Origin of the sequence: Acidovorax sp. LjRoot66, from assembly GCF_964253305.1 — a bacterium.
In the GTDB taxonomy this organism is placed as follows: Bacteria; Pseudomonadota; Gammaproteobacteria; order Burkholderiales; family Burkholderiaceae_C; genus Acidovorax.
The window spans coordinates 2,734,958-2,848,548 of record NZ_CAXUQU020000001.1 but is presented as its reverse complement, the minus strand read 5'-3'; the positions used below and the strand labels follow the sequence as shown (position 1 = coordinate 2,848,548).

Annotated in this window: 95 protein-coding genes (2 of these 95 running past the window's edge); 53 read left to right on the top strand and 42 right to left on the bottom strand. The window is 67.5% G+C overall.

Features of this window, described 5'->3' with window-relative positions:
• The 3 genes in view from ACSQ3Y_RS13085 to ACSQ3Y_RS13075 are tightly spaced (each overlapping or abutting the next) and all read left to right on the top strand, a layout consistent with a single transcriptional unit that may run on beyond the window.
• Positions 1-512: the 3' end of a TonB-dependent receptor gene (locus ACSQ3Y_RS13085; RefSeq protein WP_436177562.1), read on the top strand. Its footprint begins 1,522 nt before the window's first position; the window shows 512 of its 2,034 coding nt (coding positions 1,523-2,034); the start codon falls outside the window, past its left edge; it ends in the stop codon at positions 510-512.
• A complete protein-coding gene (locus tag ACSQ3Y_RS13080; RefSeq protein WP_436177561.1) occupies positions 512-1,933 on the top strand; it encodes a PepSY-associated TM helix domain-containing protein in 1,422 nt (473 codons plus the stop codon). Before ACSQ3Y_RS13085 ends, ACSQ3Y_RS13080 begins: the two co-directional genes overlap by 1 nt.
• On the top strand, positions 1,930-4,065 hold the full coding sequence (locus tag ACSQ3Y_RS13075; RefSeq protein WP_436177560.1) for a TonB-dependent receptor: 2,136 nt from the start codon (positions 1,930-1,932) through the stop codon (positions 4,063-4,065). Before ACSQ3Y_RS13080 ends, ACSQ3Y_RS13075 begins: the two co-directional genes overlap by 4 nt.
• 101 nt (positions 4,066-4,166) lie before the next feature.
• Here ACSQ3Y_RS13075 and ACSQ3Y_RS13070 read toward each other — a convergent pair whose 3' ends face one another.
• The 4 genes from ACSQ3Y_RS13070 to ACSQ3Y_RS13055 form a co-directional block, all read right to left on the bottom strand.
• Positions 4,167-5,774 (bottom strand): ATP-binding response regulator, encoded by a 1,608-nt coding sequence (locus tag ACSQ3Y_RS13070; RefSeq protein ID WP_436177559.1) that lies wholly within the window; start codon positions 5,772-5,774, stop codon positions 4,167-4,169.
• Positions 5,771-7,300 (bottom strand): GAF domain-containing protein, encoded by a 1,530-nt coding sequence (locus ACSQ3Y_RS13065; protein ID WP_436177558.1) that lies wholly within the window; start codon positions 7,298-7,300, stop codon positions 5,771-5,773. Before ACSQ3Y_RS13065 ends, ACSQ3Y_RS13070 begins: the two co-directional genes overlap by 4 nt.
• 21 nt (positions 7,301-7,321) lie before the next feature.
• On the bottom strand, positions 7,322-12,520 hold the full coding sequence (locus ACSQ3Y_RS13060) for a PAS domain S-box protein (RefSeq protein ID WP_436177557.1): 5,199 nt from the start codon (positions 12,518-12,520) through the stop codon (positions 7,322-7,324).
• Between the two features lie 90 nt (positions 12,521-12,610).
• Positions 12,611-13,783: an HD-GYP domain-containing protein gene (locus ACSQ3Y_RS13055; protein ID WP_436177556.1), complete on the bottom strand. Its 1,173-nt coding sequence runs from the start codon at positions 13,781-13,783 to the stop codon at positions 12,611-12,613.
• A gap of 257 nt (positions 13,784-14,040) precedes the next feature.
• Here ACSQ3Y_RS13055 and ACSQ3Y_RS13050 point away from each other — a divergent pair, with 257 nt between their 5' ends.
• From ACSQ3Y_RS13050 to ACSQ3Y_RS13030, 5 genes are all read left to right on the top strand, one after another.
• Positions 14,041-14,835, top strand: a complete 795-nt coding sequence (locus ACSQ3Y_RS13050) for a phosphodiesterase (protein WP_436177555.1) — start codon at positions 14,041-14,043, stop codon at positions 14,833-14,835.
• A gap of 339 nt (positions 14,836-15,174) precedes the next feature.
• The gene (locus ACSQ3Y_RS13045) at positions 15,175-16,449 is read left to right on the top strand and encodes a Rieske 2Fe-2S domain-containing protein (protein ID WP_436177554.1); all 1,275 of its coding nucleotides are present in this window, start codon (positions 15,175-15,177) and stop codon (positions 16,447-16,449) included.
• 51 nt (positions 16,450-16,500) lie between these two features.
• The gene (locus tag ACSQ3Y_RS13040) at positions 16,501-17,487 is read left to right on the top strand and encodes a Bug family tripartite tricarboxylate transporter substrate binding protein (RefSeq protein WP_436177553.1); all 987 of its coding nucleotides are present in this window, start codon (positions 16,501-16,503) and stop codon (positions 17,485-17,487) included.
• A 4-nt stretch (positions 17,488-17,491) separates the two neighbouring features.
• Positions 17,492-18,274: an SDR family NAD(P)-dependent oxidoreductase gene (locus tag ACSQ3Y_RS13035; RefSeq protein ID WP_436177552.1), complete on the top strand. Its 783-nt coding sequence runs from the start codon at positions 17,492-17,494 to the stop codon at positions 18,272-18,274.
• Positions 18,275-18,281: 7 nt separating this feature from the next.
• Complete coding sequence (locus tag ACSQ3Y_RS13030; protein ID WP_436177551.1) at positions 18,282-19,259, top strand: PDR/VanB family oxidoreductase; 978 nt, start codon at positions 18,282-18,284, stop codon at positions 19,257-19,259.
• Between the two features lie 67 nt (positions 19,260-19,326).
• On the opposite strand, the gene ACSQ3Y_RS13025 is transcribed toward ACSQ3Y_RS13030, so the two are convergent.
• The 4 genes from ACSQ3Y_RS13025 to ACSQ3Y_RS13010 form a co-directional block, all read right to left on the bottom strand.
• Positions 19,327-20,139: a class II aldolase/adducin family protein gene (locus tag ACSQ3Y_RS13025; RefSeq protein ID WP_436177550.1), complete on the bottom strand. Its 813-nt coding sequence runs from the start codon at positions 20,137-20,139 to the stop codon at positions 19,327-19,329.
• 11 nt (positions 20,140-20,150) lie between these two features.
• Positions 20,151-21,143 carry a Bug family tripartite tricarboxylate transporter substrate binding protein gene (locus tag ACSQ3Y_RS13020; protein WP_436177549.1) on the bottom strand — a complete coding sequence of 331 codons (993 nt, stop codon included), beginning with the start codon at positions 21,141-21,143 and terminating at the stop codon, positions 20,151-20,153.
• Positions 21,144-21,212: 69 nt separating this feature from the next.
• On the bottom strand, positions 21,213-22,832 hold the full coding sequence (gene mdlC / locus ACSQ3Y_RS13015; RefSeq protein ID WP_057204710.1) for a benzoylformate decarboxylase: 1,620 nt from the start codon (positions 22,830-22,832) through the stop codon (positions 21,213-21,215).
• Positions 22,833-22,854: 22 nt separating this feature from the next.
• Positions 22,855-24,300: an aldehyde dehydrogenase family protein gene (locus ACSQ3Y_RS13010; protein WP_436177548.1), complete on the bottom strand. Its 1,446-nt coding sequence runs from the start codon at positions 24,298-24,300 to the stop codon at positions 22,855-22,857.
• 103 nt (positions 24,301-24,403) lie between these two features.
• Between ACSQ3Y_RS13010 and ACSQ3Y_RS13005 the strand changes: the two genes are divergently transcribed.
• Positions 24,404-25,315 carry a LysR family transcriptional regulator gene (locus ACSQ3Y_RS13005; protein ID WP_086924604.1) on the top strand — a complete coding sequence of 304 codons (912 nt, stop codon included), beginning with the start codon at positions 24,404-24,406 and terminating at the stop codon, positions 25,313-25,315.
• A 57-nt stretch (positions 25,316-25,372) separates the two neighbouring features.
• Positions 25,373-26,176 carry an IclR family transcriptional regulator gene (locus tag ACSQ3Y_RS13000; protein ID WP_436177547.1) on the top strand — a complete coding sequence of 268 codons (804 nt, stop codon included), beginning with the start codon at positions 25,373-25,375 and terminating at the stop codon, positions 26,174-26,176.
• Between the two features lie 9 nt (positions 26,177-26,185).
• Here the strand turns inward: ACSQ3Y_RS13000 and ACSQ3Y_RS12995 are convergent, their stop codons facing one another.
• The 6 genes from ACSQ3Y_RS12995 to ACSQ3Y_RS12970 all read right to left on the bottom strand — a co-directional run bounded on the left by ACSQ3Y_RS12995 (position 26,186) and on the right by ACSQ3Y_RS12970 (position 31,608).
• Positions 26,186-26,506 carry a type II toxin-antitoxin system YafQ family toxin gene (locus ACSQ3Y_RS12995; protein WP_436177546.1) on the bottom strand — a complete coding sequence of 107 codons (321 nt, stop codon included), beginning with the start codon at positions 26,504-26,506 and terminating at the stop codon, positions 26,186-26,188.
• Positions 26,478-26,756: a type II toxin-antitoxin system RelB/DinJ family antitoxin gene (locus tag ACSQ3Y_RS12990; RefSeq protein WP_057204718.1), complete on the bottom strand. Its 279-nt coding sequence runs from the start codon at positions 26,754-26,756 to the stop codon at positions 26,478-26,480. The genes ACSQ3Y_RS12995 and ACSQ3Y_RS12990 overlap by 29 nt, the downstream gene beginning before the upstream one ends.
• A 56-nt stretch (positions 26,757-26,812) precedes the next feature.
• A complete protein-coding gene (gene gudD, locus ACSQ3Y_RS12985; protein ID WP_428001562.1) occupies positions 26,813-28,162 on the bottom strand; it encodes a glucarate dehydratase in 1,350 nt (449 codons plus the stop codon).
• Between the two features lie 49 nt (positions 28,163-28,211).
• Positions 28,212-29,183, bottom strand: a complete 972-nt coding sequence (locus tag ACSQ3Y_RS12980; protein WP_436177545.1) for a Bug family tripartite tricarboxylate transporter substrate binding protein — start codon at positions 29,181-29,183, stop codon at positions 28,212-28,214.
• A gap of 200 nt (positions 29,184-29,383) precedes the next feature.
• Positions 29,384-30,295 carry a 5-dehydro-4-deoxyglucarate dehydratase gene (gene kdgD / locus ACSQ3Y_RS12975; RefSeq protein ID WP_436177544.1) on the bottom strand — a complete coding sequence of 304 codons (912 nt, stop codon included), beginning with the start codon at positions 30,293-30,295 and terminating at the stop codon, positions 29,384-29,386.
• Between the two features lie 317 nt (positions 30,296-30,612).
• Positions 30,613-31,608 carry a molybdopterin-binding oxidoreductase gene (locus ACSQ3Y_RS12970; RefSeq protein ID WP_436177543.1) on the bottom strand — a complete coding sequence of 332 codons (996 nt, stop codon included), beginning with the start codon at positions 31,606-31,608 and terminating at the stop codon, positions 30,613-30,615.
• A 264-nt stretch (positions 31,609-31,872) separates the two neighbouring features.
• Here ACSQ3Y_RS12970 and ACSQ3Y_RS12965 point away from each other — a divergent pair, with 264 nt between their 5' ends.
• Together ACSQ3Y_RS12965 and ACSQ3Y_RS12960 are read left to right on the top strand one after the other, a co-directional pair.
• Entirely contained in the window at positions 31,873-33,270 is a 1,398-nt protein-coding gene (locus ACSQ3Y_RS12965; protein ID WP_436177542.1) for a chloride channel protein, read from the top strand.
• 164 nt (positions 33,271-33,434) lie between these two features.
• The gene (locus ACSQ3Y_RS12960; RefSeq protein WP_436177541.1) at positions 33,435-34,121 is read left to right on the top strand and encodes a Crp/Fnr family transcriptional regulator; all 687 of its coding nucleotides are present in this window, start codon (positions 33,435-33,437) and stop codon (positions 34,119-34,121) included.
• A 4-nt stretch (positions 34,122-34,125) separates the two neighbouring features.
• Here ACSQ3Y_RS12960 and ACSQ3Y_RS12955 read toward each other — a convergent pair whose 3' ends face one another.
• The 3 genes from ACSQ3Y_RS12955 to ACSQ3Y_RS12945 form a co-directional block, all read right to left on the bottom strand.
• Positions 34,126-35,814, bottom strand: a complete 1,689-nt coding sequence (locus ACSQ3Y_RS12955) for an acyl-CoA synthetase (RefSeq protein WP_436177540.1) — start codon at positions 35,812-35,814, stop codon at positions 34,126-34,128.
• Positions 35,815-35,838: 24 nt separating this feature from the next.
• The gene (locus ACSQ3Y_RS12950; protein WP_436177539.1) at positions 35,839-36,612 is read right to left on the bottom strand and encodes a nitroreductase; all 774 of its coding nucleotides are present in this window, start codon (positions 36,610-36,612) and stop codon (positions 35,839-35,841) included.
• 76 nt (positions 36,613-36,688) lie between these two features.
• The gene (locus tag ACSQ3Y_RS12945; protein WP_436177538.1) at positions 36,689-37,894 is read right to left on the bottom strand and encodes a calcium:proton antiporter; all 1,206 of its coding nucleotides are present in this window, start codon (positions 37,892-37,894) and stop codon (positions 36,689-36,691) included.
• Between the two features lie 234 nt (positions 37,895-38,128).
• Here ACSQ3Y_RS12945 and ACSQ3Y_RS12940 point away from each other — a divergent pair, with 234 nt between their 5' ends.
• The gene (locus ACSQ3Y_RS12940; protein WP_436177537.1) at positions 38,129-41,404 is read left to right on the top strand and encodes a diguanylate cyclase domain-containing protein; all 3,276 of its coding nucleotides are present in this window, start codon (positions 38,129-38,131) and stop codon (positions 41,402-41,404) included.
• 155 nt (positions 41,405-41,559) lie between these two features.
• Here ACSQ3Y_RS12940 and ACSQ3Y_RS12935 read toward each other — a convergent pair whose 3' ends face one another.
• Entirely contained in the window at positions 41,560-42,984 is a 1,425-nt protein-coding gene (locus ACSQ3Y_RS12935; RefSeq protein WP_436177536.1) for a beta strand repeat-containing protein, read from the bottom strand.
• Positions 42,985-43,042: 58 nt separating this feature from the next.
• On the opposite strand from ACSQ3Y_RS12935, the gene ACSQ3Y_RS12930 reads away from it, so the two are divergent.
• The 8 genes from ACSQ3Y_RS12930 (at position 43,043) to rraA (ending at position 50,434) form a co-directional block, all read left to right on the top strand.
• On the top strand, positions 43,043-43,219 hold the full coding sequence (locus ACSQ3Y_RS12930; protein WP_436177535.1) for a hypothetical protein: 177 nt from the start codon (positions 43,043-43,045) through the stop codon (positions 43,217-43,219).
• 562 nt (positions 43,220-43,781) lie between these two features.
• On the top strand, positions 43,782-44,588 hold the full coding sequence (locus tag ACSQ3Y_RS12925) for a hypothetical protein (RefSeq protein ID WP_436177534.1): 807 nt from the start codon (positions 43,782-43,784) through the stop codon (positions 44,586-44,588).
• Positions 44,589-44,617: 29 nt separating this feature from the next.
• Complete coding sequence (locus ACSQ3Y_RS12920) at positions 44,618-45,181, top strand: DUF6891 domain-containing protein (protein ID WP_436177533.1); 564 nt, start codon at positions 44,618-44,620, stop codon at positions 45,179-45,181.
• Between the two features lie 20 nt (positions 45,182-45,201).
• On the top strand, positions 45,202-45,843 hold the full coding sequence (locus ACSQ3Y_RS12915; protein WP_436177532.1) for a VOC family protein: 642 nt from the start codon (positions 45,202-45,204) through the stop codon (positions 45,841-45,843).
• Positions 45,844-45,877: 34 nt separating this feature from the next.
• On the top strand, positions 45,878-46,846 hold the full coding sequence (locus ACSQ3Y_RS12910; protein WP_436177531.1) for a LysR family transcriptional regulator: 969 nt from the start codon (positions 45,878-45,880) through the stop codon (positions 46,844-46,846).
• Between the two features lie 79 nt (positions 46,847-46,925).
• Positions 46,926-48,914 (top strand): aconitase family protein, encoded by a 1,989-nt coding sequence (locus tag ACSQ3Y_RS12905; protein ID WP_436177530.1) that lies wholly within the window; start codon positions 46,926-46,928, stop codon positions 48,912-48,914.
• Positions 48,915-48,938: 24 nt separating this feature from the next.
• Positions 48,939-49,928, top strand: coding sequence for a Bug family tripartite tricarboxylate transporter substrate binding protein (locus ACSQ3Y_RS12900; protein ID WP_436177529.1), 990 nt, complete (start codon positions 48,939-48,941; stop codon positions 49,926-49,928).
• 5 nt (positions 49,929-49,933) lie between these two features.
• Complete coding sequence (gene rraA / locus ACSQ3Y_RS12895; protein WP_057264298.1) at positions 49,934-50,434, top strand: ribonuclease E activity regulator RraA; 501 nt, start codon at positions 49,934-49,936, stop codon at positions 50,432-50,434.
• Positions 50,435-50,484: 50 nt separating this feature from the next.
• Here the strand turns inward: rraA and ACSQ3Y_RS12890 are convergent, their stop codons facing one another.
• Positions 50,485-51,474 carry a sodium-dependent bicarbonate transport family permease gene (locus ACSQ3Y_RS12890; RefSeq protein WP_436177528.1) on the bottom strand — a complete coding sequence of 330 codons (990 nt, stop codon included), beginning with the start codon at positions 51,472-51,474 and terminating at the stop codon, positions 50,485-50,487.
• Positions 51,475-51,487: 13 nt separating this feature from the next.
• Between ACSQ3Y_RS12890 and ACSQ3Y_RS12885 the strand changes: the two genes are divergently transcribed.
• Together ACSQ3Y_RS12885 and ACSQ3Y_RS12880 are read left to right on the top strand one after the other, a co-directional pair.
• Positions 51,488-52,453, top strand: a complete 966-nt coding sequence (locus ACSQ3Y_RS12885; protein ID WP_436177527.1) for a LysR family transcriptional regulator — start codon at positions 51,488-51,490, stop codon at positions 52,451-52,453.
• Positions 52,435-52,911: a tripartite tricarboxylate transporter substrate-binding protein gene (locus ACSQ3Y_RS12880; RefSeq protein WP_255357706.1), complete on the top strand. Its 477-nt coding sequence runs from the start codon at positions 52,435-52,437 to the stop codon at positions 52,909-52,911. Before ACSQ3Y_RS12885 ends, ACSQ3Y_RS12880 begins: the two co-directional genes overlap by 19 nt.
• 164 nt (positions 52,912-53,075) lie before the next feature.
• Here the strand turns inward: ACSQ3Y_RS12880 and ACSQ3Y_RS12875 are convergent, their stop codons facing one another.
• On the bottom strand, positions 53,076-54,029 hold the full coding sequence (locus tag ACSQ3Y_RS12875) for an aromatic alcohol reductase (protein WP_436177526.1): 954 nt from the start codon (positions 54,027-54,029) through the stop codon (positions 53,076-53,078).
• A gap of 94 nt (positions 54,030-54,123) precedes the next feature.
• Between ACSQ3Y_RS12875 and ACSQ3Y_RS12870 the strand changes: the two genes are divergently transcribed.
• Both ACSQ3Y_RS12870 and ACSQ3Y_RS12865 read left to right on the top strand, forming a co-directional pair.
• Positions 54,124-54,537, top strand: a complete 414-nt coding sequence (locus ACSQ3Y_RS12870) for a winged helix-turn-helix transcriptional regulator (RefSeq protein ID WP_436177525.1) — start codon at positions 54,124-54,126, stop codon at positions 54,535-54,537.
• A gap of 353 nt (positions 54,538-54,890) precedes the next feature.
• Entirely contained in the window at positions 54,891-56,081 is a 1,191-nt protein-coding gene (locus ACSQ3Y_RS12865; RefSeq protein WP_436177524.1) for an MFS transporter, read from the top strand.
• A gap of 22 nt (positions 56,082-56,103) precedes the next feature.
• Here ACSQ3Y_RS12865 and ACSQ3Y_RS12860 read toward each other — a convergent pair whose 3' ends face one another.
• Positions 56,104-57,567: a PLP-dependent aminotransferase family protein gene (locus ACSQ3Y_RS12860; RefSeq protein WP_436177523.1), complete on the bottom strand. Its 1,464-nt coding sequence runs from the start codon at positions 57,565-57,567 to the stop codon at positions 56,104-56,106.
• Between the two features lie 116 nt (positions 57,568-57,683).
• On the opposite strand from ACSQ3Y_RS12860, the gene ACSQ3Y_RS12855 reads away from it, so the two are divergent.
• A complete protein-coding gene (locus ACSQ3Y_RS12855; protein WP_436177522.1) occupies positions 57,684-58,352 on the top strand; it encodes a pyridoxamine 5'-phosphate oxidase family protein in 669 nt (222 codons plus the stop codon).
• On the opposite strand, the gene ispF is transcribed toward ACSQ3Y_RS12855, so the two are convergent.
• The 3 genes from ispF to ACSQ3Y_RS12840 all read right to left on the bottom strand — a co-directional run bounded on the left by ispF (position 58,337) and on the right by ACSQ3Y_RS12840 (position 62,049).
• Positions 58,337-58,819, bottom strand: a complete 483-nt coding sequence (gene ispF, locus ACSQ3Y_RS12850) for a 2-C-methyl-D-erythritol 2,4-cyclodiphosphate synthase (RefSeq protein ID WP_436177521.1) — start codon at positions 58,817-58,819, stop codon at positions 58,337-58,339. The two genes, ACSQ3Y_RS12855 and ispF, sit on opposite strands and share 16 nt — an antisense overlap.
• A gap of 172 nt (positions 58,820-58,991) precedes the next feature.
• Positions 58,992-59,906, bottom strand: a complete 915-nt coding sequence (locus tag ACSQ3Y_RS12845; RefSeq protein ID WP_436177520.1) for an IspD/TarI family cytidylyltransferase — start codon at positions 59,904-59,906, stop codon at positions 58,992-58,994.
• Between the two features lie 214 nt (positions 59,907-60,120).
• Positions 60,121-62,049, bottom strand: a complete 1,929-nt coding sequence (locus ACSQ3Y_RS12840) for a DUF4253 domain-containing protein (protein WP_436177519.1) — start codon at positions 62,047-62,049, stop codon at positions 60,121-60,123.
• Positions 62,050-62,294: 245 nt separating this feature from the next.
• Between ACSQ3Y_RS12840 and mfd the strand changes: the two genes are divergently transcribed.
• The 5 genes from mfd (at position 62,295) to ACSQ3Y_RS12815 (ending at position 69,249) form a co-directional block, all read left to right on the top strand.
• Positions 62,295-65,762 carry a transcription-repair coupling factor gene (mfd, locus tag ACSQ3Y_RS12835; protein ID WP_436177518.1) on the top strand — a complete coding sequence of 1,156 codons (3,468 nt, stop codon included), beginning with the start codon at positions 62,295-62,297 and terminating at the stop codon, positions 65,760-65,762.
• A 197-nt stretch (positions 65,763-65,959) separates the two neighbouring features.
• Positions 65,960-66,739, top strand: coding sequence for a helix-turn-helix domain-containing protein (locus tag ACSQ3Y_RS12830; protein WP_436177517.1), 780 nt, complete (start codon positions 65,960-65,962; stop codon positions 66,737-66,739).
• 107 nt (positions 66,740-66,846) lie between these two features.
• Positions 66,847-67,839 carry a Bug family tripartite tricarboxylate transporter substrate binding protein gene (locus ACSQ3Y_RS12825; RefSeq protein ID WP_436177516.1) on the top strand — a complete coding sequence of 331 codons (993 nt, stop codon included), beginning with the start codon at positions 66,847-66,849 and terminating at the stop codon, positions 67,837-67,839.
• Complete coding sequence (locus tag ACSQ3Y_RS12820) at positions 67,832-68,746, top strand: PhzF family phenazine biosynthesis protein (RefSeq protein ID WP_436177515.1); 915 nt, start codon at positions 67,832-67,834, stop codon at positions 68,744-68,746. Before ACSQ3Y_RS12825 ends, ACSQ3Y_RS12820 begins: the two co-directional genes overlap by 8 nt.
• Positions 68,743-69,249, top strand: coding sequence for a RidA family protein (locus ACSQ3Y_RS12815; protein WP_436177514.1), 507 nt, complete (start codon positions 68,743-68,745; stop codon positions 69,247-69,249). Before ACSQ3Y_RS12820 ends, ACSQ3Y_RS12815 begins: the two co-directional genes overlap by 4 nt.
• Before the next feature lie 82 nt (positions 69,250-69,331).
• On the opposite strand, the gene ACSQ3Y_RS12810 is transcribed toward ACSQ3Y_RS12815, so the two are convergent.
• Positions 69,332-71,701, bottom strand: a complete 2,370-nt coding sequence (locus ACSQ3Y_RS12810; protein ID WP_436177513.1) for a putative bifunctional diguanylate cyclase/phosphodiesterase — start codon at positions 71,699-71,701, stop codon at positions 69,332-69,334.
• Positions 71,702-72,009: 308 nt separating this feature from the next.
• Here ACSQ3Y_RS12810 and ACSQ3Y_RS12805 point away from each other — a divergent pair, with 308 nt between their 5' ends.
• The 3 genes from ACSQ3Y_RS12805 to ACSQ3Y_RS12795 all read left to right on the top strand — a co-directional run bounded on the left by ACSQ3Y_RS12805 (position 72,010) and on the right by ACSQ3Y_RS12795 (position 78,687).
• Positions 72,010-72,933: a diguanylate cyclase domain-containing protein gene (locus ACSQ3Y_RS12805; RefSeq protein ID WP_436177512.1), complete on the top strand. Its 924-nt coding sequence runs from the start codon at positions 72,010-72,012 to the stop codon at positions 72,931-72,933.
• 4 nt (positions 72,934-72,937) lie between these two features.
• Entirely contained in the window at positions 72,938-77,455 is a 4,518-nt protein-coding gene (locus ACSQ3Y_RS12800; protein WP_436177511.1) for a PAS domain S-box protein, read from the top strand.
• A gap of 164 nt (positions 77,456-77,619) precedes the next feature.
• Complete coding sequence (locus ACSQ3Y_RS12795) at positions 77,620-78,687, top strand: tripartite tricarboxylate transporter substrate-binding protein (RefSeq protein WP_436177510.1); 1,068 nt, start codon at positions 77,620-77,622, stop codon at positions 78,685-78,687.
• Here the strand turns inward: ACSQ3Y_RS12795 and ACSQ3Y_RS12790 are convergent.
• Complete coding sequence (locus ACSQ3Y_RS12790) at positions 78,612-79,370, bottom strand: CPBP family intramembrane glutamic endopeptidase (protein ID WP_436177509.1); 759 nt, start codon at positions 79,368-79,370, stop codon at positions 78,612-78,614. The genes ACSQ3Y_RS12795 and ACSQ3Y_RS12790 overlap by 76 nt on opposite strands.
• 22 nt (positions 79,371-79,392) lie before the next feature.
• The gene (locus tag ACSQ3Y_RS12785; RefSeq protein ID WP_057204774.1) at positions 79,393-80,064 is read right to left on the bottom strand and encodes a hypothetical protein; all 672 of its coding nucleotides are present in this window, start codon (positions 80,062-80,064) and stop codon (positions 79,393-79,395) included.
• Positions 80,065-80,187: 123 nt separating this feature from the next.
• Here ACSQ3Y_RS12785 and ACSQ3Y_RS12780 point away from each other — a divergent pair, with 123 nt between their 5' ends.
• Positions 80,188-81,267, top strand: coding sequence for a hypothetical protein (locus ACSQ3Y_RS12780; RefSeq protein WP_428001599.1), 1,080 nt, complete (start codon positions 80,188-80,190; stop codon positions 81,265-81,267).
• Between the two features lie 100 nt (positions 81,268-81,367).
• On the opposite strand, the gene ACSQ3Y_RS12775 is transcribed toward ACSQ3Y_RS12780, so the two are convergent.
• Complete coding sequence (locus ACSQ3Y_RS12775) at positions 81,368-82,150, bottom strand: hypothetical protein (RefSeq protein WP_436177508.1); 783 nt, start codon at positions 82,148-82,150, stop codon at positions 81,368-81,370.
• Between the two features lie 126 nt (positions 82,151-82,276).
• Between ACSQ3Y_RS12775 and ACSQ3Y_RS12770 the strand changes: the two genes are divergently transcribed.
• Entirely contained in the window at positions 82,277-83,077 is an 801-nt protein-coding gene (locus tag ACSQ3Y_RS12770) for an ornithine carbamoyltransferase (protein ID WP_305744724.1), read from the top strand.
• Between the two features lie 10 nt (positions 83,078-83,087).
• On the opposite strand, the gene ACSQ3Y_RS12765 is transcribed toward ACSQ3Y_RS12770, so the two are convergent.
• Positions 83,088-84,203: a serine hydrolase domain-containing protein gene (locus ACSQ3Y_RS12765; protein ID WP_436177507.1), complete on the bottom strand. Its 1,116-nt coding sequence runs from the start codon at positions 84,201-84,203 to the stop codon at positions 83,088-83,090.
• Between the two features lie 190 nt (positions 84,204-84,393).
• Here ACSQ3Y_RS12765 and ACSQ3Y_RS12760 point away from each other — a divergent pair, with 190 nt between their 5' ends.
• From ACSQ3Y_RS12760 to ACSQ3Y_RS12750, 3 genes are all read left to right on the top strand, one after another.
• Complete coding sequence (locus ACSQ3Y_RS12760) at positions 84,394-86,778, top strand: DNA polymerase II (protein ID WP_436177506.1); 2,385 nt, start codon at positions 84,394-84,396, stop codon at positions 86,776-86,778.
• A gap of 839 nt (positions 86,779-87,617) precedes the next feature.
• Entirely contained in the window at positions 87,618-88,076 is a 459-nt protein-coding gene (locus tag ACSQ3Y_RS12755; RefSeq protein ID WP_436177505.1) for a hypothetical protein, read from the top strand.
• A 177-nt stretch (positions 88,077-88,253) separates the two neighbouring features.
• Complete coding sequence (locus ACSQ3Y_RS12750; protein WP_436177504.1) at positions 88,254-88,523, top strand: immunity protein TriTu family protein; 270 nt, start codon at positions 88,254-88,256, stop codon at positions 88,521-88,523.
• 26 nt (positions 88,524-88,549) lie between these two features.
• On the opposite strand, the gene ACSQ3Y_RS12745 is transcribed toward ACSQ3Y_RS12750, so the two are convergent.
• Positions 88,550-88,993 (bottom strand): hypothetical protein, encoded by a 444-nt coding sequence (locus ACSQ3Y_RS12745; protein ID WP_436177503.1) that lies wholly within the window; start codon positions 88,991-88,993, stop codon positions 88,550-88,552.
• A 119-nt stretch (positions 88,994-89,112) separates the two neighbouring features.
• Here ACSQ3Y_RS12745 and ACSQ3Y_RS12740 point away from each other — a divergent pair, with 119 nt between their 5' ends.
• A complete protein-coding gene (locus tag ACSQ3Y_RS12740) occupies positions 89,113-89,703 on the top strand; it encodes a hypothetical protein (RefSeq protein WP_436177502.1) in 591 nt (196 codons plus the stop codon).
• Between the two features lie 292 nt (positions 89,704-89,995).
• Here ACSQ3Y_RS12740 and ACSQ3Y_RS12735 read toward each other — a convergent pair whose 3' ends face one another.
• From ACSQ3Y_RS12735 to ACSQ3Y_RS12720, 4 genes are all read right to left on the bottom strand, one after another.
• Entirely contained in the window at positions 89,996-90,454 is a 459-nt protein-coding gene (locus ACSQ3Y_RS12735; RefSeq protein WP_436177501.1) for an SMI1/KNR4 family protein, read from the bottom strand.
• Between the two features lie 400 nt (positions 90,455-90,854).
• Complete coding sequence (locus tag ACSQ3Y_RS12730) at positions 90,855-92,357, bottom strand: carotenoid oxygenase family protein (protein ID WP_436177500.1); 1,503 nt, start codon at positions 92,355-92,357, stop codon at positions 90,855-90,857.
• Positions 92,358-92,474: 117 nt separating this feature from the next.
• Entirely contained in the window at positions 92,475-94,115 is a 1,641-nt protein-coding gene (locus tag ACSQ3Y_RS12725) for a serine hydrolase domain-containing protein (RefSeq protein WP_436177499.1), read from the bottom strand.
• Positions 94,116-94,171: 56 nt separating this feature from the next.
• A complete protein-coding gene (locus tag ACSQ3Y_RS12720) occupies positions 94,172-95,125 on the bottom strand; it encodes a LysR family transcriptional regulator (RefSeq protein WP_436177498.1) in 954 nt (317 codons plus the stop codon).
• Positions 95,126-95,235: 110 nt separating this feature from the next.
• Here ACSQ3Y_RS12720 and pdxA point away from each other — a divergent pair, with 110 nt between their 5' ends.
• Together pdxA and ACSQ3Y_RS12710 are read left to right on the top strand one after the other, a co-directional pair.
• On the top strand, positions 95,236-97,020 hold the full coding sequence (gene pdxA, locus ACSQ3Y_RS12715; protein ID WP_436177497.1) for a 4-hydroxythreonine-4-phosphate dehydrogenase PdxA: 1,785 nt from the start codon (positions 95,236-95,238) through the stop codon (positions 97,018-97,020).
• A 136-nt stretch (positions 97,021-97,156) separates the two neighbouring features.
• Entirely contained in the window at positions 97,157-97,531 is a 375-nt protein-coding gene (locus ACSQ3Y_RS12710; RefSeq protein ID WP_057204180.1) for a DUF6463 family protein, read from the top strand.
• A 64-nt stretch (positions 97,532-97,595) separates the two neighbouring features.
• Here ACSQ3Y_RS12710 and ACSQ3Y_RS12705 read toward each other — a convergent pair whose 3' ends face one another.
• Positions 97,596-98,069 (bottom strand): MarR family winged helix-turn-helix transcriptional regulator, encoded by a 474-nt coding sequence (locus ACSQ3Y_RS12705; RefSeq protein ID WP_436177496.1) that lies wholly within the window; start codon positions 98,067-98,069, stop codon positions 97,596-97,598.
• Positions 98,070-98,142: 73 nt separating this feature from the next.
• Between ACSQ3Y_RS12705 and ACSQ3Y_RS12700 the strand changes: the two genes are divergently transcribed.
• Complete coding sequence (locus ACSQ3Y_RS12700; protein WP_436177495.1) at positions 98,143-99,069, top strand: haloalkane dehalogenase; 927 nt, start codon at positions 98,143-98,145, stop codon at positions 99,067-99,069.
• On the opposite strand, the gene ACSQ3Y_RS12695 is transcribed toward ACSQ3Y_RS12700, so the two are convergent.
• Positions 99,020-99,997 (bottom strand): Bug family tripartite tricarboxylate transporter substrate binding protein, encoded by a 978-nt coding sequence (locus ACSQ3Y_RS12695; protein WP_436177494.1) that lies wholly within the window; start codon positions 99,995-99,997, stop codon positions 99,020-99,022. The genes ACSQ3Y_RS12700 and ACSQ3Y_RS12695 overlap by 50 nt on opposite strands.
• Positions 99,998-100,157: 160 nt before the next feature.
• On the opposite strand from ACSQ3Y_RS12695, the gene serB reads away from it, so the two are divergent.
• Both serB and ACSQ3Y_RS12685 read left to right on the top strand, forming a co-directional pair.
• Positions 100,158-100,871 (top strand): phosphoserine phosphatase SerB, encoded by a 714-nt coding sequence (gene serB / locus ACSQ3Y_RS12690; protein WP_436177493.1) that lies wholly within the window; start codon positions 100,158-100,160, stop codon positions 100,869-100,871.
• A gap of 144 nt (positions 100,872-101,015) precedes the next feature.
• Positions 101,016-101,597, top strand: a complete 582-nt coding sequence (locus tag ACSQ3Y_RS12685) for a redoxin domain-containing protein (protein WP_436177492.1) — start codon at positions 101,016-101,018, stop codon at positions 101,595-101,597.
• A 26-nt stretch (positions 101,598-101,623) separates the two neighbouring features.
• Here ACSQ3Y_RS12685 and ACSQ3Y_RS12680 read toward each other — a convergent pair whose 3' ends face one another.
• Together ACSQ3Y_RS12680 and ACSQ3Y_RS12675 are read right to left on the bottom strand one after the other, a co-directional pair.
• A complete protein-coding gene (locus tag ACSQ3Y_RS12680) occupies positions 101,624-102,277 on the bottom strand; it encodes a lysophospholipid acyltransferase family protein (RefSeq protein ID WP_057204175.1) in 654 nt (217 codons plus the stop codon).
• 411 nt (positions 102,278-102,688) lie between these two features.
• Positions 102,689-103,339, bottom strand: coding sequence for an NAD(P)H-dependent oxidoreductase (locus tag ACSQ3Y_RS12675; RefSeq protein WP_436177491.1), 651 nt, complete (start codon positions 103,337-103,339; stop codon positions 102,689-102,691).
• A 92-nt stretch (positions 103,340-103,431) separates the two neighbouring features.
• On the opposite strand from ACSQ3Y_RS12675, the gene ACSQ3Y_RS12670 reads away from it, so the two are divergent.
• Entirely contained in the window at positions 103,432-104,361 is a 930-nt protein-coding gene (locus ACSQ3Y_RS12670; protein WP_436177490.1) for a LysR substrate-binding domain-containing protein, read from the top strand.
• A gap of 100 nt (positions 104,362-104,461) precedes the next feature.
• Positions 104,462-105,004: a 2'-5' RNA ligase family protein gene (locus ACSQ3Y_RS12665; RefSeq protein WP_428001616.1), complete on the top strand. Its 543-nt coding sequence runs from the start codon at positions 104,462-104,464 to the stop codon at positions 105,002-105,004.
• Here the strand turns inward: ACSQ3Y_RS12665 and prpR are convergent.
• On the bottom strand, positions 105,001-106,968 hold the full coding sequence (gene prpR / locus ACSQ3Y_RS12660) for a propionate catabolism operon regulatory protein PrpR (RefSeq protein WP_436177489.1): 1,968 nt from the start codon (positions 106,966-106,968) through the stop codon (positions 105,001-105,003). The two genes, ACSQ3Y_RS12665 and prpR, sit on opposite strands and share 4 nt — an antisense overlap.
• A gap of 225 nt (positions 106,969-107,193) precedes the next feature.
• Here prpR and ACSQ3Y_RS12655 point away from each other — a divergent pair, with 225 nt between their 5' ends.
• The 4 genes from ACSQ3Y_RS12655 (at position 107,194) to ACSQ3Y_RS12640 (ending at position 110,563) form a co-directional block, all read left to right on the top strand.
• Complete coding sequence (locus tag ACSQ3Y_RS12655) at positions 107,194-108,156, top strand: Bug family tripartite tricarboxylate transporter substrate binding protein (protein WP_436180117.1); 963 nt, start codon at positions 107,194-107,196, stop codon at positions 108,154-108,156.
• A gap of 67 nt (positions 108,157-108,223) precedes the next feature.
• Positions 108,224-109,084 (top strand): isocitrate lyase/PEP mutase family protein, encoded by an 861-nt coding sequence (locus ACSQ3Y_RS12650; RefSeq protein ID WP_436177488.1) that lies wholly within the window; start codon positions 108,224-108,226, stop codon positions 109,082-109,084.
• Positions 109,085-109,374: 290 nt separating this feature from the next.
• Positions 109,375-110,127, top strand: a complete 753-nt coding sequence (ytfE, locus tag ACSQ3Y_RS12645) for an iron-sulfur cluster repair protein YtfE (protein ID WP_436177487.1) — start codon at positions 109,375-109,377, stop codon at positions 110,125-110,127.
• A gap of 13 nt (positions 110,128-110,140) precedes the next feature.
• The gene (locus tag ACSQ3Y_RS12640; RefSeq protein ID WP_436177486.1) at positions 110,141-110,563 is read left to right on the top strand and encodes a group III truncated hemoglobin; all 423 of its coding nucleotides are present in this window, start codon (positions 110,141-110,143) and stop codon (positions 110,561-110,563) included.
• A 16-nt stretch (positions 110,564-110,579) separates the two neighbouring features.
• Here the strand turns inward: ACSQ3Y_RS12640 and ACSQ3Y_RS12635 are convergent, their stop codons facing one another.
• The 3 genes from ACSQ3Y_RS12635 to ACSQ3Y_RS12625 all read right to left on the bottom strand — a co-directional run bounded on the left by ACSQ3Y_RS12635 (position 110,580) and on the right by ACSQ3Y_RS12625 (position 111,945).
• On the bottom strand, positions 110,580-111,218 hold the full coding sequence (locus ACSQ3Y_RS12635; RefSeq protein WP_436177485.1) for a hypothetical protein: 639 nt from the start codon (positions 111,216-111,218) through the stop codon (positions 110,580-110,582).
• Between the two features lie 60 nt (positions 111,219-111,278).
• Positions 111,279-111,446, bottom strand: coding sequence for a LiaI-LiaF-like domain-containing protein (locus ACSQ3Y_RS12630; protein WP_164470688.1), 168 nt, complete (start codon positions 111,444-111,446; stop codon positions 111,279-111,281).
• A 70-nt stretch (positions 111,447-111,516) separates the two neighbouring features.
• Positions 111,517-111,945 (bottom strand): hypothetical protein, encoded by a 429-nt coding sequence (locus ACSQ3Y_RS12625; protein ID WP_057204166.1) that lies wholly within the window; start codon positions 111,943-111,945, stop codon positions 111,517-111,519.
• A gap of 216 nt (positions 111,946-112,161) precedes the next feature.
• On the opposite strand from ACSQ3Y_RS12625, the gene ACSQ3Y_RS12620 reads away from it, so the two are divergent.
• Together ACSQ3Y_RS12620 and ACSQ3Y_RS12615 are read left to right on the top strand one after the other, a co-directional pair.
• Positions 112,162-113,244 (top strand): serine hydrolase domain-containing protein, encoded by a 1,083-nt coding sequence (locus ACSQ3Y_RS12620; protein WP_436177484.1) that lies wholly within the window; start codon positions 112,162-112,164, stop codon positions 113,242-113,244.
• A 42-nt stretch (positions 113,245-113,286) separates the two neighbouring features.
• Positions 113,287-113,591, top strand: partial view of an SWIM zinc finger family protein gene (locus ACSQ3Y_RS12615; RefSeq protein ID WP_436177483.1) — the start only. The gene runs 1,051 nt beyond the window's last position; the window shows 305 of its 1,356 coding nt (coding positions 1-305); it begins with the start codon at positions 113,287-113,289; its stop codon lies off the right edge, out of view.

The following is a 113,591-nucleotide window of genomic DNA, read 5'->3' as shown; positions in this document are numbered from 1 at the left end:
TCGCCCGCGTGTTGGGCGTTGACGGTCTGCCCGATGCCGGGGGCCTGGGCAACGTGGGCAAGACGCTGCGCAAGGGCTACGACATCCAGCTCAATGCGCGCCCGGCCGCCGGCACCACGGCCTGGATTGCCTACTCCCACCAGGTCGCACGCATCACCGCCCCGGACCCCAGTGCGCCCGCCACCCAGGGCAAGGAGATCGAGAACGTGCCGCACTACCTCGTGTCGGCCGGCGTGGATTACCAGGCCAGCGAACAGCTCAAGCTCTCCGGCTGGATGAATGCGCAGGGCGACTACTACCTGGAGCGCACGAATGCCCTGGGGCGCATCGGTAAATATGCGCTGCTGAACCTGGGCGCTACCTACCGCGTTTCACCCTCGATGGATGTCAACCTGCAGGTGAAGAACATCACCAACCGCAAGTATGTCTACGCCTGGTACGACAGCGGCTCGTCAGGGTACTCGCCGGGCGATGGCCGGGCGTTCTATGCCAGCCTGGGCGTGAAATTCTGATGGCCGCTGCAGCCCCTGCGAGCGCCCCCGTAGCGCGAAGCGCTGCCGCCAGCAGTTGGTACCGCGCAGTCTGGCGCTGGCACTTCTATGCCGGCCTTCTGGTGCTGCCTTTTCTGGTCTGGCTGGCGGTGACCGGAGGGCTGTTCGTCTTCAAGGCACAGATCGATGGCTACTTCCACCATGGGTTGAAGTACGTCGAACCGACAACCGAGCAGCCTGCGCCCGCCAGCGAGCTGGTGGCTGCGGCACTTGCAGCGCACCCCGGTACGCTGCGCAAGTACACGCATGCCGCATCGGCGCACGAGGCGGCGGAGGTGGGCATCACAACCCCCGGGGGTGAACAGCTCTCGGTGTTCGTCAACCCCTACAGCCGCCAGGTGCTGGGCACGCTGCCCGAAGGGGGCAGCGTGGCGTGGACCATCCGCAAGCTGCACAGCCTGAAGTATTTCGGTCCCATTGCACGAGGCGCCATCGAGATCGCAGCGGGCTGGTCCATCCTGCTGGTGCTGACAGGCCTGTATCTTTGGTGGCCGCGCTCGGCCAAGCACTCTGCGCTGGCCGTGCGGGGCAGGCCTGCTCAGCGCGTTTTCTGGCGCGACCTGCACGCGGTGACCGGCGTATTCGTGGGGGTCGCAGTGGTCTTCCTGGCAATCACGGGCATGCCGTGGTCGGTGCTCTGGGGTGCCAAAGTCAACCAGTGGGCCAATGGGCACAACTTCGGCTATCCGGCCGGTGTACGGGTGCAGGTCCCCATGTCGGAGATACGGATCAAAGAGGGTGGCGCAACGCCCTGGTCCCTGGAACACGCCAAGTTGCCCCTGTCTGCCGCACCTGGGCATGAGGAACATGCAGGGCATGATGCTCACCCACGCGCTGACGACCCGCGCCGCATTCCTGGCCCAGATGCAATGCACCCTGCGCTGGACCTGGATGCCGCCGTCGGCCGGTTCCAGCAGTTGGGCATGGCGGCCGGATACACCGTGAACCCGCCCCGAGGTGCGACCGGCGTGTACACGGCATCTGCCTACCCGCACGATCTGTCGCTGCAGCGCGTGGTCCACATCGACCAGTACACCGGCAGGGTCCTTCTGGACATGCGTTACAGCGATTACGGCCCATTGGCCCGGTGGCTTGAGTGGGGCATCAACGTCCACCTGGGCCAGGAGTTCGGGGTGCCCAACCAGGCCGTTCTGCTGATCGCTTGCGCAGGCATCGTGCTGCTGTGCACCAGCGCAGGCGTGATGTGGTGGAAGCGGCGCCCCACAGGTGGCCTCGGCGTTCCGCCGCTGCCTTCGGACCGCCGCACGCTGGGCGGCATTGCTGCGCTGCTGGCCATCGGTGGTGCGTTATTTCCTCTGGTGGGGGCATCGCTGCTGGTGATGCTCACGCTGGATTTCTTCTTACGGGATACCTTCAAATGAATGCAACCATCAAGGCACTGACCTGGTCCGTCGCGGCGGCCACCTCCCACATGGCGCTCGCGCAAAGCCAGGCCCAGCCTGGCAGCACCTTGCCAGCGGTGGTGGTGCGCGAGTCCGCAGTCCCGGAAATCCTGCGTGCGGGCAACCTCGCAACGGGGTCGGCCGCCTCGACCATGGACACGCCTTTCTCGGCGTCCAGCCTGCCGGTGGATGTGCTGCGCGCACAGGGAGCAACCACCTTGCAGGAAGCCCTGCGCAACATCCCCGGCGTTCAGGCCGATTCAGGGTTCAACGGCTCACACACCCAGTTCTTCACCCTGCGCGGCGCCATCATGGACAGTGCCACCGGCTCCAGCCGCATCCTGCGTGATGGGGTACGCCTGTCCAACTACCCGTTTGCGTCCGCCTTCGTCGAATCCATCGATGTGCTGCGCGGCCCGGGCGCTGCGCTCGGCGTGCGCAGCGAACCTGGCGGCACGGTGAACCTTGTGACCAAGCAGCCGCGCCTGGCCAATTTCGGGTCGGCCGGCGCCAGCATCGGCACTTCGGGCGCTCTGGAGTTGTCGGCCGATATCAATCGCGTTCTGTCGCAAGAGCAGGAGCTGGCGGCGCGCCTGGTGCTGACCAAATCAGACAGCAGTGAATGGCGGCATGTGCCCGACAAGCTCGAAGGGTTGAAGCTGGGCATTGCCAAGAGCGACGGCAACCGCTACCACCTGCGGGCAGGCGCCGAGGTCATCAACCAACGCTACCAGCCCGACTACGGCATACCGTCCCTGGGCGACCGGCCTGTGAACGTGCCGCGCGACCGCCAGTTCGGTGAGCCGGGCATGGACTCGACCACCAACACGCGCATCGTCGATCTGCACGGCGATGTGGCCCTGTCCGCCGATACCCGGCTCAACGTGGATCTCACGCACTTGTGGGCAGATTCCACGTCGGTCAAGAGCTTCCTGAACGGCAACCCGCTCGCGGTCACGCCAGCTACGCCGTCTGGAACCTTTGCGCGCGGCGCTGCCGTGGAGCCCGGCACGGACCGCCGGATCGACTCGGCCGCAGTCTCTTTGACGAGCCGGCAAGCGACGGGCGCGGCCAAGCACCAGCTGTTCTTCGGCCTGGACTATTACCGCGAAACGCTCGACCAGCCATCGCTCCTGGTTCCCGCCTCCGCAAGCCCGTCCATCAACGTGTTCAACCCGGTTTTCGGGCAGGTCAACATACCGGCATGGAATAGTCTGGCAGCCGGCGGGCTGACGACACAGAGCCTCCGAAGCGTGGCGGCGTCCGTGCAGGACACGATCAACCTGGGGGCCTGGACCTTCGTGGCCGGGCTGCGCTACACCAGACAAGAGTTTCTCTATGGCGCGGCAGGCACGCGGGCCGTCGAAGAATCCGCGCTCTCGCCCAAGTTGGGCATCTTGCGCAGGCTGTCCGACAGCGACAGCCTCTATGCCAACTGGGCCAAGGGCATGGCGCCCAACCAGGTGTCGTCATCGACCAACCAGTCGCTGCCATCGCGGCGCTCACGGCAACTGGAAGTCGGATGGAAATCACTGTGGCAGGGCGGCCGGCTGACGTCTGACCTGGCCTTGTTCCAGCTGGACCAGAGCCACATGATCTCCGCCGACCAGAGCACACCGCTCAACAACTTCGACTTCACAGTCGATGGCACCGGGCGGTCACGGGGCCTGGAAGCATCCCTGACAGGCGAGGTCAGCCAACGCATGACGGTGCGGGCCGCCTACGCATACACGCGCGCGCAGGTGCTGTCCAACTCCCTGCTGGCCGGCAAGACAGCGCCCAACGTCGCGCCACATGCCCTGAGCCTGTGGGGCGAGTACCAATGGGACATTGCCTCGGATGCCAAGTGGGTGACCGGCGCCGGTGTCTACGTGCAGAGTGCGCGCTACGCCGACCGCGCCAATACGGTCACCTTGCCGGGCTATGCGCGGTTGGACCTCACCCAGACCTGGAAGAAGCCGCTGGGTGGCGGTCAATCGGTGGAAGTGCAACTGGCCGTGCGCAACCTCACCGACAAGGCCTACTACGTCTCCAGCCACCTGCATGTGGCGCGGTGGGTGACGCCGGCACAGGGGCGCAATGTGCAGCTGTCGACCTTGTACCGGTTCTGAGCATCCTTGCGCAACCGGTGCCGCAAGCACCGGCTGCGGGGAAATCGACCGAGTGCGCGGCATGCCCCCCCCGTAATGGACTGTGACGGTCCCCAGAATGCTCAATCCCCCGCCCGCGGCAGCACCACGGTGATCCGCGTCGTGTTGGACTCGTCCGACACATCGAGTTCGATGCTGCCGTGCTGGGCCTGCACCAGCAGCCGCGCGGAGTAGGTGCCCAGGCCCGTGCCATCCGCCTTGCCCGAGGTCACGAACTTGTCGAAGAAGCGGCTGCGGATGGCCGCCGGCACGGCGCCGGTGTTGCTGATGGCGATGCGCAAGGGGTCCTGGTCCTGCAACTGTACCGAGACCCGGGAGTCGGTCGGTGCGGCTTCGCAGGCGTTCTTCAGCAGGTTCTGGAAGACCGAGTAGCACAGCGTGGCATCCGCCAGCGCCAGGGGCGGCTCTGCCCCCACGGCCACGTCCGTGTCCACCGCGATGGACAGCCCCTTCTCGGCAAAGGTCACCCGGTTCATCTCGGCAATGCGGCGCAGCAACTCGCCGATGCGCACCGGCTGCGCGCGCAGCACGAAGCGGCCCGATTCGATCTTGTACAGCTCGGACGACAGGTTGATCATGTTGAGCACCTGCATCACGCTCTCTTCCATCAGGCGCAGTTGCTCGACCTGGCGGCGCCCGACCGAGTCGTCCTCGATCAGCGCCTGCACCAGGCCCAGGGCGCCGGCCAGCGGCGCCTTGATGTCGTGCCGCGTGATGCGCTCGACATCCTCGCGCAGCTGGGCGGTCTCTACCATGCCGTCGAACTCGGCCTGCAGGTCCTTGCGCAGCTGCACATAGCGCATGAAATTGCGCACGCGCGGCTTGAGCGTCTCGGGGTCGATGGGCTTGGTGATGAAGTCCACGGCCCCCAGGTCCAGTCCCCGGATGCGCGCGTCGGCCGAGGCCATGGCGGTGACGAAGATGATGGGAATGGTCTCGGACGTGGGGTGCTCGCGCATCAGCCGGGCGACCTCGAAGCCGTCCATGCCGGGCATCATGATGTCCAGCAGCACCAGGTCGGGCGGGTCGTTGGAGGTCAGGACCTCCATCGCCTTGGCGCCGGTCTGCGCCAGCCGCACCCGGTACTCGCCCTTGAACAGCTGGGACAGCAGCAGCAGGTTGTCGGGCGTGTCGTCCACGATCAGTATCGTGGGGCGGGGTGCCTCCTGCGGCTCGGCCGGTGGCGCAGCGGCAGAGCCCTGTGCAGGCAAGGCTTGCGCGGGCAGCTCCTCGCCCGTGAAGTTGCCAGGGCCGCGCGGCTTCCACTGCAAGGCCTTTTCCAGGCGCTGCGCCAGCTGCTTGGGCGAGTAGGGCTTGAGCAGCATGGAGGTGACCCCGAGCGCGATGGCCTCCTCCACGCGCTTGCGCTCCGCCTCGGCGGTGATCAGCACGAAGGGGACCGCAAACAGCTTTTCGTCCGCGCGCATGGCCTGCAGCAGCTCCACGCCCGTCATCACGGGCATATTCCAGTCCGACAGCACCACGTCGAAGTGCTGGCCCTTGAGCAGGCGCAGGGCCTCGGCCCCGTTGCGCGCCGATTCGATGCGCTCCACCCCCATCTGCCGCAGCTGGTTGATGGTGACCTTGCGCATGGCCTCGAAATCGTCCACCACCAGGCAGCGCGCGCCCTGGCCGATGGTCGACGCATTGGAAACCGTGAAATGGCTCATGGTGCCTGCACCTCTTCAACGTGCCGGGCAGGGCCGGCAGCAGCCCCTGCGGCGTCTTCACCCACGAAGCGCTGAATGCCCACGGCCACGATGGGCTCCATGTCCACCAGCAACAGGCGGTGCTCCGGTCTGAACGCCTCGGTCAGGGCCAGCTCGATGATGGCCGTGACGCGCCCTGCATGCTTGATGGGCAGCAGGTAGATCGCGGCGGGAGTGCAGTGCCCCAGGCCCGACTGGATGCGCAGGTAGTCCGCCCCCGGCGCGTCGATGAGCACGGGCTCGCCCGTGGCGGCGCAGCGCTCGACCATGCCGGCCGTCGTCGGCCATTCCGACAGGGTCTGCTCTGCGGTAGACCCCGATCCCGCATAGTGGGCCAGCGCCCGAGCGCCGAGGTCTTCGTCCACCAGCACCATCAGCGCCTGCCCCATGGGCAGTTGCCGCGCCAGTTCGCGCAGCACGATGCGGGCAAAGGCCGCCAGCGTGTCCACCTGCTGCAGCGCGAGCAACAGGTCGGACACGGCGCGCCGCCGGTTGGCGTCGCAGGTCAACTGGGCGTGGCTCTGCTGCAGGGCCTTGAGCGTCACCTGGTGCCGGCCCGCCTCGCGCCGCAGCCGCGTGGCCCAGAACAGCATGGCCAGCAACACCCCGGCCAGGGCGGCGCCGACGGGGATGCCCCAGACCAGCCAGGCCCGGTGCCACTTCCCGCTGTTATCGAAAGAGGCAGAGAAGAGCTGGTACTCCATCAGCGACACGCCGTACCTGCGGCGCCACGAGACATCCAGGTTCGACCCTACGCGCCGGCTGTCATCGAAATAGCGCTGCAGCGCCCGCTCCAGGTCGGCGGCGGCGAAGGCAATGCCCCAACCCGCCGCAGTGGCCTCGCCCACCGCAAACAGCACGTCCAGGTTGTCGAGATCGTTGCGCACCCAGTGGAAGGCCGATTCGGCGGCGATCACGGTGAAGTCCGCCCGGCGCTGCGCCACCGCCCGCATGGACTGATCGGTGGGGGCTGTCTCGATGACAACGGGCGCGCTGTCCCCCAAGCCCGCGTTGAATCCCTGCAGCCACCCTTCATAGGCCGTCCCGGCCTGGACCGATGCCTTGCGCCCGGCAAGATCGGCCTCGGTGCGCAGCACGGAACGCATCTCGGGCCGTGCCACGACGACATTGCGCGTGGCAAAGTACGGCACCAGGGTCATCTTGGTCTTGCGCCAGTCGGTGATGTGCAGGTCGTTGGGGTACAGGTCACATTTGCCGGTGGCCAGCAGCGCGGCTTCGTAGCGCTCGCCCTGCACGGTCACGCCCTGTGCGTTGTGGAACTGCTGGTCCCACCGGGCAAGCGTCACCGTGCGGGCCTCAACGCCCAGGTAGCGGGCAAAATCTTCGCCATCCACCCGGTAGTTGTCGGCGCTGGAGCCTGCCACGCAGATGCGCAGCTCGCCGCTGCGCTCGATCTCCTGCAGCGTGCGGCCCAAGGCGCTGCCCGCGGCCAGTGTGAAGGCCAGAAGGCAGGCAAGGGATCGCATGCGCGCTTCCACTGCCCCGCCTCAGCCGGGGTGCGCAGGGGCCAAGGCCCCCAGCGCCTCCAGGGCACGATCGAAATCGATGCGCTCGATGGCACGGTTCACCACGGACAAAGACTGGGCAAGCGGGTCGCCATCCGCAGCCAGCCGTGCCACGAGGGCCTCCAGCACGTCGCCTGCATCCGCATCGCTGTCCCCCAGCAGCTTGCGCAGGCGCCCCAGCAAGGCCTCGGCCTCGGCGGAGCGCGCCACGGCAACGGCAGGTGCCGGCACGGCCTGCGCGGAAACGGCCCGGGCATCAAGGCCGGACGTCTGCAGCGCCTCGATCAGCGGGCGCAGCAGCACCCCCAGCTCGGCCAACAGCCCCACGGCCACCGGCGCACGGGCCTCGTGGGCGCCTTCCGCCTCCAGCGCCCCTGCGGCCGATGCGAGTTGCCTGGCACCGATGGTGCCCGCCGCGCCCTTGAGGGTGTGGGCCAGCCGCGTGGTGAGCGGCCAGTCGCCTTGCTGCACGGAATCGGCAACGGCCTGCTCGAAGCCCGTGTACTCTTCGAGGAACATGCCCAGCAGGCGCCGGTAGAGCCGCCGGTCGTTCTGAACGGTGCGCAGGCCTACGGCCTGGTCCACTCCGGGCAACTGCGGCAGGCCCGGGTCAGCCGCCTTGACGCCATGGCCGGGAACCTGGCCGTGTATCGCAATGGCAGAAGCCGCAGCGGCGGGCGCGGCAGGCTTGATCCAGCGCGCCATGCAGGCAAACATCTCCTCCACCCGCAGGGGCTTGGGGATGTGGTCCACCATGCCGGCCTCGATCACCTTCTCCCGGTCACCGGCCATGGCGTTGGCCGTCATGGCGATGATGGGCAGGTCGGCAAACTGCGGCAGCGAGCGCAGGTGGCGGGTGGCCGTGTAGCCGTCCATCACCGGCATCTGGCAATCCATGAGCACGCCGTCGAAGCGGGGGTCCGCAGCGAGCAGGTCCAGCGCCTCCTGGCCGTTGTTGGCCAGCACCACCTCCATGCCGGCCTGGCGCAACAGCTCCATGGCCAGCTCCTGGTTCAGTGCATTGTCTTCGACCAGCAGCACGCGCGCGCCCTTGAGCTGCTGCAGGTGCTCGGTCTGGCCCTGGGCACGGGTCGCCACCCGGTCGGACACCACGCGGCCGCGGCCCAGCGCCTCGCCCACGGCCTCCAGCAGGGTCGAGGCCGTGACCGGCTTGGTGAGCACCGCGTTCACCCGGGCGCCCCGGCTGTGCACGGCGTTCATGGCCTCTTCGCGGCCGAAGGCGGTCACCATGATCACCGCCGGGGCGGCGCCCCCCTTGAGCGCCTGCATCCGGCGCACGGTCTCGGCGCCATCCATGCGGGGCATCTTCCAGTCCATCAGCACCAGGTCGTAGGCCAGCGAGCGGCTGTCGGCGCTCTCCACCATGCGCAACCCTTCGTCGCCATCGCGGGCCATGTCCACCTCCAGGCCGAAACGGCGCGCCATGGTCGACAGGATCTCCCGAGCCGCGGCGTTGTCATCGACCACCAGGACGCGCAGGCCCAGCAGTTCATTGGCATCGAACATGCGCCGGGGCATGGGCTGTGCCTGCAGCCCGAACCGCACGTGGAAGTGGAAGGTCGAGCCATGCCCTTCGGTGCTCTCCACCCAGATGCGCCCCTGCATCATCTCCACCAGGGTCTTTGAGATCGCCAGGCCCAGGCCCGTGCCCCCATAGCGGCGAGTGGTGGAGCTGTCGGCCTGGCTGAACGACTGGAACAGCCGGGCGCACTGCTCGGGCGTCATGCCAATGCCCGAGTCCTTGACCCAGAAGTGCAGCTCGACCCCACCGCCTGGCTCGCCCTGCTGGCCGGCCACCTCGATCCCCAGCACGATCTCTCCCTGCTCCGCAAACTTCACGGCGTTGCTGCCCAGGTTGGCCAGGATCTGGCCCAGGCGCAGCGGGTCGCCGACCAGCGCGGTGGGCACGTCGTCCGCGGTGCTGAACAGCAGCTCCAGCCCCTTGTCCTCGGCCTTCATGCCGATCAGGTTGGCCACGTGGTCCAGCACATCCTCCAGGCGGAAGTCGACCTGCTCCATGGACATCTTGCCGGCTTCGATCTTCGAGAAATCGAGGATGTCGTTGATGATGCCCAGCAGGCTCTCAGCCGCGCGGTTGACCTTCTCGATGTAGTTGCGCTGCTTGTTGTCCAGCGCCGTTTGCAGGGCCAGGTGCGACATGCCGATGATGGCGTTCATCGGCGTGCGGATCTCATGGCTCATGTTGGCCAGGAACTCGCTCTTGGCCCGGGTGGCCTCTTCCGCCATCTCCTTGGCCCGCCGGATATCCTCCTCCGACTTCTTGCGGTCCGTCACGTCGAAGGCAATGCTGCACAGGCCCGATATCTCGTCCCCCTGGCGCATCGGCACCTTGGTGACCTGGAAGTGGCGCTCCTGATCGCCCTGGCCCGCTACTTCCTCCGTCACCAACAGTTGGCCTGCCTCCAGTGCCTGCAGGTCCATGGCGTGGTAGGACTGGCCGCGCCCCGGCGGGTGCACCTCGATGGCCGAGTGCCCCAGCACCTGCGCCCGCGCGAGGCCGGTGGCACGCTCCCAGTCGGAGTTCACGTAGGTGTAGGCGCCCTGCACATCCTTGACGTAGATGGCGGAGTTGATGTTCTCCAGCACGGCCTCCATGAACTGGCGGCTGCGCTGCACTTCCTGCTCGGCCTCCTTGCGCCCGGTCACGTCCAGCAGCATCCACACCGTGCCCTTGCCCAGGTCGCCCGGGTCAATGGCCGCGCCGCTGAGCTGGCACCAGAAACGCGTGCCATCGGCCCGCGCCAGTTCCTCCTCGCGGTGGTGCTTTTCGCCGCGCGACAGCTGCTCGTAGATTTCGCTGAGTCCCTGGTTGAAGGCTTCGTCGGTCGCATACCACGCACGGGGCGACTGGCCCAGCTGTTCGGTGCCAAACAGGGCGTCGAGCTGGCTGTTGCCGCGCACGACCACGCGGTCCCTGATGAAGGCGATGCCCAGTGTGGTGGCCTCGAACATGGCGGTCTGCTCGGCGTTGGCCAGGCGCATGGCCTCCTGGGACTTCTTGTGCTCGGTGATGTCGGTGGCGATGCCGCAGATTCCGTAGATTTCACCCGCCTCGTTGACCAGCGGCGTCTTCGTGGTCATGAACGAGCGCTGCTCCGAGCCATCGGCCGTGGGGATGATCTCCTCGTAGGTGATGGACTCGCCCTGCTCCAGCACCCGACTCTCCACCTCGACGATCTTGTCCGCCATTTCCTTGGGCCACAGCTCGTGCGCGCTTTTGCCCACTACCTCATTCTCACTGACGCCCACGTATTTCGAGTAGGTGGCGTTCAGCAGCTGGTAGCGGCCTTCGCGGTCCTTGAGGGTGATGATGGAGCCGATGCCGTCCACCAGGGTGCGGATCTGGCGCTGGCTGTTGCGCACTTCCTGCTCCACCCGGTTGCGATCGGTCACGTCGCGCACCGAGGCGCACACGCAGACGCCATGCCCGCCGATGGCGGGCAGGCGCGACAGGCCGACCTCCACCGGAAACTCGCTGCCATCCTTGCGCACGCCTTTCAGGCTGGCATTGTTGCCCCCCATGTTGCGCGGCAGCCCGACCGCCAGGAAGCCCTCGCGCAGGCCCGGGTGCCTTCCGCGGATGGCGTGCGGCACCAGTATTTCCATGGGCTGGCCCACCAGCTCGTGCTCGGCATAGCCGAACAGATCGAGCATGCGCGGGTTGACCATGATCACCGTGCCGTGCTCGTCGGTGACCATCAGGCCATCGGGGGCGGATTCGATAATGCCGTGGTACCAGGCCTCGGTGGCGGCGATGGAATCCTTTTGCGCCGCCAGCTCCTGGGCCTGCTGCTCCAGGGTCTGCGCCTGGGCCTGGGTTTCCTCCAGCAACCGGTGCGTGGCCACGTTGCGCTCCAGGATCTCCAGGTTGGCGGCCAGCGCGGGCATCAGCGCGTCCAGCAGGGCCTGGCGCGCAGGCGTCAGGTCCTCAAAGCTGGCAATCTCCAGAACGCCCAGCAAGTCGTCGCCGCGCTGGATCGGCAGCACGCAGATGCACCGGGGCGCTGCATCGCCCAGCGCCGAGCCAATGCGCACGTAGTCGGCAGGCGGCTCCCTGAGCGTGATGGCGCTGCGCTCCAGCGCGCACTGCCCCACCAGGCCCTGGCCCAGCTGGATGTATTGCTCCAGCGACTTGCGTTCGCGGTGGGCAAAGCCGGTCAGGAGGCGCAGGCGGCGCTGGTTCTTCTCGTAGATGTAGAGCACCCCGTGCCCCACATTCAGCAAGGGGGCGGACAGGGCAAAAAAGCGCTGCGCCAGCTCCACGAAGGAGCGGGTCGATTGCAGCTCGACCGAGACGGAGGCGGTGTGGGTCTTCACCCAGCGCTGCATCTCCAGCTCGCGGGCCCCCTGCTGCAGCACGGCCACGGCGCGCGCCAAGGCGCCCAGATCGTTGAGGTATGAGGTATGGGGTACCTCCTGCTGCAGGTCCCCTCCGGCAATGCGCTCCACCGCCGTGCGCAGCTCGAAGGCCGGCACACGGATGGACCGGGCGATCAGCCACGCAAAAAGCACGCTGAACAGCGCCCCTGCGGCCAGCAGCAGGCCGCCATGCATCCGCGTCTGCTGTGCCAGCTCCTGCACCGACCTGAGTGTGGAGCGGGCTCCATCCTCCTTTGTGGCGGCCACGGCTTCCATCGCCTGCGCCACGGTGTCGCCCACCACCCCGAACTCGCGGCTCGCCGCCTGCCTTCGCGCCTCTTCCAGTTGCCCTTGCCTGGCCAGCTCCAGCAACTGCTCGACGTTCTTGCGGTACACCGCATAGTTCTGCTCGAAGGTCAGCAGGTTGCGCGTGTTGTCTTCGCGGATGATGCGCCCGCGCAATTGGCCGAGCTCGCGCACGATGTCCTGGTGCGACTGGTCCAGCTTCTCAAGGGCCTGCGCCCTGTCGGCGGCCTCGGTGGTGAGCAGGAAGTTGCGCATGTGCCGCCCCATGCTGGCATAGTGGAACTGGATTGCACGGGCGTTGGAGATGCCCTGCAGGTCCTTTTCATACATGGCCTGGATGTCGTCATTGACGCGGCCCACCGTCTGCATACCCTGCACGCTGAGCACGGCGGCCATGACAAGGACGACGAAGAAGGCAAACGCCAGCTTCGCGGTGAGCGAAGACCGGTGGTAGTGCTGTACCAGTGCATTCATGAAAAGCCTTCCTCAGTGTCCCGGGACGCAGCCTGGCCAGTTGGCCGGCCGCCGGGGGCTGTCACGGGTGGCGCATGGACCGGGCCATGCTCAGGGCGTGGGCGGGCTGGCCGGGGTGGTCGCCAGCTCCAGGTGCCGGGCCTTATCGGCCATGTCCGCATCGCTGTCGGCAAACTTCTGCGCAATGCGCTGGAACTCGTCGAGCATGCCGAGGAAGGCGTCCAGGATGTCCGGGTCGAAATGCGATCCCCGGCCCTCGCGCATGATGTCCACGGCCTTGGCGTGCGGCATGCCTTCCTTGTAGACACGGCGGCTGATCAGTGCATCGTAAACGTCGGCCACGGCCATGATGCGCGCCGACAGCGGAATCGCCTCGCCCGCCAGCCCTTGCGGATAGCCGCTGCCGTCCCACTTCTCCTGGTGGCCGTAGGCGATCTCCTTGGCGTACTGCAAAAACTCCACCGGCATGCCCAACTGGTCCTCGGCGTGCTGTATCGCGTCACGGCCCAGGGTCGTGTGGGTCTTCATCACCTCGAACTCGTGCGGCTCGAAGCGCCCGGGCTTGAGCAGGATGCGGTCCGGGATGCCGACCTTGCCGATGTCGTGCAGGGGCGCCGACTTGTAGAGCATGTCGATCACATGGTCGCTCAGCGCAGCACTGAAGCGGGGGTGGCCTTTCAGCGCCGTGGCCAGCGCCCGCACGTAGTGCTGCGTGCGGCGAATGTGGTTGCCGGTCTCGTTGTCGCGCGTCTCGGCCAGGGAGGCCATGGCCAGGATGGTGACGTCCTGGATGGCCGCCAGTTCGCGCGTGCGTTTTTGCACCTCGGTCTGCAAGAACTGGTTCTGGTCGCGCAGGAAGTCGGCGCCGGCCTTGGCCTGCAGTTGGGTGGCCACGCGCGCCAGCACGATGGGGGGGTTGATGGGCTTGGTGATGAAGTCGGCCGCGCCCAGCGCCAGCCCCACTTTCTCGTCCTCGGTCCCCGTCATGGCGGTCAGGAAGATGATGGGGATATGCCGCGTGGCGGGCTCCGCCTTGAGCTGGCGGCACACCTCGTGGCCCGACATGCCGGGCATCATCACGTCCAGCAGGATCAGGTCGGGTGGGGGCGTGCTGCGCGCGATCTGCAAGGCCTTCTCGCCCGAGCCTGCCAGCTTCACGCGGTACTGGTCCTTGAGCAGGCCGGACAGTACCCACAGATTATCGGAAGAGTCATCGACGGCAAGTATCAATGGACGCAAAGCGTCTTCCGATGTGTCTGGCATCAGCCGCTCCCTGGTGTTATAGGCACTCCACTGACACCACTATCTCTTACCCGTGCCCGTTTGACAAGCTTCGCTTGTCCATCCGCGCGGCATGCGTCGCACCACACGGCACACCAACGGTGTCGCCATGCTTCGTACGCCTTAGGCCGTATTCAGCAGCGCGCGCCCGTTCCCCATACTCCGCAATACAGACACGCCGGCACCTGGGCGTAGCGCCAGCCATTCCAGCGCACCCGCACTGCCCAACGAACTCCCCCATGCTCATCGCCCAGCTTTCAGACCCCCATGTGCGCGAAGCCGGCGTGCTCTACCAGGGCGTGGTGGATTCGAACCGCATGTTCGCCCAGGCCCTGGCGCACCTCACCACGCTGGACCGCCGGCCCGACCTGATCGTGCTGACCGGCGACCTGGTGGACCATGGCCGGCCTGCGGAGTACCAGGAAGTGCGGCGTCTGCTGGCTGCGACCACCATTCCCTGGCTGGCGATAGCCGGCAACCACGACGAGCGAGAGGCCTTCCGCACCGCGTTCCACGACCAGGCGTACCTGCCCCGCGCAGGCGCGCTGCATTTCTGCGTGGACGACCACCCGGTACGCATCGTCGCCGTGGACTCGTGCATCCCCGGGCGGCAGCATGGCCGGGTGGATGCGGCGGCGCTGGCCTGGCTCGACGCCATCCTGTCGGAAGCACGCGACAAGCCCACCTTGCTGATGCTGCACCACCCGCCCTTCATGAGCGGCATCCCTTACATGGAAGAATACCGCTGCATGGACGCCGACGGCCTTGAAGCGGTGGTGCGCGCCCACCCGCAGGTGGAGCGCGTGCTGTGCGGCCATGTGCACCGCAGCATGCTGCGGCGCTGGGCGGGTACGGTGGTGTGCACCGCGCCCAGCACCACCACCGAGATCTGCCTACAGCTGCGCCCGGATGCGGCACCTGCCTCGGTCGTCGGCCCTGCGGGCTGCCTGCTGCACCTGTGGGACCCGGTGCACGGCATGGTCAGCCACCTGAGCCACATCGGGCGCTTTGAGGGGCCCTACCCGTTTGCGTAGCCCCCTGGGCGCGCCAGGCCTCCAGCCTGCGAGCCAAGCAAACGGCTGCGGGCACTGAAGCCGAAGCCCTTCGGAGCACAGGGCATGCACCGGTGGCCTTGTCGCCCAGAGAGCGCGCCATGCCCTGGGCAAAGCACTGCCGGCTTCGGCGCACACCCCACACCCCACACCCCACACCCCACACCCCACCTTCGGCCATGCAGGGAGCTCTGCAGCAGACTATCCGCCTGATGGACACTTATCCAAAAATTTGACACAGATCAAATCATCCATAAAATGGACACAAGTCTCATCAGACGAACAATCTATTCCAACCCACCGACCCCCACGGAGACGACTGTGAACAAGGAAATGTCTGAAACGCTCACCCGCGTAGGCCCCGGTACGCGCATGGGCAACCTGATGCGCCGCTACTGGGTGCCTGCTCTGGCGTGCGCCGAAATACCCGAGCCCGATGGCCCGCAGGTGCGCGTGCAACTGCTGGGCGAAAAGCTGCTCGCCTTTCGCAACACCGACGGCCAGGCCTGCCTGATCGGCGAGTTCTGCTCGCACCGGGGCGTGTCGCTCTACTTCGGGCGCAACGAAGAGAACGGCATCCGCTGCGCCTACCACGGCGTCAAGTTCGACGGCAAGGGCCAGTGCGTGGACGTGCCCTCCTCGCCCCAGGCCTGCTCGCGCATGCACATCAAGGGCTACCCCTGTGTGGAGCGTGGCGGCATCGTCTGGGCCTACATGGGCCCGGCCGACCAGCAGCCCGCGCCGCCCGAGCTGGAGTGGTGCACCCTGCCGCCCGAGCATGTGTTCGTCTCCAAGCGCCTGCAGTACAGCAACTGGCTGCAGGCCATGGAAGGCGGCATCGACACGGCCCACGTCTCGTACGTGCACCGCTTCGAGGTGGACACCGACCCCATGCATCAGGGCGTGAAGGCGCTCGACTACATCAAGGCCGACGGCAACGTGAAGTTCGAGATCGAGCAGACCCCCTTCGGGCTGAGCCTGTTCGGGCGGCGCAACGGCGAGGCCGATTCGTACTACTGGCGCATCACGCAGTACCTGTTCCCGTGGTTCACGCTGATCGCGCCGTTCGGCGAGCACGCGCTGGGCGGCCATGTGTGGGTGCCCATCGACGACCACAGCTGCTGGGCCTGGAGCATCAACTGGCAGCCTGCCCACCCGCTCACCGCCGAGGAGCGCACTGCGATGGAGGAAGGCAAGGGCATCCACGTCGAGTACGAGGCGCCGGGCAGCTTCGTCCCCAAGGCCAACCGCGACAACGACTACGGCATGGACCGCGTGGCCCAGCGCGAGGACCGCTCCTACAGCGGCATCTTCGGATTCTCGGCGCAGGACTACTCGCTGCAGGAGAGCATGGGTTCCATCCAGGACCACGAGGCCGAGAAGCTGCTGCCCACCGACAAGGCCATCGTCATGGCCCGGCGCATGCTGCACGAGGCGGCCCTGGGCCTGGAGCAGGGCCAGACGCCCCCAGCCCTGGATGCCCGCGAACAACACGTGCGCCCTGCCGGCGTGCTGCTGCCCAAGGACCAGGACCCCGTGGCCTGGGCGCGCGAGGAACTGGCCGACGCCACGAAGAAGCCGGTCTTCAGCCTCTGACCCAAGCGCCCCAGCGGGGCGCCCGCACGATAGACAACAACGGAGACAGCGATGCAAAACCCCATGAAACTCGCCGCCACCCTGGCGCTACTGGCCTGCGCGGCCCCTTCTGCCTGGGCCCAGGCCGCCGCAGCCACCGACTGGCGCCCGACCAAGCCGGTGCGCATCGTCGTGCCCATCACCGGCAGCACCAACGACGTGCTGGCGCGCATGATTGCGCCCAAGCTGCAGGAGGCGATGGGCCAGCCCTTCTTCGTCGAGAACAAGCCGGGTGCGGGCGGCAACATCGGCGCCGCCGAAGTGAGCCGTGCGGCCCCGGACGGCCACACCCTGCTGATCGGCTACAACGGGCCGCTGGCCATCAATGTCACGCTGTTCGACAAGATGCCCTACGACCCGCAGAAGGACCTGGCGCCCATCACGCTGGCCGTGAAGTCGCCGCAGTATCTGGTGGTGAACCCGGACACCGGCATCACCGACGTGCGGGACTTCATCGCCAAGGCCAAGGCCGACCCGAAGAAGTACGCCTACGGCTCGGTCGCCATGGGCAGCGCCTCGCACCTGACCATGGAGATGATGAAGTCAGCCGCTGGCTTCCAGATGACGCACGTGCCCTACCGCGGCGCAGGCCCGGCCATCACGGACCTGATCGCGGGCAATATCCAGGCCGGCTTCTTCGTGCCGGGCAATGTGCAGGGTTTCGTCAAGGAGGGGCGCCTGAAGCTGCTGGCTTCCACCGGTCCCAAGCGCTTTCCGAGCACGCCGGACATCCCCACCCTGGCCGAGTCGGGCCTGAAGGATTTCGAGGCCACGTCGTGGATCGGCCTGCTCGCGCCGGCCAACACGCCGCCGGCCATCGTCAACAGCTACCACCAGGCGATGGTGCGCATACTGAACTCGCCCGATATCACCAAGCGCCTGCAGGAGATGGAGTTCGAGGTCGTCGCCAGCACGCCCAAACAGTTCAGCGACTGGATCGCCACCGAGATCACGCGCTGGGGCAAGGTCATCAAAGCCACTGGCGCGAAGGCAGATTAAGACGATGCGCAACGAACTCCGACTCGCAGGGCGCACCGCCCTGATCACCGGTGCGGGCGCGGGCATCGGCGCCGCAGCCGCCCATCTCTTTTGCCGCGAAGGCGCCGCCGTGCTGCTGGTGGACGCCAACGGCGAGGCGCTCGAACGCACACGAACGGCCATCGAAGAGGCCCTGCCCGGCGCACGCCTGGCCTGCGCCACGGCCGACGTGGCCGACGAGGCCGCCGCCCTGGCCGCCGTGCAGCAGTGCGCCACTCTGTGGGGGGGCCTCGACATCCTGGTGAACAACGCGGCCATGCGCAACTACAGCGCGGCAGCGGACGCCACGGCCGCCGAATGGCATGCCATGGTGGGCGTGAACCTGGTGGGCATGTCCAACTACTGCCGCGCGGCCCTGCCGGCGCTGCGCACGGCGGGCACAGGCAGCATCGTCAACGTGTCATCGTGCTACGCCGTCACCGGGCGCAAGGGCATGGCGCTGTACGACGCGACCAAGGCCGCCCAGCTGGCGTACACGCGCAGCCTGGCCTTCGAGGAAGCCCCGCACGGCGTGCGCGCCAACGCGGTGTGCCCCGGCTCCACGCTGACCGACTTCCACGTCGGCCGCGCGCAGGGGGCGGGCAAGAGCGTCGAGCAGCTCAAGGTGGAGCGCAAGGACACCTCGCTGATCGGCCGCTGGGCATCGCCCGAAGAGATCGCCTGGCCCATCCTCTGGCTCGCATCCGGCGAAGCCTCGTTCATCACCGGCACCACGCTGATGGTGGACGGTGGCCTGCACATCATGTGAGAGCGCCATGTCCTCCAGCTCCCTTCAGGCATTCGTTCAGCAGCTGCGGTACGAGGCGGCGGGCACCGTCAGCGTGGAGCTGCGCCCGCTGGCGCCGGCCACGGCCTTCGCGCAGGCGGTCGAAGCCGGTGCCCACATCGACCTGCACCTGGCCGATGGCCTCACGCGCAGCTACTCGCTGACCAACCCCGGCGAAAGCCACCGCTACGTGGTGGCCGTGGCGCTGGACAAGGCCAGCCGCGGGGGCTCGCGCTTCGTGCACGAATCCCTGCGCGTGGGCCGACAGATCGCCATCGGCGGGCCGCGCAACCACTTCGCGCTCGACGAAGCCGCGCCCTACAGCGTGCTAGTGGCCGGCGGGATCGGCATCACGCCCATCTACGCCATGCTGCAGCGGCTGGCAGCGCTCGGGCGCCCGGCCCACCTCATCTACTGCGCGGGCAGCCGCCAGAGCGCGGCCTTCGTGGCCGAGATCGAGTCGCTCGCCTCCGCCTCCCAAGGCCGGCTCACGGTGGACTGGCATTTCAAGGACGAGCGCGGCACGCGCGCCGACCTGCCCCACCTGCTGGCCGGCCACCCCGCAGGCACGCACTTCTACTGCTGCGGCCCCTTGCCCCTGCTGGATGCCTATGAGCAGGCCTGCGAACAGCTGGGCCTGGCCCATGTGCACCTGGAGCGCTTTGCCGCCGCGCCGCTGGCCGCGCCCCAGACGCCCCAGGACGGCTATGCCGTGGAGCTGCGCAAGTCCGGCAAGACCGTGCACGTGGCGCCCGGCATCGCGCTGCTGGACGCACTGATCGACGCTGGCATGAACCCCGAGTACAGCTGCCGCGAGGGGGTGTGCGGCGCCTGCGAGGTCAAGGTCATCTCGGGCGATGTGGACCACCGCGACCTGATCCTGAGCAAACAGGAGCAGGCGGCCAATCGGTCGATGATGGTCTGCGTCTCGGGCTGCAAGTCGGGAGTCCTCGTGCTCGATTGCTGAACACCGCCACCCATGCAAACGCCGGCCGTTGCGCAATGCAACGGCCGGCGTTCCTTGTTGGCAAGCGTCAAACCAGCAGTTCTGGCTGCTCGGCAATCACCTTGTCCATCAGCGGCTGCATGGCGAACCAACCCGCACGGTGCGAGCCGAGCTGGCGCGCCGTGGCGGCGGCCGTGGCCGCGTCGATCTCGATGGGCGAACCCACCGCGCAGGCCAGCAGGTACTGCTCGAAGGCGCGCTCCATGCGCAAAAACCAGAAGACCGCCTCGTCCACCGAATGGCCCACGGTGAAGTGCGCGTGGTTGCGGCAGATCACGGCCTTGCCCTGGCCCAGGCTCTGGGCGATGAGGTCGCCTTCGGACAGCTCGCTGGCAATGCCGCCATAGGCCTGCATGACGGCATGGTCGCCGTAGAACGCGCAGGCCTCCTGCGTGATGGGCGGCAGCGGCCGACCCAGCGAGGCAAAGGCCGTACCGTAGCGCGAATGCGAGTGCGCTGCCGCCACCACATCGGGCCGCGCGCGGTGGATGCGCGAGTGGATGGAGAACGCCGCCGCATTCACCGGGTGCTGGCCCTGCACGATGCGCCCGTCGTGGTCGATGAGCACCAGGTCGGACACCGTGATGCGGCTGAAGTGCATGCCCAGCGGGTTGACCCAGAAGTGGTCCGTGAGAATGGGGTCGCGCGCGCTGATGTGGCCCGCGATACCGGCGTCGAAGCCATGCATCGCGAAGATGCGAAAGCCTGCAGCCAGGCGCTGCTTCAAGTGCAGGCGCTCGTCCTCCGGGCTGGCGAACACCGGTGGGGTGGGCCAGTTCAGGCCCGTGCTGGTGACCTGCAGCAGCACCTCGGGGGTGGATTGTTGGGTGGTTGCGGGCATCGCGTCGCCTTTCAATCGGCCTTCACGCCGCTGCGCCGGGCGGCCTCTTTCCAGCGCACGATCTCGCTGTCGATCTGATCGGAGAACTGGGCCGGGCTGCTGGAAGCAACGGGCGTCACCCCCAGGGCCTCCAGCCGCTGCCTGGCCTCCGGCGTGGCCGCGATGCGCTCCACCTCCGCATGCAGGCGCTTGACGATCTCGGGCGGCGTGTTGGCCGGCGCGAACAGGCCACTCCAGAGCGTGATGGTGGCGTCGATGCCCAGTTCCTTCATCGTCGGCACGTCGGGGTACTGCTTCATGCGCTCGGCGGAGGTCACCGCCAGGGGCTTGGCCTTGCCGCTGTTGATGCCCGTGGCCGCCGGGCCTGCGTCGATGATGGTCATGGACACCGTCTTGGACATCACCGCCGTCACCGACTCCATGCTGCCCTTGTAGCCGATGTGCGAGAACTTCGCGCCCGTGGCCTCGTTGAACAGCTCGGTGATCAGCTGGAACGATGCCGCACTGGCCCCGTAGTTGGAGCGCTCGGGGTGGCGGATGGAGGCCTCCACCAGCTCCTTGACGTTGCGCGCCGGGTCGTCCTTGTTGGCGATCAGCACCAGCGGGAAGGTGCCGGTAAGCGAGATGGGCGCGAAGTCCGTGGGCTTGTAGGGCAGCTTCGAATACAGCGCGTGGTTGAACACCATGGGGCCGCTGGCGCCCATGAGCAGGGTGTAGCCATCGGGCTTGGCGCGCGCCACGGCCTGGGCACCGATGATGGAGGCGACCCCGGCGCGGTTCTCCACGATGACCGTCTGCTTGAGCACAGGCTGCAGCTTTTCGGCCAGGAAGCGCGCGATCACGTCGTTGGCGCCCCCGGGCGCATAGCCCACGATGATGGTGATGGGCTTGTCGGGCCACTGCGCCGCGGTGGCGCCCATGGAGGCGCCCATGGAAGTGGCCAGGCAGGTGAGTGCCAGGAGGGTCTTGGTGGCTCGGCCGAGCCCGGTGGTTGCGTGTGTCATGTGTCTCCTTTTTATGTATTCGGGGGAATGTCCGGTGGCGTCCCACCTATCGTGGCATGCGGCCTGCCATCAGGCCACTTCCACGTCGATGACGCTGGGGCCCTGGCGCTGCAGGGCCTGTGCAAGCGCTGGCTCGACCTGCTCCCAGCGGTCCACCTTCTCGCCAAAGCAGCCCTGCGACGTGGCCAGGCCGCTGAAATCGATGCCGGGGATGTCGATGCCGACCAGTTTTTCACTCGGCGCGAAGCCGAGCACGCCGGCAAAGCGCTTGAGCGCCGCATAGCGGCGGTTGTTGAGCACCACGAAGACCACGTTGGCGCCCTGCTGGGCAGCCGTCCACAGGCTCTGGATGCTGTACATGCTGGAGCCGTCGCCAATCACACAGATGACACGCCGGTCGCGCCGCGCCATGGCGATGCCCACGGCCGCCGGCATGCCGTAGCCCAGCCCGCCGCTGGCCATGGTGTAGAAGGTGCCGGGCTCGGTGATGGGCAGGTACTGGTGCATCACCACGCGGGCCGTCGGCGCCTCCTCGACGATGATGTCGCGCGCATCACGCAGCCGCGACAGGGTCTGCAGCACGTAGGCCACGCTGATGGGGCTGGTGCCCTCGGCCAGCGCGGGCCGGGGGCGGCGCGGCACGTCGGCCGCGAGCCGCTCGCCCAGGCCCTGCAGCAGCGCCTGCAGCCCCAGGCGCACGCTGCCCTGCACCGCAATGCCCTGGGGCACGGAGGCGGCGGCCTCGGCGTCGTCGGTCAGCACCGCCAGCATGGCGTCCTCGGGCAGGTGCGAGCCTTCGGTATCGCGCTCCACATGGTAGGTGAACGCAGGCCCGCCGACCACCAGCACCAGGTCATGGCCGTGCAGTTGCTCACGAATGGCCGCCGCCGAGGCGGGCAGGAAGCCCTGGAAGTGGGGATGTGTCTCGGGGAAGGAGGCGCGCGAGGACATGGGCGCCGCGAAGACGGCAGCCTGGCAAGCCTCTGCCAGCTGCACTGCTTCGGGCCAGGCCGACTCCCGATCAATGGCCGCGCCCACCACCAGGGCGACGCGCCGGCTTCTGCCGATCAGCGTGCGCAGCCGCTGGATCTGCGCCGGGTCGGGCGCCACTGCCTGGCTTACCTGCGCCGCCATCAGCGGCTGGCAGCCCCTGTCCCAGTCGTCGGAGGGCACCGACACCAGCACGGGGCCGCGTGGCTGCTGCATGGCGATGTGGTAGGCCTTGCGGATGGCTGCGGGCACGTCCTCCGCGCGCGCGGGTTCGATGCTCCACTTCACATAGGGCTGGGGCAGCTCGGCCGCGCGGCGCGAGTTCAGATACGGGTCGAAGGGCTGGATCGAGCGCGACTGCTGGCCCGCGATGATGACCAGCGGCGTCTGGTTCTTGAAGGCAGTGTAGATGTTGCCCATGGCGTTGCCCACGCCGGCAGCCGAGTGCAGGTTCACGAACGCGGCGTTGCCGCTGGCCTGCGCGTATCCGTCGGCCATGCCGACCACCGAGGCCTCCTGCAGGCCCAGCACGTACTCGAAATCGTCGGGAAAGTTGCGCACCATCGGCAGCTCGGTGGAGCCGGGGTTGCCGAAGATCTTCGTGCAGCCCACCTCGCGCATCAGGTGGTAGAAGGTGTCGCGCACGCTGGGCAGGGCCAGTCCCTGCAGGGCCTGGGTTGTAATTGGGGATGAATTCATCGGGTCGCTTTCTGCTGCGGGGTCACGCAATGTGGCTCTGGTAGACATGCTTGGTCACCAGGAAGTCGTTCATGCCCTCCACGCCATGCAGCCGGCCGTAGCCGCTGTCGCGCTCGCCGCCGGTCTCGATCTCGGCAAAGAGCTTGTTGTGCGCGTTGATCCAGACGCTGCCCGAGCGCAGCCGGCTGGCGACGCGCCGGGCCTTGCCCGCGTCGCCCGTCCAGACGCTGGCCGCCAGGCCGTAGCGCGTGGCGTTGGCGCGCATGACGGCATCGTCCTCGTCCTTGAAGCGCTCGATCACCATCACCGGGCCGAACAACTCGTTTTGCACCAGCGGGCTGGCGAGGTCGTCCACGGCGATCAGGCTGGGGGCGATGAAGGCGCCCCGGGCCAGCGCGCCGCCTGGCACCTGGCCGTGCACCAGCACCTTGCCCGAGGCGTCCGCCGCCCCTTCCACCAGCGCGCGGATGCGCTCGCGGTTGGCTACGTCGATCAGCGGCCCCATGCCGGATGCGGGGTCCATGCCTGGGCCGGGCTGCACGCGGCTCATGGCCTCGGAGAGTTCGGCCGCAAAGCGGTCGTAGACCGATTCGTGCACCAGCACCCGGGCCAGCGCCGTGCACTGCTGACCCGACAGGATCAGCCCGCCCGCCAGCATGCCGCGCACGGTGGCGGCGATGTCGCAGTCGCCAAAGACCAAGCCAGCGGCCTTGCCACCCAGCTCCAGCGACAGGCGCGTGAGATTACCCGCCGTGGCCCGTGCGATGGCCTTGCCCACGGCGGTGGAGCCGGTGAAGCTGATCACACCCACGTCGGGCGACTCGCACAGCGCGCGCGCCACCTCGGCGCCGGACTCGGTGACGGTGTTGACCACGCCGGCCGGCACGCGCGGGTCGCACAGCACCGTCTCCAGCACCAGATTGCTCACCAGCGCGGTCTGGTGCGCGGGCTTGACCACCACGGTGCAGCCGGCTGCCAGCGCGGGGCCCAGCGAGCGCACCAGCAGCGTCACTGGCGCGTTCCACGGCACGATGATCACCGCCACGCCGGCCGCCTCGCGGTGCAGCGTGCTGAAGCAGCCCGGCTCGATCTCGACCACCCGCCCGAACAGGTTGCGCGCCAGGCCGGCGTAGTAGCGCAGCTCGGAAATGGCAGCGCCCACCTCGCCCAGGGCCTCGCGCAGCAGCTTGCCGTTCTGGGCCACGAGCAGGTGGGCCACCTGCTCGCGGCGCTCCTCCAGCCGGGTGGCGACGGCCAGCAGCACCTCCGAGCGCAGCCGGGCATCGTGCTTCCAGGACGTGGCATGGAATGCGCGCGTGGCGGCGGCGATGGCGGCCTGCGCGTCTGCGGCCGTGCCCTCCACGAACTCCCCGGCCGGCTCGCCCGTGGCGGGGTTCAGCGTGGTGCCGATGGCTCCGCGTGCGGGCATCCAGGCCCCGTCGATGTAATGCTGCGCCACCTTCGTCATGGATCGTGTCTCCTGGTTGTCGTTCAGTTGCGCAGTATTGGCGGCAAGCCATCAACAATCCAATGAATAAAATGACTTAGCCATACAAAACAGGACATACCTCATGGACTGGACACAACGCATCCGCCTGCGCCACCTGCAGCTGCTGGTCAGCCTGGCCGAGACACAGAACGTGAGCCGCTCGGCCGAGCTGTTGCACATGACGCAGCCCGCGCTCTCCAAATGGCTCAAGGACCTGGAGGCCGACATCGGCGTGGTGCTGTTCGAGCGGCATGCGCGGGGCCTTCGGCCCACGCACTACTGCGAGGCACTGATCGAGCACGCCCGGCGCATCGGCGTGGACCTGGACCGGGCGCGCGACGAAATGGCGCTGCTGCTGGCCGGCAGCACCGGCTACGTGGCCATCGGCGGATCGGGGGCGACGATTGCCAGCACCGTGCCGGCCGCCGTGCTGGCCCTGCTGCAGGCCATGCCACGCGCCCGCGTGGACATCTTCGAAGGCACGATGGACCGGCTGATGGAAATGCTGGGCCGGCGCGAACTCGACATCGCCGTGGGCCGCTACCAGCCGCAGTACCTGACGGCGCAGGTCGAATCGGAAGCGCTCTACGACGAGCCCCTGCACTTCGTAGCGCGCAAGGGCCACCCGCTGCACCGCCTCAAGTCCATGGGCTGGGACGACCTGTACCGCTACCGCTGGGTAGTGTTCAGCCCCGACACCCCCGTACGCACCCTGCTCAACGAAGAGCTGCGCCTGGCCAACCGCAGCCTGCCGGCCGATGCGCTGCAGTCGAACTCGGTGTTCGCCAGCTTCTCGATGCTGACCGCCAGCGACATGGTGACCATCGCCTCAGAGCGCTCCATCGCGCAGTACGAGCGCATGGGGGCGCTGAAAAGGCTGCCCATCCGCTTCAGCGCCGCCCCGCCGGTGATGATGTACTGGCGCCGCGACACCTCGCGCAGCGCCGCCATGGACATGGCCCTGCAGTGCCTGCGTGAACTCGAAGCTTCTTGAGGAAAATCGCCCCGGAATCGAGTCCGTCAGATGGACAATTCACGCTACAGTAGCACCATGAAAATACCCACTGCCTCGGCAGCCGATGCCACTGCCGACACCGACAAATCCGAGGGCGGCGTGCGCGCCGTGCAGCGCGCGCTGGACATTCTGCTGGCTTTCAAGCCCGGCGACGATGGCCTGCTGGTGGCCGAGCTGCTCAAGCGCGTGGACCTGAGCCGCCCCACTCTGTACCGCCTGCTCGACACGCTGGACGCCAAGGGCTTTCTCAGCTCGCAGGGCGAGCCCCAGCGCTTTCGCCTGGGCCCTGCCGTGGCGCAACTGGCGCATGCCTGGTCGGCCGGCACCAGCTACGAGACCGTGGCCCAGCCCATGATGCGCAGGCTGTGGGAGACCACGCGCGAGACCGTGTCGCTGCACGTGCAGGAAGGCGTCGACCGCGTCTGCGTAGCCGAGCTGCCCAGCACCCAGCCGCTGAGTTTCCGGCGCGGCGTGGGCTACCGCGAGAAGCTGGTGCGCGGCGCCAGCGGCCGCTCCATCCTGGCTTGGCTGAATGTCGACGCACGCGACCTGCCGGCGTATGGCGCGACCAGCGCGGCAGATGCGAAGCGGGTCACCGGCCAGCTCCAGCAGGTGCGCAGCGACGGCCATGCCACCAGCCGCGACGAACTGATCCAGGGCGCGGTCGCCATCGCCGCCCCTTTCTTCGAGAGCAGCGGCCGTGTGGTCGGTTCGCTCGGCCTGTTCGGCCCGAGCGCCCGGCTCAGCGAAGCGCTGGTGAAAGACTATGCCGCGCTGGTGCAGGAGGAAGCGCGGGCGCTGTCGGCGGCGCTGGGGTTTGCGGGGCACGGCACACGATAGCCCCGTGGATCAGTCCTCGAACAGTTCGGAATGCGTACCCGTCCGCACGAAGATGATGGCGTTGCCGTCCACTTGGTAGATCAGCAGGAAGTCCCCGCCGATATGGCACTCGCGGTGGTCTGCCCAGTTGCCTTTGAGCGGATGGTCCAGCCACTCCGCGCCCAAAGGGGCGTCGTTGGCCACCAGCAATAGCATGGCCTCTTTCAGGCGCGCAAGGTCGTATCGGCCGGATCGGGAAAGACGTTCCCAGTCCTTGAGAAAAGCCTTGGTGTAGTCGCACGCCCTGGGTGGGGACGCCCGCTTACTGCTGGCGGGCTTTTTCGAGGTCATCGATCAGGGCGCTGGCGGAATCGAAACGCGCGGCACGGCTCTTGGCCATTGCGCGGGCCTCTTCCATGGCCGCCCGGGTCTCGCCGTTGGGCACCTTGAGTTCCAGCGGAAAGGCCTGGTCATTGACCACGCGTTTGAGCAGAATGCGCACGGCATCCGACACCGACAACCCCATGGCTGCCAATGCCTCGCCGGCTTGCGCCTTGATGTCGTCGTCCACGCGGACGTGGAGCATGCTGGAACGGGCCATGGTGTGATCCTTTGGCCCAATTTTGTATCTCTTTTGAGATACAGTCAAGAGCCCCCTCACCGCACCATGCACGGCGCCTTGTTGTTGAACTTCCACCCCGGAATCAGGTACTGCATGGCGATCGCGTCGTCACGCGCGCCCAGGCCGTGCTCCAGGTACAGGCGGTGGGCACGCTCGACCTCGTCCATGTCCAGCTCCACGCCCAGGCCGGGCTTTTGGGGCAGCGCTATGAACCCGTCCTTGATCTGGAACGGCTCCTTGGTCAGGCGCTCGCCGTCCTGCCAGATCCAGTGCGTGTCGATCGCGGTGACGCGGCCGGGGGCGGCGGCGCCCACGTGGGTGAACATGGCCAGCGAGACGTCGAAATGGTTGTTCGAATGCGAGCCCCAGGTCAGGCCGAAGGCCTGGCACATCTGCGCCACGCGCACCGAGCCGGCCATGGTCCAGAAGTGCGGGTCGGCCAGGGGGATGTCCACCGACTGCAGGGCCAGGCTGTGCGCCATTTCGCGCCAGTCGGTGGCGACCATGTTGGTGGCGGTAGGCAGGCCCGTGGCGCGGCGGAACTCGGCCATCACCTCGCGGCCCGAGAACACGCCCTCGGCGCCGCAGGGGTCTTCGGCATAGGCCATCACGCCGTGCAGGTCGCGCGTGATGCGGATGGCGTCCTTCAGCAGCCAGCCGCCGTTGGGGTCCAGCGTCACGCGTGCCTCTGGAAAGCGCTCGTGCAGCGCACGGATGGCCTCGACCTCTTCTTCGCCGCGCAGCACGCCGCCCTTGAGCTTGAAGTCGGCAAAGCCATACCGCTCGTAAGCGGCTTCGGCCAGGCGCACGATGCCATCAGCGGTCATGGCCTTCTCGTTGCGCAGGCGAAACCAGTCGTTGTCGGCACCGGGCTCGGTGCGGTAGGCCAGGTCGGTCTTGGCACGGTCACCCACGTAGAACAGGTAGCCCAGCATCTGCACCGCATCGCGCTGCACGCCGTCGCCCAACAGCGCGGCCACGGGCACGTTGAGGTGCTGGCCCAGCAGGTCGAGGAAGGCCGATTCCACCGCCGTCACGGCGTGGATGGTGATGCGCAGATCGAACGTCTGCAGGCCACGCCCGCCCGCATCGCGGTCGGCAAACTGGGCGCGCATGGCATTGAGCACGGCGTTGTGGTGGCCGATGGGCCGGCCCACGATGAGCGCGCGCGCGTCCTCGATGGTCTGGCGGATCTTCTCGCCGCCGGGCACCTCGCCTACCCCGGTGTTGCCCGCGCTGTCGCGCAAGATGATCAGGTTGCGCGTGAAGAAGGGGCCGTGCGCGCCGCTCAGGTTCATGAGCATGCTGTCGTGGCCCGCCACGGGCACCACGCGCAGTTCGGTGACGACGGGGGTGCTGGTGGCAGAGGGGATGGAGGAGGTCATGGTGGTCAAAAGACAGTAAGGAGGCGCGCAGGGGCGCCCCCTGGGTTGCTCAATCTGCGGTGATCTTGCGGGTTTCTATGACGGTCTTCCAGCGTGCGAACTCGCGCGCCTGGTAGGCGGTGAAGGCTTCGGGCGTGCTGGCCACGATCTCCAGGCCCTGGTCGAGCATGCGCTTCTTCACCGCAGGGTCGTTCATGGCGGCGATGGCGGCGTCCGAGAGCTTCTTCTTCACGGCGGCAGGCAGGCCCTTGGGTGCGGCCATACCCTGCCACGAGTACACCTCGGCACCGGCCACGCCGGCCTCGGCCAGGGTGGGCACGTCGGGCAGCACGGGGCTGCGCTTGTCGCCGGTGACGGCAATCGCATGCAGCTTGCCGGCGCGGATGTGCTGCAGCACCGCGTTCACGTTCTGGAACGAGAACTCCACCTGCCCGCCCAGCAGGTCGTTGATGGCCGGGGCACCGCCCTTGTAGGGGATGTGCAGGCCTTCGGTGCCGCTTTGCTGCCAGAAGACTTCGGCCGAGAGGTGGTCCGACGAGCCGTTGCCCGAGCTGGCAAAGCTCACCTTGCCGGGGTTGGCCTTGAGCTGGGCGACCACTTCCTTGACGGTGCGGGCCTTCTGGTTGGGCGCGGCCACCAGCACGTTGGGCGCCTGCACGGGCACGGTGATGTAGTCGAAATCCTTGAGCGCGTCGTACGGCACGCTCTTGAGCAGGTGCGGCGCCACGACGAAGGCGCCCAGGGACGACACCAGCAGCGTGTAACCATCGGGCGCGGCGCGCTTGACCGCACCGGCACCCAGCGTGCCCGTGGCACCGGGGCGGTTGTCCACCACGAAGTTCTGGCCCAGCTTCTCGCCCATTTGCAGGGCCATGGCGCGGGCCACCATGTCGGTGGAGCCACCGGCCGGGAACGGCACGACGATGGTCACGGGCTTCTCGGGCCAGGGGGTGGTCTGTGCCGTTGCGGCAAAAGCCAGGGTGCAGGCGCTGGCAAGCAGCAGCAATTTCTTGACGAACATGGTGGATGTCTCCGGAGGTGGTGGTGTTGTCGTTGCGGTAGCCCTCTGCGGGGCCTTGGGGGTTTGCGTGGGGCGGAGGCTGCGCATAGAGCGGATAACAAAACTCAGCGAAGCGGTTCTGGCTAGGCGCTGCGTCGTAGGCAGTACGAGTAGTACGACAAGACGCGGCAACGACGCCAGAAGAGTTTTGTTAGCCGCTCTTACTGCGGGCCGAGCTTGTCGATCAGCGCTTTCAGTTGCTCCATTTCGGCAGGCTTCAAGTCCGTCAGCGGCGCACGCACAGGCCCTGCATCGTGGCCCACCAGCTTGGCGCCCGCCTTGATGATGCTCACCCCATAGCCTTCCACCTTGTTGCGGATGTCCAGGTAGGGCATGAAGAAATCCTTGAGCAGCCGGTGCTGCGTGGCCATGTCGTCGGCCGCCACGGCCTTGTAGAAGTCCATCGCCGTCTTGGGGATGAAGTTGAACACCGCCGACGAGTACACCGGCGTGCCCAGCGCCTTGTACGCTGCCGCATACACCTCGGCCGTGGGCAGGCCGCCCAGGTAGGAGAAGCGGTCACCCATCTTCATGAAGATCGAGGACATGGTCTCGATGTTGCCCACGCCGTCCTTGAAGCCGATCAGGTTGGGGCAGCGCTCGGCCAGGATCGCCAGCGAGTTGGCCGTCAGCTTGGTGCGGTCGCGGTTGTAGACGATGACGCCGAACTTCACACTGTTGCAGACCGCAGCCACATGCTCGATCAAACCCTCCTGGCCGGCTTCGGTCAGGTAGTGGGGCAACAGCAGGATGCCGTGGGCACCCAGGCGCTCGGCCTCCTGGGCGTGGGCGATGGCGGTGCGGGTGGGGCCGCCGGCACCGGCAATGATGGGCACCTTGCCGCGGCAGGTGTCCACAGCGGTCTTGACGACCTGACCGTATTCGGCACCCGACAGCGAGAAATACTCACCTGTGCCGCCGGCGGCGAACAGGGCGGTGGCGCCATAGGGGGCCAGCCATTCGAGGCGCGCGGCATAGCCCCTGGGGTTGAAGTCGCCCTGGGCATCGAAGTCCGTGACGGGGAACGAGAGCAGGCCGGAGCCCATGATGGATTTGAGGTCTTGCGGGTTCATGGTGGTGGCGGGGCGGTGGGTGGTCAGGGCGGATCAACAGGTCGTACAAGTGGCTCGCAGCAGCCGTTTCGCCAGCACAAGTTAACGGCCTTGGGGCTTGCAGGCGGCCATTCGGCATGGCTGAAGCCCTTCGCAAGCAGACTTCAAACCGCGTCAAATGGCTGGAATGGGTCAATGTTAACGTTAACATTCACGCAAGCCATAGGGAAAACCCTTTGTCATGCGACATCTTTGATTTTTGCGCTGCCTGTGTTGGCGCACCGAGCAAGCCCGCACGGCCCGGCGACCGCCGGGCTACCCTGCCCGGCCCGGCCGTGCTACGGCGCCGCCGGTGCAGCCGCAAACACCTCGATGGCCTCCAGCGCCGACACCGAGCGGCCGGCCTTGCCATCGCCGGCCACCACCAGCCGTGCCATGCCGCGCGCCATGGGCTGGTCGTCCAGGCGGTAGGCGATCAGCACGCGCTGGTTGCCCAGCTCGGGGCTGATCTCGGCCAGCGATACCAGGGCCTGGTAGCCATCGGCCCCGGTGGCCACCAGGTACATGCCCTGCACGTTGGCACCGCTGGCGCTGTCGGCCTCGATACCGGCCACGGCGCTCAGCAGCGCCCACAGGTCCACGCCGGTGTAGCGGCGCCCGCCCACCACCTGCGTGACCGCCGGCAGCGCGCGCAGGGCCGCTTCATCAAGGCGCAGGGTGTTCTTCACCGCGCCCAGCACCTGCACGGCCTGCGACTGCGCCGCACCGCTGCCCGCGCCCACCGAGCCGGACGAGCGCACCTCCAGCCGCGTGAGGCCGGCCACGTAGCGGCTGCCCTGCACATCGCCCGGCGCGGTGATGCGCAGCGATGGCGCTGTCCCTGCGGCATCGGCATCGCCTGCCCCAGCCTCTGCATAGGCCACGATGCTGGCCTTGTTGCCAAAATCCGGGTGCAGCTCGCCCACCGAGAACACGGCGCTGTAGCCCTCGGCCCCGCTGGCGAGGACATAACGGCGCAACGCCGCCGCGCGCTGCCCATGGAGGTCCGTGGCCGCATCCGACTGCAGCGCGCAGGCCTGCAGCAGCGGCCACAGCGCCGCGCCGGTATAGCTGCGCGCCTGCGGGCCGGTGTCGTCCCTGAAGCTCACCTGCTGCTGCACCACGCCCTGCAGGCGCAGGTCCACGACCGACTCGGCGGCCACCGCATCCACGGCGCACACGACCTGCACGCGGGGCGGGTCGCCGGCCTGGGTGGCGCAACCCTGGACCAGCCACAGCACCGCAGCGCAGAGCGCGGCCTTCAGGGTCGTCGGCTGGATGCGCAGGCTGGGCATGAGGGGCTCCCGTTCATATATTCTGGTGATAAGCCCATTCTGGCACCGCCTGCGCAGCAGAAGGTGCCAGTAGCACCTGTTTACGCAATACGGTACCCACCGGGTTGGTAGACTTCTTGCATGCAGACAGGGTTGTGGCCCCGAGCGGGGAACTGCACCCAGCGCGATGCAGTCGCAATGCAACACCTTGCCGCCCGGCCTGCACGCCGCCCCCGTTTTGCCAACGCCCCAGAGCCCTGCCGCTTCGCACACTGCCTGCCCCGCATGAACCATGAGCCCAATTTCTTCGACAACCTGCGCGAGGAGCTGAAGGACGGCCGGCGCTGGCTGGACCGCTCCATCGTGCTCGCCTACGCCTGTGCCGCAGGCCTGTGCGTGGTGGCCTTCACCCTGCTGGCCGACGCGGCGTTCGAGCTGTTCCAGCACATCTACCAATGGCAGGGTGGCTGGGCCGTGCTGCTGTGGATGCCGGCCGTCACGGCGGCGGTGGTGTGGGCCACGCGGCGCTGGGCGCCAGGGGCTGCAGGATCGGGCATACCGCAGGTCATCACCGCACTGGATCCGGCGCTGGAGACAGGCAAGCGCGGGCGCTTCGTCTCGCTGTGGCTTTCGTTCGCCAAGATCTTGCTGGCCAGTGCGGGCTTCCTCGCGGGGCTGTCCATCGGGCGCGAAGGCCCCTCGGTGCAGGTGGCGGCCGGTGTCATGCACCACGCGCGCCGCTGGTTCGACCCGCGCTCGGGCATCACCGCGCATGCGCTGCTGGTGGCGGGCGGCGCAGCGGGCATTGCGGCGGCGTTCAACGCACCGCTGGCCGGCGTGGTGTTCGCCATCGAAGAGCTGTCGCGCAAGATGGAGTCGCGCAGCAGCGGCGTGATCATCACGGCCATCGTGCTGGCCGGGCTGATGGGGGTATCGGCGTTCGGCAACCTGAGCTACTTCGGCCGCATCCAGGTGCCCCGCCTGGACTGGGACGCCCTGCTGCCCGGCCTGTGCGTGGCGCTGGCCTGCGGCGTGCTGGGCGGCCTGTTCGCCAAGCTGCTGGCCGCCTCGCTCACCGGCACCTCCGAGCGCATGTGCCGGCTGCGCGCGCGCTTTCCGATCCGCTTCGCGGCGGTCGGCGCGCTGGTGGTGGCGGTGATCGGCCTGGCCACCGGCGGCGCGACCTTCGGCGCGGGCTCCGAAGCGGTCAAGCACATGCTGGCCGGCGAGGCCGACATGCCGGCGTTCTACGTCACGCTCAAGTTCGTCGCCACCTGGCTGTCGGCCTGGCTGGGCGTGCCGGGTGGCATATTCGCCCCATCGCTGTCCATCGGCGCGGGCGTGGGCCACAACGTGTCGCTGCTGCTGGGCGGCGACATAGCGCCCGCCCTCATCGCCATGGGCATGGCGGCCTTCCTCGCCGCCGTCACACAGGCGCCGCTCACGGCCTTCATCATCGTCATGGAGATGGTCGACGGCCACGCCATGGTGCTCAGCCTGATGGCGGCGGCCATGCTCGCCAGCCTGGTTTCCCGCATGCTGGCGCGGCCGCTGTACGAAACGCTGTCCCTGGCCATGCTGCAGTCCATGGCGCCACCGCCTGCGCCATCGCCGCCCCCTTCGCCCGCGCCCGTGCCTGCACCTGCGCCCAGGGCCGTTTCACCTCCCGCACCGCCGCCGTGACCTCGGCCCGCAGCGGCCCCTGAGAAGAGTCTCCACGCTGCGCAACAGCATGCATGCGCGCATGGCCGCGACCATGGCAGATGTCGCACACAGGCTTTGCCCTATTGGAGCCGAGCAGGATCGCCGCCACAATCCAGGCGCCCTCCTTCGATGCCATGGACGCCATGACCGCAGACCCCCTCGACCTCTTCCTCGTCCAATCGCCCTGGGTGTCTGCCCTCACCGCCGAGGAGGCCGCGCGCGTGCGCAAGGCGATCACGGTCCGCAGCTATCCTGCGGGCGGCGCGGTGTTTGCGCGCGGCACGCCCACGGCGCATTGGGCCGGGGTGATGCAGGGCATGCTCAAGCTGGACAACATCACCGCCGAAGGCCGCGTCAGCACCTTTGCGGGCGTGCCCTCGGGCGCGTGGTTCGGCGAGGGCTCGGTGCTCAAGGACGAGCCCCGGCCCTATGCGGTGACGGCGCTGACCGACAGCGTGGTGGCGCTGCTGCCGCGCAGCGAGTTCCTGCGGCTGCTGCACGAGAGCCATCCGTTTGCGCTATGGCTGATCGGGCAGCTCAATGCCCGCCTTGCCCACTACGTGGCGCAAGTGCAGACCGACCGGTTGGGCGACACCACGGCGCAGGTGGCCTACAGCCTGTCGGGGCTGTTCAACGATGCGCTGTTCCCCAACACCGCGCGGCGCATCACGCTGTCGCAGGAGGAGCTGGGGCGTCTGTCGGGCGTGTCGCGCCAGGTGGCCAACCGGGCACTGCAGGAGCTGCAGGACCGGGGCGCGATCCGCCTGGGCTATGGGTCCATCGAGGTGATCGACCTGAAGGTACTCCAGGCGATTGCCCGCGAAGGCTGAGCCCTCAGCCTGCGGGCTCGGTCTGAACCTGCGCCAGCCGCATGATCGCCTCGCGGCTACCCGCGATCTCGCGCAGGCGGAACTTCTGGATCTTGCCGGTGGCCGTCTTGGGCAAGGCCTCGAACACGACCTGGCGCGGGCACTTGAAGCGCGCCAGATGGCTGCGGCAGAAGGCTATCAGTTCCTCGGCGCTCACGCTGCCCACGGCATCGGGCTTGAGCTCCACGAAGGCGCAGGGTACCTCGCCCCAGCGCTCGTCGGGCTGGGCCACCACGGCGGCCAGCAGCACGGCGGGGTGGCGGTGCAGCAAGTCTTCCACCTCCACCGAGGAGATGTTTTCACCGCCCGAGATGATCACGTCCTTCGACCGGTCGGTGATCTGCACATAGCCATCGGGGTGCAGCACCGCGATGTCACCGGTGTGGAACCAGCCGCTGGCAAAGGCCTTGGCCGTGGCGCCGGGGTTCTTGAGGTAGCCCTTCATCACCGTGTTGCCGCGCAGCATGATCTCGCCGGCGGTCACGCCATCGGCCGGCACCGGCTGCAGCGTGTCGGGGTCGAGCACGCGCAGATGCTCCAGCGCGGCGGCGCGCACGCCCTGGCGCGCCTGCAGCTGGGCACGGCCGACTTCAGGCAAGGCGGCCCAGCCCGGCTGGCGCACGCAGCTCACGGGCGTGCCCGAGACTTCGGTGATGCCGTACACATGGTCCACGTCGAAGCCCATGGCGGCAATCGCCTGCAGGATGGCGGCGGGCGGCGGCGAGCCCGCCGTGAGCACACGCACCGGGCGCGGCAGCGCGATGCGCTCGTGCGCCGGCGCATTCGCCAGCATGGCCAGCACCGTGGGTGCGGCGCAGAAATGGTCCACGCCATGCTCGGCAATGGCTTCGAATATCGCTTTGGCCGTGACCTTGCGCAGGCAGACATGCGTGCCCGCCGCCGCCGTGATGGCCCAGGTGAAGCACCAGCCGTTGGCGTGGAACATGGGCAGCGTCCACAGGTACACAGGCTTGCGCGGCATGGCCCAGTCCGTCAGCTGCAGCATGCTCATGAGGTAGGCGCCCCGGTGGCTGGGCACCACGCCCTTGGGGTCGCCCGTGGTGCCCGAGGTGTAGTTCAGCGCAATGGGGTCCCACTCGTCCTCAGGCCACAGGCCTTCGAAGGCCGGGTCGCCCTCGGCCAGCAGGGCTTCGTAGTCGATTGCACCGAAGGCCGGCTGCGCGGGCAGGCCCGCATCGTGGATGGCGACCACCGGCGGCGGGTGGGCCAGACCCGCGACGGCCTTGGCGGCCAGCGCCGCGAACTCGCTGTCCACCAGCAGCACGCGCGCCTCGCCGTGCTGCAGGATGAAGGCGATGCCCTCGGCATCGAGCCGGCAGTTGATAGCGTTGATGACCGCACCGCACAGGGGGATGCCCAGGTGCGCCTCCAGCATGGCCGGCGTGTTGGGCGCGAGGATGGCCACCGTGTCGCCGCGCTGCACGCCGCGACGGGCCAGGGCACTGGCCAGGCGGTAGGCGCGCTCGCGCGTCTGTGCCCAGGTCTGCGTGCTGCCTGCATGCACCACGGCAATGCCGTCGGGGTGCACCTGCGCGCTGCGGTCCAGAAAACCCAGCGGCGTGAGCGGCAGGTGGTTGGCGGGGGTGCGCTCAAGACCCGTCTGGTAAGGGCTGCGGGGAGAGGCGTGGTTCACTGTGGTGTCTCCTTGGTGGTGCGCTTACGGGTGAAAGGTGGTGAACGACTCGACGCTCTCGCGCTGCGTCACCAGCGTGTTTTCGATGCCCGCCGGATCGGCGTAGCCCAGGCTCATGCCGCAGACCACCATCTCGGTATCGGGGATGCCGAGCTCGGCGGCAATGACCCGGTGGAACTTCGTGAACGCCACCTGCGGGCAGGTGTCGAGCCCGCGCGCGCGGGCCGCCACCATCACGCTCTGCAAGAACATACCGTAGTCCATCAGGCTGCCGGCCTGCATCACCCGGTTCACCGTGAAGATGAGCCCCACGGGTGCATCGAAGAAGCGGTAGTTGCGGCCGTGCTGCGCGTGCATGCGCGCCTTGTCGCCCTTGGTGATGCCGAGCAGCCCATACAGGTCCCAGCCCACCTTGCGGCGCCGGTCCACATAGGGCGAGACCCATTCGAGCGGGTAGTAGTGGTAGGGCTCGGTGAGGGCGGCCGAGGCCTCGCCATCGTTGTCCACGGCGGTGATGGCGGCGCTCAGCCGCTCCTTGGTTCCGCCCATGAGCACGTGCACGCGCCAGGGCTGGGTGTTCATGCCCGAGGCCGCATGGCGCGCCACGTCGAGGATGGCATGCACCTCGCCCTGCCCCACCGGCGTGGGCAAAAAGGCGCGAATGCTGCGCCGCGAGACGATGGCCCAGTCCACCGCCTGGCGCAGCGGCTGGGCCGCGACGGAAGCCGCGTGGGGCGACCGATCAGGGTGCGCGATGGAAGGGTCGAGAGTGGCCGTGGGCAGGGATGAACAGGTCATGCCGGCATGCTAGGCATGGCGGCCGTGCATGACTGTCGATGCAATGACATTTCGGGAAATCCCGGCCCCTGCTGTCTCAGGGAAGAAAAAGCACCAGCCCGAACACGGCAAACAGTGTGAGGTGCATCAGCCCCTGGATCGGCGAGGTGCGCTGCCCGTTGAAGCTGAGCACAGCGAGCGCGACCGTCAGCACCAGCAGCACCACCTCCGTGCCCGACAGGCCCATGGCCATGCGCTGGCCCGTAGCCACGCCGATGAGCAGCACGGCCGGCACCGTCAGGCCCACGGTGGAGACAAAGGCGCCCAGGCACAGGTTGATGGCGCGCTGCATCTCGTTGCCCATGGCGGCGCGCACGGCGGTGATGGATTCGGGCGTGAAGACGATGATGGCGATGAGCACCCCGCCCACGGCGGCAGGCGCCCCGGCGGCGGCAATGCCGTAGTCCGTCACGATGGCCAGGTAGTGCGCCAGCAGCACGATGGGCAGGACCAGTGCCAGCAGCACGGCCGAGCGCACAGCCATGGCCCGCCGCCCTGCCGGGCCAGGCATCGCTGCGGTCTCGCCGCCCCTGGTCCGTTGAGCCGCTGCCGGCACCGCCATGCTGCCGGCCGCTGGCTGAATGAAGTAGCGCCGGTGGCTGCGCATCTGCAGCCACAGAAACGCCGCGTACAGGCAGGCCGTGAGGGCCGCCATGCCCAGCGCCTGGGGTGTGGAAAACGCTCCCGCCCCGCCCAGGTGGTTGGGCAGCACCAGCGCCGTGCCGGTGAGCAGCACGATCATGCCCAGGTAGGCCGTGGCGCCCTGGGCGTTGTACTCCTGGTCGCCGTGGCGGGCCGAGCCGGCCACCAGGCAGATGCCGATCACCAGGTTCATGATGATCATCATCACCGCGAAGATGGAGTCGCGGCCGATGGCCGATGAATCGCCCGGGCCGAGCAGCACCGACGCGATAAGGATCACCTCGATGGAGACGATGGACAGCGTGAGCACCAGCGTGCCATAGGGCTCCCCGAGCTGCTGCGCGAGGTGGTCGGCCTCATGCACCACCCCGAAGGAGGCCGCGAGGATGGTGGCGAACAGCAGCCCGAACGCGCCGGCCGCAACACCCGTGGTCAGCGGCGCCGCCAGCCAGGTGCTGCCAAAGGCGATGAAGAGCCCGGCCACCAGCCACGCGCCGGCCAGCAAGGCCCAGGTGGAGGGTGCGACCAGGCGCGGCTGGCCAGGGTGAGCGGGATGCGCTGCGGCGCTGCGAGGGGTGGTGCGGGGGTTCGGCTTGGGCATGTCGTCCCTGGGCAGGAAAACAAGGGCCGTCCCCTGGTGAAAGTCCACGGCCGAAGTCGTCCACGGCCTGGCTGGCGCAGGGCGCGCGAGCCCCGCCATGCTACCACCGTCCAGAGCAGAACGCGGGCCGCAAGGCGCGTATTCGGGGGTTTGTCCCGCCTAGCGCAATCGCAACCCCAGGCGTAACATGTTGTCACAAGAACACGAGGGCAACCAAGACGCGAGGGCAATCCAATGGCCCAGATGGTGCGCGACCGGCATGCAACGACCTCCTTGGCACTGGGGGTGCTGGGTACCACTTTTGCCTTCTTTCTGGTGCTGCGTTCGGCCTTTCCCCACCTGGCCCTCGGCAAGGCCTTCGCCGATTCGGTAGAGCCCGGCATCCACGCCGCGCTCATCCTCCTGCTTTTGGGCGCCGCCCTGTGCCTGCGCTCCTTTCCCCACACCCACCGGCCGGCACAGGCCGCAGCCTCGGTGCTCGCGCTGGTGGCAGGCCTGTACGCGGTGCTGGCCCTGTGGCGCGCGCTGGCAGGGCACGACGCGGTTGCCGACCTGCCGGGGTTCATCACCGGCACCACCCTGCGTGCACCGGGGGCCCACAGCCTCTCGCCCAACGGTGGCGTGGCCTTCATGGCGTGCGCGGCCGCCCTCTGGTGCGCCGCCCCGGCGCACCGCGACCGGTACCGGCGCGCCGGCCTGGTGGCACTGGCGCTGCTGGCCACCGTGGCCACGCTGGGCCTGGCTGGCCACCTGATGGGGCTGGAGCTGCTGTACCGCGTGGCCTCGCACAACCAGGTGCGGTGGACCACGGCGGTGGCGCTATTGGTGCTGGGGGCAGGCATCTGGCAGCTGCGCGACAGGGTTCTCATCGACAGGGCACGCGACCCGCAGTGGCTGGGGCGGCGCATCACCTACCGCGCCATCACCGCGCTCACGCTGGTCGCCGTGGGCGGGGGCATCGCCGGCTTTGTCGCCATGCGCGAGACCTTCGAGAAATCGGTGCTGCAGGCCATGGAGCAGTCGGTCCGCACCTATGCGCTGGCGCTGGACGACGCGCTGCGCAGCAGCCTTGCGCTGTCAGCCGCCGTGGGCGACCACCACGCCGTGGCCCAGGCCATGGAGCGCCTGAGCGGCTCGCCGCGCGACGTACAGGCCAGCGAGCAACTGGAGAAGCTGACGGCCGGCTTCCTCATGGGGGGCGTGGACGGGGTTCGCTTTCTCGATGCGCGCGGGCACCTGCTGGGTGCGACCGGCCTGTTTCTGGGCGACAGCGCGCGCTCCATCGAGTCGCTGGACCTGGAAGGGCCGCAGCAGGCCGAGTTGCGCTGGAACGCCGGCTACGTGCTGCGCACGCTGGTGCCGGTGCGCCAGGGCGGCACGCTGGTGGGCCAGGTGGTGATGGAGCAAAAGCTCAGGCTGTTCGACAGCCTGATGGACCAGATGCGCCGCTCCACCGAATCGGCCGACGCCGTGATTTGCCGCCGCCGCGCCGACGTCGCCGCCTGCGCCCCGAGCCGGCTGTACCCCACGCCCTTCACCGTGCCCCTGTGGGCGGCATCGGGCAAGCCCAGCCTGCCCGTGAGCCTGGCACTGCTGGGCCAGAGCGGGGTGAACTATGCCCGCGACCTGCGCGGCGTGCCGGTGGTGGCGGGCTACGGCCCCATTGGCGGCTACGGCCTGGGCCTGGTGCTCAAGACCGACGTCACCACGCTGTATGCGCCCCTGCGCGGGCAGTTGCACCTGATCGTGCTGTCGGTGCTGGCGCTGGTGGCCGCTGGCACCTGGGCGCTGCGCCGCCGCGTGCGGCCACTGCTGGCCACGCTGGTGCAGGAGCAGCAGCGCACCGCCGACATCCTGAACACTGCGGGCGACGCCTTCATCGCCGTCGGGGCCGATGGCCGCGTGACCGACTGGAACCCCGAGGCCGTGCGCATGTTCGGCTGGAGCGCCGCTGAAGCCATCGGCCGGGACGTGGCGCAGCTGATGGTGCCGCGCATCCACCCGCATGCGCCGCTCACGGACTTCGCGCAGCTGGTGAACCTGGGCAGCAACCAGGCCTTGAGCCGCCCCACCGAGCTGGTGGGCCACCACCGCAACGGCAGCGAGGTGCCGGTGGAGATGATGATGACGGTGCAGCCCACCGCCAACGGCCCGATTGCCAACGCCTTCCTGCGCGATATTCGCGCGCGCCGCGAAGCCGAGCAGCGCCTGGCCCGCAGCGAGCAGCGCCTGCGCGACGTGCTGTGCAGCATGCCGGCCGTGGTCTGCCATTTCGACGTCCGCCAGCGCTGCCTGTTCGCCAACGACTACGCGCTGCAGTCGCGCGGGCTGATCGCCCACCCGCAGGTCGGCCTGTACGCCCAGGAGCTGCTGGGCGACGTGCAGTACGCCCTGCACCTGCCCTACCTGCTGGAGGCACTGGCCGGCCGGCGCGCGCAGTTTGAGGGCTGCGTGGACCACGAGGGCACGCCCCGGCACCTGCAAAGCCACCTGATCCCCGAGTTCGATGCCGGCGATGGCGAGGGCAGCACCGGGCCGGCGGTGGTGGGCTTTTACCTGATGTCGTTCGACGTCACCGACGTAAAGGAGCTGCAGCTGCGCCACGAGCGCACCGAGCGGCGGCTGCGCGCCATTGCCGACAACCTGCCGGTGATGATCACCTACATCGACCGCGCGCACCGGCTGCAGTTCTTGAACCACACCTTCGAGGAGTGGACCGGCCTGCCCATTGCCAACGCCCTGGGCAAGCCCCTGCCCGAGGTGATCGGTCCGGCCCTCTACGCCCAGCGTGCAGACCCCCTGCACCGGGCCCTGTCGGGCCAGCGCGTGCAGTTCGAGGTGGAATCCCAGGCGCTGGGCATACGGCGCATCCTGCAGACCGACTACATCCCCGACATGGTGGCCGTGGGCGAGGTGCTGGGCATCTACACGCTGACCACCGATGTGACCGCCATCCGCCAGTCCGAGCGCCGCATGAAAGAGCTGGCCATGACCGACACGCTCACCGGCCTGGCCAACCGGCGCCAGTTCGATATCCACCTGGCCGCGGCCCTGCAGGCCAGCCAGGTCTCGGGCACCGGCATGGCGCTGATGTTCCTGGACATCGACCACTTCAAGGCCATCAACGACACCTGGGGCCACGCCGCCGGGGATGCGGCCCTGATCGCCATGGCCGAGCGGCTGCGGGGCGCCGTGCGCAGCACGGACTTCCCGGCGCGCATCGCCGGCGACGAGTTCGCCGTGGTGCTGCCCCACCTGTCGTCGTGCGATGAAGCGCAGACCGTGGCCGACAAGGTGCTGCACGCCATCCGCGAACCCCTGCCGCTGCAGCAGCACAACATGCCCCGCCAGATGACCACCAGCGTTGGCGTGGCCTACCTCGCCCCGGGCGACCCGTCGGTGCGCCCCACCGACCTTCTTTTGGCCGCCGACCGCGCCCTCTACGCAGCCAAGCACGGCGGTCGCAATGCCTGCGCGGTGCATGTGGTAGATCTGCGGGAGGTGGGCTGAGCCGGGCCAGGTGCAACACCGTGACCGCCTCCCCGGGCACGCGCCCCCCTGCGCAAGACCATGAAAAAAGGAGCGCAAGCGCTCCTTTTTTTGCGTTGGCCGCCCCGTCAAGGGGCCATCCAGGCCCGCTGACCGGAGCCATCATGTGATGCGCATCAGGCAATGAAATCGCTCGCGACGATGCTGCCCGCACCGGTCAGCTTGACGATGAAATCGGTGGCATCCACCGTGCCCACTGTGCCGCCAATGTTCTGGAAGGCGTAGGTACCTGCCGCCGTGCCCGCCGATACGGTAATGATGTAGGCTTGAGTATTGGCCGCCAGCGTGGCGCCCGCGCCCGTGGCCGCCGTGGCGATCGAGGCGGCCAGCGAGGCGGTGTCCGCGCTGGCAATCGTCAGTGCGTTCAGGGTCGTCGCGGCGACGCCCGTCTTGAAGACATCGGCGCCAACATTCTTGAAATAGGCGACCGTATCGATGTTGCCGATCACAGACCCGGTGGTGATCGTCTCGGCCCCCGTTGCCGTGATGGAAAGGTTGATGATGTCCGCTCCCGTCCCGCCCTGGACAGTTACCGCCGTGCTGGCCGTTCCGACCAAGTTCAATGTCTGCCCGCCATTCCCCAGGACCACCACGTCGCCCGCCGCGCCCTTGGCGAAATTGAGCGTGATACCACCACCGTTTTCATTGGTGAAGGTATAGCCCGTCGCTGCGGAGCCGGTGACGTTGACAGTTTCGACCCCGGTCACCAGCGCAGAGATGTTCAGGTTGGCGCCGATGGCACCAATGTTCAACGTGTCCACGCCCAGGCCGCTAGCCACCGTAGTGGCCCCTGCAATCTGGGTGGCGGTGTAGTTCAAGGTATCGTTCCCGGTGCCCCCCACCACGGAGACGGTGTTGGTACCCGCCGTGAACGTATTGGTACCGTTGGCCAACTGAAAGCGCTCGACGGCAGCATTCGCAACGATGGTGCCCGCCGTGGTGAGGGCGATCGTCTCGATATTGCCTGCGTTAAACGTGCCGGTGAAGCCGTTGTACTGCGCAGCCGTCATGGTGTAGACGCCGGTCGCAACGAGGGTGACATTTTCAAAACCGCTGACCGTGGCGCCCGACAGATTGGTGCCGGCGGCCAGCAACAGGGTATCAACGTCCGCGCCCCCGGTGAGGGAGCCAGTGGGCGCGTTGGTGGCCCCATTGATGGTCAAGGAGTCAATACCGGCCAGAAGATCCACGTTTTCTGCGTTGGCAGCCAGTACGAGGGCGTCCGGGCCTGCAGTGCCCAGGGTCACCACAGGCGCGGGTGCGGGGACAGGCGCGGGTGCGGGGGCAGGCCCGTTGTCCGGCGGAGCCGGGGCAGGTGGGGGCGTGAGCGACAGCCCGGTGGATTTTTCGTACGACTGGTTCACCTCAGCGTTCCAGGCCAGGGCGGCAGGGCCGTAGGTGGCGTCGGACTCCCGGCCCGCCAGGATGTTGCCCAGTTGCAAGGCAACGATGCCGATATTTGCAGTGCCCACAGCTCCGATGTAGTCGGTGAGTGCAGCGAACAGCGAGAGCGGGGCCTTGTCCAACCCCAGGTTGGTCATCAGCGCAACAGCCAGCTGGGCTGGGCTTTTGCCCGCCGCATAGGTGGCGCCAAAGGTTTTGGCGAACGCCAGTTACGCTTCGTTGGTGGTACCGGCCTGTGCTACCTGGCTGGTGAAAAGGGAAGACGAAGGTGTGGAATCGGCCAATGCGCGGTTCAATGAACTGACGACTGCGCTGGCACCAAAGACGAGCTGGGGCATGGATGTTTACCGTAAAAAATTGGATAAAGAATGAGCCACTGCATTTCGATGGAATGCAATGAAACCCGTTATTTGAGCGAAATGCGGGAAAACCCGACGCGACCCCGGCCTGTTCGAGCCCTTTCTGCTCGTTGCCTGAAGCCATCAATTGGCATTGGAAGAATGCGCCGCGCTATCGACGTTCGAGAAAACATATTTCCGCCAGACCTAAAATCCTCTGCGCAGACCTCGCGAATCGGTGGCGACGCGGACCGAAATGGCCGCAAGGCATTTTTTTAGCGAATAGCCCAGCCATTGGCAAGAAAAATAACGCCGAGCGCCTTCGAATTTCTTGCCCTCGACATCCCTGGTATTTACAGGGGGTCTTGCTCGCAGCCCTGGCGACCAACCCTCCCAATCAATGAAACAATTTGATACTAGTTCCGAATAATTGTCAGTGCAAGGTATTTAGTGCACCCCAGCCTGGCTGCAGGATCCATGAAAGCGCTCCCGGGCAGCACGCGCGACGATGGTTGCGGGAGGTGGGATGAAGCGGGCACATTGCGATAATAGGCACCCGAACCCTACCGGACTCCCGCTCCCACAAGGGCCCGGAAATGCCCCCAACCCAGAAACCCATGCGCCCTGGCTGGAACCCCATTCGCAGAAACCGGAACATCGGCACGCCTGCCCAAGGCCACGGGGAGGACAACCGGCTGACGATTCCTGAATCCCGGCACGACCGGAGCTTCTTCTACGGGCGCCTGGGCACATGCGTCACCTTCACCCAGCGCGTCAACGGCCACTGCGTGAGGTTCTTCGTGGAGCCCACCCGGACAGGCTGGTTCCACCCATGTTCCGTTGAAGATGCCCTGCGGGTCCTTTCGCACTGCCCCGCCAAAGACCTCGCGGCCCTCGACTTCATCGTGATGCGCCAGCCCACGCGCAAGCAGCGCATCCTGCGGCCCGTGTGGGGGCGGGCGGTGTTCCAGTTCGAGCTGGCACCCCATGCCGGCAGCGCCATCGTGCTCGAAGCCCAACACCTCGCACCCACCGTCTGGCGCAATTCGCTGGCGCCCGGAGACCAGCGCGAGCTGGACCGGCTGCAGGCCGACGGGCACCAGATCCGCAAGACCCGGCGCACGATAGAAATCCAGCCCACACCAGCTTGTCTTCGCAACACGGTCCTGTATCGGACGCTGCTGCATGAGCTGGGCCACCATGTGGACTACCGGCGCTTTTCCGCAGATGAATGGGACAGCCGCCCATCCCTGGAGAAGGAAGACTATGCGCACCGCTATGCAACGGAAATATTCACAGCGCTGCAACACGCGGGCGCAGCCCCGTTTGGGCCCCAGCCGGACCACGCCATGCGGCAGGCCCATGGTCTGAACGACCCCTGGTTTCACGCCCCGTGCTTTTGATTGACAGCTCTCTTCAACGGAGACACCGCATGCCCCTGCCCCCCGACGTACTCACCGAGATCGACGCATTCGTGCGCGGTGGTTTTGAAGACCGCGAGCGCACCATCGAGATCCTGACCGAGGAGATGTACGAGCCCGGCGAGCTCGATGCCGCCGAGGTGGAACACGCCGTTGATGCGGCCATGCGGGCGCACAAACAAGCCCAGAAGGACTGGCCCGCCACGACCGATTGCGACCGGCTGGATGCCGCCTTCGACGCGCTGGCCCGCCAGGGCCTGGTCGCGCTGCAGAACGCGGGCACCACGCAAAGCGATGGCTATGGGGATGTAACCGAGGCCTGGCACAACGCGCCGGACCGGGCCGACATCGTGGGCTACTGCTTCTACCATGGGCAGGACCTGGCGCGCGCGGTGCAGGGCGGCGGCCTGTTCCTGGCCTTCGGCCCCATGGATGCCGACACCGAAGAGACCGAGGGCCCGCGCATCGGCGCCCTCATCGCAAGCGAACTGCAGCGCGCCGGGCTGCCGGTGCAGTGGAACGGCACGTTCAACCAGCGCATCTGCATTCCGGGCATCGACTGGAAGCGGCGCTGACCCCTGCGCACCGACAGACCATGCTCTGGCTCGACCACCTGTCCATCATCGCGCCCTCGCTCGAAGAGGGCGTGGCCCACGTGCGCGAATGCCTGGGCATCGACATGCCCCAGGGCCGCAAGCACCCCGACATGGGCACGCACAACCACCTGCTGCGGCTGGGCGACGATGTGTACCTCGAAGTCATCACCATCGACCCCGCTGCCCCGCCACCGGTGGATGCCCGCTGGTTCGGGCTGGACGACAGGGATGCTGTGCAGACGGCATGGGATGCCGGCCTGTGCCTGCGCGGCTGGGTGGCGCGCACGCAGCAGATGGATGCGGTGCTGGCGCAGCACGGGCACCTGCTGGGCCGCAAGGCACAGCTCTCCGCCGGGGCCGCACCGCCCTACTTCTTTGCGATCCCTGCGGGCGGCGCGCTGCCGCTCGCAGGCGTGGCGCCTTCGGTCATTGACCGGGGTCAGCGTCCACCGCCGATAGCGTCGATGCCGGACCTGGGGGCGCGGCTCGCCCGCTTCACCATCGAGCACCCCGAGCCTGACATGGTGCTGGCCGTGTATGCCGGTCTGGGTATCGAGAATGCACCCCATGTGGAAAAAGGCGACCGCTTGCGCTACCGCGCCGAGATACGCACGCCCGCAGGCATCAAGGCGCTGTACTGACCCGTGCCCTGGGCACTGCGCAGGCCGCCTTGCGATGGCAGTGCGCTACGATGCCCCGCAAGGCCCTTCCATCACCTCCCCTGGTCCCTGCGCCGGGCACAACGGAGCTGTTCTTCTGACACGACGCCTGGATTCCTACAGCCTCCGGCTTTTTATCGCTGTTGCCCGCACAGGCTCCATTGCGCGGGCGGCTGAGCAGGAGCACATAGCGCCGTCCGCGCTGAGCCGCCGGCTGGCCGATCTGGAGCATGCCTTCGGGACGGCGCTGGTGGTGCGCTCGCCTCGCGGCGTGGCGCTGACCGATGCCGGGCGCATCGTTTTCGAGCGGGGTGTCCGTCTCGACGACGAACTGCAGGGACTGCTGCGCGAAGTGCAGCTGCACAGCGACGAAGTCCGGGGCACGGTGCGCCTGTACGCCAACATGTCTGCCGTGGTCGGCTTCTTGCCCGAGCGGCTCAAACACCTGAAGGCAAAGTACCCAGGCATGGCCATTTCGCTGCACGAAGCGGATACGCGGGACGTCATCCGCGCGTGCCTGGACGACAGGGCGGATGTCGGCGTAGGCGTTGCCGGCACGGTTGCGCCAGGGCTCGATTCTTGGCATTTTGCGAATGACCCCTTGCAGGTGGTGGTTCCCACGGGCCACGAGTTGGGCGACCTGAAGTCGGTCGAGTTTGCCAAGGTGCTGGAGTTCCCGCTGATCGGAGTGCACCAGGGCGGCGCCCTGGACCAGACCCTGCATGAGCGCGCGCAGGCGGTGCAGATGCGGTTTGCGCCCGAAGTGTCGGTCAGCAGCTTCGACGCCGTGGGCCGTATGGTCGAGGCCGGCATGGGGATTGCCGTGATCCCGCAGAGCGCCGCTTCGGCCTATGCGGGCAATGCGCGCTTCACGCGGCTGCCGCTGGCGGATTCGTGGGCAGACCGGGAGCTGCGGCTCTACGCCCTGCGGCGCACACCCCAGCTGCGCGCGGTCCAGGCGCTCATCGATTGCCTTTGCGGGTAATCCCGGACGTCGAGTTCCGCGCTATCCCCCGTGCCGTCTTGGCACTTCCCAGAGGGCGCGTGGATTCCGATGATCGGGCATGTCCATCCAGTCGCCCCACGCCCTGCGCTTTGCCCCAAGAATCCTGTACCTGAGCCAATCGCCAGAGCTGGTGAGCAGGGCCTTGGCAGGCCAACGCGTCGCGCTGCCCGAAGCCCTGCCGCTGCGCGACGATGTCTCCACCGACGAAATCACACCGATCGCGATCCTCACCCACTTCGATGAGCAACTGGGGCGCTATCCCTACACCGGCTTCAAGGCCGGTGGCCAGGCGCCCATCGGGGTGGACGCCCTGCGCACCAGCGGCATACAGGTGGTGGTGGCAGGCAAGCGGTACGGCAAAGGCTCCTCGCGTGAGCACAGCCCGGCGGCCGAAAAGCTCGCCGGCGTGCGCCTGGTCATCGCCGAGAGCTTCGAGCGCATCTACCGGCAGAACGCCGACAACATCGGCCTCATCACCTCCACCGACTTCGGGCTGATTGCACGGATCGAGGCCGGCGAGGAAATCACCTGGCGCGAGCTGCTGACCGGCCGCGATGCCCTGGATGCCGCCGTGCTCGCAGGCGGTGGCCTGCTGCGCTTTGGTCAGGCGCACCTGGGCCAGGTGTCCGAGCCGCTGCCGCCAAGGCAGCCCCAGGCTGGGGGGCGCACCCTGTTCGAGAAGATCGTCGCGCGGCACGCACTGGCCACCGGGGTCACGCCGGCCAACCCGGGCCGGGGCGATGGCGCCTTCGTGCGTGCAGACTGGCGCTTCATCCACGAGTACTACACCGGCATGGCGGCCCACATGCTGCATGCCACCTTCGGCAGGCCATTGGTGCTCAAGGACCCCGGTTCGGTCATCGTGTTCGAGGACCACACCTCCTATGTGCAGGAGAGCCCTGCGCACGTGCGCGGCGGCCTGGTCCCCAACGTCCATCGCATGGTGCAGGCACAGCGCGAGTTTGCGCAGGCTTACGCACTGCGCACCCACCGCACCCTGACCGAGCAGGAAGCCCGCGACGACGACGGCGGCAACGTGGCCGGCATTTCGCACGCGATGATGGCCGAGCACTATGCCCTGCCCGGGCAACTGGTGGTCGGCACCGACTCGCACACCCCGCACAGCGGTGCGCTGGGCTGCGTGGCCTTCGGGGTCGGCACCACCGACATGGCCAACGCCTTCGCCACGGGTGCGGTGCGGCTGACGCTGCCCGAGACCCTGCGCATCGTTCTGGACGGCGCACTGCCCCCGGGCGTGACGGCCAAGGACGTGGTGCTGCACCTGCTGGCGCAGCCCGGCATCCGCGGCGGTGCTGGCGTGGGCAAGGTGTTCGAGTTCACCGGGCCGGCCATCGCAGGCCTGGGCACGGACGAGCGCGCGACCTTCACCAACATGACAGCGGAGCTGGGTGGATTCACCGGCATCGTGGCGCCCGATGAGGAGACGGTGCGCTTTCTGCGCGAGCGTCGGGGCGTGGATTTTGTGGTCGAAGACTGGATGTGCAGTGACCCCGACGCCACCTATGCCGACACCATCCGCATCGATTGCGCGAGTGTGCCGGCGATGGTCGCCTCCCCGGGCGACCCTGGCAACGGCCTGCCCCTGTCCGCCCTGGCCCACCAAGTACGCATCGATATCGCCTACGGCGGCTCGTGCACCGCAGGAAAGCGCGAAGACTTCGACCACTACCACAAGGTGCTGCGCTGGGCCGCAGACCGCAACCTCAGGGTGGCACCCGGTGTCGAGCTGTTCCTGCAGTTCGGAACCACCGCCGTGCGAGACCACTGCATCGCGGCAGGCTACCTCGACGCCTTCGAGCGGGTCGGCGCGCGCATCCTGCAGCCCTCGTGCGGCGCCTGCGGCAACTGCGGGCCTGGAGGATCGAGCCGGGCGGACCAGGTCACGGTGAGCGCCATCAACCGCAACTTTCCGGGCCGTGGCGGCCCGGGCAACGTGTGGCTCGCCAGCCCGCCGACCGTGGCTGCCAGCGCGATTGCCGGGGAGCTGGTGTCATTCGACGAACTGCAACAACGATTTCCCACTTGAAAAGAAAATGAAGGAGACACCACCATGAAATCCCCACCCACCAGGCGCAGCGCCTTGTCGCGGCTCGGCCTTTGCCTGGCGCTGGCCTCGGCATCACCGTGGACCATGGCCCAGCCGGCCATAGGCGACAAGCCGATCCGCATGGTCGTGCCGCTGGCCGCCGGCTCCACGGTCGACGCGGTTGCGCGCGCGCTCGGGCCCAGCTTCGGGCGCAGCACCGGACATCCGGTGGTCGTTGAAAACATCGTGGGCGCCGGCGGTATCCCGGGTACCTCGCAAATCGTCAAGGCGCCCAAGGACGGGCTGACGCTGGGCATGATCTCGTCCAACCACGTCATCAACCCCGGCATCTACAAGACCATCCCGTACGACAGCCTCAAGGACATCACACCCATGGCCGTCCTCGTCACGGTGCCCCTGGTGCTGGCGGTCAATGCCAGGCTGCCGGTGAAGAACGTCCAGGAGCTGCTGGCCTATGCCAAGGCCCACCCCGGCACATTGAACTACGGCTCTGCCGGCAACGGCAGCACCCTGCACCTGGCCGGCGAGCTGATGATCGCCGAGACCGGCATCGACATGAAGCACGTGCCTTACCGCGGCACGGCCCCGCTCATCACCGACCTGGTGGGCGGCCAGGTGCAGCTGGGCTTCGTCTCGGTCTCGCAGGTCGCGCCCCAGGTCAAGGCAGGCACGCTGCGCGCATTGGCTGTGTCCACACCCCTGCGGTCATCGGCCCTGCCGGAGGTGCCTACCATGACGGAAGCGGGTGTGCCGAAGTACAGCTTTGACGCCTGGATCGCCCTGGTAGGGCCCGCCGGGCTGGGCAAGGCGGTGGTGGACAGCTACGCCAGCGCCATCAAGGCCGCAATTGCATCGCCCGAAGCACAGGCCGCCATCCTGGGCCAGGGCCTGATGGTCATGGACAAGGGCCCGGGCGAAGCGCCTGCCTTCTTCCAGTCGGAGCTGGCCAAGCACCAGAAGCTGGTCAAACAATCCGGCGCCACGCTGGACTGATGCCCATGGCGACCATCCACACGGCCGACCTGTGCGATGAACTGGGCCCGGCTGCGCGGGTATGCCTGGCGCCATGGCGCAGCCATGGCGGCCGCCACGCAGTGTCAGGCCACGTGCAGACCCTGCGCACCTTCGAGGACGCCGCCCTGATCCGCCACACCTTGGGCACACCGGGCAAGGCGCGCGTGCTGGTCATCGACGCGGGCGGCTCGCTCAAGGCCGCCGTGATCGGTGATCGCATGGCGCGCATCGGGATGGACAACGGGTGGGCGGGCGTGCTCGTCTACGGAGCCATCCGTGACGTCGCCATCCTGCAGGGCCTCGACTTCGGCGTGTTTGCCCTCGGCAGCGTTCCAGCGCGTGGAGGGAAGGCGGGGACCGGCGAAGTCGGGGACGACCTGACCATCGGGAGCGCCTCGATCCGGCCGGGTGATTTCATCGCCATGGACCACGATGGGGTGGTGGTGACAGCGGGGATATCCACCACCAGGCACCCAGCGGGTTAAAGGCACTGCGCTGACCGATGCCTGGGGTGGCCTGCCATCTGCAGGCACGCCTAAAGCATGAGACCGGCCATCCATTGGTACAGCGGAATTCCCACCAGCAGATTGAAAGGGAACGTGACGCCCAGCGACAGCCCGATGTAGACGGCGGGGCGGGCCTCCGGGACCGCATGCCTAAGCACGGCGGGCACGGCGATGTAGGAAGCGCTGGCCGCCAGCACTGCGAGCAGGGTGGCGTCCTCGACACCCACCCCTGCCATCCGTGCAAATGCCAGCGCCAGAGCCGCATGCACCACCGGGCCCAGCACCGCGTAGGCAAACAGAGAGGGCGCCAGCGAGCGCAAGCCCGCCATCTGGCGCGCAGTCAACAGGCCCATGTCCAGCAGAAAAAAGGCCAGCAAGCCTTTGAACAGGTCGCCGGTGAAAGGCTGCATCGCCTTCGCCCCCGCGGGGCCCGATACCAGGCCCACGAGCAGGGCGCCCACCAGCAGCACCGTGCCGCCGTCCGTGAGGGCTTCGCGCAGCACGCCCGCCATGCGCGGCGGTGCATTGCCGATGGCCATTGCCGCAGCGCCTGAGCCCCCAGCCGCCATGCCCTGGGTGCGGGCCCACTGCGCACCCACCAATGCCAGCACGATGGCCGGCGACTCCATCAAGGCCATGGCGGCAGCCATGTACCCACCGCCGGGGTTTCCCTGGGACTCCAGGATGTGCGCGGCGGTCACAAAGGTCACCGCGCTCACGCTGCCGTAGGTTGCCGCCACGCTGATGGCGTCCAGTGGAGGCAGTGCGCGCTTGAGAAACTGCCAGTCCAGCAAAGGGATGAGGATGGCCAGCAGCACAGCACACCCAAGGGCCGCCACGACAGCCGATGTCACACCGGTCTGGCCCAGCGCGAAGCCGCCCTTCAGGCCCAGGGCCATCAACAGGTACAGCGATAGAAATCGGGACAGGGGTGGCGGCACTTCCAGGTTGGAGCGCAGCAGCCCGGCGGCAACGCCGAGCACGAAAAACAGGATGGCGGGGTCCAGAAGAATGTTCATGGCTGCGAATGGTATGGACAAGCTTCAATCGAGGAAAATCAATAGTATCGATACAACCCATAGACAAAACCCTATGCATGCCACCTTTCGACAACTGCGCCTTCTGGTGGCATTGGCCGACACCGGGTCCATCACCGGCGCGGCCCGCGCATGCCATGTGACCCAGCCCACCGTGTCCATGCAGATCAAGGAACTGGCCGATGCCGTGGGCATGCCATTGCATGAGCAGATTGGCCGCGCCCTGTACCTGACACCTGCCGGCGAGGCTGTCGCGGAAAGCGCGCGCGCCATGGTGGCGGAGTGGGAGGCGCTGGAGCAGCGCATCGCAGGCCTCAAAGGTCTGCGGCAGGGACGTTTGCGGGTTGCGCTGGCCAGCACGGCCAAGTACTTCATTCCGCGCATGCTGGGCCCCTTTTGCGCCAGGCACCTTGAGGTGGACATCGAGCTGCAGGTCCTGAACCGCGATGGCGTGGTGCAGCGCATGCGCGCCAACCAGGACGATCTCTACATCCTGTCCCTGCCTCCAGACGACCTGCCGCATGAGCGGCTGGCATTGCTGGACAACCCGCTGGTGCCGATCGCCGCGCTGGGCCATCCCTTGGCAGGCGCCGCCCGCGTGCGTGCTGCGCGGCTGCAGCAAGAGCCCTTCATCCTGCGCGAGCGGGGGTCAGGCACGCGACTGGCCGGCGATGCGCATTTCGGGCGCCTGGGGCTGCACCCTCGCGTGCGGCTGGAGCTCGGCAGCAACGAAGCCGTCAAGCAAGCGGTCGCTGCGGGCATGGGGCTGGGCCTGGTGTCCCGGCACGCCCTGGCCGGCCAGCCTTCGGCGGAAGGGCTTGCCGTGCTGAAGGCGAACCACTTCCCTGTGCCCTCCTCCTGGTCGGTGCTCTGGCTCCAAGGCAAACGCCTGTCGCCGGTGGCCAGCGCATTTCTGGAACACCTGCAGGAGCTGGCAACCCAGTGGGAGGTGCATTCCTGAAGGGCCCTGCCCCGTGCGAGGCGATACCCGGCATCACTCGGCACAGGCTGAGGGCGGTTGGTGGCACGCACATCGCCAACTACCTGGTGGGCGGCCAGGGGGACAGTGCCATGCTGGTGCTCTCCACCGCCATGCCTTTTCTCATGGACGGCAAGATCCGGGCGCTGTGGATCTCGGACACCGTGCGCGTTCCGCAGTTGCCGCACATCAAGCGCATCGGCATGGCCATGCCCCTTTGGCAGAGACTCTTCATGAAGGCCGGTCCGCCTGCCGCCAGGGTGACTGCGGTCGACAAGGCTTTGCAGGAGTCGCTAGCGAAGCCCGAGCTGCGCCAGAAGCTGCAGGACGCGGGCATCTCCGTGGCACCGATGCACGGCCCCGAGTTCAAGGCCTTCATCAAGCCTCATGCTGCGCTGTACCGCGACATCGTGACCAGCTCGAAGATCACGATGGAGTGACGACCGCGGAGCGGCGCGGCTGGGGACCGCTTTGCAGCGGTTGCGGTCATCCCCCCTTCGTCGTCGAGCGCGTAATATAGGCCAAAAGCTGCCGCCCAATCAAAGACGCCGCTTGAGGAAAAGCGGTCATTTCTGTAGCGCATCTGGTAGGTGCAACAACCCGACTAGTCGCGTTGGCCAGGTGCCAGATTCGCACGGATCCACGACGACACGTCGGTCACCGGAATGGCGTTGAGTTGATTGAATGTGCCGGTCTTGTCCCATGCCACACCGCGTCCTTGGGAAAATGCCGCGCGGTATTTCCGCATCATGTTCTGCGGGTCGCGCGCCAGTTCGTCCAGCAGATATTGCTCGGGCCATTCCGACTTGCTGAAGGGACGGCCCAGGGCTGCTTGCAGCTTGTCCGCTACCTCGCTGTATGTCACGGTGTCGCCAGCCAGAAAAACGATGTCGTTGCGGATGCGCGGTTGGGCGAACACGACAGCGGCCGTCAGCGCTCCGATATCTTCCGGCGTCGTCAGCGTCACCGCGGTGTCGCGGCTACCCAGGGCGTGTACTGCACTGTTTTTCAGATCCACGACGCCGAATTCCGACTCGAACAAGTAGCTCATGAACATGCCGGTGGAGATGATCACCCACTCCGTTTGGTGCTGACTGCGCAGCAACTCACGCACGTCCAGTTGCGCGTCGAAAATGTCCTGCGGGCTGCCTCGACCAATCACGTCGAAATCCACCCCGAACTGCCAGGGGAAGTACCTTGGAATGCGTGCTTGCAATGCGGCTCGCGCAAGCTTCATCGGCGTATTGATCCCGGCGGCATAACCCGCGCAGCCGATCACCGTGTCATAGCGCGCGAACACTACGGCAAGCTCGTCAATGGAGCTTTTCACCAGATCGCCCACGACGATCTCGATACCGAGGTTGCGAATCTCTGCAACATCTCGCTGCTTGCCTGGTTCGGTGGATTCGACGGCGCTGGCGCGCAGCAGCACACTGATCTTCGCCCCAGTGACGTCCTTCGCGCGGCGTGCCAAGTTGCTCAGCACTGGAAAACCAAGTTCGCCAGCACCGAGAACGAGAATACTTTGCGACGTAGCGTTAGGATCTGATAGGTTCATCTGTTAGCCCATTTGAGAGAAAGTTGGGCCAGTCTAGCCACGCATCGTCGGCAGTGTAAGAAGGCACACGCGTGATACCGGGAGCAAAACCACAGTGAATCGAGACGAAATTCTTCAGTACGCGCAGACCGTGTGTGACGGCTTGCGGGACGATGACGACGGGGTGCGGCGGGAGGTGCTCGCGCATGCCGGGAGCCGTTGGTCGCTCGGTATCGTCCACACCCTTGGCGTGTATGGCAGGCTCCGCCACGCTGAGATTGGCAGACGTATGCACGGGGTGACTCAGCGCATGTTGACGCTGACCTTGCGGCAGTTGGAGCGCGATGGGCTGGTGCTCCGTCACGACTTCGAAGAGGTGCCTCCCAAGGTCGAGTATGAACTTTCAGAAACCGGCATGGAGTTGCTGGTTCGGATGGTTCCGCTTTGGACATGGATCGTCGAAAATGCGGACCGCTTCCGGGAAGCTCGGCAGAACTTCGACAGCCAACACCGCGAAGCCAACCCTTAGTCACCAAACCGCAACCACCTGGAAGGTGCATTCGACGGCGCTAGCGGATGTCGCGTCCGTCAACCAAACGGGTGCGGCATGCACAATACGGTCGGTGTTGAAAAGCGAAGCCGCTATCCGCGCATTTCCACTGAACGTCGGCATCCAGCCCAAAACGGCCTTTGACTTTCATTTGCCTCATGGTAGTGCCACTTGCCAGAGCGGGAGGCGCAGAATGAATCAGCGAAGCCGCCCAGGGGATCACCAACCAGTTCCCTGCGCCCCAAGCCCGCGCACTGCACAATCCCTGCATGCCACCGCAGCCTTCCTCTCCCCCAACCCACCCACCATCACGTACACAACCCCTCTGGCTGATGCTGCTGGTCCTGCTATCGGGCTTCGCGCTCAGCCAGGCGTACCGCACCACCGCCTCCATCGTGGCCCAGGGGCTGCAGGCGGACTTCGGCCTGGGGGCCTCGTCGCTGGGGGCGTTTGCCGGGCTGTTCGGCCTGTCGTTCGGCGTGGCGCAGCTGCTCATGGGGATTGCACTGGACCGCTACGGCCTGCGCCGCACGGTGCTCGCGGCCGCGCCGTTGGGGATCGCCGGCGCCGCCTTGTCGGCGCTGGCGCCCAGCTATGGCTGGCTGATGGCCGGGCAGGTGCTGATCGGGATCGGCTACTCACCGGCGTTCGTGGCGTGCACCCTGTTCATTGCACGGTATTTCGCGGTCGAGCGTTTTGCCTTCTACTCGGGCGTGAGCATGGGTGTCGGCAGTTTGGGCCTGATATTCACCGGCACCCCGCTGGCCTGGGTGGTGCAGCACTGGGGATGGCGCACGGGGTTCGGTCTGCTCGCCGTGCTGAGCGCGCTGTCGTGGATGCTGATTTTTGCGCTGGTGCGCGAGCCCGTGGTCCCTGACGCACCGCCCACCCCGCAGGAAAGCTGGGGGCAGTCGCTGGCGCGCTTTGCCGAGCTGCTCACCGTGCCCCACACCTGGGGCATCGTGGTGCTGGGCATGTCGTGCTACGCCGCGTTCCTCACGCTGCGCGGCCTGTGGCTGGGGCCCCTGCTGACCAACCGGTTTGGCTTCTCGCTGCTGGACAGCGGCAATGTGGCGCTGGTGCTTTCGTTGATTGCGGTCTTCACCCCGGCTGCGTTCGGGCGCATGGACCCGGGCATACACCGGCGCCGCGCCTGGATCGGCAACGCCTCGCTGCTGATGGCCAGCCTTTTCGCGGTGGCGGCCTTTTTGCACCACGGCGCCGCCACCGTGGCGCTCATATTTCTCATGGGGCTGTTGTCCGGCTATGGCGTGCTGCAGTACAGCGACGCACGCGCGTCCTATCCCCCCGAGATGACCGGGCGCGCACTGTCGCTGTACACCATGTCCATGTTCCTGGGCGTGGCCCTGATGCAATCGCTGACCGGCGTGGTGGCCGGCTGGGCCGGGGCGCGGGGCACCGAGCCCTACCAGATGGTGTTCCTGGCCATCGCTGCCTGGTTGGCGCTGGCCTCGCTGGCGTTCCGGCTGCTGCCGATGTCTCCTCTGATCCAGCGCCCATGAACCCCTCCAAGATGGCGTCGGTTCAGCCCCGCACCACGCCCGCCAGCTTTTTCACCAGCGGCTCCATGGCCTCCACCGGCACCTGCGCATAGCCCAGCAGAAAGCCGCGCCAGGGCTGCGCGCGCAGGCCCACCGCATGCAGGCTGAGCGCCGGCGCCATGATGCCGTGCTGCGCCAGCAGCCGCGCGCTCAGCGCCACGTCGTCGGCCGCGCCGTCGTGCAGGCGCAGCGCCAGGTGCATGCCGGCCGAACCGCCGTGCACGGTGGCCATGTCGCCCAGTTGCTCGCCGAGCGCGGCCACCAACGCGTCGCGGCGCTGGCGGTACAGGCGGCGCATGCGCCGCAGGTGCAGGCTGAACTGGCCGCTGGTGATGAACTCGGCCAGCGCCAGCTGCTCGGCCGTGCGCCCGCGCGGTGCGGCCCGGTCCAGCATTTCCGACAGGGCCGGCGCCAGCGCCGTGGGCACCACCATGAAGCCCATGCGCAGCGCGGGGAACAGCGTCTTGCTGAAGGTGCCCAGGTAGACCACGGGCGCATCCACCGCCAGGCCCTGCATGCAGGCCAGCGGCGGGCCGTCGTGGCGGAACTCGCTGTCGTAGTCATCTTCGATGATGAGGGCACCGGCCTTGCGCACGCCCTCGATGAGGGCCAGGCGCCGCGCCAGGCTGAGCACACTGCCCACCGGGTACTGGTGCGAGGGCGTGGCGTAGATCAGCCGGGGCCGCTGGCGCAGCCAGTCGCCCGCCGTGGGGGCCATGCCCTCGGCATCCACCACGATGCCGATGGTTTTGAGCTGCGCCGCGCGAAACGCCGCCACCGCGCCCTGGTAGCCGGGGTTCTCTACCCACACCTTGTCGCCCGCATCGGCCAACGCGCGGGCGCACAGGTCCAGGCTGCTTTGCGTGCCATCGGTGATGAACACCTGCCCAGCCTCCACCAGGGCACCGCGCGCCACGCGCAGGTGGCCGGCAATGGCCTCGCGCAGCGCGGGCTCGCCCGCCGGGTCGGCGTAGTTGAGCTGCGCGGGCCTGATCGAGGCCCAGGCCCGGTCGAGCATGCGCCGCCAGCGCAGGAGCGGAAAATCCCGGAGCGAGGGCACGCCAGGGGCAAACGCCACCGAAGCCTCCGAGCCCGGCAGCAGCGGCATGTTCTGCGCGCGCCGAGACAGGCTGGCACGCTGCACGCCGGGCACAGTGCGCAGGGCCGCTGGGGGCGCCAGCAGCCCTGCCAGCGGCGCCACCACGCTGCCACGCCGGCTGGCGAGCAAAAAGCCCTCGGTGGCCAACTGCTCATAGGCATAGAGCACGCTGTTGCGCGCCAGCCCCAGATCGGCCGCCAGCGTGCGGCTGGCGGGCAGGCGCGTGCCGCTGGCCAGCAGGCCGCTGCGTATGCCGTGGCGCAGGCACTCGTGCAACTGGCGCTGCTGCGACCAGCCGGCATGCGGCGGCCTGGCCTGAAAATCGGAGAACAGGAGCTGGTAGTCCATGGAGTGGCAGATTTTCTGTGGCCCTAAAAAATAGCACGGGCTTGGGTCTTATTCTGGCACCACAGCAAGGCTACAGTGCGCTCCTTTCTTCACTCCCCCTTTCGGAAAAATCACCCGTGAACGACAACGCCCCTGCCGCCCTGCCCCCCACCGACCGCACCCGCGTGCGCCGCGTGGCCGAGAACGCCGCCTACGACCGCGCCACGCTGCACGCCATCATCGACGCCGCCTACCTGTGCCATGTGGCGTTTACCGACGACAAGGGCACGCACTGCATCCCCACGGCCTGCTGGCGCGAGGGCGAGCACCTGTACATCCATGGCTCCAACGGCGGGCGCCTGATCAAGTGGCTGGGCAAGGGAATACAGGCCTGCGTGACCATCACCCACCTCGACGGCCTGGTGCTGGCGCGCTCGGCCTTCAACCATTCGATGAACTACCGCTCGGCCATGGTCTACGGCCGCTTCGAGCCCGTGGCCGACAAGCACGCATCGCTGACCGCCCTCATGGACCACTTGGCCGTGGGCCGCCAGGCCGAGGTGCGCGCCGGCAACGACAAGGAGTTTGCGGCCACCACCGTGATGCGCATCGCGCTCGATGAAGCCGCCTGCAAGGTGCGCAGCGGCCCGCCCGTGGACGATGAGGAAGACATGCAGCACCCGGTGTGGGTGGGTGTGCTGCCGCTGGTGCTGCAGCGCGGTGCGCCCGTGGCGGACCCGCTGAACACGGCTGCTACGCCAGGCTATGTGGCCGCCTGGGCTGCGGAAACTCAGGCGGTTCTGTAGATCAACGCAGTCGCCCGCGCCTCCATCGCCAGCCCCTGCCCTACGGGCCCCAGGCGCTCAGCCGTCTTGGCCTTCACGTTGACCTGGTCCGGCGCCACTTCGAGCGCCTTGGCAATGCACTCGCACATGCCGGGGATGTGCGCCGCCAGGCGTGGGGCCTGGGCCACCACGGTGCTGTCCACATTGCCGATGGTGTAACCGGCGGCACGCACGCGGCGCGCCGCCTCGGCCAGCAGCACGGCCGAGTCGGCACCGCGGAACTGGGCATCGGTGTCCGGGAAGTGCCGGCCGATGTCGCCCAGGCCAGCCGCGCCCAGAATGGCGTCGGTGATGGCGTGCAGCAGCACGTCGGCATCGGAATGCCCGAGCAGTCCCATGGTGTGGGGAATCGTGACACCGCCGATCACCAAGGCACGGCCCGGCACCAGTGCGTGCGTGTCCCAACCTTCCCCAATTCTGAAATTCATGCGTTCCTTTCCACGCGCCCACACGGGACGCGAAGTCATACATCCGCTTGCGCGGTCTTAGAGCGGATAACAAAACTCAGCGAAGCGGTTCTGGCTAGGCGCTGCGTCGCAGGCAGTACGGGTAGTACGACAAGACGCAGCAACGACGCCAGAAGATTTTTGTTAGCCGCTCTTAAAAAATCGTCTTGCGTCCGGTCTCTGTGGCGCCTTGGCCTCGCTCGCCTCCAAAGCGCGCCAGCGTGGTGCCGTAGCCGCGCTGGGCCAGCACGGCCTCGGCGAGGGCGAAGTCGTCGGGGTAGGTGACCTTGAAGTTCTGCGCGCCGCCGGGCACCAGGCGCGGGTGCAGGCCCATGGCCTCCATGGCGCTGGCCTCGTCGGTCACGTTGGTGCCCACCTTGGCCAGCGCGTCCAGCAGCGGGCCGATGCGGAACATCTGCGGCGTCTGCGCCAGCCATTTGTTGCTGCGGTCCACGGTGGACGCCACGCGCACGCCGCCCGGGCCGTCGATGGAGGTCTTGAGCGTGTCGGCCAGCTGGTGGGCCAGCAGGCCGCCCACGCTGTCCTGCGCGCACACATCGATGAGGCGGTCGATCTGCTCGGCGGTGACCAGGCAGCGCGCCGCATCGTGCACCAGCACCCAGTCATCGCGCTGGGCGCCGCGCTCCTGCAGGGCCTTGATCCCGCCCTGCACCGTGGCCGCGCGTGTGGGGCCGCCGCATTCCACCACGAAGTACGAAGGGTGGTCGTGCGCGTCCAGGTAGCGGTCGCCCGGCGCCACGGCCACCAGCGTGCCCGCCAGGCGCCCCACCCCCGCGAACGCGGCCAGGGTGTGCATGACCATGGGGTGGCCCGCCACCAGGTGGTACTGCTTGGGCAACTGTGGCGGCGCGGGTGCCAGGGGCTCGCCTGCAGCCCCGGCCAGCGCGCCGAACGCCGAGGTGGTGGAGCCCGCCGGTGCGGCCGGGGGCGCCGCCACCGCGCGCGAGCCCGTGCCCGCGCACGGCACCAGCGCCCAGAAACGCCCCTGCGCAGACGTGGGAGCATGCGAAGCGGTGAGCGAGGGTTGCAGCAGCGGGTCGATGGTCATGAGGGGGCCATTTTAGGAGGCCGCACCCACCCCCGGTCTACAACGTCGACGAAATCCAACCTCTACCGTCACCCGCATTCGTCAAAACTGGCGTGGTTCAAGCCAGTGCCCCCGCGCAAGGGCCGCCCCGCCGCGCTGGGGGCGTCCCCCTCCCGACTCGCGCAGCGAGACGAGAGAGGGGTGAAGGCGCGCAGCGACTCAGGGGGTGCTTTATCTACGGCCTTTCGTGCAAGAACCAGGTGCCATAGTCCACCAGCCCCAGCGCATGGTGGCGCAAGGCGATACCGGGCAAGGCCAGGGTGCAGGGCGCGGCCAGGTCGTGCTCGCGGGCTAGCGCCAGGGCGCTGTCGAAATCCTGCGGCGGCTGGCGCACCCTGAATTCGAGCATGGTGCCGTAGTGCGCCCACAGCTCGGCACCGTAGCGCTCGCGCCAGCGGCGCAGCAGTGCGATGAAGCCATCGGCACGGCCACGCTCCATGCCATACCAGTGCAGGTAGGCCAGCGCTTCTTCGCTGTGGGGTGTGGGCAGCAGCACCAGCCAGGCGTTGTCGGGATCGAAGCGCTCCTGGCGGCCGCGCTCGGGGTCAGCAGCACCCTGGGCCTCTTCGAGGGCAGCCAGCCAGCGCTCAAAGCGCAGCCGGTCACCGGCGCATGCGGCCCAGGCGGCGTCAAAGCCGGCGCAGGCCTCCCCGGCCACGCCGGCCGCAGCGAGTTCGCCGCGCCAGACGTCCAGTTGGTCCTCTTCGTCCAGGGGGTAGAAGCTTTCTGCCAGCTCGGCCAGCACCTCGTCGGCGCCGATGCCGCGCGCAGTGGCGATGAAGGACCGTGGCGACACATCGTCGCGCGCTGCACCTTGCTCATAGGGGAAGCGCATGAACAGGTCATCGGCCAGCGCCTCGGGTTCTGGTGCCTCGGTACTGCCCGACCACAGCGTTGTCACCACGGGCCAGCGGCCACTGCCCTGCTCCACCAGCGCCCGCGCCGCCTGCCACAGGGCCTCGCGTTCAGGCACCTGCACCTGGGCCGCCCAGGCGACTTCGCCACTGGCCGCGCCCGCTTGGCCGGGCACCGGCAGTGCCAGCCAGTCCAGCGCCGCCAAGGGCGTGCCCTGCAGCCGGGCGAGCCAGGCTTCGCGCGGCTCCGTGGGAGTAGCTGGCGGCACCGCCGCTGGCTGCTCAGGCGCAGGCGTAGATGCCGCCCGCGTGGCCAGAGCCGCCCGCCATGTGGACACGGCCTGTGCATCCACACCCACCGCCTGCTCCAGGTGCCCCGCGCGCAGCAGGTTCGCGGCGACAGGCACCACGGCCAGGTCGAGCAACCCTGTGGCAGCGGCCGGCGCATCGTGGGCCAGCAAGGCGGCGGCGACCTCGGTGGCATCGCCGTCGCGGCCCTGCCCCGCTAGCAGCAGCCAGCAGGCCTGCCAGATGCTGTGTACCAGGTAGCCGCCGGCAAAGCCCGTGGCGCGCAGGTAGCCGGCCATGGCACGCGCAATCGCCAGGGTGTCCGTGGCCTCGGCCGTAGGCGCGACGTCGATATGGCCGGCCGACTGCAGCTGTGCCAGCATGGCGGCCACCTCGTCTTCGGGCAGGCCCAGCGCGGTCAAGTCATCGGCCGTGGGCACATCGGCGAGCAAGGCGTTCGACGCGCCGAAATGCTGCGCAATGCGGGCCTTGAGCACCAGCTCCGCATCCATGCAGAAGGCGCCAAAGGCCAGGTGCGGCCGCGGGTCGCCGGCCGCACCCTGGCGCTGCACCAGGGTGGCAAGGAAGTCGGCCGACCAATCCTGGCCCGCAGGCGCCAGCTGCAGGCGGCCCGGCAGGGCCAGCGACTGCAGCAGTTGCCCGGCCTGCTGCCCGGCCCAGTTGGCCAGTTGGTCGCAATCCATCGCTTCCTGCTCCCCCACGGCAGGGCAGCCCTGCCCGGCCAGCAGCGCCACGGCGGGCAACAGCCGCTGCACCTGCGCCACCAGCGCGCCGTGGGCCGGCAGCCGCCATGCGCCCTCGCGCTGCAGCAGCAGGCCCAGCGCGGCCAGTGCCTCGGGCGCATGGCCGGCCACTGCTGCGAGCCGGGCATTGGCGAGCAGTTCGTCCAGGGCGCTGTCAAGCCGCTGGTCGTTCAAATGTCGGGTGGTCAGCGGGATCAAGGCGATTCCTCCTTTTGGCGCGCGAGTGTAGGGACACAGGGCTGCGGGCGTGGGCATGGCCCGACGAATGGACGGAAATGGACGACGGTCAGCGCGGGCCACGCGGCGCCTGGGCACTTGTCACAGCCTGTACGCCCCAGCAAAGATGCGTTCCACCACCTAAAATGGTCTGTTGCCCCCCATCCAGCCCGTGCGCGTCTCGCGCCCCTGGGGATGCGGTGGCCCAGACGACCCCTACCGTCCGCATGGAACTGCCCAAACTCTCCCCCGGAAAACGTTTCACCCTGCCCCGCCCCGTGGGCAGCGCCGATTCCCTGCTGCTGGCCCGCCTGGCCGAACGTGACAAGGCGGGGGGCCGCACCACCGCCATCGTCACGGCCGACGCCACCGATGCGCAGCGCCTCATCGAAGAGATGGCGTTCTTCGCGCCCACGCTGCGCTGCGCGCTGTTCCCGGACTGGGAGACGCTGCCCTACGACACCTTTTCGCCGCACCAGGATTTGATCAGCGAGCGGCTGGCCACGCTGTGGCGCATCAGCCAGGGAGAGGCCGACGTGGTGCTGGTCCCAGCCACCACGGCACTGTACCGGCTGGCGCCGCCCTCCTTCCTGGCGGGGTATACCTTCCACTTCCAGGTCAAGCAAAAGCTCGACGAGGCCAAGTTCAAGGCCCAGCTCACGCTGGCCGGCTACAGCCATGTGTCGCAGGTGGTGAGCCCCGGCGAATACGCGGTGCGCGGCGGGCTGATCGACCTGTTCCCCATGGGCTCGCTGGTGCCTTACCGGGTGGACCTGTTCGACAACGAGATCGACAGCATCCGCACCTTCGATCCCGACAGCCAGCGCAGCCTGTACCCCGTGCCCGAGGTGCGCCTGCTGCCCGGCCGCGAGTTCCCGATGGACGACGATGCGCGCGCCAAGTTCCGCAGCCGCTGGCGCGAGATGATCGAGGGCGACCCGACCAAGAGCCGCATCTACAAGGACATGGGCAACGGCGTGGCCACCGCCGGCATCGAGTACTACCTGCCGCTGTTCTTCGACGACACGGCCACCGTGTTCGACTACCTGGGCAGCGAGGCGACCGTGGTGCTGCATGGCGACCTGGAGCCGGCCTTCCAGCGCTTCTGGCAAGACACGAAAGACCGCTTTCGCCTGGTGCAGGGCGACCCGGAGCGCCCGGCGCTGCCGCCCGAATCGCTGTTCCTCTCGGTAGACCAGTTCTACACCCGCGCCAACCTGCATGCGCAGCTGTCCATCCGCCCCGGGGTGGAGGACATTGCCGACAACCCGCACTTCCAGAAGCTCGGCGACCTGTCGGTGGTGCGCGGGGCCGAGGACCCGCTGGCCCGCCTGCACGCCCACATCCGCAACACGCAGCACCGCGTGCTGCTGCTGGCCGAGAGCGCGGGCCGGCGCGAGAGCCTGCTCGACTTTTTGCGCGCCAGCGGGGTCAGCCCGCCGGCCTTTGACTCGCTGGCCGAGTTCCAGGGCACGCCCGACGAAAAGGTGGGCATTGCCACCGCTGGCCTCACCGTGGGCTTCAGCTGGATCGAGGACGGCATCGACTTCGTGACCGAGACGGAGCTGTTTGCCGCCGGCCCCACCACGCGCCGGCGCAAGAAGCAGGAGCAGGTGAGCGATGTCGAGGCGCTGATCAAGGACCTGGCCGAACTCAACGTGGGCGACCCTGTGGTGCACAGCGCCCACGGCATCGGCCGCTACCGCGGCCTGGTCAACATGGACGTGGGCAACAAGAACGCCGACGGCACGCCCGCCATGCAGGAGTTCTTGCACCTGGAGTACGCCGACAAGGCCGTGCTCTACGTGCCCGTGAGCCAGCTGCAGCTGATCAGCCGCTACACCGGCGTGAGCGCCGACGAGGCGCCGCTGCACAAGCTGGGCAGCGGCCAGTGGGAAAAGGCCAAGCGCAAGGCCGCCGAGCAGGTGCGCGACAGCGCGGCCGAGCTGCTCAACATCTACGCCCGCCGTGCTGCGCGCGAGGGCCATGCCTTCCGCTACAGCCCGCAGGATTACGAGACCTTTGCCAACGACTTCGGCTTTGAAGAAACCGCCGACCAGAACGCCGCCATCCACGCGGTGATCCAGGACATGATCAGCCCGCGCCCCATGGACCGCCTGGTCTGCGGCGACGTGGGCTTCGGCAAGACCGAGGTGGCCCTGCGCGCCGCCTTCGTGGCCGTCACGGGCGGCAAGCAGGTGGCCTTTCTCGCGCCCACCACGCTGCTGGCCGAGCAGCACTACCAGACGCTGATGGACCGCTTCGGCAAGTGGCCGGTGAAGGTGGCCGAGGTCTCGCGCTTTCGCTCGGGCAAGGAGATCACCGCCGCCATCAAGGGCATTGGCGACGGCACGGTGGACATCGTGGTCGGCACGCACAAGCTGCTCAGCGAATCGACCAAGTTCCACAACCTGGGCCTGCTCATCATCGACGAGGAGCACCGCTTTGGCGTGCGCCACAAGGAGCAGATGAAGGCCCTGCGCGCCGAGGTGGACGTGCTCACCCTCACGGCCACGCCCATCCCGCGCACGCTGGGCATGGCGCTCGAAGGCCTGCGCGACCTGTCGGTCATCGCCACAGCACCGCAGCGGCGCCTGGCGATCAAGACCTTTGTGCGCAACGAGGGCACGGGCGTGATACGCGAGGCGGTGCTGCGCGAATTGAAGCGCGGCGGGCAGGTGTACTTTCTGCACAACGAGGTGGAGACCATCGAGAACCGCCGCCAGAAGCTCGAAGAAATCTTGCCCGAGGCCCGCATCGCCGTGGCCCACGGCCAGATGCCCGAGCGCGAGCTCGAGCGCGTGATGCGCGACTTCGTGGCCCAGCGCTACAACATCCTCTTGTGCTCGACCATCATCGAGACCGGCATCGACGTGCCCACGGCCAACACCATCATCATGAGCCGTGCCGACAAGTTCGGCCTGGCGCAGCTGCACCAGCTGCGCGGCCGCGTGGGCCGCAGCCACCACCAAGCGTATGCCTACCTCATGGTGCCCGACACCGAGGGCCTGACCAAGAACGCCGCCCAGCGCCTGGATGCCATTCAGCAGATGGAAGAGCTGGGCAGCGGCTTCTACCTGGCCATGCACGACCTGGAGATCCGCGGCGCCGGCGAGGTGCTGGGCGAGAACCAGAGCGGCAACATGCTGGAGGTGGGCTTTCAGCTGTACAACGAGATGCTCAACGAGGCCGTCAAGGCGCTCAAGGCCGGCAAGGAGCCGGACCTGCTCAGCCCCCTGTCGGTCACGACCGACATCAACCTGCACGCCCCCGCCCTGCTGCCCGACGACTACTGCGGCGACGTGCACCTGCGCCTGTCGTTCTATAAGAAGCTGGCCACCGCCAAGAACCCCGACCAGATCGACGGCCTGCTCGAAGAGATCGTGGACCGCTTCGGCAAGCTGCCGCCGCAGGCCCAGACCCTCATCGATGTGCACCGCCTGCGCGTGCTGAGCCAGCCCTACGGCGTGGTGAAGGTCGATGCCGCCCCGGGCGTCATCCACATCACCTTCAAGCCCCAGCCGCCCATCGACCCGATGCGCATCATCGAGCTGATCCAGAAGAACAAGCACATCAAGCTGGCGGGCAACGAGAAGCTGCGCATCGAGCGCGAGCTCAAGGACCCCAAGGACCGCGCGCAGATGGTGCGGGACATACTGCGATCGCTGGGGCAGCCGCAGCCTGTCGCTGCCTGAGAGCGACGAACACAGCTCTTCTGGCGTTGTTGCTGCGTCTTGTCGTACTGACCGTACTGCCTGCGACGCAGCGCCTAGCCAGAACCGCTTCGCTGAGCTGTGTGCGCCGCTCCTGTCGGAAGGCCCGGATACGCATGGGGCTGCGCTCGACATCTTCCCTGGCATCTGGCATGGTGCGTGCATGCACTTTCAGTGACATGACCACCGCCCCCGCACTGCAACCCACCCTGTCGCCCAAGCTCCCCCAGCTGGCGGCCCAGGGCTTTGCGCTGCGCCACAGCCGCCAGGCGCACTACGAGTTCGACTGGCATGTGCACGATTGCGCCATGCTGCTATGGCCGCGCAAGGGGGCGCTGCAAAGCGCTTGGCAGAGTGAAGGCGCCCCTGGCCATGCCGGTTTCGACCAGATTCGCCTGGCACGCAGCCAGGCCATCCTGCTGCCCGTGGCCACCGCCCACCGCACCCAGTCCGCCACGCACCACCAGGAGCATGGCGAGCTGTACCTGGCGCCCGAGATCGCGCGCGCCTGCAGCACCGGGCGTGGGGCCATCCGTCTCGACGCGGCGGCGCTGTCCATGCTCGATGCACTGCTGGCCCCGGCGCTCGACCCGCGCGCGGCCGAGCCGCTGGTGCTGGCCGTGGTGCGGCAGATCGCCCAGGCCCGCCCGCTCGATATGGCCCGGCCACACTCGCCCGCGCGGCAGATGCTGGCGCGCTTTGCCCAGGCGCTGGACTGGGACGAGCCCCTGCAGGGCATCGACGCCATCGCCTGCGAGCTGGGCACCTCCACCCGCCAGCTGCAGCGCGCCTGCCAAGACGAATTCGGCCAGAGCCCCGTGGCCCTGCGCCGGCAGATGCTGGCCGCCCACGCGCGCCGGCTGCTGGCCACCGGCCTGCCGCTGGCGCAGGTGAGCGTGCAACTGGGGTTTGCGACCAGCGGGCACTTGACGCGGCTGCTGAAGTCAGTGGCACACTGACCCTGCTGCAGCACCTGTCGCAATTGGGATCACGGCCTGTCGCATTCTGGTTTTCCGGATCGGGGCGCGGTTCCTAGCATGGGACCTCCTTCGTGATGGAGTTCCCCATGCCCGCCTCGCCCCCTGTTGTTTCCCATCCCCGCAGACACGCCCTGCTGGCCCTGGCCCTTGCCGGCATCTGCGCACCCTTGCTCGCGCAGACGACTGCATGGCCCACCAAGCCCATCACCCTGGTCGTGCCCTTCCCGGCCGGCGGCGGCACCGACCTGGTGGTGCGCGCGCTGCAGCCCCGGCTGCAAAAGGAGCTGGGCCAGCCCCTGGTCATCGACAACCGCGCAGGCGCCGGCGGCACCCTGGGCTCCGCGCTGGTGGCCCGCGCCACGCCCGACGGCTACTCCGCGGGCGTGGCCACCACCAGCACCCACGCGGTCAGCGTGAGCGTGTACCCCAAGCTGCCGTTCGACCCGGCCAAGGATTTCGCGTATGCCGGCTTCATCGGTACATCGCCCTACGTGCTGGCCACCACGGGCGCCCTGGGCAAGCCCGACACCAAGGCCCTGCTGGCCGCGCTCAAGGCCAAACCCGAGGGCTTCAGCTTCGCGTCCGTGGGCGCGGGCACGGTGTCGCACCTGCTGGGCGAGCAGTTCAAGGGCGTCGCCAAGGTGCCGCTGGTGCACATCCCCTATCGCGGCGCGGCACCGGCCTACACCGACCTGATCTCGGGCCAGGTGCAGCTGATGTTCGACAACCCGGCCGGGCTGGTGCCCTACATCCGCGCGGGCCGCATCCACGCCGTGGCCACCACGGCGCCCAATGCGCTGCTGGCTGGCGTGCCCACCTTCCAGCAGCAGGGCATGGCCGGGTTCGACCAGTCGCTGTGGTACGGCATCGTCTTCCCCGCGCAGACACCCAAGGCCGTGGTGGAGCGCTTCAACCAGGCACTCAACAGCGTGTTGTCCGACCGCGCCGTGGCCGCCGAGCTGGCCGCGCTGGGCGTGAACGCCGCACCGGGCACGCCCGATGCGCTGCAGGCGGCCGTGGTGCGCGACACGGCCTACTGGGGTCGCATCGCCAAAGCCGTAGGAGCGCGCGTTGATTGAGCACACCCTCCCCTTTCCCGCCTCGCTGCCGGCACCCGGCCAGGTCGTCCTGATCCGCGTGTTCGTCAACGGCCCGGGCGGCGGCAACCCCGTGCCGCTGGTGGCCGATGCGCGCGGCATGGATGCCGCGCAGATGCAGGACATCGCGCGCACCCACGGGCACGAGTCGGCCTTCGTGCTGCCGGCCGATGTACCCGGTGCCGATTGGCGCCTGCGATTTTTCGTGCCGCACCATGAGATGGAGATGTGCGGCCACGCCACCGTGGGCAGCCTGTGGGCGCTGCGCCGCTGGGGCGTGTGGACCACGCCCACGGCCTGCGTGCAGACCCTGAGCGGCCTGGTGGACGTGGAGTGGGACGCGGCACGCCAGCGCGTGTGGATCTCGCAGCCCGCCGTGCGCCAGGAGCTGCTGGAGCCCGATGCGGCTGCGCTCGTGGCGCGCACCCTGCGCCTGCCTGCCCCCCTCCCCACCACCAACGCCGCCACCAGCCGCGTGAAGACCCTGGTGCCCCTGCCCGATGCGGCCACGCTGAACGGCCTCGTGCCGGACTTCGCTGCCATGGAATCCACCTGCGACGCTATCGCCTCCACCGGCCTGTACCCCTATGCACTGGCCACCGGCGAGCAGGTGGCGGCAGAACCCACCGTGTTCGCCCGCCAGTTCCCGCGCAAATCCGGCTACCCGGAAGATGCAGCCACCGGCATTGCGGCGGCAGCGCTCTGGGGGCACCTGGCAGCCACCGGCACCATTGCCGTGGGCAGCGCGGCATCGCCCGTGGTGTGCACCGTGCGCCAGGGCGACGCCATGGGCAGCCCCTCGGCCATCGCGGTGCGGCCGCGGTTTGATGCGCAGGGTGCGGTCGCCGGCTGCTGGCTCAGCGGCGAGGTGATGGAGGGCGCGGCATGAACGACGACACCATGCACACCACGCCCGAAGAACGCCTGGCCGCCGCCGGCCTGGTGCTGCCACCCGCCCCCCAGCCGCGCGGCAGCTACGCGCCCTGCCATGTGCACGAGGTGGCGGGCCAGTGCTGGGTGGCGGTGAGCGGCCAGACCAGCCGCATCGCCGGCCAGGCCCTGGCCGGCATTTGCGCATCGGATGCCGACCTGCAGCCCGCGCGCCATGCAGCCACCGTGGCGATGCTCAACGCCCTGGCCGCATTGCGCACCGCCTGCGGCGGCGAGCTGGCCCGCGTGCAGCACGTGGTGCGCCTGCGCGGCTTCGTGCGCTCGGCACCCGACTTTGGCGCGCACCCGCGGGTGCTCGACGCCGCATCGGACGTGCTGGCCATTGCCTTCCCGCACCTTGCGCTGCCCGCGCGCAGTGCGCTCGGCGTGGCCAGCCTGCCCGATGGGGTGTGGGTGGAGTTGGAGATCGATGCACTGTTTACACCACCGCCACAAGGCTGAAAGGGCCTTCCCGTCCAATGCACTGTCGATCTGCTGCAGCACAGGCGTCAAGCCGGCTGCTCAGCAAGGGGGGTGCCTTCGATCAACGCTCCCAGGCACGCTCGATGGTGGCCTCGAACTCCTGGATCGGGGCGGGTCGACCATACAAGTAGCCCTGGTAACAGGTGCAGCCGTAGCGCGCCAGCAGGTTGCGCTGCTCCAGTGTTTCCACGCCTTCGGCGATCACCTGCAGGCCTAGCCCCTGGCCCAGCGCAACGACGGCACGCACGATGGAGGCATCGTTGGCATTCGTGGCGAGCTCGCACACGAAAGACTGGTCGATCTTGAGCTGGTCCAGCGGCATGCGCTTGAGGTAGCCCAGCGACGAAAATCCGGTGCCAAAGTCGTCCAGAGAGAAGCTGATGCCCAGGACTTTGAGCGCCTGCATCTTGTCCACCATTTCGTCCACATCCTTGGCCAGCACGCTCTCGGTCAGCTCCAGCTTCAGGCGCTGCGGATTGGCCCCGGTGGCATTCAGCACGCTGCGCACTCCCTGCAGGTAACCGGGGTCGCTGAACTCGCGGGCGCTCACATTCACGGCCAGCACGAGGTGGCTGCGCACAGGGTGCGCAGCCCATTCGCACAACGTGCGGCAGGCCGTCTCCAGCACCCATCGGCCCAAGGGCAGGATGAGGCCCGTCTCCTCAGCCAGTGGTATGAAGCGGGCCGGTGAAACCATGCCATGCACCGGATGCTTCCAACGCACCAGCAGCTCGGCGCCCTGCAGATTCGAGGACAGGTGAACCTGCGGCTGGTAGAAGGCAACGAGCTGGCCCGGGATTGCATTCTTGAGATCCTGCTCAAACTGCACCCGCTCGTGCAGGGCATCGCGCATGCTCTGGTCAAACATCGCCACCTGGCCCTTGCCGCGTTTCTTGGCCTCCAGCATGGCCAGCTCGGCACCCTGCAGCACCTCGTCCGCAGTGGCAGCGTTGTCGCCCACCACGGTCACACCAATGGAGGCCTGCACCGTGCAGGCACCGTCGTCCAGCAGGAACGGCGTGCCGAACTGCGCAAGCGCGGTGGCCGCCATGGCGGCGGCGCGCTCCTGCGCCAGGCCCGGGCTGCGGCCCAGGCCCTCCAGCAGCACCAGGAACTCATCGCCCCCGATGCGCGCCAGAACCGCACCAGTACCCTCCATTTGCCGCAGGCGGGCGGCCACGGCAACAAGCAGCTGGTCGCCCGCCTCGTGCCCACGGGTGTTGTTGAGTACGGTGAAATTGTCCAGGTTGGCCAGCAGCAATGCGCCGAAGGAACGGCGTGCGCGTGCCTGCTCGATGGCTTGCTGCAATCGGGCCAGCAGCTCGCTGCGGTTGAACAGGCCCGTGAGCCGGTCATGGTGGGCCAGTTGGTCCATGGCTGCGCCCAGCACCAACGTCTCGTCCACCGCCCTCTTGCGCGGCTGCTCGGGGCTTTGGGCCGCATCACGCGCGTGGCTTCTGGCCGCGTCGGCCAGTTCCACGATGGGCCGCACCACGCGCCCCGCCACCAGCCAGGACAGAAGCGCAAACAGGGCTGCCAGCAGTGCAGTGGCTGACAACATCAGCTTGCGCACCTGGTAGACCGGCGCGTGCGCGCTGTCGATGTTCTCGCGCACCACCACCGTCCAGCCCAGGCCTTCCGCGGGCACGGCAGCAACCACCTTCTGCGTGGCCACCAGGTAGCCCGTGTCGGACTGCACGGCCTGCAGGGAGGCGTTCGGCGGCTTTCCGTGGCGATTGAAGTTCAGCAGCCATTCCCCTTTGCGGTTGGCGATCAGCACTTCGACCATGTTCTTCTTGCGGCGCTTGGACACGGTGTCGGAGACCACCTGGCGCACCCAGTCCCAGTGCAGGTGCCCGGCCAGCACACCTTGGGCGATGCCCCGCTTGTCCAGCAGCGGTGCCGCCACATCGAGAAAGCGCAGCGGCTCCCCGTCCGGGCGCGGCGCCAGGTACCGCGCCAACAGCACGGCATCGTGCGGATCGCCGACGAAGCCGCCGCGCAGCCCGGCCGCAAACCAGGGCCGCAATGAGACATCCACGCCTTGCAACTGCCCACCGGATGCAGCAATCACCTGCCCCCGCGCATCGGCCAATCCGATCCAGGCGTAGGTTGACTCCCTGCCCTGAAGTTCATCCATGGACTTGCGGATCGACTGCAGATCGATGGCGTTGCGGCCGGCGATCATGTCCGCCATCAGCTCCACCTCGCGCTGCCGGTTGTTGATGTCCTCGTTGAGCTCGTGGGCGATCTCGTCGGCCACGGCATTCAAGGTATCGCGCGCCGAGCCGCGCAGGCCTTCTTCCAGATGCCACTCCATGAACATCGTCAGCGCCAGGCCCAGCACGATGCCCGAGCCGCCCATGACCACAGAGAAACGCGCCCGGACACTGCGAAACGGTGAAACCCGGTTCAGCAACCTGTTGATCATGCAGCCCCTCCTGAGCCCCATTCTGCGGCGCAATGGCTGGATTGATAAGCGATTTGTTACATGGCGAGAAATTTGCGCGGCAAGGCTTGACGCAGGTCAAGCAACCGGCCCGTAGCCGCCCGCACACTCTCTGGGTCGATCACGCAACGGCCCCTGAACGGAGCCAGCGCCACGTCAGGGCTACGTCAGAGCCTTTGACTACCATGCACGGTCTTTTTTGCCTGCGCGCCGCCCCCCACAGTGCCGGGGCAGGCATTGCGCAAATTGCACTTGCCGCCACCGCCAACGAAATCCAGAATAAGCAGTGCATGAATCCCAGCATCCTGATTGTTGATGACAACCCCGCCATGATCCAGGTCATGGCAGGCATGCTCAAGGGAGCAGCCCAACTGCGGTTTGCCATACGGGGCCGCGATGCGCTCGAGCAGATGGCAGGCTGCGCGCCGGACCTGGTGCTGCTGGACGCCGAGATGCCTGGCATGAGCGGCTACGAGGTGTGCGCCGCAATGAAGGCGGACGCACGGCTCGCCGATGTCCCCGTGATTTTCGTAACCGGCCACGGCGAGACGGAGGCCGAGGTCAGGGGCCTGGAGGCTGGGGCGGTCGATTTCATCACCAAGCCCGTGAACGCGGCATTGCTGCTCGCGCGCGTGCGCACGCAGTTGCGCATCAAGACCCTGACGGACGAACTGCGCAACCTGGCCACGACCGACGGATTGACCGGGGTCAGCAACCGCCGCCATTTCGATGACCTGCTGCAGCGCGAATGGCAGCGTTGCGCGCGCACGGCTGCGCCACTGTCCATGCTGATGGTCGACGTCGACCATTTCAAGCGCTACAACGACCACTATGGCCACCCCGCCGGCGACAGCTGCCTGAAGGCCCTGGCGCTGGCCCTGGTGTCCGTGGCCCAGCGCCCCGCAGACTGCGTGGGGCGCATGGGCGGCGAAGAGTTCGCCATCCTGCTGCCAAACACCGATGCGGCAGGCGCCCAGGAGGTGGCCGAGCGCACGCTGCAGGCGGTGCGCTTGCTGGGCCTGCCGCACGCCGGATCGCTGCACGCAGACCATGTGACGGTGAGCGTGGGGGTGGGCACGCACGCGGCGCAGGCGCAGCCAGTGCCCATCGCCGACGGGGACCTGTGGGGGCTGGTCAGCCGCGCCGACAAGGCCCTTTACGCGGCCAAGAACGCTGGGCGGGACTGCTGGCGCGCCTCGGGCCCCCAGGGCTGACCGCATGGCATCGGGCCCGCAGCGCACCGGCCAGAACGCCACCAGCGTGGCGAAACAGTCGGTGCTGCTGGCACTCCTGGTGGTGTGCCTGACCCTGGTCGCAGCCGTGGTGGCCTATGACCGCCAGTTGCGGCAGAACCAGGCGACCACGGAGCAGCGCTTCGACCGGCTCAAGAGCCGGGTGCTGGAAGAGATCGCCGTGCGCTTGCGCCAGTACGAATACGGCTTGCGCGGCACCCGGGGGGCGGTGGCAGCGGCGGGAGACGATCTGGACCACAACGCCTTCTCCCGCTACAGCCAGACCCGTGACTTCGCGCTGGAGTTCCCGGGTGCCCGGGGCTTTGGCTACATCCACAGGGTTGCGGCGCATGAGGAAGCGGCCTTCGTGCGCAAGGTGCTCGCGGAAGACTGGATCGACTTCAAGGTGCGCCAGTTCGAGCCACATGGCGGCGAACGCTACATCATCCAGTACATCGAGCCCCTGGACCGCAACAACCGGGTCGTGGGCCTGGACATCGCCTCGGAGCCTTCGCGCCGGGCCACGGCATTGACAGCCATGCGCACCGGCCAGGCCACCCTGAGCGGACCGATCACCCTGATCCAGGATGCGGGCACCCCCTCCAGCGGCCTGCTGCTGATGCTGCCGGTCTACCGCTTTGGCGGTGCCACCGATACCCCCGCCAACCGGGAACAGGCGCTGCGCGGCTGGGTGTATGCCCCGCTGCAGATGGACGAGGTGCTGCGCGGCCTGGATGTGGAGTCGGGGCACTTCGTTCTGCGCATCCGCGACCGGCAGGCACCGCAGGACCACTGGCTCTACGGCAGCCCGTCCGACCCGCTGGCAGGGCCGGCACCTGGCGGGCGTACCACCCTGCCCCTGTTCGGCCGCGAGTGGGAAGTGGACCTGCAGCCCACACCCGCCTTCGTCGCATCGCTCGGCCTTGCGCCGGCTTGGCGCGAGGCGATCATGGCGGTGCTGCTGGGCCTGGCGGCGGCGGCGCTGGCCATCGCCGTGCTGCACCTGGTGCACCGCTCACGCAGCCAGCTGCTGGAGCAGGCCCGGCGGGCGGCGATCGTGCAGGGCTCGGACGACGCCATCATCGTGCAGACCCTGCAAGGGGTCATCACCGACTGGAACGACGGGGCCAGGCGCCTGTTCGGGTACGAGGCCGACGCGGTGCTGGGCCACACCGCGCAGGAGCTGCTGGTGCCGGCGGGGCGCGAGGGAGAGGACGAGTCCATGCTGGCCATGGTGGCCAAGGGCCAGCGGGTCAAGGCGTACGAGACATCGCGGCGCCACCGCGATGGCACGCTGATCGATGTCTCGGTTTCTGCCAGCCCCATCGAGGACAGCCATGGCCGCATCGTCGGCCTGGCCAAGACCCTGCGCGACGTGCGCGAAGTGCGGGCCGCCGCGCGGCGGGTCATTGAACTGAACGCCACGCTGGAAGACCAGGTACGCCAGCGCACCAGCGACCTGGAGTCCGCACGGCACGCCCTGCAGACCGTGCTGGATGCCATGCCCTCGCAGATCGGCTACTGGGGCACGGACCAGCGCAACCGGGTGGCCAATCGGGCCTACGGCGATTGGTTCCACATGGACCCCGCCCTGGTGCCGGGCATGCACCTGCGCGACCTGATCGGCGACGGCATGTACGAAGTGTCCGCCCCCCATGTGCAGGCAGCGCTGCGGGGCGAGGCACGCATGTTCGAGCAGACCGGCCATGGCAGCGGGGACACGCCGCAGCGCCACTCCCTGGTGCACTACCTGCCGGACATTGCCGATGGGCAGGTCAAGGGCTTCTACGCCTTCGTGCACGACGTGACGGAGCTCAACGAAAGCCGCCTGCAACTGGCGGCAGCCCAGCGGGACAACGCAGCGCTGCTGGAAACGCTGAACAAGCACACCATCGTCTCGGTGGCCGACCGCATCGGCCGCATCATCGATGTCAACGATGCGTTTTGCCGCATCTCCGGGTTCGAACGGGACGAGCTGATCGGGCAGAACCACCGCATCGTCAACTCGGGCACGCACGGCGCGCAGTTCTGGGTGGACATGTGGCGCACCATCAGCACCGGGAGCAGTTGGCGGGCCGAGGTGTGCAACCGCTCCAAGAGCGGCGCGCTGTACTGGGTGGACAGCGTCGTGGCGCCGTTCCTCGATGCCCAGGGGCGGGTGGAAAAATACGTGTCCATCCGCAGCGACATCACGGACCGCAAGCGCACCGAAATGCAGCTGCAAAGCACGCTGACCCTGCTGCGCACGGTGCTGGAGGCGTCCACGCAGGTCGCCATCGTGGCCACGGACGAGGAGGGTGTGGTGACCGTGTTCAACCGCGGTGCCGAACTGCTGCTGGGCGTGCCGGCGGCGCAGGTCATCGGGCGCAGGAATGCCTCGGACTTCGTCGAGGCCGGGGACCAGGCGCTGGACGGCCGGCCAGTACCGACGCAGATGCAGGAACAGACCTCGATGGATGGCCTGCCCCCCGAGGTGCGCATGGCCCTGATCCATACCGCCAGCCAGGACCCCTTGCGCCAATGGCGCCTGGCACGTGCCGACGGGGCCCGGTTGCCCGTGTCGCTGGCGGTGACGCGCATGGCCGATGCCGCCGGCTCGTTCATCGGCTACCTGGGTATTGCCCATGACGTGAGCACGCGCCTTGAACAGGAAAAATCGCTGCGCATTGCGATGCAGCAAGCTCGAGAAGCCAGCGACGCCAAAAGCCGCTTTCTGGCCAACATGAGCCACGAGATCCGCACACCGATGAACGCGGTGATCGGGCTGTCCTACCTGCTGGCGCGCACCGCGCTCAACGGCGAGCAGCAAGGCATGCTGCGGCAGCTGCAGGTGGCGGGCAAGGCCTTGCTGGCCGTCATCAACGACGTGCTCGACCTGTCCAAGATCGAGGCCGGCGAGGTGACCCTGGAAAGGCTCCCCCTGGATATCGACCAGATGGTGCGCGAGGTGTCTGCGCTGGTGGAGCTGCAGGCGCAGGCCAAGGGCATCGCCTATGTGATGGACGTCCAGGCGCCGCCAGCCTTCGCGCTGGAAGGTGACAGTACGCGGCTGCGCCAGGTGCTGATCAACCTGTTGAGCAATGCGGTGAAGTTCACCGACCGGGGGGAAGTGCGGCTCACAGTGCGCTTTCAGGAACGGGCTGGCGACAGCACGGAGGTCCGCTTCCTGGTCAGCGATACCGGCATCGGGATCTCAGAGGAATCCCGGCAGCGGCTGTTCGCGCCCTTCGTGCAGGCGGACACGTCCACCACCCGCCGCTTTGGGGGCACCGGGCTGGGCCTGTCCATCGTCAAGCAGTTGGTGGACCTGATGGACGGACACATCGAGCTGCGCAGCGAAATCGGCCAGGGCAGCCAGTTCCTGGTGGCACTGCCCCTTTATCGGTCGACAGGCAGCCAGCCAGCTACCGAACCCGACGCACCGCTTGCCGAGGGGCAGGGGCTGCGCGGGGTCTCGCTGCTGGTAGTGGACGACAACGAGCTGAACCAGGAGGTAGCGGCCCGCATCCTGACCAGCGAGGGCGCGCAGGTCAGCGTGGCCCGGCATGGCCAGGCCGCGCTCGACCTGCTGGCGCTGCAACCGCAGCGCTTTCACGCGGTGCTGATGGATGTGCACATGCCGGTGCTCGACGGCCTGGATGCCACCCGCCAGATACGCACCACCCTGGGCCTGGCGCAGCTGCCCGTCATCGGCCTGACGGCGGGGGTCTCCTCCGCAGAGCGAGAAGAGGCCCTGGTCGCGGGGATGAACGCGATCATCGGCAAGCCATTCGATCCGCCGATGCTGGTCAGGACCATTCGCCGCCACCTGCCGGGCCATGAAGGTCTGGCCGGCCCGCACACGCCACCCCCGGCTGCCGAGGCGCCCGTCGGCTGGCCGAGCGTCGAGGGCGTATCCGCCCAGCAGTCGTTCTCGCGGCTCCAGGGCTCAGCCCCCTTGCTGTGGCAGATGCTGCGCCGGATTTCGGAAACGCTGGGCGCGGTGGGCAGGCTGCTGGATACAGCGACACCGGCGCACGGCACAGAGGCACGGCCACCTGCCGCGCCGGAACTGGCCGCACTGCTGCACGACATCAAGGGCATGGCCGGCACCGTGGGGGCCGAACAGATGCACGCCCTGGCCTCGCAGGCGGAGGCCTCGGCACGCAACGGCCACACGGAAGGCATCACTCTGCTGGCGGCGCAGATGCAGGAAATCGCGGGGCAGTGGCACTCGGACCGCGATGGCTGCACGGCGCCCGGCCCTGCAGCCCCCGGCGCAAATGCCGTGCCGCTGGCACCAGGCGCCTGGGAGCAAATCATGCAGCTCCAGCACCTATTGGACACCCACGACCTCGATGCGCTCGATTGCGCCCACAGGCTCGAACTCGCGCTCAGCGCGCAATTGGGGGGCGACCACCTGGCCGCCCTGCAACGCCACATGGCGAACCTCGATTTCGCCAGCGCCAGGGCCGTACTTGATCGCCTGGTACCGGCATCCGCAACACCAGCGCAGGCAGGCTGATCTGGCGGCCCCCCGATCGACGGGACGGCGCCGAGCGGCCTGCAAGCCCGAGTGGCGGGGCGCCGCGCCCCAGCCAGACAAGGTGCGCTGGTACAGGACTTGCATGAAGATGCGCATCGCACACGCCCATTTCATTCGCCCTATTTTCTGAGGAACCCAGCACCATGCAACGCCGAAGCCTGATGTCCACCCTCGCCTGCGCCCTGCTCGCGCCAGCCGCCGCCACCACCGCATTCGCGCAAGGTGCCGTCTACCCCGACCGCCCCGTCAAGGTCATCGTGGCCCTGCCCGCCGGCGGCAGCGCCGACATGATCGCGCGCGTGGTCACGCAGAAGATGGCGGCCGAGCTGGGCCAGCCTTTCGTGGTGGACAACAAGGCCGGCGCCTCCGGCCAGATTGGCACGCCGCTGGTCTCACGCGCCGCGCCAGACGGTTACACGCTGATGGTCTCGCCCGCCTCGTTCCTCACCACCAACAAGAGCATCTTCAAGACCCTGCCCTACGACCCCGAGGCCGACTTCGTGCCCATCACCAAGTTCGTGAACCAGCCCATGGTGCTGGTGGTCAAGGACAAGCAGAAGTTTCCTACCGTGGCCGCCGTGCTGGCCGCCGCCAAGGCCGCGCCGGGCAAGCTGACCTACGCCTCCTCAGGCGACGGCAGCCCGCAGCACCTGGCGGGGCTGATGTTCACCACCCGCACCAAGACCGAGCTGCTGCACGTGCCCTACAAGGGCGGCGCCCCAGCCATCAACGACGCCCTGGCCGGTACGGTGGACATGCTGTTTGCCGTGCTGCCCGAGGCCCTGCCGCACATCCAGTCCGGCAAGCTGCATGCCCTCGGCCTGATGCGCGCCCGAGATGAACCTCTCGGCCTGGGTCGGCCTGCTCGCCCCGGCCAAGACGCCGCAGCCCATCATCGACCGGCTGCAGCGCGCTGCGCACGCTGCCCTGGCCGATGCCGACATCAAGGCCAAGCTGGCCGCCAGCGGGATGGAAGTGGCACCCGGCACCAGCCAGCAGCTCAAGGACGCGATCACGCAGGAGATCAAAGTCCATGCGGAGCTGGTGAAGGCGGCGGGGCTGGTGCCGCAGTAAGGGCATCGCCCACTGGCTGGCATTGCGGCTTTCCGCGTGCGGCCTTGCCGGCATTCCAAGGTCAGGGTTTCGCGGAGGCCCCAGCTCCCGCCCCACAGCGAAGCACAAGCACCACCACGGCGATGGAAGCCACATAGATGCCGCCCAGAAAGACGAGCGCGCCAAGGCTCTGGGGGCCCCGCCCCAGGCCCTGGGCAATGCTCGAAAAATCCCACAGGGCGTGCAAAGCCATCGCCATCCACAGGTTGCCCGTGAGCCGGCGCACGAGGTACAGCCCCGTGCCCGCGCAAAAGGCCAGAACGACCTGCACCAGGGCCGCCGCGCCCAGGCCGAAGAAGGCGTTGGTGGCGTGCAGCAGGCCAAACAGCGCGCTCGACCAGAACCACACCCACGCCTCGGACCGCAGCGAGTGGCGCAGGCCCACCAGCAGAATGCCGCGGTGGACCATTTCTTCGCAGAAGCCCACCAGCAGCATGGCGGCGGCCAGCACCAGCACGTGTTCCATGCCGATTGCCGCCCAGGCCGTGCTGTACAGGTTCATGCCGATGAACCCGAGCATGGGCACCAGCACTGCGGCCAGGAATACCGGCTGGCGCAGCGGTGGTTCGCGGGTCGCCTGAGGCCACCACCCTGCCAGCCCATTGAAGGCGCACAGCACGATGGCCGCAATGCCCAGTGGCACGATGACGCCCCGCAGCAGGTTCGCCTGCGAACCCAGCGCTGCGTAGTCGATGTCCAGGTAAGTCCATGCAGCAAATACCCAGCCCATGTAGGTCAGGTATACGCCCAGACCGATCCACCAACGGGGTTGAATGCGCATGCGCTCTCCTGCAGCCAGGCGGTCAAAAAATCGCAACCAACACTGCAGCGACGAGCACCCAGGCGCATGCCCACACCAACAGCCCAAGACCCATTCCCAGCGCAGCCAGGCGCCCAACGCCCAACTTGGCCCTGAACCACGCGGCCTGAATGCCTACCATCCATACGAATGCCATCGCGCACGCAACCCCTCCCGCCATGCCAAAGCCCCGCCCAGGCATTTGCGTCGCGATGAGGCCCAGCGAAACGACCAGCGCGAACGGCGATGTCAGGTAACACTGTGCGAAGAAGGGCGGCCGCAACGTCGTGCGGGATGCTGCCTGCCTTCGCCTTCGCAACAGCAGCACCGCGGCCGTCAGCGGGACAAGGCTGAAAAGCAGGCTGCGAAAAAGAAGCAGGTTCTGCGGCGAGTCCAGGAGTTCCTTGGCCAGAGGCGGAGCGTCCGACGCCTGTGCAACGTGCAAAGCCATCGCCACCCCGTTGGTAAGCAGCAGTGTGATCAACAGCAGCAAGGGCGGGCTCACCGCGTCATCGTAGGCCAGGGGCTTGTCCGAGGCCTCTTCCTGCTCGGCGTACTCCATGGCCTGCAGGGGCTTGAAGACAATCCGCAGCAGCGTTCGGGGGTAGAAGAACAGCAGCGCGATCGCCTCGAAGACAAACTCCTCCAGGCTGCGCATCAACTTCATCAGATCCATAAACTCCTCCGAAAGCGCGCCACGCGCGCCGTGGATCAACACATGGGGGCATCCGACTGGACAGTTTGTCCAGCGATCCAGCGCGAACCCTGCCTAAGATCCGCAGCACACCAGCCATGTTGCATGATCAAAAAAACAAGGGAGAACGACTTGGGATATTTTGACGGCTTTGATGCGAGCCACTGGAAAACGACCGACAAGGCGTGGATGGCAGAACGCACTCTCCAATGGCAGGAGATAGAGCCGCTGCTGTACCTGCTGGACAAGAACAAGAAGGCCAGGGCCATCATCAAGAGGTACTTTCTCAAGGGCACGCTGCCTGAATGGGAGAAGCTGCACGACTGGAACCGGAGTTCCACGACACGGCATCTGGACCTGATGCTCTTTCTGTACCTGCACCCCTGCAAGGATGAAGCGGTGCTGCGCCCCTTGCGCGACATGTTCATGGACAACCCCCATGCGTTGCCAGCCGACCGGTTGATGGGTTTCACCGAACTGTGCTTGCACATAGGCCTCGTTCTGCCCGCTACGGGCGGCACCCACATGTTCCAGCAATCCGAACTGGAAAGGGAGATACCGCAATCGATGGTGCACCTTGCCCAGGCGCGGGAACCTTACGCGGACTGCAAGGTGATCGTTGCGCACACGGACGACAGCAACGAGCGCCTGTTCAATCTGATGTGGCCCGAGGACGCTACCCAGCGCCACGTGCGCTTGCCCGTGACACGCAACACCTATTCCTTCAAAGCGCCCCGCTACCCGGTGGATTTTGAGGAGTTTCCTCTGCTGCCCCTACCTCTCGATCTGGACCAATTGTGGACCATGAGCAAATGGCTGGCGTCGCCAAAAGCCCTGGCGCCCGGCGCCCGCGACATGCTGTTCCAGTACGAGCGGCCGCTGGAGGTCTGGTACCACTTCTGCGCACGGGAGGAAGTTTCTAGCAAAGCGGCATGGCGGGAACTGCTGCTGATCGCGGTGTACCGCATCTTCCATTTCGACCAGCAAGCGGAAGGCGAAGACAGCCCCCGCACGCGCTTCGTGGCGCGGATCAAGGCGATCTTCGAACAACGCGAATTCTCGCCATCGTTCCAGGCACTGCTGGCAGTCGTCAGGAACGGCGAAGCAGTGGTCGAAGACCCTTGGTCGAACGATGCGAAAGTGGTCTCGCCCGAACTCTATACCGGCATCCGCCACAGCAGCTGAGAAGCCAAGGGCTACAGACCAAAGGCGACAAGGCAGTGCTGTAGCACGGCAAGGCGGACCAACGAAGTTAGACGGTTGAAGACAAATCCGTAGGAGGGCTTCAATGCCCCCCGAACCGCCCCACCTGCGCGAGCCCGCCCGCCAGGCTCCACAGGGTGATGCACCACCCGTCGCAGCCCTCGCTGACCACCAGCCCTGGCAGTTGGGTGGCTTGGTCGATATCGGCAAAGCTGACGGGCTTGCCGGGTACCTCGCCAAGGTACGACACGCCACTGCCGTTTTTCGTGAACACATGGTGCCTGCGCGCATGGTAGAACGCGGCGCGATCCTCCACCACCCGCCCGGGCACGATGATGGCCACAGTTGGGCTGCCAGGCTGGCTCACCACCGATGCCGTGGCGAGCTTCAATTGCCGCTGCACCGCGCCAAACCGCTGGGTATCTGAGCCCAGCAGCGCCGCAATGGCCTCCACCTCCGGTGCAGAGATACGGCGCGTGGCCCACCGGGTGGCGCGCACAGGCGCCATGGAAAACAGCCCGAACTGCCGCGTATCCGACTTGGGCGATTCGCCCTGCACCGAGGCTTGGGCCGAATCCCATTGCTCCTGCCCCGAAGCGTTCTTGGGCACCTCCATCTTGCACTGGTACTTCACGCCGGTCTGGGTGGAAAAGACACCACCGCCCGCATGGCAGTGGCGCGCCAGCGCCCGGACATGGGCGGGATCGTCGAACTGCACCACCACCGATCCATCATCGGGCGACAGCCATGCGAAGAAAAGACCGGGGCGCGCGCTGTGGCTTTCCTTGGCCTCACCGGCAACCGATGGCGCGACGGCGGCCAGGCCAAGAATGAGCGCCGTGATTCCCCGCTGAAGCAACCGCATGCTGTTTTCCCCCGCAATGGATCTCGCAAAGCCAGCAGGATAAGCGCAACGCTGCGGCTATGGTTTACTTCTGCGATGCTGGCACATCGGCACCGGCCGATTCCCCCGTTTTGCAACCCACTTTGCATGAACCTCATCACCCTCTCCGAGCTCACCCCCGACAGCGTCGATGCGATCTGGCGCCTGGCCAGGCAGCCCGACAAGGCGCTGCGGGGCCATGTCGCCTGGTCCTTCGAAGGCAACGGCATCCGCACGCGCACGACCTTCGTCCAGGCGTTTCGCGACCTGGGCCTGGCATTCACCGAGCTGCCCAACCTGCTCAAGACCGCAGAGCGCGCTTGCGACCTGGCGGGCTACCTCGACCCGTTCTATGACCTGTATGTGGTGCGCGAATCCAACCACCAGCGGCTGACCGAGTTCGCTGCGGCGTCGTGCAGGCCCGTCATCAACGCCATGTCGGGCGCGGGGCACCCGTGCGAGGTGTTGGCCGATGCGAACTACATCGACAGTGCGCTCATGCCGATCAGGGACGCGCGCATCTGCCTGTGGGGCCCGACCACCAACGTGCTGCGGTCCTGGCACCAACTGGCTCAGGTGCTGGGGCTGCCGCAGCTGCACCACGTGTGCGACGCGCGCCTGCACGACGAAACGCTGCCGGGCGTGCGCTTTGCATCGGAGCCCCCTGGCCCTATGGACATCGTCATCACCGATGGTTGGCCGAGCGACGCCGACGCGCCAGGCAGGCCTCTCACGCTGGCCGACCTGGAAAGCATGGGCCACCCCGTGCTGCTGCCGACGCCGCCGTTTTCCATCGGGCGCGAGCTGGCGTTCGACCCCCTGCTCTACCCGCGCTTTGCAGGCTACGGGCAAAAGCAGTTGCTGCTGCCGGTGCAGAAAGCGATCATCCGGCACCTGCTCGGCGCCTGAGGGCCGCTGCCTACTTCCCCGGAGCGGCGGCGAGGACGCGCGCCGCGAGCTCTGCGAACTGCCCCACATCCACCGCATTGCGCTTGAACCAGAGCCGGCTGTTGTCGACCCGGTGCACGAGCACGATGTCGCGCGCCCGGTCGATCAGCATGAACTGGCCGCCGCTCCCGTCCGCCAGCACCAGCTGGTTGCCGGGAAGGCGCCACGACGGAAATGCCACGAACGGCAGCCACCACATGTAGCCATAGCCGCTACCGCCCGAGACGGCGCTGTACGAGGTCGTGCTCTCGCGCAGCCAGGCGGACGGCACCATCTGGCGCCCTTGCCACTGGCCATCGCGGCCCACCAGCAGGCCGATGCGCGCCAGGTCGCGCGCAGACAGGAACATCAGGTAGGCGGGGTGCTCCGAGCTGCGCTCGTACTCGAACTTCGTGTCCTGCGGGTAGCGGAAATCCTCAAACTGCAAAGGTTCCGCCAGCTCGGTCTTGAGTGCCTCGAAAACATCCTTGCCGGTGCGGCGCTGGAAGATGGTGGCCAGCGTGTTGAAGTCCCAGTTGTTGTAGTACCAGAAGGTGCCGGGGGCATGGCTGCCGCGCTCCGGCCGCCTCTTCTTCGCCGCAGGCGTCTCGTAGGCCGCCTCGTGGTAGACCCCGGAGCGCGACTGCAGCAGTTGCCGCACGGTGGCGGTCTGCTCCACGTTGGACAGCCCGCCCTTGTCCGTGATACCCAGGGACGCCAGGCTCTGGTCCAGGTCGATCGCGCCCGAGCTGACGTGCATGCCGTACAGGACACTGAGCACGCTCTTGCGCACCGACGCGAGGTTCATCGGCCGGCGGATGTCGCCATAGGCATGCACCAGCACGCCGCGATGCACCACGAGATAGGCATCCGAGCGCAGCGAGTCGGCATAGCTGTCGGCCAGTTGGAGCTTGTCTGCCGACCACCCGCTCGGCTGCCCGCTGGTGGCCGGGGTGCTCCAGGCCGCCCCAGGGAAGGTGCCCTGTGCGCCGGCCGGCTGCGATGCCACCGCCGCGGCCGCAACCGGGGTGTCGGCAAGAACGGGTGCCCCGCCCATGGCGATGGCGGCCAGGGCAGCGATGGCAGTGGTGCGCAGTCTGTTCAGCATGGCAATGGCTCGGTTGCCGCCCCTCGCCGCCCCAGGGTCCAGTGCGGCAGAAGTTCGGTGGGTATCGGGCCATTCTGCCGCAGCCGCCGGCATGGGTATCGTGCCGTCGAACATGGCCCACCTTCGGCGAGAATCGGTGTCCCCTTTGCCCGCCCTCCCCCTCCCGCTCTCTTATTGCCTCCAAGACCCCGTGGCGTCCATCCAAATCAAGGGATTCATCCTCACGCGCAACTGGCGGAACACACCGGCGGGCACCGAAATCGAATACTGGCTGGCGACGGACACCGGGCCGCTGAAGGTGCTGCTGACCGGCCAGACCTCGGTGGCCTTTGTCGAGGCGCGGCACAAGGGCACGGTGGACGCCCAGCTCATGGCCCTGCCGGATGTCGAGCTGCGGGCGCTCGACCTCAAGAGCTTTCAGCAGGAGCCCGTGATCGGGGTCTATGCCAAGCACTTTCGCCAGTTGGGGCGCCTGGCAAGGTCGCTGCAGCAGCTGGGCATCTCCCTGCTCGAAGCCGATGTGCGCCCGCATGAGCGCTACCTGATGGAGCGCTTCATCACCGCCGGCGTGCTGGTGGAGGGCGGGCGCAGCGAGAACGGCGCCCGCGTTGACTGCAGGCTGGCGCCTGCGCCCGACTACCGGCCGGCGCTGAAGGTCGTGTCGCTGGACATCGAGACCAGCCAGCACCAGGCGCTGTACTCCATTGCGCTCGACGGCATGGCCGAGCGCGTGGTGTACATGCTCGGCGAGCCCCCGAATGAGCGTCCTTCCGAGCCTGCGGAGCCCGCAGCCTTTGCGCTTGTCTACTGCCCCACCCGCAAGGCCATGATCGACCACCTCAACGACTGGGTGGCCCGCAACGACCCGGACGTGCTCATCGGCTGGAACGTGATCCAGTTCGACCTGCGCGTGCTGCAAAAGACGGCCGACGACTGCGCCACGCCGCTGCTGCTGGGCCGCGAGCGCCGGCCCATTGCCTGGCGCACGCACCCGGGCAAGCAGGGCTACCTCTTCGCGCCCATGCCCGGCCGCGTGGTCATCGACGGCATCGAGGCGCTGCGCGCTGCGGTGTGGAGCTTTTCTTCGTTCAGCCTCGAGAACGTCTCGCAGCAACTGCTGGGCGAGGGCAAGGAGATCGGCGACGAGTACGACAAGATGGCCGAGATCGAGCGGCGCTACCAGCACGACAAGCCCGCGCTGGCCACTTACAACATCCGCGACTGCGAGCTGGTGCTGCGCATCTTCGAGAAAACGCGGCTGCTGCAGTTTGCGATGGAGCGCGCCCACACCACCGGCCTGCAGATGGACCACTTCGGTGGTTCCATCGCCGCGTTCAGCCACCACTACCTGCCGCGCATGCACCGCCTGGGCTACGTGGCGCCCAATGTGGGCGAGATAGAGGGCCAATCGTCGCCCGGCGGCTACGTGATGGATTCGAAGCCCGGCTTCTACGACTCTGTGGTGGTGCTGGACTACAAGAGCCTGTACCCCTCGATCATCCGCACCTTCCTGGTCGACCCGGTGGGCTACGTGGAAGGCATGCACGCCAGCGATGCGGCACCGCTCATCCAGGGCCCGCTGGGCACGCGCTTCTCGCGCGACAGGCACTGCCTGCCAGAGATCGTCACCACCCTCTGGCGCGCGCGCGACGAGGCCAAGCGCGCCAAGAACGAGCCCCTGTCGCAGGCGCTGAAGCTGGTGATGAATTCCTTCGCCGGCGTGCTGGGGGCGTCGGAATGTCGCTTCTTCAACCCGCAGGTGATTTCAGCGATCACCCTGCGCGGCCATGAGATGGTGAAGCTCACCCGCGAGTTCGTTGAGAAGCGCGGGTACCAGGCCATCTACGGCGATACCGACTCCATCTTCATCTGGCTCGGGCGCACCCACTCCAACGCCGAGGCGCATGCCGTGGCAGCGGACCTGGTCAAGGACATCAACGCCTGGTGGACACGCAGGCTGCGCGAAGAACAGAACCTCGACAACCACCTCGAAATCGAGTTCGACACGCACTACAAGAAGTTCTTCATGCCCACCATCCGCGGCTCGGACGTAGGCAGCAAGAAGCGCTACGCCGGCCTGAGCGTGGACACCCAGGGCAAGGAGGAGATGGTCTACCGCGGCCTGGAGACGGCCCGCAGCGACTGGACGCCCCTGGCCCGGCAGTTCCAGGAAGGCCTGCTCTCGCGCGTCTTCCAGGGCGCGCCCTACCGCGAGTTCGTGACCGACTACGCGCAGGCCACTCTGGCCGGCGAGAAGGACGAGCTGCTCGTCTACCGCAAGCGCCTGCGCCACCGCCTGGATGCCTACGTGGCCAACGTGCCCCCGCAGGTGCGCGCGGCGCGCATGGCCGACGAGTACAACACCCGCATGGGCCGCCCCCAGCAGTACCAGAGCGGCGGCTGGATCCGCTACGTCATGACCCGCAACGGGCCGGAACCACTGGAAGCGCGCCATTCGCCTATCGACTACGGGCACTACCTGAGCAAGCAACTGCAGCCGATTGCCGACGCCATTTTGCAGCCGCTGGGCGAGAGTTTTTCCACGTTGACATCGGCCCAGCAGGACCTTTTCTAGAGGTTCCAACCGGTAGCCACTGGCGCCAGTTGCGAACGCCTCTCCTCATTTGCGCATTTCGGTCACTGCTGGACAGTCGGGGCGAATTCGATTGGTCGGCGTGAACTGGACACGCAGATCAGCCCTCGTGGACATTCTCAAGTCGCGGACGACGAGCATCTGTTTGGTCAGCTTCGCTGAGTCGCCTTCTTGGGTGATGCACGGCACGGGTGCGAACAGCTAGACTTCCGCTATCGGCCGAGGCTGTGTGAAAACGCGCCATACGCCCTGGTGTTGCTGGCCTTCTCAGAAATCGACCGCTCAGAACGGCCTACAACGCACGATATCGATGCGAGCAAGGGTTGAAGTACCCCTGCAAAAGTCGTCTATCGACGTTTTCACACAGCCTCGGCCAAGAGCGGACGTTGCTGACGTAGCGCTTCAACGTTCAAGTGCCCATGTGACTTCACCCGAGCGGCATACCCATGCGCATTCAGCGCCGGCAAGCCGGACCGAGTGCGGGCCGGCTGCCAACTTCTTGGCGAGATGTTTCAAACACGATTTGAGCTTGGTACGAAGGGTTTGCCGCCATGAGAAAGACAATTCTCTCTTTGCTGACAGTTCTCGCCGCTGGCACGGGCCACGCGCAGAGCTTCGGCCAGGCAATGGCTGACGACTTCAGGTCAGTAGACGATTTCCGCATAAGCGCCACCTGTGAATCGGTCAAATAGTTGCTTGAGAAGCGCAATGCACCGACATTGCCGGGAACGAGGGACATGTGCGGGGGACAGGGGTACAGGACGGTCAGAATCTATGACCTCCGAGATGCCACTCGAGTGGTGTATCTAACGCCCGACAACATGGTGTGGAAAATCGGTCACCATGCGCACCCGACACCAAATGGTGGTGGTAGAAGTGCGCAATCATTGCGGCATCTACTCGAGAAATATGGGCGCCCCGTCCTTGAAGACGGACTATCTGTAGATGAAACCGTTCTCAACCAATGGAGGCCATCAACGTTCGATAACCTGGACTTCAGGCTTGCGTGGGCATCGTCCCACTTGAATCCAGGACTCACTGAAAATACGGTGGTTGAACTGGGTTGCGCAGCGCTTCGACAGGGGCGTGCTGAGTGCTTGAGCCAGCAAATATCATCGAGCAATGACAACTGGCACAAGCATTTAAGCAAGCTTGAAGGCGTGATTGTGGTCGCAAAATTCCATCCGACGGCGCATGGAATGGGAAGCCATAGCGTCGAGTCTTACCTGGGAAATCATCTGGAATCGGCCCGGGCCGCCAGTCCTGCAGGCACGAAGTGAGGTCGTCATGCTCGACCAGTCGGTGATTGGGATGCAAGCCCGTTGAGTAGCGCGAATAGGTGCTTGCGTTGAACGTCAGCTCTCACTTTCAGCTTGACGGTAAGACCGCTTCGGGCCCGCTGCAGCCGCTGCTACCATGACGGCAACCGACCAGAAGTCGACATTGGAGACGGTGAAGTGTTGTTGCAATTTCTCGCTTGGGCGAAATCAATTCCGAACGCACAGGTCACGACGGCCGCGCCTTCAGACAATCTTTCAGCCCGCATTGATGTGGACTCACCTAGCGCTAGCGGCCGCGTTACTTGCTGGGAGAATGGCGACTATCACGCTGAAGTCTTAGATGCCGAATCCGGCCGCCCAATCTACGCGCATAACGGAACGCTGAACTCCGCCAATCAGATGCATGTGCAATTTCTTCCGTTCATGCAGGCAATGGGACTTTATTGAACGGCAGCTCAGGGCCCAAAGCAGCCCTACAGAGCGCCGCGAAGCAGCCGTTCACTACGCATCGCCTTTGCATAAAAGGCGTCTCGTGCCGTGGCAAGAGGATCCAAGACCGCAAGCAGTTCATTCGCAAGGCGCCGGGGCAGTTCCCATGATGGCTGGCGCATATCAGCAAGCGACGCGGCCGCTGATGGACCGCCACTCCTCGCTTCCAGCGGAACCAACCTTATGCTGTCCTGAAGTCTCTCGACCGCCAATTTCTGCTCTCTCGTCACTATGCCCAGTGGGTCATCAAACAGCTGAGTCGGCATAAGCAAGAAGTAGAAAAGCTCACCCGCCACCAAGTAGTTTTCTTGGTCTGTGCAACAGTCTTCTGGACTCATCGCAAGTGAACGAGCGTGCCCCACGTACCAATCGAAATCGCTGTAAAACGATTCCAGGGTGGTTGATTCTTCTGGTGAAAAAGTTGTCATGGCGTCTCGTCGAAGGGCTGCTTCTGGCCGATGGCCGCCATCGTATCAGCGGCTGCCACGGGCCCCTTGCGGCCACCGCTTCAGGACGAGCGCGTCTTGCCGATAACCAGAAGGTTACGATGAAAAGCCTCCTCGCTCTGCTACTGGTCAGCGCCTGCTTCCAGGCGCAGTCCGCCAACCTGCCTCCCTGCGACAAGGCGGTGCGTTTCAGTGCGGCTTGGTTCGCCGACCCGGAAGTGGACAACGCCAAACCGGCCGCCGAACTGACGAAGATCGGCGCGGGTGCCGGCCGCAGCGGTACGCAACTCGGCCACGTCATTGTCGAGACCAAGCTGGCGGTGATGCCGCAGACCGGTTGCCAGGGCGTTGTCGTGCGGCTGGATTACATCAAACCGGTGCTGCGCGTGGCCAGCGAGATCCCGCCGGGCAGCTGTGCCTATGCGCATGTGATGAAACACGAGCAGACGCATGTGCGCATTCACCGCGACATCGCGCGCCAGTTCCGCGAGCTGGACTATCCCTGGGCCTCGGGCGGCAACAGCGCGGGCATCCTGGTCTACGCGAAACAGGAACTCGACCGCCTGATGCAAGCCCAGGTGATGTTCGACAACCCCGAGGAATACGCCAGCAACTTCAGCGCGTGCGGTGGTGAGATTGCGCGGCTGGTGAAGCCCGCGGCGTCTACCAGGTCGGGGCAGGCACCGGGTTGAGGCAACCGCCTTCCGCGAAGGCTGATTGGTCGCGCATTGGGCTGGACCAGACTGATGCCGGCGGTCAGGCTTGCTGCCGCCGAGACCGGAGTGAGCCACCGCGCCGACATTCGACTGCGCCACTTGTTCCGCCCCCGCACCCAACAGGCGTGTGGGTAAAGAGCCACTCGCGTGGCTCACGGAGTCGTCGGCACATGAGTCAAAAGTGGCTTACTTCTACATCGGCGCCAACACTCTGGCCGATGGCAGCCATCGTACACGCGGCAGCCACGGGCCCGAAGCGGACGGTTATTCACTCCCAGTTATACGCCTTCAACTCAAGTCCGTTTGTCCACCCTTCAAGATCGAAACGGCGACGTTCAAGCTCCTCTAAAAAATCACCAAGTGAAGTAGCTATTAGAGCGTACTCAGGCGAGCAGCGCGATACAAAGAAGATCTGCTTGTCAGATGTTGAACAAGCATAGTGATTACCGCCGTCATCCTGAGCAAAGATGACATGCCCAGCCAACTCTCCACGATCAATAACGTGTATCCACTCTGCGCGGAAGCTCAGTACTTCGGCGATATCGCCGTAGCCGGTCGCGGTCAGGAACGCCTCGACGCTCTCGGGAACTGGCATTTCCCCGCCGGTACCTGCGCTTGGTCGGTGGTACGGCCCAAACGGTTTAAACAACGGATGCGTTCGCCACCACGTCTTTCGCTTGCCGGTCATCAAACGAGCGATAAAGTCATTGATCTGCGTTTCAGCCATGTCCCTCCAATGTCCGCTTGTGGCCGAGGCTGTGTGAAAACGCGCGTTGCGCCCTTGACCTGCCAGTCGACTCAGAAATCGACCGCTCAGATCGGCCTAAAACGCACGATCTCGATGCGAGCAAGGGTTGAAGTACCCCTGCAAAAGTCGTCTATCGACGTTTTCACACAGCCTCGGCCGATAGCGGAAATCTAGCCCAGCGCTTCAACATGCGCCCGACAACGATGTTTGCTCAGCCGCCGACCAATGTCCGGTGTGCGTGTTGTCGAATTCGATGCCAACAGTGCCGAACCGATGTCCAAGATCGCCGCACGACGCACTATTGGCAGACCGCCAGCCAGCCCACCCAGGGCAGCGGCAGTGCAGTCGACCCACAGCAACTGGTTCTTCACCGCCCAACTCACCCCGGCATCCAGGCAGGTTTGAACGCCGCATGGAACCCGAACGGCACCACCTGCGGCAAATGCAGCGTGGCCAGGCACTGCATGCTGGCCGGGTCGATCACGCCGATCACGGTGCCCTCGTCGCCTTCGGCCAACGTGGGCACGAGCAGCACGCCATCGTCCTCGGCGGTGGAGCCGGGGCGCTCCACGAACAGGGGCTCCAGCTGCACGGCATGCTCGCGCTGCCAGGTGCCGGCGATGCAGCCGCCGTCCAGGTCGAGCTTCACCGTGCGGTCGAACATGGGGGCCTTGCCATCGGGGTCGAATCCGGCAAACCAAGCATGGCGCGATTGCTGGCGCCCCCAGTAGGCGCCGTGCACGGCGGGCAGCTCCACGCTGGCGCCTTCGACCAGCGGCCGGGGCTGCGCATCGCTGCGGCCGGGCTCCAGCCGGTAGCGCTGCACGCGGTGCTGCACGCCCACCGGCTGGCCGGCGCGCAGCCGGTCCAGGCGCAGCGCGTTGAAGATCTCGGGGCCATCGGTGGTGCACAGGTCCAGCACCAGGGTGGCGGGCGTGCGCCCGTCCTGGCTGGGCTCGTCCCAGGCCTGCACGGCGTGGAAACTGGCCATGGCCGGCACCGCCCAGCTGCGCACGCTGCCATCGGTGAGCGAGACGGCGTCGATGCGTGACCCTGCAGCCGCATTCCACTTGAAGTTGTCGATGAAGCCCTTGCCCGCCAGCGCCAGCTTGATGGCATTGACCCGCATGGCCGGCTGCCACACCAGGGCGTGCGTGGGTGTCATGGCAAAGGCGTGCAGGTAGCCCGCCTGCCGCACCGACCAGCGCCCCACCACCTCGCGCCGCCGGCTGCCCGCCACGATCTTGAACAGCTTGTAGGTGCACTTGGGGCCCATCTCCACGCCCACGTTCCAGTAGGTGCCCTGCGCGTCCGTGATGCCATGGGCCGACATCACATGGATCACCTCGTCATCGTCGTACACGATGCGCCCCGTGGTGGCCAGCGTGTCGGGGTCGAAGCTGGTGAGCAGCGGCGTCTCGGTCTGCGCCACCCACTGCGAGCCAATGCGCGCCATCACCACCACCCCGTTGTCCGTCACGATCGGGTGGCGCAGGTTGAGCAGACGCGAGAACAGGCCCGCCGGGTCGGCCGTGCCAAAGGCACTGCGCGCCGGCTTGCGCGCCGCCAGGCTCTCGCGCAGGTCATCGGTCTGCAGGTAGCGGCTGCGGTAGGTGGCGCTGGCACCGCCCACGTTGCCGGGCGCCAGCCGCACCCGGTGCAGCATGGCCAAGCCATCGAACCAGTGCTCGTAGCTGCCATGGGGCAAGTCCCACAGCGCCGGGCCATTGAGCAGCAGGCTGCCGCCGATGAGCCATGGGGGGATCTGGCCGCGGATTTCGACCTGGGTGTCGGGGAGTTCGCGGGCGGTGGATTGGAGGCCGCGCAGGCGAGTGGCCAGGGCTGTGGGAGCGGAGGTGACAGGCTTGGTTGCGAGGCTCATGGGAGTAGGCATAAAGGACTGAACACAACTTGCGGTGCACGCATGGCTCCATCATGGCCCATGCCAGTGAATAGGCGCAGCATTGATTGACCCACAGTAGCTGGGTTGTGAGATAGGCTACTCCGCCACCCGCCCCCGCACCTGCCCCCTGAACCCCCAGTTGTTCTCCAACCCCACATTCACCGCCTTCCCGCCGTCCTCGAACTTCAGCGTGACCACGGTGACCTCCCCATCCGCCACCGAGCGCGAGATGAGCTGGAACGATTGCGCATCGAGCCAGTGGCCCTTGATGGCGATGAGCGCTGGCCCCTGTGGGGCGGTGCGGTACTTGCCGTCCAGGCCCAGCGGGCCGGCCACCGGCTCGCGCGGCAGTTCGGGGCGGCTGCTGTCGAAGGTGACTTCGTAGCGCGGGTTGGCGGGCGTGAGGTCCAGCACCAGGCGCTGGATGCCCATGCCGTTGCGCTCCAGCAGCCAGGGCTTGCGCGAGATGGTGGCGGCCAGCTCGGGCGTGGTGATGGGGGTGGCGCTGGGCTTTTCGACCCCGGCGTCGCGGATGCGTGCGGCCAGTTGGTCCTGCGCGGTGGCGTCGGCGGGCAGGGGCTCGCGCGAGCGCACGGCGGCGGTGATGTGGTCGATGAACAGGGGCAAAGGGTAGTGGCGCCGTCCAGTGACGGCCACGACCACGTCGATATCGGGCAGCACCACGATGAGCTGGCGGTTGAAGCCGGCGGTGAAGTAGGCGCGTTTGGACGGGATGCTCCACCAGCCGTTGGCGTATTTGAAGGCGGGCGCCGCGCTGCCAAAACCCATGTCCACCACGGGATTGAAGACCTGCTCCACCCAGGCGGCGGGCAGCAGCTGGCGGCCATTCCACTGGCCCTTGCGCAGGTAGAGGTACCCGATGCGCGCCATGTCGCGCGGGTGCAGGTACAGGCCCCAGCCGCCGACTTCCAGGCCCTGCGGGTCCTTGCGCCAGCGCACGTCGGTGATGCCCAGGGGGCCGAACAGGCGCTTTTGCGCGTAGGCCAGGGTGCTGCCGCCGGTCTTTTGCGCCACGATGGCCGAGAGCAGGTGGGTGTTGCCGCTGTTGTAGTTGAAGCCCGCGCCGGGCGCCTGGGCCATGGGCCGGTCAAGCACAAAGCCCTGCCAGTCGCGCGAGCGGCCCAGCTGCAGCATGGTCTCGGGCACGGCGTCGCTGAGCGGCTCGACCCAGCTTAAACCCGAGGTCATGTCGAGCAGGTGGCCCAGGGTCATGGCCTTCTTGGAGGCATCGGCGTTGGCGACCTTGCGGCCCTCAAAGAAGTCGAGCACGGGCGCATCGCGCGAGGCGATCAGCCCGTCCTGGATGGCCATTCCGGTGAGCGTGGCGACGACCCCCTTGGTGGTGGAATTGACGGCGTGCTTGAGCCCCTCGCGGTAGGGGGCGTAGAAGGCCTCGGCCACCAGGCTGCCGTGGCGGGTGACGAGCAGGCTGTCCATGCCCTGCGCGGCGCCGAAGTCGATGAGCTTGGCCAGCGCGGCGGAATCCATGCCCTGGGCCTCGGGCGTGCTCTCGGCCCAGTCGTCACCGGGCCAGAGGGTGGTGGCTGCGGTAGTCGTAGCCGATGCAGCGGATGATGCGGGCGCCGCTGCGTCCTGCGCAGCCACGGTGAAGGGCGCTGCGGCGCTGGCCAGCAGCACGGCAGTGGCCTGCCTGCGGTTGATCGCTGTGGCTGCTGCTGATTTACCCGTCGTCTTGTCATGCCTGTGCATTGCCATCGCCAGCCTCCCTCAGTGTTTGTTGTGCAGGAATCATATGCGCCCTGCGGCGCGGGCTAGGCCCTCCTTTTGGGGGAGCGTGGCCGCTTTTCCACAGGGGGTGGAGGTGGTGGCACCAGACCTTCGCAGGCTGCACGCAGCCACGCCAGCACGGTGTTGAAGGCATCACCATCGTCCGCGGCCGCGCGCGGCGCCATGAGCTGGTAACAGCTGCCATCGGCCACAAAACCGCGCGGCGCGCACAGCACGCCGCTGGCCAGGTCGTCGGCCACCAGGGCCAGCGGGCCGATGGCCACGCCGGCACCGGCCACGGCGGCCTGCAGGCTTTGGTAGAAGTGCTCGAAGCGGATGGCGCGCGTGGGCTGCAGCGGCGTGCTGGCCAACGCAGCCCAGCTCTCCCACGCACCCGGCCGCGTGGCGGTGTGCAGCAGCACGCCCTGCAGGGCAGCGCCTTGCTGCGGCCCGAGGGTGGCGGCCACATCGGGGCGGCACACGGGGCCGATGTGCTCGTGCACAAAGGGCTCGGCCACCACATCGTCAGCCAGCGCAAAGTCGTTGCGGCGAATGGCCAGGTCGATGCCGTCGCGCTCAAAGTGCACCACGCCCCCAGCCGACACCAGGCGCAGCTCGCGCTCGCCCCCCACGGCGGCCTGCAACTGCCCCAGCCGCGGGATGAGCCAGCGGATCAGCAAGGTGGGCTCGCACGACAGCACCAGCGGCCGGCCCGGCCCCGCCGTGCGGCGCGCACGGGCCAGGGCCGCGCGCAGGCGGTCCAGCGCGCCGGCCACATCCTCGGCCAGCACCTGGGCGGTGGGCGTGGGCACCACGGCGCGGCTGCTGCGCTGGAACAGGTCAAAGCCAAGCTCGCCCTCCAGCTCGCGCACGGCGCGGCTCACGGCCCCGTCGGTCAGGTGCAGCTCGCGCGCGGCGCGCGACACGCTGCCATGGCGCACCGTGGCCTCGAAAGCGCGCAGGGCGGACAGCGGGGGCAGGCGGGTGTCTGGGGGCATGGCGGGATGATTGAGTTTGGCTCAATCATGCATGAGATCAAATCGGTTTTCTTAGAACGCCTACCCAGGCACAGTCTCGGCATTGCATTGATCAAACCTCAACAATCCCGATGACAGCTGCGACAACGACTCACCCCCTGCCCCTGGCCATCACCATGGGCGACCCGGCGGGCATAGGCCCCGAGATCATTGCCAAGTGGGCGATGGGGGCACTGGCGGGCAAGCGCCACGTGCAGCCCTTTGTCGTTCTGGGCGACATGGGCGCCCTGCAGCGCGCGGCAGCCATGGTGGGCGCACCGCTGCAGTTGCGTGCCGTGGGCGGTGACCTGCATGGCGTGCACGAGGCCCTGCAACAAGGCGCCCTGCCCGTGCTGCAGGCCTGCGCACCGCTGCCCGCCGACTTGCCCATGGGCCGGGTGGACGCACGTGCCGGCGCCGCCGCCCATGCCTGCGTGCAGCGCGCCATCGACCTGGCGCTGGCGGGCCGGGTCGCCGGCATCGTGACCGCGCCGCTGCACAAGGAGGCGCTGCGCGCCGCCGGCGTGCGCCACCCCGGCCACACCGAGATGCTGGCCGAGCGGGCAGGCACCACCGATTTCGCGATGATGCTAGCCAATGGCGAGCTGCGGGTGCTGCTGGTGTCCATCCACCTCTCGCTGCGCGATGCGATTGCCGCCGTCACGCCCGAGAATGAACTGCGCGCCATACGCCTGGCGCACCGTGCCTGCCGCGCCTATGGCATTGCATACCCGCGCGTGGCGGTGGCGGGGCTCAACCCGCATGCGGGCGAAGGCGGGCTGTTCGGCCATGAAGACCGCGACATCATCGCCCCGGCCATTGCGGCGGCGCGCGCCGAGGGCATGGACGCCACGGGCCCCTGGCCGGGGGACACGGTGTTCATGCGTGCGCGCCAGGGTGCGTTCGACATCGTGGTGGCGCAGTACCACGATCAGGGCCTGATCCCCGTGAAGTACCTGGGCGTGGACCAGGGCGTGAACATCACCGTGGGCCTGCCCTTTGTGCGGACCTCGGTGGACCACGGCACGGCCTTCGACATCGCGGGCACGGGCCGGGCCGATGCGGCCAGCCTGGGGCATGCGGTAGAGCAGGCGGAGGCCATGGCCGTGGCCTCTTCCATGCAGCCGGCCATGGTGGCGACCACGCAGGTCCAACCACCACCTGCCCTTCCATTGCCGGAATTCATCTTCATGCTGACCCGGCACGACAAGACCATTACCGACGCCCTGGAGCAGTTGCCGGCGGTGCTGGCCGCCGGGGTACGGCACATCGGCTTCAAGGACATCGGCCTGCCCTGGGCCGCGCTGCAGCGCCTGGCCGATGCCATCCGCGCGGCCGGCGCGGTGAGCTACCTGGAGGTGGTGAGCCAGGACGCGGCGAGTGAGCTCGCATCGGCCCGCGCCGCCGGGGCGCTGGGGGTGGACGTGCTGATGGGCGGCACCCGGCCCGAGGCGGTGCTGCCGTTGCTGCGCAGCACCCCCATCCGCTACTACCCGTTTGCCGGCCAGGTGGTGGGGCACCCCAGTGTGCTGCAGGGAACGGTGGCGGACGTGGTGGCCAGCGCGCGCCGCATTGCCGCGCTGGAGGGCGTGCACGGGCTGGACCTGCTGGCCTACCGGTTTGAGGGTGACTCTGCGGACGTGCCCGCGCTCATAGCCGCCGTGTGCGCGGCGGTGGGCAAACCAGTGGTGGTGGCCGGGTCCATCGACCGGGCCGAGCGCATCGCAGCCGTGGTGGCAGGCCGGGCGGCAGGCTTTACCGTGGGCACGGCAGCGCTCGACGGCACCTTTGAAGCCACAGGCTTGGGACCGCATGGGCTGACAGGGCAGCTGCGCGCCATCCAGACCGTGCTGCACGATGCAGCGGCGCAAGCCTGAGGCAGGCCGCCCAGGCGCACATGGCGCAACCAAGGCAGTTCGCACTACAATAAGAAAATGCTATTTTAAAAATTGAATTTATTTTAATTTAAACAATAGTTATTCTTGAAAATTTGCATTTGAAAGGCACGACCCCATGACCCTCAACTGGAAGACCGCCGCCGCCGGTGCCTTGCTCGCCTTGGGCGTCCTGCATATCGTGATGGGCTTGGTAAGGTTCAAACAGCCGTTCCTGGCGGCACTGTCCGACGGACTGCTGGACGCATTCAAGACCGACGACAGCCGTCGCCTCGCGTTGTGGTTCACCCTGTTGGGGCCGGTGCTGATGCTGTGTGGCCACCTCGCGCTGCGGGCCGCCGCCAGCGGGGATGTGCACACCCTGGGACTGATGGGCGTGTACCTGCTGGTTGCCGCGTTGGTGGGTATCGTGGCCTTCCCGGCATCGCCCCTGTGGGCGTTGCTCGTGGTCGCAGGGGTGTTGTTCGCGACGGGGCAACGCTGGCTTGCGTGATCGCCATGCCGTGGCGATTTCCCGCAGAAGGGGAGGCTGGGCTGTAGCGGAGCTTCGGTGGGTTTCAAGCAGCGCCGCGCCGCTCGACGCTGGCCAGCAGGCCACCCAAAGCGAGCTTGAGGGCATCGAGTTCGCCCGCGCCGATCAACCCCGCCCACTGCCCCTCGATGCGGCTACCAGCCGCCATGGCCAGCGGCCGGATCTGCTGCCCCCGCGCGGTGAGGAACACCAGGCGTGAGCGCTTGTCGGTGGGGCTGGGCCGGCGCTCCACATAGCCGAGCTTTTCCAGCTCGTCCACCGTCTGCGCCATGGACTGCTTGCGCACGTGCGCGCGCAGCGTGAGTTCGCTCACCGGCATGCCCTCCGGCGGGACAAAGGTGAACACACTGGCATGCGCCGCGCGCACGTCGCCAAAGCCGGCCTCGGCCAGGGCCTCGTCCACCGCGCCCGCGAACTGCTGGTGCAGCAGGCGCAGCAGCACGCCCAGCGAGCCGGGGGTGGCGACGGTGGCAGTTGCGGAGGGTGTCGATGGGTTCATGGCAATATTTGACAGGTGCCTGTCTATTTCAATAAACTAGACAGGTACCTTACCACTTTTACAGAAATTCCCCATGCCCACGGTTTTCGTTCTCGATTCGCAGATGCACTACGAAGACACCGGCGCCCCTGCGGGGAGTGCTGGCCCGACCTGGGTCTTCCTGCACGGCAACCCCGCCTCGTCGCACCTGTGGCGCAAGGTGCTGCCACGCACGCAGGTGCTGGGCCGCTGCCTGGCGCCCGACCTGATCGGCATGGGGCAATCCGGCAAGCCGGACATCGTGTACAGCTACGACGATCATGCGCGCTACCTCGCGGCGTGTTTCGACGCGCTGGACCTACAGGAAGTCGTGCTCGTGGGCATCGACTGGGGTGCGTCGCTCGCCTTCGACTGGGCGCGCAGGCATGCACACCGGGTGCGCGGCATCGCCTTCATGGAGACCATCGTGAAGCCCATGTCCTGGGCGGACTTCCCTGCAGCGGCGCGGCCGCGCTTCGAGGCGTTTCGCACGCCGGGCCTGGGGGAGCAGTTGGTCATGGAGTTGAACCAGTTCCTCGCCGGGTCGCTCACGGCCACGGTGCTCACGCCCCTGTCTGCGGCCGACCGCGCGGTGTACGAGGCGCCCTACCCCACGCCCGCAAGCCGGCGCCCGCTGCTGGCCTGGCCGCGCGCCATGCCGCTCGAAGGCTCGCCCGCCGACGTGGTTGAGCGGGTGCAGGCCTATGGCGCCTGGCTGGCCGGCTCGACCGATGTGCCCAAGCTGCTGCTCACCTTTACCGGGTCGCCCACGCTGATGATCGGCCCGGCCATGGAGGCCTGGTGCCGTGAGCACATTGCCAGCCTGGAAGTACAGGCCTGCGGCGATGCCGGCCACATGGCACCCGAAGACCAGCCTGGGCGCATTGCCGATGCGCTGGCGGCATGGGCAGGCACCGCCCTGTTGCCTGCTGCTATTGCTTCTGGATCCCGGCCTGCTGGATCACATCGCCCCAGCGCTTGATCTCGCGCGCAAAGAAGTCGGCCTGCGCCTGGGGTGTGCCGCCGCTGGCCTGCACACCGAGCTGCAACAGCCGCGCCTTGACCTCGGGCGTGTTGAGCGCGGCGTTGGTGTCCTTGTTCAGCCGCGCGATCACGTCGGGCGGCGTGCCGGCCGGAGCGGCAAAGGCGTTCCACGAGGCCACGTTGAACTGGGGCGCGCCGCTCTCGGCCACGGTGGGGACGTTGGGCAACGCGGTCGAACGCTTCTCGCCCATCACGGCCAGGGCATGGAGCGTGTTGCCCGAGATCTGCGCCAGCACCGGCGCCAGAATCTCAACGCCCGCATCCACCTGCTCGCCCAGCAGCGCGCTGACCACGGCCGAGGTGCTGTTGAACGGCACGATGGTCACATCGATGCCCAGGCTGCGCTTGAACAGCTCGGCCGCCAGGTGCTGGGTGCTGCCGATGTTGATGGTGCCGATGTTGAGCTTGCCGGGGTTGGCCCTGGCATAGGCCAGCAGCGCGGCGATGTCCTTGAAGCGCGACTTGCCACCCGTGACCAGGGCGATGTCGAAGGTGCCCAGCATGGACACCGGGGTGAAGCTCTTGACCGGGTCGAACGGCAGGCTCTTGAACAGGCCCGCGCTCACCGCGTTGCCGTTGGACATGAGCAGCAGCGTGCGGCCATCAGGCGCCGCCTTGGCCACGGCGTCTGCCGCAACGATGCCGCCCGCGCCGGGCTTGTTGTCCACCACGATGCTCTGGCCCGTGGCCTCGGTCATCTTCTGCGCCACGGTGCGCGCCGTGAGGTCGGCCACGCCGCCGGGGCCGAAGGGCACAACCAGGCGGATGGGGCGCTTGTCGGCAGGTTGCGCGGCCACGCCCGTGCCTGCCATGGCCGCGGCCAGCAGCAGAAAGGCCCGGCGCTCAGGGATCAAAGGAAAAGTCATGCATTGCACTATGACAAAAACAGGATTGTCCTACCACCCGGCCCCTGCACTGGGAGCTATGCCCTGTCGGCATGGGCGCCCGGATTCCTCAGGCCGCCACGGGACACCTGCGCGGGCGATACCATTGGGGCTTCCGATCCCCGCATTCGCCCCTTTCCCCATGAAAAACGCCACCGAATTCGCCCCCGGCCTTGTTGTCCAGGGCATAGACGCCCCGCTGTCCCTGTCGAGCTACAAGCTGATTGCCTTCGACATGGACTCCACCCTGATCAACATCGAGTGCGTGGACGAGATCGCCGACGCCGCCGGCCGCAAGGCCGAGGTGGCCGCCATCACCGAGGCGGCCATGCAGGGCATCATCACCGACTACAAGGAAAGCCTGCGCCAGCGCGTGGCCCTGCTCAAGGGCGTGACCGTGGCGCACATGGAGCAGGTGTTCAGCGAGCGCCTGCGCTTCAACCCGGGCGCCAAGGAACTGGTCAGCGCGGCCAAGGCCGCAGGCCTGACCACCTTGCTGGTCTCGGGCGGCTTCACCTTCTTTGCCGACCGTGTGAAGGAGGGCCTGGGCATTGATTTCGCGCGCTCCAACATGCTGGAGGTGGACAACGGCCTGCTCACCGGCCGCATGGTGGACCAGGCCTGGGGCGACATCTGCGACGGTGCCGAAAAGCGCCGCACGCTGCTCGAAGTGGCCTCGCTCATGGGCATCGACCCATCGCAGGCGATCGCCGTGGGCGACGGCGCCAACGACCTGCCCATGATGGGTGCGGCCGGCCTCTCGGTGGCATACCACGCCAAGCCCGCCGTGCGCGCGCAGGCCAAGGTGGCCATCAACGAAGGTGGTCTCGACCGCCTATTGGAAGTGTTGCGCTGATCGCCACTCAAAAAGCTCTTCTGGCGTCGTTGCTCCGTCTTGCCGTACTGGCGTACTGTCTGCGACGGAACGCCTAGCCAGAACCGCTGCGCTGAGCTTTGTGAGCGGCTCGACAGTGATCGAACCATCAACCAAAAGACATTGATGCAGCCCACCACCGGTATTCGCGCACTGCCCTTTCGCGCCTGGCAATCGCTGCGCCGGGGCTGGCGTCAGCACCTGGGCACTTTGCTGCTGGCCGTGCTGGTGGTGGCCGGCGTGGATGCCTGGCGCACGCGCGACCTGCCGAGCGGGCCGGCGCCCGATGCTGCCATCACCCTGGCCGATGGCACCACCACAACGCTGGACCAATGGCGCGCAATGCACCCTGGCCGCGCCGTGGCCCTGCATTTCTGGGCCGACTGGTGCCCGGTGTGCAAGATCGAAGAGCCCTCCGTTGCGGCCCTCTCGGCCGACTGGCCGGTGCTGGGCATTGCCATGCAGTCCGGCCCCGCCGCGCGCGTGGCCCAGGTGCAGCGCCAGCGCGGCATGCCCTGGCCTACTGCGGTCGACCCGCAGGCAGAACTGTCACGCGCCTGGGGTGTGCGCGTGGTACCGGCGCTGGTGGTGGTGGATGCGCAGGGCCAGGTGCGCTTTGCCACGACGGGCTACACGCCCGGCTGGGGCATGCGCTGGCGGCTGTGGTGGGCGCAGGTGCTGCCGCGCTGGAGCGCCTTGGCGGGCTGAACGCTGCAGAACAGGCGCGCAGCGGTTCAGGTAGGACGCTGCTCGGCCACGCGTTTCATCGCCTCGTCCATGGCCACCGTCAGCGCCAGCGCCGACTCCTTGTTCGCCGTGGCATCGGGCGGCAGCACGATGGGCGGCCCGAAGGTGATGCGGATGCGCGGGCGGGTGAAGAAGTGGCTGGCGCGGATCTCGCCCGGCCCGTCGAAGTGCGCGGGCACGATCTGGCCCTTGGCGCGCAGCGCAATGGTGGCCGCGCCGCGCTTGGCCTCGGGGTTCTCGGCATTGCGCGTGCCCCCCGGGAAGATCAGCACCAACTGGCCCGCCTGCACCAGCGAGACCACCTGGCGGATGGTGGCGGTCGAGGGGCTGCCCCGGTCCACCGGGAAGCCGCCGCCCGAGCTGACGAACCAGGCACCCAGCTTTGTCTCGAATAGCTCCTTCTTGGCCATCTGGTGCAGCTTGCGCGGCAAGGCGGCATAGCCCACCCACAGCGGGTCCGACCAGCCCACGTGGTTGCACACCACGATCTTGCCACCCGGCCCGTCCAGGTGCTCAGCCCCCGTCACCGTGACCCGGGCCACCCGGGACATGAGAACCCGCAGGATGCGAACGAAGAGGTTGGGCTTTTGCAAGGCGGGGGATGCAGCAGCGGAATCCGAAGAAGGTGTGGCGGTGGTCATTGACAGGAGTGGCGGTCGGGAAGGCGCATGGGCGGCGGCTGGTTGGGGGCTGCCTGCCATGGGAATGATAAGCCCGTGTGACAGCCCAACCTGGGGGAATCCCTTAAGGACCCTCTGCATAAACCTCGCGGATCGGTGGTAGCGCGGATCGGGATGGGCCGCAAGGCATCTTCTTGCAGCCAATAGCAGGGCTATTGGCAAGAGAAGCAACGCAGCGGACCGCCCGAGGCCGCGCTGCCAACGGCCGCAGGGATTTGTGCAGAGGGTCCTTTCACTACCCGTGCCAACTGCAACGCGATGTGCATTGGCTACCCGCATGGAAGGGGCGGAACTCATGCCGAGAGCGACTGACCGAAGGTGTCTTGGCTGCGGCTCTGGCGCAGCAGGTACCCCCACCGGCGCGCCAGGGCATCAGGCTGCAGCGCCCAGCAGTTCCTCGGCACATGCAATGCTGCCATGCTCCAGCGCACCCGCACCCGCACCTGCACCCCACGCCCGCAGCCGCGCCGCATAGCGCGCCGCCTCCCCCGCCAGTTCCGCTGCGCCCATTTTCCCGGCCCGGTACACCAGAAACGGCTCGGCCCAGGGCAGGCCGCAGCGGTGGGCCGTGGCGTGCAACGGGTGCAGCAGGTCGGCCAGCGGGAACAGGTTCTGGCCCGTGGGCGTGTACGCCTCGGGCACATTGCCTGCCGTGGCAGCCACCAGCAGGGGCGTGCCTTCCAGATGGCGCCCTTCGCTCGCGTAGGCCATGTAGTACATGCGGGTCAGCACCGCGTCCTGCCAGGCCTTGAGCAGGGGCGGGGTCGCATACCACTGCACGGGGAACTGCAGCACCACGCGGCGGGCGCTGAGCAGGCGGCGCACTTCGGCATCCACGTCGATGGCGCTGCCCTCGGGGTACAGGGCCGCCATGTCCACCACCTCCACACCAGGCAGTGCGGCGGCGGCATTGGCCAGCGCGCGGTTGGTGGCGGACTGGGCAAAGCGCGGGTGGAACAGCAGCACCAGGGTGTCGATGCTGCGGACGGGGGCAGTGGTGGTGGTGATGGTGGTATCGGTCATCAATGGCTCCTGTGGGTGGGTAGATGCCCCAAGGATGCGATCCGGACGACAATTAATCCAACGGATAATTCGTATATCAACTCATTGATTTCATGAATCTACGTGGCATAGACCTGAACCTGCTGGTGGTGCTGCAGGCCCTGCTGGACGAGGCCCATGTGACGCGCGCGGCCGAGCGGCTGGGCCTGTCGCAGCCGGCCATGTCGAACGCGCTGGAGCGCTGCCGCCACCTGTTCGGCGACCCGCTGCTCGAACGCGCCAAGGGCGGCATGCGCCTCACGCCCAAGGCCGAGGCCCTGCGCGAACCCCTGTCGCGCCTGCTGACCGATGCGGCGCGCGTGATCGACCCACACCCCCAGGTGGACCTGGCCACGCTGCGCCAGACGGTGCGCATCGTCATGGCCGACTACCCGGCCGTGATGGTGGTCGGCCCGCTGCACGCACGGCTGGCGGCGAGTGCGCCGGGCATCAACCTGGTGGTGGAGCCCTGGCACGGTGCGGCCGATGCGCTGGACGCCATGGCGCGCGGGCGGCTGGATTTGGCGGTGTCGGTCTTCCCGGCGGTGGAGGCGTCGTTCCACCGCGAGGAGCTGCTGCACGAGCAGTACGCCGTGTGCATGCGCGCCGGGCACCCCGCGGCGAAGGACTTCAACCTGGAGCGCTGGCTGCAGTACCCGCATGTACTGGTCTCGGGCCGGGGCGAGACGCGCGGCGCGCTGGACCAGGCGTTGCTGGCCTTGCAGCGCACACGCCGCGTGGGCGTGGTGGTGCCGAGCTTTCTGCTGGTGCCACCGCTGCTGGCCAGCTCGGACCTGATCGCCATGGTGCCGCGACGCTGTCTGCCGGTTGCTGGCGGGGTTGGCGTTGGTGGCGACAGCAGCCCGTTTGGCGGCCTGGCGGTGTTTGAGCCCCCTATCGCTATAGAAGGCTTTGCGCTGCACCTGGCCTGGCATGCGCGGCGGCAGCAGGATGCGGGGGTGCGGTTTGTGGCGGGGGTGGTGGGGGAGTTGTTGCGGGGGTGAGATATGACGGTTGATGTAAATCGTTGCGCGTGCTTCCGCTCCGCACGCAGGGCCGGTACGATGGGGCCCGCCACGACCGATCCTTTCATCGCCCCGCCGCATGGACACGCCGCACACGCCCCTCTACACAGTGGCCTACCTGGGCGTGGATGCATCGGCCCAGGCCTTCATCGACGGCGTTCGGCGCCAGCACGATCCGCAGGTGGACCTGGTGGCGCCGCATTTCACGCTGGTGTTCGGCTGCTCGGCCGTACCTGAAGCGGCCTACCTGGCGCATGTGGCGGCCATCTCAAGGCATGCGCAGCCCATCCGCTTCCATTGCCGCCACGCCATGCTGCACGCGGGCGGGCCCGATGCCGGCGCCTACGTGTTCCTGGTGCCCGACGAGGGCAACAGCGCCATCGCGCGGCTGCACGACAGGCTCTACACCGGCGTCCTGGCCCCGCACTTGCTGTTGGAGATTCCCTATATTCCACACATCACGATCGCGTCCACAAGCGACATCGCGGCGGCGAAGGCCCTGTGCGACGGGCTCAACCAAGCAGGCGTCGACATCGCTGGCCAGTTGCAGTCCCTGACCGTGGGCGCAGTGAGGGACGGCCGCTTGCAGGCCATTGCACAGCACCCGCTGGGCGGACTTTAAGGCGTTGAATTTTCCTCACGCAACCGCCGCCACAGCGTCGAGCGGCTGATGCCCAGGATGGCGCAGGCCTGGCCCTGGTCGCCCTGCACCGACTGCAGCACCTCGCGCACGCGCTGGCGCTCCGCAGCCACGCGTGCGCCCTTGAGCAGGCGTTCGCGCACGGGCACGGGGCGCTCCTGCGTGCATTCCGCAAACACTTCGAGCAACCGGGCGCGGTCCATCCGTCCACCCGGGGCCAGGTAGCCGTGGCAGGCGAGCAGGCGTTCCACCAGGTTCTCCAGCTCGCGCACGTTGCCGGGCCAGCCGTAGCCTGCAGCCAGCTCCAGCAGGGCGGCCAACCAGGCCGATGCCTGCGCTGCGGGCACGCCCGCTGCGGCGGCGCGGCGCGCCATCAGGCTGCTGGCCAGGGGGGCGATGTCGGAGCCGCGCTCGCGCAGGGGCGGCGTCTCGATGCGCAGCACCGCCAGGCGGTAGTACAGGTCACGCCGGAACAGGCCGCGCTCGACCTGCGCGGCCAGGTCGGCATGGGTGGCGGCGATCACGCGCAGGTCCACCGGCACGGCGGCGGTGGCGCCCAGGCGCAGCACCTCGCGCTCCTGCAGCACGCGCAGGAGCCGCGTCTGCAGCGCCAGCGGCATGTCGCCGATCTCGTCGAGGAACAAGGTGCCCGTGTGGGCCGCCTCGATCAGCCCGGTCTTGCCGCCGCGCCGAGCGCCGGTGAAGGAGCCTTCCTCGTAGCCGAACAGCTCGCTTTCGAGCAGGCTTTCACCCAGCGCGGCGCAGTTCACGGCCAGAAAGGGCTGGCTCGCGCGCCGGCTGGCGGTGTGGATGCCCTGGGCCACCAGCTCCTTGCCGGTGCCGCTTTCGCCGGTGATGAGCACCGTGGCATCGCTGGCCGCGCACTGCTGCGCCAGCTCGCGCACGCGCCGCGCCGCCGTGCTGGTGCCGGTAAAGGCCTCGATTCGGTAGCGCGCCGGCGCGCCGCGCTGGCGCTGGTTGGCGCGCAGGTGGCGGTCGGCGCGCTGGATGACGGCCGGGTCGCGGCACACCAGCAGCGCACCGGTGACCTCGCCGTTTTCGACGATGGGCGCACGCCGCACGACCAGGGTGCGCATGCCGATCTGCAGCACCTCCTCGGCCGGGGCATCGCGCATCAGCAGCGTGGCGCCCAGGTCCAGCACGGGCTCCACCTCGCTCAGCACGCGGCCGACCAGTTGTGCGACGGATGCGCCCAGCAGCTCGGCCATGGCAGGGTTCAGGGCCTCGATGCGCTGGCGCAGGTCCACGGCGACCACGCCGTCCTGCAACTGGCCGAGGATGGTGCCCAGCCGTTCGTGGCGCGAGCGCTCCGCACGGCTGTGGCGTGCCAGGTGCACGGCGTCCTGCAGCGCCTGGCGCACTGCGTCGTCCGAATACATCAGCACGCTGGCAATGCCGGCCTGCTCGGCCAGGTCGGCCACCAGCCCGGGGGCGACCACCGCCTCCACCCCGGCTGCGCGCAGGGCCTCTATGCAGGCCGGCCCGTCCTCAGGGTTGCGGTAGCTGAACTGCGCGATGCCCATGCCGAACAGCGCATCGAGCTGTGCCAGGTGCTCCGACGGCCCATCGAACGACACCAGGCCGACCCTGGGCGACAGAGCGCGCGCTGCGGCCAGCGCGCGCATGAGGTCGGAGCCCCGCACTTCCACCATTGCCACCGGTATGTCCAGGTGCTGGCGCAGCCATTCGCCGCTGGCCCCTGCCGCTACCACCGCGTCGACGGGGCTTTGCGCATGCAGGGCCCGCACGGCCACCACGGCATCGTCGAAGGCATGCGCCACCAGTTCGATCTGCGCCTGCGCAGCCACCTCCGGCACCAGCCGCGCCAGCACCCGGCCCAGCCGGTGGCGGGCCACGGCGACGATGCGCAGCGGGCGGACTGCGGCGGGCCCATGGGGCAAGCTGACGGGGTGGGAAAGATTCATTTCAATCAATTTTATTGATCCATTATTGAAACACAAATGAGATACACAACAATGCCAAGGCACCCTGCAGAGGAGAAAAATCCTTTCAAATCAATGACTTGAATTGCAACAAGGCCGTATCGGCCCGTTGGCACAGCGATTGCACAGACCCTGTTGCCATCGGTGCACCCCGTACCGCCATAAAACCAGGAGACACACTTGATGCACTTCCCCCGCCTTTCCTCCATGGCCTGCACGGCCGCCGCCGCGGCCACCGCAGTCGCCTGCATGCTCCCCCTGGCCGCACAGGCCCAGGCCTGGCCTGCCAAGACCATCCGCTTTGTGGTTCCGTTCTCGTCCGGTGGTGCCAACGACCTGCTGGCACGCGCGGCGGCAGAGGGCGCAGCCAAGGTGCTGGAGCAGTCCGTCATCATCGAAAACCGCCCCGGCGCGGGCGGCTCGCTCGGCGCCGAGCTGGTGGCCAGGAGCGCGCCCGACGGCTACACCTTCTTGATCAGCGCGGCCGGCGTCATCTCCAACAGCATGATCAAGAAGTCCCTGCCCTTCAAGGACGAGGACCTGGTGCCCGTGGTCATGATCGGGCTGGCGCCTTCGGTGGTTGTAGTACCCAAGTCGGCGCCGTACGACAACCTGCGCGACTTCGTCGAGGCGTCGAAGAAGGGCGCGGGCTTCAACTTCGCCACCGCCGGCACCGGCAGCACGCCCCACTTCGTGGCCGAGATGCTCAACGTGAAGTACGGCGCCAGGCTGCAGCCCATACCCTACAAGAGCGGCTCGGAGAGCACCACGGCCGTGCTGGGCGGGCAGGTGGATGGCACCTCCGAGGCCAGCATCATCGCGCTGCCGCACATCCGCGGCGACGGCAAGTTCAAGGCGCTGGCCACCACCTGGACGCAGCGCATCTCGGCCTACCCGCAGCTGTCCACCGCCGTCGAGCAAGGCTTTCCCGAGCTGCAGATCGCGCACTGGGCCGGCCTGCATGCGCCGCGCGGCACGCCCACCGACATCCTGGACAAGCTCGCCGCTGCCGTGGACAAAGCCATGCGCGAGCCCGCCACCGTGGCCAAGCTCAAGGGCATGGGCATCGAGCCCATCGGCGGCACGCGGGTGGAGTTCGTGAAGTTCGTCGACGCCGAGCGCAAGCGCCTGGGCGAGATCGTCAAGGCGGCGCAGATGCAGGAAAAGTGAGCACGCAGCCCTCACACGCACCACCGATCCACTGCCCGTCTGCTTTTCCGTTCTTTCCAGGCCACCCATGAATACCAAACAACAACTGCGCGCCCTGGTGCAGGCACGCCGCGGCGCCATCGTGCCGGGCGCCTTCAACGCACTCTCGGCCCGGGTCATTGAAGACCTGGGCTTCGAGGCCATCTACATCACCGGCGCCGGCGTCACCAACATGTGGTTCGGCCTGCCGGACCAGGGCTTCGTGGGACTGGCCGAGATGGCCGACCACACGGCGCGCATCCGCGACGCCGTGGGCCTGCCGCTGATCGTCGATGCCGACACCGGCTTTGGCAACGCGCTCAACGTGCGCCACACCGTGCGCACGCTGGAGCGCGCGGGCGCCGACTGCATCCAGTTCGAGGACCAGGTCGCGCCCAAGCGCTGCGGCCACTTCGCGGGCAAGGACGTGATCTCCACCGAAGAGGCCGTCAACAAGATCAAGGCAGCTGCCGATGCGCGGCAGGACGCCGACCTGCTGATCCTGGCGCGCACCGACGCCTGTGCGGTGCACGGCTTCGAGGCGGCGGTGGAGCGCGCGCAGCGCTTTGCCGAGGCAGGCGCCGACATCCTGTTCGTCGAAGCGGTGACCACCGCCGATGAAATCCGTGCGCTGCCGCAGCGCCTGGACCGCCCGCAGCTCATGAACATGGTGGTGGGCGGCAAGACGCCCATCTTCGGCGCTGAGGAGCTGGGCGGCATGGGCTATGGCCTCGTGCTCTATGCCAACGCAGCCCTGCAAGGCGCCGTGGCGGGCATGCAAAAGGCCCTCGGGGTGCTGCGCGACGACCGGCGCCTCGAAGAAGACCCCGCGCTGGTCGCCCCGTTCGCCGAGCGCCAGCGCCTGGTCGGCAAGCCGGCCTGGGACGCGCTGGAACGCCGCTATACCTGAGAGGCTGAAAATCTTTCGTCCATGCCCGCCTTGCACGCCAAAACACCCCGGCTCTTCGTTGCAAATGCTCGCCATAGCCCGAGCTATGGCTGTGCTTTGCGCCTAGATCCGAGGCGTTTTGGCGCGCACTTCGGACACGGCCAAAAAATTCCCAGCCTCTGAGCATCCCGGGCCCGGATGGCGCCTGGTTGAGACAGATCAAAGAGACCACCGGCACCATGGTCAAAATAAAGATTCATTTCAAATACCACTTAAAATAAACATATTGCATGAATCTTTAAAGGACCGCCATGAACGCCCGTGACCCTGCCTCCTTTGCCCACGCCCCTGCTGGCGCGCCCTTTGACCTGCATGCGCAGCAGCCAATCGGTCAGATCGCCGTGCAGCTGCCGGGCGCCACGGCGGTGTTCCGGCGCCTGAAGCTCGATTTCTGCTGCGGCGGCCAGGTGAGCCTGGCGCAGGCGGCGGCCGACAGGGGGCTGGATGCCGAGGCGGTGCTGGCTGAACTGGCGCAGCTGCAGCGCGGCGATGCCCTGCCCCAGGCGGGCGCCAGTGCGAATGCGCTCATCGACCTGATCATCGCGCGCTACCACGAGGTGCACCGCGCACAGCTGCCCGAGCTGGTGCGCATGGCGCGGCGCGTGGAGGCCGTGCACCGCAGCCACCCCGCCGTGCCCACGGGCCTGGCCGATGCGCTGGAGGCCATGCACTCAGAGCTGCTGGAGCACATGGGCAAGGAGGAAGCCGTGCTGTTCCCGCTGCTGCGCGCGGGCGGCAACCCCTTCGTGGGCATGCCCATCAGCGTGCTGCGCGCCGAGCATACCGACCACGGTGCGGCGCTTGAGCGCTTGAACGCATTGGCGCACGACACTATCCCGCCCGAGGATGCCTGCAACACCTGGCGCGCGCTGTATGCGGGCATTGCACAGCTGAATGACGACCTGATCAGCCACATCCACCTGGAGAACAATGTGCTGTTTCCGCCCTTCGAAGCGCAGGCGAGCGCGGCCGGCTGTGCCAGCACGCAATGCGGTTGCCACTGAGCAGGAGCCACCGATGACCGAGAAGGACTTTCTGGAGCCCGGCACCGAGAGCATGGCGCTGCTGGTGCACAGCTTCTATGCCGACGTGCGCGCCCACCCCTTGCTGGGCCCCGTGTTCGAGGCCGCGCTGCATGGCCGCTGGGACGCGCACCTGGCGCGGCTGGTGGACTTCTGGTGCACGGTGGCGCTGGGCGCGCGCAGCTTCAAGGGCGATGTGTTCGGCAAGCACATGGAGCTGACCGGCATCACGCCCGCGCATTTCGCGGCCTGGGTCGGGCTGTGGCAAGAGCACACGGGCCGCCTGTTCGCGCCCGCGTTCGCGCAGGAGTTGCAGGTGGCGGCGCATGGCATTGCGCGCAATCTGTTCCGGGGGTATTTCGGAGCGGCGCCGGCGTTTGTGGATGCGCGCGACAAGGATGCGGCGCCACACCCGTGACAGCTGTCGCGGTGGCCTACTCTTCTTGAGGCTGCACCGTCTGCAGGCCACGCTTGACCGCAGCCAGGGTCTTCTCTGGCACCAGTGCATCCGGCGAACCCAACTGGGCGGCCAGCAGCTCCCTGCGCAGCGCCAGCTCGGCCAGGGCCGAGGTCGCGCGGGCCACCGACGCCTTCATGGCGGCTTCGGCCTCGTCGCTCTGGCCGAAGACCGTCTCCATGTGCGCCAGCAGCGCCGGCCTGTCACTGTCTTTGGCGGCCTTCAGGTCGGTCACGGCCTTGGCGCCTTCGCGGTCCAGCGTGTCCGCGTGCAGCGCCTTGCGGCGGGCGTCGAGCAGGCTTTTCACCAGGTTCTGCGCCGCCCTCAGGTACGCCAGCGATGCGACCGCCAACTGGGGCCTGGCCAAGGTGTCAATGCGCTGGACTGCGGCGATGGCGCCATCCAGGGCCAGCGCGGCATCGTCCGCCTTGTTGAACAGCCCCGGCTCGGCCACCCCTTGAAAGTCTGCCAGCAACTCGGCCCCGGCGCCGGCACGGCTGCTGGCGCCCTGGACCAGCACGCTGACCGCTTCGACCGGCTTTTCGGACGCCAACGCCCCGCCCCAGGCGCCAGCCAGCGCCCACGCCATCGCCAGCGCCACCACGTTCTTACCCATGACCTCTCCCTTGTTGGAGCGGCGATCGTAGCGGACGCAAGCGCCTGCGGCAGGCGTGGCTTACTTTTCCCGGGGCGTGAAGAACAGCGCCACGCCGATGGCGATCAGCGCCAGCGGCCACCAGGTCACCAGCAACTCCTTGAGGCTGATGCTGATGAGCCCCAGGTTGGTGAGCAGAAAGAACACCCCCAGCACGACCAGAACGATGGCAGCGACGTTGCCCTTCATGTGCACTTCCTCCAAGATGGTTGTTGCGGGCCGATGCAGACGGCCTCTGGCACGGATTATGGGGGTTGGCCTATCCCAGGCGACCAGCCGATGCCTGCGCGCGCAGCACCGCCAGGTGCGACCCCAGCACGCAGCAGGCCGGCGTGACAACGATGCCCGCGAGGTTGAACCACAGCGGCAGCTCGCTCCAGAAGGCGAAACCCACCAGCGTGCTCAGCACGCCCACCGCCAGGCCGTTGAAATACGGGTACACGACTGCAATGCGCGCCGCGACATGGCCGCCCAGCACGCTGACCAGAGCGCCGAGCACCATGCTCCAGACCAGGTAGCCGTCGTCGTCGGCCAGGTCGGCCAAGGCCTGGATGATCTGCTCTTCGCTCTGCCCCTCCATGGCCAGCAGCAGGCCTTGCAGGGATACCAGCACCACACCGGCCAGGATGGACAGTGCCAGCAGGAGCGAGGTGCCCACGATGAGGGCCTTGGGGTTGATTCGGTTCACCGTAGACGCTTTCAGGGTTGTTGGCCCGCGTAATGTACTGCGCGCAGGCGTTGGGGGTACTGCGCACAGGGCCTCGGGGGCGTTGCGGCTGCCGGGCCCCGCCTGCCGGCAGGGCAAGCACACAACATGCCCAGCATGCAGATGGCGGGAGTGGATAGCATCGGCAGCACCAGGGATCCGATCCGGCACCCTGCTCCACCTGGAGGAAGGCATCCGATGCTAGCGATGGCAAGAATCATCTGTGCACCGTGGCGATGGGTTGCGGGCTTCGCCCTGTTGCTGGCAGGGCAGGCAATCGCCGCCCCGGATGCGGCCCCGGTACCCGGCGCCGAGTGGGAGCGCATCGCCTCGCCCGAGGCGGTGGGCTGGTCCACCCCGAAGCTGGCGTTGGCGCGCGAGCACTCGAAGGGCCTCGACACGGCGGCGGTCATGCTGGTGATCAATGGCAAGGTGCTCGACGAATGGGGCCGCACGCAGGACCGCTACAACATCCACTCGATTCGCAAGAGCATCCTGAGCGGGCTGATCGGCATCGCGGTGGGCGAGGGCAAGATGCGGATCGACGCCACCCTGGGCGAGCTGGGCATCGACGACAACGCGCCCGCGCTCACCGATGCCGAAAAACGCGCCACCGTGGGCGACCTGCTCAAGGCCCGATCCGGTGTCTACCACCCCGCCCTGTACGAGAGCCCCGCTATGGCGGCCGCCCGGCCGGCGCGTGGCAGCCATGCGCCGGGCAGCTTCTGGTACTACAACAACTGGGACTTCAATGCGCTCAACACCATCTACGAAGCGCAGGCCAAAACGGGCTTCTACACCGCCTTCGTAGAGCGCCTTGCCAAACCTCTGCAGATGCAGGACTGGCGTGCGCAAGACGGTGAGTATTTCAGAGGAAATGATTCGATTCACGCCGCCTACCCCATGCACATGTCGGCCCGCGATCTGGCGCGCTTCGGGCTCCTGTACCTGCGCGGCGGGCAATGGGGCGGCAAGCAGCTGATTCCGGCTGCATGGATCCAGCAAAGCCTGCAGTCCTACTCCGATAGAGGAGTGGACGGGGGCTATGGCTACATGTGGTGGGTGGAGGTGGACGGGCGCCACCTGCCGTCCGTCCGCGTGCCCGCGGGCACCTTTTCGGCGCAGGGCGTTGGCGTGCACCTGGTGGTCGTGGTACCGGCGTACGACCTGGTGGTGGTGCACCGGGTGGACACCGACAACCCCAGGAACCAGGTGAACGATGAACAGTTCGGGCGGCTTCTGAAGATGATTCTCGACGCACGGCTGGCGCCAAAACCCTGACCGCTGGCTCTGCCAGAATCGCCCCGCCACCGCAGCCAACCCATGCTCCAGTTCGCCCACACCTACCGCTATGCCGAGCCCTCGTCCATGGACGTGGGGGCCGGCGCCGCACCGCACCTACGCCTGGCCACCTCGTCGCCCGCCGAAGTGCCCCACCCGCATTTCTTCGAGGGCCGGCTGCACCAGCCCCAACTGGCCGCGCAGCTGCTGAGCGCCGTGCACCTGCTCGTGGGGTCGCGCTTCTTCACGCCGGCCAACAGCGTGGCCAAGGCGGTGGCGCTGGCCGACCCGGTGGTCACGGCCGGCAGCAGCATGCTGCGGCTCGAAGGCTTTTCGGCCTGCTGCAG

Excerpts from the sequence above, each read along its gene's own strand:
- ACSQ3Y_RS12745 (WP_436177503.1), bottom strand. The coding sequence starts at position 88,993 with ATGACAACTTTTTCACCAGAAGAATCAACCACCCTGGAATCGTTTTAC.
- ACSQ3Y_RS12725 (WP_436177499.1), bottom strand. The coding sequence starts at position 94,115 with ATGGCAATGCACAGGCATGACAAGACGACGGGTAAATCAGCAGCAGCC.
- ACSQ3Y_RS12825 (WP_436177516.1), top strand. The coding sequence starts at position 66,847 with ATGCCCGCCTCGCCCCCTGTTGTTTCCCATCCCCGCAGACACGCCCTG.
- ACSQ3Y_RS12790 (WP_436177509.1), bottom strand. The coding sequence starts at position 79,370 with ATGCGCATTCAACCCCGTTGGTGGATCGGTCTGGGCGTATACCTGACC.
- ACSQ3Y_RS12960 (WP_436177541.1), top strand. The coding sequence starts at position 33,435 with ATGACCGCAGACCCCCTCGACCTCTTCCTCGTCCAATCGCCCTGGGTG.
- ACSQ3Y_RS12990 (WP_057204718.1), bottom strand. The coding sequence starts at position 26,756 with ATGGCCCGTTCCAGCATGCTCCACGTCCGCGTGGACGACGACATCAAG.
- ACSQ3Y_RS12700 (WP_436177495.1), top strand. The coding sequence starts at position 98,143 with ATGCCCACGGTTTTCGTTCTCGATTCGCAGATGCACTACGAAGACACC.
- ACSQ3Y_RS12735 (WP_436177501.1), bottom strand. The coding sequence starts at position 90,454 with ATGGCTGAAACGCAGATCAATGACTTTATCGCTCGTTTGATGACCGGC.
- kdgD (WP_436177544.1), bottom strand. The coding sequence starts at position 30,295 with ATGAACCCGCAAGACCTCAAATCCATCATGGGCTCCGGCCTGCTCTCG.
- ACSQ3Y_RS13035 (WP_436177552.1), top strand. The coding sequence starts at position 17,492 with ATGCGCAACGAACTCCGACTCGCAGGGCGCACCGCCCTGATCACCGGT.
- rraA (WP_057264298.1), top strand. The coding sequence starts at position 49,934 with ATGGCGACCATCCACACGGCCGACCTGTGCGATGAACTGGGCCCGGCT.
- ACSQ3Y_RS13025 (WP_436177550.1), bottom strand. The coding sequence starts at position 20,139 with ATGCCCGCAACCACCCAACAATCCACCCCCGAGGTGCTGCTGCAGGTC.
- ACSQ3Y_RS12805 (WP_436177512.1), top strand. The coding sequence starts at position 72,010 with ATGAATCCCAGCATCCTGATTGTTGATGACAACCCCGCCATGATCCAG.
- ACSQ3Y_RS12950 (WP_436177539.1), bottom strand. The coding sequence starts at position 36,612 with ATGACCTGTTCATCCCTGCCCACGGCCACTCTCGACCCTTCCATCGCG.
- ACSQ3Y_RS12815 (WP_436177514.1), top strand. The coding sequence starts at position 68,743 with ATGAACGACGACACCATGCACACCACGCCCGAAGAACGCCTGGCCGCC.
- ACSQ3Y_RS12810 (WP_436177513.1), bottom strand. The coding sequence starts at position 71,701 with ATGATCAACAGGTTGCTGAACCGGGTTTCACCGTTTCGCAGTGTCCGG.
- ACSQ3Y_RS12740 (WP_436177502.1), top strand. The coding sequence starts at position 89,113 with ATGAAAAGCCTCCTCGCTCTGCTACTGGTCAGCGCCTGCTTCCAGGCG.
- ACSQ3Y_RS12640 (WP_436177486.1), top strand. The coding sequence starts at position 110,141 with ATGACCGAGAAGGACTTTCTGGAGCCCGGCACCGAGAGCATGGCGCTG.
- ACSQ3Y_RS12875 (WP_436177526.1), bottom strand. The coding sequence starts at position 54,029 with ATGAACCTATCAGATCCTAACGCTACGTCGCAAAGTATTCTCGTTCTC.
- ytfE (WP_436177487.1), top strand. The coding sequence starts at position 109,375 with ATGAACGCCCGTGACCCTGCCTCCTTTGCCCACGCCCCTGCTGGCGCG.
- ACSQ3Y_RS13020 (WP_436177549.1), bottom strand. The coding sequence starts at position 21,143 with ATGACACACGCAACCACCGGGCTCGGCCGAGCCACCAAGACCCTCCTG.
- ACSQ3Y_RS13010 (WP_436177548.1), bottom strand. The coding sequence starts at position 24,300 with ATGACGAAGGTGGCGCAGCATTACATCGACGGGGCCTGGATGCCCGCA.
- ACSQ3Y_RS12665 (WP_428001616.1), top strand. The coding sequence starts at position 104,462 with ATGGACACGCCGCACACGCCCCTCTACACAGTGGCCTACCTGGGCGTG.
- ACSQ3Y_RS12675 (WP_436177491.1), bottom strand. The coding sequence starts at position 103,339 with ATGACCGATACCACCATCACCACCACCACTGCCCCCGTCCGCAGCATC.
- ACSQ3Y_RS12705 (WP_436177496.1), bottom strand. The coding sequence starts at position 98,069 with ATGAACCCATCGACACCCTCCGCAACTGCCACCGTCGCCACCCCCGGC.
- ispF (WP_436177521.1), bottom strand. The coding sequence starts at position 58,819 with ATGAATTTCAGAATTGGGGAAGGTTGGGACACGCACGCACTGGTGCCG.
- ACSQ3Y_RS12730 (WP_436177500.1), bottom strand. The coding sequence starts at position 92,357 with ATGAGCCTCGCAACCAAGCCTGTCACCTCCGCTCCCACAGCCCTGGCC.
- ACSQ3Y_RS12795 (WP_436177510.1), top strand. The coding sequence starts at position 77,620 with ATGCAACGCCGAAGCCTGATGTCCACCCTCGCCTGCGCCCTGCTCGCG.
- ACSQ3Y_RS12885 (WP_436177527.1), top strand. The coding sequence starts at position 51,488 with ATGGACAAGCTTCAATCGAGGAAAATCAATAGTATCGATACAACCCAT.
- ACSQ3Y_RS12670 (WP_436177490.1), top strand. The coding sequence starts at position 103,432 with ATGAATCTACGTGGCATAGACCTGAACCTGCTGGTGGTGCTGCAGGCC.
- ACSQ3Y_RS12920 (WP_436177533.1), top strand. The coding sequence starts at position 44,618 with ATGCCCCTGCCCCCCGACGTACTCACCGAGATCGACGCATTCGTGCGC.
- ACSQ3Y_RS12765 (WP_436177507.1), bottom strand. The coding sequence starts at position 84,203 with ATGCTGAACAGACTGCGCACCACTGCCATCGCTGCCCTGGCCGCCATC.
- ACSQ3Y_RS12710 (WP_057204180.1), top strand. The coding sequence starts at position 97,157 with ATGACCCTCAACTGGAAGACCGCCGCCGCCGGTGCCTTGCTCGCCTTG.
- gudD (WP_428001562.1), bottom strand. The coding sequence starts at position 28,162 with ATGACCTCCTCCATCCCCTCTGCCACCAGCACCCCCGTCGTCACCGAA.
- ACSQ3Y_RS13080 (WP_436177561.1), top strand. The coding sequence starts at position 512 with ATGGCCGCTGCAGCCCCTGCGAGCGCCCCCGTAGCGCGAAGCGCTGCC.
- ACSQ3Y_RS12755 (WP_436177505.1), top strand. The coding sequence starts at position 87,618 with ATGGTGTGGAAAATCGGTCACCATGCGCACCCGACACCAAATGGTGGT.
- ACSQ3Y_RS12970 (WP_436177543.1), bottom strand. The coding sequence starts at position 31,608 with ATGCCCAGCCTGCGCATCCAGCCGACGACCCTGAAGGCCGCGCTCTGC.
- ACSQ3Y_RS12785 (WP_057204774.1), bottom strand. The coding sequence starts at position 80,064 with ATGGATCTGATGAAGTTGATGCGCAGCCTGGAGGAGTTTGTCTTCGAG.
- ACSQ3Y_RS12940 (WP_436177537.1), top strand. The coding sequence starts at position 38,129 with ATGGCCCAGATGGTGCGCGACCGGCATGCAACGACCTCCTTGGCACTG.
- ACSQ3Y_RS12925 (WP_436177534.1), top strand. The coding sequence starts at position 43,782 with ATGCCCCCAACCCAGAAACCCATGCGCCCTGGCTGGAACCCCATTCGC.
- ACSQ3Y_RS12865 (WP_436177524.1), top strand. The coding sequence starts at position 54,891 with ATGCTGCTGGTCCTGCTATCGGGCTTCGCGCTCAGCCAGGCGTACCGC.
- ACSQ3Y_RS12635 (WP_436177485.1), bottom strand. The coding sequence starts at position 111,218 with ATGGGTAAGAACGTGGTGGCGCTGGCGATGGCGTGGGCGCTGGCTGGC.
- ACSQ3Y_RS13050 (WP_436177555.1), top strand. The coding sequence starts at position 14,041 with ATGCTCATCGCCCAGCTTTCAGACCCCCATGTGCGCGAAGCCGGCGTG.
- mfd (WP_436177518.1), top strand. The coding sequence starts at position 62,295 with ATGGAACTGCCCAAACTCTCCCCCGGAAAACGTTTCACCCTGCCCCGC.
- pdxA (WP_436177497.1), top strand. The coding sequence starts at position 95,236 with ATGACAGCTGCGACAACGACTCACCCCCTGCCCCTGGCCATCACCATG.
- ACSQ3Y_RS13005 (WP_086924604.1), top strand. The coding sequence starts at position 24,404 with ATGGACTGGACACAACGCATCCGCCTGCGCCACCTGCAGCTGCTGGTC.
- ACSQ3Y_RS12780 (WP_428001599.1), top strand. The coding sequence starts at position 80,188 with ATGATCAAAAAAACAAGGGAGAACGACTTGGGATATTTTGACGGCTTT.
- ACSQ3Y_RS12995 (WP_436177546.1), bottom strand. The coding sequence starts at position 26,506 with ATGACCTCGAAAAAGCCCGCCAGCAGTAAGCGGGCGTCCCCACCCAGG.
- serB (WP_436177493.1), top strand. The coding sequence starts at position 100,158 with ATGAAAAACGCCACCGAATTCGCCCCCGGCCTTGTTGTCCAGGGCATA.
- ACSQ3Y_RS13070 (WP_436177559.1), bottom strand. The coding sequence starts at position 5,774 with ATGAGCCATTTCACGGTTTCCAATGCGTCGACCATCGGCCAGGGCGCG.
- ACSQ3Y_RS12945 (WP_436177538.1), bottom strand. The coding sequence starts at position 37,894 with ATGCCCAAGCCGAACCCCCGCACCACCCCTCGCAGCGCCGCAGCGCAT.
- ACSQ3Y_RS12770 (WP_305744724.1), top strand. The coding sequence starts at position 82,277 with ATGAACCTCATCACCCTCTCCGAGCTCACCCCCGACAGCGTCGATGCG.
- ACSQ3Y_RS13040 (WP_436177553.1), top strand. The coding sequence starts at position 16,501 with ATGCAAAACCCCATGAAACTCGCCGCCACCCTGGCGCTACTGGCCTGC.
- ACSQ3Y_RS12655 (WP_436180117.1), top strand. The coding sequence starts at position 107,194 with ATGGCCTGCACGGCCGCCGCCGCGGCCACCGCAGTCGCCTGCATGCTC.
- ACSQ3Y_RS12845 (WP_436177520.1), bottom strand. The coding sequence starts at position 59,906 with ATGACCATCGACCCGCTGCTGCAACCCTCGCTCACCGCTTCGCATGCT.
- ACSQ3Y_RS13060 (WP_436177557.1), bottom strand. The coding sequence starts at position 12,520 with ATGAATGCACTGGTACAGCACTACCACCGGTCTTCGCTCACCGCGAAG.
- ACSQ3Y_RS12830 (WP_436177517.1), top strand. The coding sequence starts at position 65,960 with ATGACCACCGCCCCCGCACTGCAACCCACCCTGTCGCCCAAGCTCCCC.
- ACSQ3Y_RS12915 (WP_436177532.1), top strand. The coding sequence starts at position 45,202 with ATGCTCTGGCTCGACCACCTGTCCATCATCGCGCCCTCGCTCGAAGAG.
- ACSQ3Y_RS13030 (WP_436177551.1), top strand. The coding sequence starts at position 18,282 with ATGTCCTCCAGCTCCCTTCAGGCATTCGTTCAGCAGCTGCGGTACGAG.
- ACSQ3Y_RS12620 (WP_436177484.1), top strand. The coding sequence starts at position 112,162 with ATGCTAGCGATGGCAAGAATCATCTGTGCACCGTGGCGATGGGTTGCG.
- ACSQ3Y_RS12905 (WP_436177530.1), top strand. The coding sequence starts at position 46,926 with ATGTCCATCCAGTCGCCCCACGCCCTGCGCTTTGCCCCAAGAATCCTG.
- ACSQ3Y_RS12775 (WP_436177508.1), bottom strand. The coding sequence starts at position 82,150 with ATGCGGTTGCTTCAGCGGGGAATCACGGCGCTCATTCTTGGCCTGGCC.
- mdlC (WP_057204710.1), bottom strand. The coding sequence starts at position 22,832 with ATGAATTCATCCCCAATTACAACCCAGGCCCTGCAGGGACTGGCCCTG.
- ACSQ3Y_RS12935 (WP_436177536.1), bottom strand. The coding sequence starts at position 42,984 with ATGACCAACCTGGGGTTGGACAAGGCCCCGCTCTCGCTGTTCGCTGCA.
- ACSQ3Y_RS13055 (WP_436177556.1), bottom strand. The coding sequence starts at position 13,783 with ATGCCAGACACATCGGAAGACGCTTTGCGTCCATTGATACTTGCCGTC.
- ACSQ3Y_RS12800 (WP_436177511.1), top strand. The coding sequence starts at position 72,938 with ATGGCATCGGGCCCGCAGCGCACCGGCCAGAACGCCACCAGCGTGGCG.
- ACSQ3Y_RS13065 (WP_436177558.1), bottom strand. The coding sequence starts at position 7,300 with ATGCGATCCCTTGCCTGCCTTCTGGCCTTCACACTGGCCGCGGGCAGC.
- ACSQ3Y_RS12980 (WP_436177545.1), bottom strand. The coding sequence starts at position 29,183 with ATGTTCGTCAAGAAATTGCTGCTGCTTGCCAGCGCCTGCACCCTGGCT.
- ACSQ3Y_RS13000 (WP_436177547.1), top strand. The coding sequence starts at position 25,373 with ATGAAAATACCCACTGCCTCGGCAGCCGATGCCACTGCCGACACCGAC.
- ACSQ3Y_RS13075 (WP_436177560.1), top strand. The coding sequence starts at position 1,930 with ATGAATGCAACCATCAAGGCACTGACCTGGTCCGTCGCGGCGGCCACC.
- ACSQ3Y_RS12890 (WP_436177528.1), bottom strand. The coding sequence starts at position 51,474 with ATGAACATTCTTCTGGACCCCGCCATCCTGTTTTTCGTGCTCGGCGTT.
- ACSQ3Y_RS12685 (WP_436177492.1), top strand. The coding sequence starts at position 101,016 with ATGCAGCCCACCACCGGTATTCGCGCACTGCCCTTTCGCGCCTGGCAA.
- ACSQ3Y_RS12900 (WP_436177529.1), top strand. The coding sequence starts at position 48,939 with ATGAAATCCCCACCCACCAGGCGCAGCGCCTTGTCGCGGCTCGGCCTT.
- ACSQ3Y_RS12720 (WP_436177498.1), bottom strand. The coding sequence starts at position 95,125 with ATGCCCCCAGACACCCGCCTGCCCCCGCTGTCCGCCCTGCGCGCTTTC.
- ACSQ3Y_RS12860 (WP_436177523.1), bottom strand. The coding sequence starts at position 57,567 with ATGGACTACCAGCTCCTGTTCTCCGATTTTCAGGCCAGGCCGCCGCAT.
- prpR (WP_436177489.1), bottom strand. The coding sequence starts at position 106,968 with ATGAATCTTTCCCACCCCGTCAGCTTGCCCCATGGGCCCGCCGCAGTC.
- ACSQ3Y_RS12680 (WP_057204175.1), bottom strand. The coding sequence starts at position 102,277 with ATGACCACCGCCACACCTTCTTCGGATTCCGCTGCTGCATCCCCCGCC.
- ACSQ3Y_RS12910 (WP_436177531.1), top strand. The coding sequence starts at position 45,878 with ATGGCAGTGCGCTACGATGCCCCGCAAGGCCCTTCCATCACCTCCCCT.
- ACSQ3Y_RS12650 (WP_436177488.1), top strand. The coding sequence starts at position 108,224 with ATGAATACCAAACAACAACTGCGCGCCCTGGTGCAGGCACGCCGCGGC.
- ACSQ3Y_RS12630 (WP_164470688.1), bottom strand. The coding sequence starts at position 111,446 with ATGAAGGGCAACGTCGCTGCCATCGTTCTGGTCGTGCTGGGGGTGTTC.
- ACSQ3Y_RS12695 (WP_436177494.1), bottom strand. The coding sequence starts at position 99,997 with ATGACTTTTCCTTTGATCCCTGAGCGCCGGGCCTTTCTGCTGCTGGCC.
- ACSQ3Y_RS12965 (WP_436177542.1), top strand. The coding sequence starts at position 31,873 with ATGAACCATGAGCCCAATTTCTTCGACAACCTGCGCGAGGAGCTGAAG.